This window comes from Comamonas sp. GB3 AK4-5, assembly GCF_041320665.1.
In the GTDB taxonomy this organism is placed as follows: Bacteria; Pseudomonadota; Gammaproteobacteria; order Burkholderiales; family Burkholderiaceae_C; genus Comamonas.
Window position 1 is genome coordinate 4174069 of the sequence record NZ_CP166730.1, and the last position, 114566, is coordinate 4288634.

The 114566-nt window shown below is 64.3% G+C and carries 103 protein-coding genes and 2 tRNA genes (2 of these 105 only partly in view); 44 read left to right on the forward strand and 61 right to left on the reverse strand.

The genetic code is table 11. The features are described from left to right. On the reverse strand, positions 1-2 hold a 2-nt sliver of the coding sequence (locus tag ACA027_RS18655; protein WP_370679683.1) for an MOSC domain-containing protein. The gene continues 931 nt to the left of window position 1, outside the view; just 2 of its 933 coding nucleotides fall inside the window; only part of the start codon is in view: it crosses the left edge, with 2 bases visible at positions 1-2; the stop codon falls past the left edge of the window. A gap of 85 nt (positions 3-87) precedes the next feature. Between ACA027_RS18655 and ACA027_RS18660 the strand changes: the two genes are divergently transcribed. From ACA027_RS18660 to ACA027_RS18685, 6 genes are all read left to right on the forward strand, one after another. Beyond that, positions 88-1206: an FAD-dependent monooxygenase gene (locus ACA027_RS18660; RefSeq protein WP_370679684.1), complete on the forward strand. Its 1119-nt coding sequence runs from the start codon at positions 88-90 to the stop codon at positions 1204-1206. Positions 1207-1306: 100 nt separating this feature from the next. Further along, complete coding sequence (locus ACA027_RS18665; RefSeq protein WP_370679685.1) at positions 1307-2020, forward strand: DsbC family protein; 714 nt, start codon at positions 1307-1309, stop codon at positions 2018-2020. 93 nt (positions 2021-2113) lie between these two features. Continuing rightward, positions 2114-4054 carry a M61 family metallopeptidase gene (locus ACA027_RS18670; protein WP_370679686.1) on the forward strand — a complete coding sequence of 647 codons (1941 nt, stop codon included), beginning with the start codon at positions 2114-2116 and terminating at the stop codon, positions 4052-4054. A 245-nt stretch (positions 4055-4299) separates the two neighbouring features. Beyond that, positions 4300-5079, forward strand: a complete 780-nt coding sequence (locus tag ACA027_RS18675; protein WP_370679687.1) for an enoyl-CoA hydratase — start codon at positions 4300-4302, stop codon at positions 5077-5079. Positions 5080-5105: 26 nt separating this feature from the next. Further along, positions 5106-5182: transfer RNA gene (locus tag ACA027_RS18680), tRNA-Met, on the forward strand. Positions 5183-5385: 203 nt separating this feature from the next. Further along, positions 5386-5462 (forward strand) — tRNA-Met (locus tag ACA027_RS18685). A gap of 84 nt (positions 5463-5546) precedes the next feature. On the opposite strand, the gene ACA027_RS18690 is transcribed toward ACA027_RS18685, so the two are convergent. The 3 genes from ACA027_RS18690 to ACA027_RS18700 are packed head-to-tail and all read right to left on the reverse strand — an operon-like array spanning position 5547 to position 7020. Next, positions 5547-5978, reverse strand: coding sequence for a carboxymuconolactone decarboxylase family protein (locus tag ACA027_RS18690; protein ID WP_370679688.1), 432 nt, complete (start codon positions 5976-5978; stop codon positions 5547-5549). Further along, positions 5975-6577 carry an FMN-dependent NADH-azoreductase gene (locus tag ACA027_RS18695; RefSeq protein WP_370679689.1) on the reverse strand — a complete coding sequence of 201 codons (603 nt, stop codon included), beginning with the start codon at positions 6575-6577 and terminating at the stop codon, positions 5975-5977. The genes ACA027_RS18690 and ACA027_RS18695 overlap by 4 nt, the downstream gene beginning before the upstream one ends. An 11-nt stretch (positions 6578-6588) precedes the next feature. Then, entirely contained in the window at positions 6589-7020 is a 432-nt protein-coding gene (locus ACA027_RS18700) for a GNAT family N-acetyltransferase (protein WP_370679690.1), read from the reverse strand. A gap of 98 nt (positions 7021-7118) precedes the next feature. Here ACA027_RS18700 and ACA027_RS18705 point away from each other — a divergent pair, with 98 nt between their 5' ends. The 4 genes from ACA027_RS18705 (at position 7119) to ddlA (ending at position 11109) form a co-directional block, all read left to right on the forward strand. Beyond that, positions 7119-8546, forward strand: a complete 1428-nt coding sequence (locus ACA027_RS18705; protein WP_370679691.1) for a PLP-dependent aminotransferase family protein — start codon at positions 7119-7121, stop codon at positions 8544-8546. 344 nt (positions 8547-8890) lie between these two features. Then, entirely contained in the window at positions 8891-9217 is a 327-nt protein-coding gene (gene flhD / locus ACA027_RS18710; protein WP_370679692.1) for a flagellar transcriptional regulator FlhD, read from the forward strand. A gap of 34 nt (positions 9218-9251) precedes the next feature. Continuing rightward, a complete protein-coding gene (flhC, locus tag ACA027_RS18715) occupies positions 9252-9794 on the forward strand; it encodes a flagellar transcriptional regulator FlhC (protein ID WP_370679693.1) in 543 nt (180 codons plus the stop codon). Positions 9795-10017: 223 nt separating this feature from the next. Beyond that, entirely contained in the window at positions 10018-11109 is a 1092-nt protein-coding gene (gene ddlA / locus ACA027_RS18720; RefSeq protein WP_370679694.1) for a D-alanine--D-alanine ligase, read from the forward strand. Positions 11110-11303: 194 nt separating this feature from the next. Here ddlA and ffh read toward each other — a convergent pair whose 3' ends face one another. Continuing rightward, complete coding sequence (gene ffh / locus ACA027_RS18725) at positions 11304-12698, reverse strand: signal recognition particle protein (protein ID WP_370679695.1); 1395 nt, start codon at positions 12696-12698, stop codon at positions 11304-11306. 354 nt (positions 12699-13052) lie between these two features. Between ffh and ACA027_RS18730 the strand changes: the two genes are divergently transcribed. From ACA027_RS18730 to ACA027_RS18760, 7 genes are all read left to right on the forward strand, one after another. Continuing rightward, positions 13053-13850, forward strand: a complete 798-nt coding sequence (locus ACA027_RS18730) for an inner membrane protein YpjD (RefSeq protein ID WP_370679696.1) — start codon at positions 13053-13055, stop codon at positions 13848-13850. Continuing rightward, the gene (locus tag ACA027_RS18735; protein WP_370679697.1) at positions 13847-14083 is read left to right on the forward strand and encodes a PP0621 family protein; all 237 of its coding nucleotides are present in this window, start codon (positions 13847-13849) and stop codon (positions 14081-14083) included. Before ACA027_RS18730 ends, ACA027_RS18735 begins: the two co-directional genes overlap by 4 nt. 86 nt (positions 14084-14169) lie before the next feature. Continuing rightward, positions 14170-15660, forward strand: coding sequence for a sigma-54-dependent transcriptional regulator (locus ACA027_RS18740; RefSeq protein WP_370679698.1), 1491 nt, complete (start codon positions 14170-14172; stop codon positions 15658-15660). Further along, positions 15650-16243, forward strand: a complete 594-nt coding sequence (gene ampD, locus ACA027_RS18745) for a 1,6-anhydro-N-acetylmuramyl-L-alanine amidase AmpD (RefSeq protein WP_370679699.1) — start codon at positions 15650-15652, stop codon at positions 16241-16243. The genes ACA027_RS18740 and ampD overlap by 11 nt, the downstream gene beginning before the upstream one ends. Positions 16244-16800: 557 nt before the next feature. Beyond that, positions 16801-19692 (forward strand): ribonucleoside-diphosphate reductase subunit alpha, encoded by a 2892-nt coding sequence (locus ACA027_RS18750; protein WP_370679700.1) that lies wholly within the window; start codon positions 16801-16803, stop codon positions 19690-19692. 298 nt (positions 19693-19990) lie between these two features. Beyond that, positions 19991-21082 carry a ribonucleotide-diphosphate reductase subunit beta gene (locus ACA027_RS18755; protein ID WP_370679701.1) on the forward strand — a complete coding sequence of 364 codons (1092 nt, stop codon included), beginning with the start codon at positions 19991-19993 and terminating at the stop codon, positions 21080-21082. A gap of 173 nt (positions 21083-21255) precedes the next feature. Further along, on the forward strand, positions 21256-22263 hold the full coding sequence (locus ACA027_RS18760) for a hypothetical protein (protein ID WP_370679702.1): 1008 nt from the start codon (positions 21256-21258) through the stop codon (positions 22261-22263). Between the two features lie 116 nt (positions 22264-22379). Here the strand turns inward: ACA027_RS18760 and ACA027_RS18765 are convergent, their stop codons facing one another. The 7 genes from ACA027_RS18765 to ACA027_RS18795 form a co-directional block, all read right to left on the reverse strand. Continuing rightward, the gene (locus tag ACA027_RS18765; RefSeq protein ID WP_370679703.1) at positions 22380-23291 is read right to left on the reverse strand and encodes a carbohydrate kinase family protein; all 912 of its coding nucleotides are present in this window, start codon (positions 23289-23291) and stop codon (positions 22380-22382) included. Positions 23292-23328: 37 nt separating this feature from the next. Then, the gene (locus ACA027_RS18770) at positions 23329-24708 is read right to left on the reverse strand and encodes a DUF3426 domain-containing protein (protein ID WP_370679704.1); all 1380 of its coding nucleotides are present in this window, start codon (positions 24706-24708) and stop codon (positions 23329-23331) included. Between the two features lie 88 nt (positions 24709-24796). Then, positions 24797-25684: a 50S ribosomal protein L11 methyltransferase gene (prmA, locus tag ACA027_RS18775; protein WP_370679705.1), complete on the reverse strand. Its 888-nt coding sequence runs from the start codon at positions 25682-25684 to the stop codon at positions 24797-24799. An 82-nt stretch (positions 25685-25766) separates the two neighbouring features. Continuing rightward, positions 25767-27125, reverse strand: coding sequence for an acetyl-CoA carboxylase biotin carboxylase subunit (gene accC / locus ACA027_RS18780; RefSeq protein WP_370679706.1), 1359 nt, complete (start codon positions 27123-27125; stop codon positions 25767-25769). 87 nt (positions 27126-27212) lie between these two features. Next, complete coding sequence (gene accB, locus ACA027_RS18785) at positions 27213-27668, reverse strand: acetyl-CoA carboxylase biotin carboxyl carrier protein (RefSeq protein WP_370679707.1); 456 nt, start codon at positions 27666-27668, stop codon at positions 27213-27215. Positions 27669-27804: 136 nt separating this feature from the next. Beyond that, on the reverse strand, positions 27805-28344 hold the full coding sequence (locus ACA027_RS18790; protein ID WP_370679708.1) for a TlpA family protein disulfide reductase: 540 nt from the start codon (positions 28342-28344) through the stop codon (positions 27805-27807). After that, positions 28341-28943 carry a hypothetical protein gene (locus ACA027_RS18795; RefSeq protein ID WP_370679709.1) on the reverse strand — a complete coding sequence of 201 codons (603 nt, stop codon included), beginning with the start codon at positions 28941-28943 and terminating at the stop codon, positions 28341-28343. Before ACA027_RS18795 ends, ACA027_RS18790 begins: the two co-directional genes overlap by 4 nt. Before the next feature lie 313 nt (positions 28944-29256). Here ACA027_RS18795 and mpl point away from each other — a divergent pair, with 313 nt between their 5' ends. Beyond that, positions 29257-30651 carry a UDP-N-acetylmuramate:L-alanyl-gamma-D-glutamyl-meso-diaminopimelate ligase gene (gene mpl / locus ACA027_RS18800; RefSeq protein WP_370679710.1) on the forward strand — a complete coding sequence of 465 codons (1395 nt, stop codon included), beginning with the start codon at positions 29257-29259 and terminating at the stop codon, positions 30649-30651. 80 nt (positions 30652-30731) lie between these two features. On the opposite strand, the gene ACA027_RS18805 is transcribed toward mpl, so the two are convergent. Genes ACA027_RS18805 through ACA027_RS18830 form a run of 6 tightly spaced genes read right to left on the reverse strand, consistent with a single transcriptional unit; the run spans position 30732 to position 36294 of the window. Further along, positions 30732-31280 (reverse strand): shikimate kinase, encoded by a 549-nt coding sequence (locus ACA027_RS18805; RefSeq protein ID WP_370679711.1) that lies wholly within the window; start codon positions 31278-31280, stop codon positions 30732-30734. A gap of 23 nt (positions 31281-31303) precedes the next feature. After that, positions 31304-33430 (reverse strand): type IV pilus secretin PilQ, encoded by a 2127-nt coding sequence (gene pilQ / locus ACA027_RS18810; protein WP_370679712.1) that lies wholly within the window; start codon positions 33428-33430, stop codon positions 31304-31306. Beyond that, on the reverse strand, positions 33427-33960 hold the full coding sequence (locus tag ACA027_RS18815) for a pilus assembly protein PilP (RefSeq protein ID WP_370679713.1): 534 nt from the start codon (positions 33958-33960) through the stop codon (positions 33427-33429). Before ACA027_RS18815 ends, pilQ begins: the two co-directional genes overlap by 4 nt. After that, entirely contained in the window at positions 33960-34649 is a 690-nt protein-coding gene (locus tag ACA027_RS18820) for a type 4a pilus biogenesis protein PilO (protein ID WP_370679714.1), read from the reverse strand. Before ACA027_RS18820 ends, ACA027_RS18815 begins: the two co-directional genes overlap by 1 nt. Further along, positions 34649-35260 (reverse strand): PilN domain-containing protein, encoded by a 612-nt coding sequence (locus tag ACA027_RS18825; protein WP_370679715.1) that lies wholly within the window; start codon positions 35258-35260, stop codon positions 34649-34651. The genes ACA027_RS18820 and ACA027_RS18825 overlap by 1 nt, the downstream gene beginning before the upstream one ends. Next, positions 35251-36294 carry a pilus assembly protein PilM gene (locus ACA027_RS18830; protein ID WP_370679716.1) on the reverse strand — a complete coding sequence of 348 codons (1044 nt, stop codon included), beginning with the start codon at positions 36292-36294 and terminating at the stop codon, positions 35251-35253. Before ACA027_RS18830 ends, ACA027_RS18825 begins: the two co-directional genes overlap by 10 nt. A gap of 402 nt (positions 36295-36696) precedes the next feature. On the opposite strand from ACA027_RS18830, the gene ACA027_RS18835 reads away from it, so the two are divergent. Beyond that, the gene (locus ACA027_RS18835; RefSeq protein WP_370679717.1) at positions 36697-39024 is read left to right on the forward strand and encodes a penicillin-binding protein 1A; all 2328 of its coding nucleotides are present in this window, start codon (positions 36697-36699) and stop codon (positions 39022-39024) included. 197 nt (positions 39025-39221) lie between these two features. On the opposite strand, the gene cyaY is transcribed toward ACA027_RS18835, so the two are convergent. Then, a complete protein-coding gene (gene cyaY / locus ACA027_RS18840) occupies positions 39222-39557 on the reverse strand; it encodes an iron donor protein CyaY (RefSeq protein ID WP_370679718.1) in 336 nt (111 codons plus the stop codon). A gap of 12 nt (positions 39558-39569) precedes the next feature. Between cyaY and ACA027_RS18845 the strand changes: the two genes are divergently transcribed. After that, the gene (locus ACA027_RS18845) at positions 39570-39770 is read left to right on the forward strand and encodes a lipoprotein (protein WP_370679719.1); all 201 of its coding nucleotides are present in this window, start codon (positions 39570-39572) and stop codon (positions 39768-39770) included. A 36-nt stretch (positions 39771-39806) separates the two neighbouring features. Here the strand turns inward: ACA027_RS18845 and ACA027_RS18850 are convergent, their stop codons facing one another. From ACA027_RS18850 to ACA027_RS18870, 5 genes are all read right to left on the reverse strand, one after another. After that, positions 39807-40475, reverse strand: a complete 669-nt coding sequence (locus tag ACA027_RS18850) for a sulfite oxidase heme-binding subunit YedZ (RefSeq protein ID WP_370679720.1) — start codon at positions 40473-40475, stop codon at positions 39807-39809. Beyond that, the gene (msrP, locus tag ACA027_RS18855) at positions 40475-41497 is read right to left on the reverse strand and encodes a protein-methionine-sulfoxide reductase catalytic subunit MsrP (protein WP_370679721.1); all 1023 of its coding nucleotides are present in this window, start codon (positions 41495-41497) and stop codon (positions 40475-40477) included. Before msrP ends, ACA027_RS18850 begins: the two co-directional genes overlap by 1 nt. Positions 41498-41677: 180 nt before the next feature. Further along, on the reverse strand, positions 41678-43018 hold the full coding sequence (gene ccsB, locus ACA027_RS18860) for a c-type cytochrome biogenesis protein CcsB (protein ID WP_370679722.1): 1341 nt from the start codon (positions 43016-43018) through the stop codon (positions 41678-41680). Beyond that, positions 43015-45174 carry a cytochrome c biogenesis protein ResB gene (locus tag ACA027_RS18865; RefSeq protein WP_370679723.1) on the reverse strand — a complete coding sequence of 720 codons (2160 nt, stop codon included), beginning with the start codon at positions 45172-45174 and terminating at the stop codon, positions 43015-43017. The genes ccsB and ACA027_RS18865 overlap by 4 nt, the downstream gene beginning before the upstream one ends. 133 nt (positions 45175-45307) lie before the next feature. Then, positions 45308-45931: a cytochrome c gene (locus ACA027_RS18870; protein ID WP_370679724.1), complete on the reverse strand. Its 624-nt coding sequence runs from the start codon at positions 45929-45931 to the stop codon at positions 45308-45310. Between the two features lie 72 nt (positions 45932-46003). On the opposite strand from ACA027_RS18870, the gene yihA reads away from it, so the two are divergent. Both yihA and ACA027_RS18880 read left to right on the forward strand, forming a co-directional pair. Beyond that, a complete protein-coding gene (yihA, locus tag ACA027_RS18875; protein WP_370679725.1) occupies positions 46004-46738 on the forward strand; it encodes a ribosome biogenesis GTP-binding protein YihA/YsxC in 735 nt (244 codons plus the stop codon). A gap of 76 nt (positions 46739-46814) precedes the next feature. Beyond that, a complete protein-coding gene (locus tag ACA027_RS18880) occupies positions 46815-47777 on the forward strand; it encodes an alpha/beta fold hydrolase (protein WP_370679726.1) in 963 nt (320 codons plus the stop codon). Here the strand turns inward: ACA027_RS18880 and ACA027_RS18885 are convergent. After that, entirely contained in the window at positions 47768-48643 is an 876-nt protein-coding gene (locus ACA027_RS18885) for a lysophospholipid acyltransferase family protein (RefSeq protein ID WP_370679727.1), read from the reverse strand. The genes ACA027_RS18880 and ACA027_RS18885 overlap by 10 nt on opposite strands. After that, positions 48640-49503 carry a lysophospholipid acyltransferase family protein gene (locus ACA027_RS18890; protein WP_370679728.1) on the reverse strand — a complete coding sequence of 288 codons (864 nt, stop codon included), beginning with the start codon at positions 49501-49503 and terminating at the stop codon, positions 48640-48642. Before ACA027_RS18890 ends, ACA027_RS18885 begins: the two co-directional genes overlap by 4 nt. Before the next feature lie 131 nt (positions 49504-49634). Here ACA027_RS18890 and metK point away from each other — a divergent pair, with 131 nt between their 5' ends. The 3 genes from metK (at position 49635) to ACA027_RS18905 (ending at position 53618) form a co-directional block, all read left to right on the forward strand. Next, positions 49635-50822 (forward strand): methionine adenosyltransferase, encoded by a 1188-nt coding sequence (gene metK / locus ACA027_RS18895; RefSeq protein WP_370679729.1) that lies wholly within the window; start codon positions 49635-49637, stop codon positions 50820-50822. A 493-nt stretch (positions 50823-51315) separates the two neighbouring features. Further along, entirely contained in the window at positions 51316-53394 is a 2079-nt protein-coding gene (locus ACA027_RS18900) for a carbon starvation CstA family protein (protein ID WP_370679730.1), read from the forward strand. Positions 53395-53414: 20 nt separating this feature from the next. After that, positions 53415-53618: a YbdD/YjiX family protein gene (locus tag ACA027_RS18905; protein ID WP_287881915.1), complete on the forward strand. Its 204-nt coding sequence runs from the start codon at positions 53415-53417 to the stop codon at positions 53616-53618. A 152-nt stretch (positions 53619-53770) separates the two neighbouring features. Here the strand turns inward: ACA027_RS18905 and ACA027_RS18910 are convergent, their stop codons facing one another. Beyond that, positions 53771-54451 (reverse strand): NUDIX domain-containing protein, encoded by a 681-nt coding sequence (locus ACA027_RS18910; protein ID WP_370679731.1) that lies wholly within the window; start codon positions 54449-54451, stop codon positions 53771-53773. A 281-nt stretch (positions 54452-54732) separates the two neighbouring features. On the opposite strand from ACA027_RS18910, the gene ACA027_RS18915 reads away from it, so the two are divergent. The 5 genes from ACA027_RS18915 to ACA027_RS18935 all read left to right on the forward strand — a co-directional run bounded on the left by ACA027_RS18915 (position 54733) and on the right by ACA027_RS18935 (position 60779). After that, positions 54733-55578 carry a cysteine hydrolase gene (locus ACA027_RS18915; RefSeq protein WP_370679732.1) on the forward strand — a complete coding sequence of 282 codons (846 nt, stop codon included), beginning with the start codon at positions 54733-54735 and terminating at the stop codon, positions 55576-55578. A gap of 66 nt (positions 55579-55644) precedes the next feature. Continuing rightward, entirely contained in the window at positions 55645-56835 is a 1191-nt protein-coding gene (pncB, locus tag ACA027_RS18920) for a nicotinate phosphoribosyltransferase (protein ID WP_370679733.1), read from the forward strand. A gap of 166 nt (positions 56836-57001) precedes the next feature. Then, on the forward strand, positions 57002-58708 hold the full coding sequence (locus ACA027_RS18925) for an NAD+ synthase (RefSeq protein WP_370679734.1): 1707 nt from the start codon (positions 57002-57004) through the stop codon (positions 58706-58708). 419 nt (positions 58709-59127) lie between these two features. Beyond that, positions 59128-60213: a bifunctional nicotinamide-nucleotide adenylyltransferase/Nudix hydroxylase gene (locus tag ACA027_RS18930; protein WP_370679735.1), complete on the forward strand. Its 1086-nt coding sequence runs from the start codon at positions 59128-59130 to the stop codon at positions 60211-60213. An 83-nt stretch (positions 60214-60296) separates the two neighbouring features. Then, the gene (locus ACA027_RS18935; RefSeq protein WP_370679736.1) at positions 60297-60779 is read left to right on the forward strand and encodes an N-acetyltransferase family protein; all 483 of its coding nucleotides are present in this window, start codon (positions 60297-60299) and stop codon (positions 60777-60779) included. Positions 60780-61098: 319 nt separating this feature from the next. Here the strand turns inward: ACA027_RS18935 and ACA027_RS18940 are convergent, their stop codons facing one another. From ACA027_RS18940 to rodA, 4 genes are all read right to left on the reverse strand, one after another. After that, the gene (locus ACA027_RS18940) at positions 61099-61410 is read right to left on the reverse strand and encodes a hypothetical protein (RefSeq protein ID WP_370679737.1); all 312 of its coding nucleotides are present in this window, start codon (positions 61408-61410) and stop codon (positions 61099-61101) included. A gap of 235 nt (positions 61411-61645) precedes the next feature. Further along, positions 61646-62806, reverse strand: coding sequence for a 3-deoxy-7-phosphoheptulonate synthase (locus ACA027_RS18945; RefSeq protein ID WP_370679738.1), 1161 nt, complete (start codon positions 62804-62806; stop codon positions 61646-61648). Between the two features lie 331 nt (positions 62807-63137). Further along, positions 63138-64598, reverse strand: a complete 1461-nt coding sequence (gene tldD, locus ACA027_RS18950) for a metalloprotease TldD (RefSeq protein WP_370679739.1) — start codon at positions 64596-64598, stop codon at positions 63138-63140. A gap of 51 nt (positions 64599-64649) precedes the next feature. Beyond that, positions 64650-65822, reverse strand: a complete 1173-nt coding sequence (gene rodA, locus ACA027_RS18955; RefSeq protein WP_370679740.1) for a rod shape-determining protein RodA — start codon at positions 65820-65822, stop codon at positions 64650-64652. A gap of 98 nt (positions 65823-65920) precedes the next feature. Between rodA and ACA027_RS18960 the strand changes: the two genes are divergently transcribed. The 5 genes from ACA027_RS18960 (at position 65921) to mtgA (ending at position 71494) form a co-directional block, all read left to right on the forward strand. Then, on the forward strand, positions 65921-66508 hold the full coding sequence (locus ACA027_RS18960; protein WP_370679741.1) for a YqiA/YcfP family alpha/beta fold hydrolase: 588 nt from the start codon (positions 65921-65923) through the stop codon (positions 66506-66508). A 57-nt stretch (positions 66509-66565) separates the two neighbouring features. Continuing rightward, entirely contained in the window at positions 66566-68641 is a 2076-nt protein-coding gene (locus ACA027_RS18965; protein WP_370679742.1) for a ribonuclease catalytic domain-containing protein, read from the forward strand. Continuing rightward, positions 68638-69510: an energy transducer TonB gene (locus ACA027_RS18970; protein ID WP_370679743.1), complete on the forward strand. Its 873-nt coding sequence runs from the start codon at positions 68638-68640 to the stop codon at positions 69508-69510. Before ACA027_RS18965 ends, ACA027_RS18970 begins: the two co-directional genes overlap by 4 nt. A 386-nt stretch (positions 69511-69896) precedes the next feature. Beyond that, positions 69897-70742 (forward strand): shikimate dehydrogenase, encoded by an 846-nt coding sequence (aroE, locus tag ACA027_RS18975; RefSeq protein WP_370679744.1) that lies wholly within the window; start codon positions 69897-69899, stop codon positions 70740-70742. 35 nt (positions 70743-70777) lie between these two features. Then, the gene (gene mtgA, locus ACA027_RS18980) at positions 70778-71494 is read left to right on the forward strand and encodes a monofunctional biosynthetic peptidoglycan transglycosylase (protein ID WP_370679745.1); all 717 of its coding nucleotides are present in this window, start codon (positions 70778-70780) and stop codon (positions 71492-71494) included. 132 nt (positions 71495-71626) lie between these two features. Here mtgA and ACA027_RS18985 read toward each other — a convergent pair whose 3' ends face one another. Next, positions 71627-72412: a hypothetical protein gene (locus ACA027_RS18985; RefSeq protein WP_370679746.1), complete on the reverse strand. Its 786-nt coding sequence runs from the start codon at positions 72410-72412 to the stop codon at positions 71627-71629. A 152-nt stretch (positions 72413-72564) separates the two neighbouring features. Here ACA027_RS18985 and ruvC point away from each other — a divergent pair, with 152 nt between their 5' ends. Further along, the gene (gene ruvC / locus ACA027_RS18990; protein WP_370679747.1) at positions 72565-73122 is read left to right on the forward strand and encodes a crossover junction endodeoxyribonuclease RuvC; all 558 of its coding nucleotides are present in this window, start codon (positions 72565-72567) and stop codon (positions 73120-73122) included. Positions 73123-73350: 228 nt separating this feature from the next. On the opposite strand, the gene ACA027_RS18995 is transcribed toward ruvC, so the two are convergent. Beyond that, a complete protein-coding gene (locus ACA027_RS18995; RefSeq protein WP_370679748.1) occupies positions 73351-74364 on the reverse strand; it encodes a helix-turn-helix domain-containing protein in 1014 nt (337 codons plus the stop codon). Between the two features lie 266 nt (positions 74365-74630). On the opposite strand from ACA027_RS18995, the gene eat reads away from it, so the two are divergent. The 4 genes from eat to ACA027_RS19015 all read left to right on the forward strand — a co-directional run bounded on the left by eat (position 74631) and on the right by ACA027_RS19015 (position 79781). After that, on the forward strand, positions 74631-76019 hold the full coding sequence (eat, locus tag ACA027_RS19000; protein ID WP_370679749.1) for an ethanolamine permease: 1389 nt from the start codon (positions 74631-74633) through the stop codon (positions 76017-76019). 209 nt (positions 76020-76228) lie between these two features. Next, positions 76229-77629: an ethanolamine ammonia-lyase subunit EutB gene (locus tag ACA027_RS19005; RefSeq protein WP_370679750.1), complete on the forward strand. Its 1401-nt coding sequence runs from the start codon at positions 76229-76231 to the stop codon at positions 77627-77629. Continuing rightward, positions 77626-78474, forward strand: a complete 849-nt coding sequence (gene eutC / locus ACA027_RS19010; RefSeq protein ID WP_370679751.1) for an ethanolamine ammonia-lyase subunit EutC — start codon at positions 77626-77628, stop codon at positions 78472-78474. The genes ACA027_RS19005 and eutC overlap by 4 nt, the downstream gene beginning before the upstream one ends. A gap of 176 nt (positions 78475-78650) precedes the next feature. Next, the gene (locus ACA027_RS19015) at positions 78651-79781 is read left to right on the forward strand and encodes a haloacid dehalogenase-like hydrolase (protein WP_370679752.1); all 1131 of its coding nucleotides are present in this window, start codon (positions 78651-78653) and stop codon (positions 79779-79781) included. Between the two features lie 153 nt (positions 79782-79934). On the opposite strand, the gene ACA027_RS19020 is transcribed toward ACA027_RS19015, so the two are convergent. The 26 genes from ACA027_RS19020 to ACA027_RS19145 form a co-directional block, all read right to left on the reverse strand. After that, positions 79935-80336, reverse strand: a complete 402-nt coding sequence (locus tag ACA027_RS19020; protein WP_370679753.1) for an RcnB family protein — start codon at positions 80334-80336, stop codon at positions 79935-79937. Positions 80337-80549: 213 nt separating this feature from the next. Further along, positions 80550-80726 carry a hypothetical protein gene (locus ACA027_RS19025; RefSeq protein WP_370679754.1) on the reverse strand — a complete coding sequence of 59 codons (177 nt, stop codon included), beginning with the start codon at positions 80724-80726 and terminating at the stop codon, positions 80550-80552. Between the two features lie 229 nt (positions 80727-80955). Further along, the gene (gene lpxC / locus ACA027_RS19030) at positions 80956-81879 is read right to left on the reverse strand and encodes a UDP-3-O-acyl-N-acetylglucosamine deacetylase (protein ID WP_370679755.1); all 924 of its coding nucleotides are present in this window, start codon (positions 81877-81879) and stop codon (positions 80956-80958) included. 344 nt (positions 81880-82223) lie between these two features. Continuing rightward, complete coding sequence (gene ftsZ, locus ACA027_RS19035) at positions 82224-83459, reverse strand: cell division protein FtsZ (RefSeq protein WP_370679756.1); 1236 nt, start codon at positions 83457-83459, stop codon at positions 82224-82226. Between the two features lie 118 nt (positions 83460-83577). Continuing rightward, positions 83578-84807, reverse strand: coding sequence for a cell division protein FtsA (gene ftsA, locus ACA027_RS19040; protein WP_370679757.1), 1230 nt, complete (start codon positions 84805-84807; stop codon positions 83578-83580). Position 84808: 1 nt separating this feature from the next. Then, positions 84809-85648, reverse strand: coding sequence for a cell division protein FtsQ/DivIB (locus tag ACA027_RS19045; protein WP_370679758.1), 840 nt, complete (start codon positions 85646-85648; stop codon positions 84809-84811). After that, positions 85648-86634 carry a D-alanine--D-alanine ligase gene (locus ACA027_RS19050; RefSeq protein ID WP_370679759.1) on the reverse strand — a complete coding sequence of 329 codons (987 nt, stop codon included), beginning with the start codon at positions 86632-86634 and terminating at the stop codon, positions 85648-85650. The genes ACA027_RS19045 and ACA027_RS19050 overlap by 1 nt, the downstream gene beginning before the upstream one ends. Continuing rightward, positions 86631-88064 (reverse strand): UDP-N-acetylmuramate--L-alanine ligase, encoded by a 1434-nt coding sequence (murC, locus tag ACA027_RS19055; protein WP_370679760.1) that lies wholly within the window; start codon positions 88062-88064, stop codon positions 86631-86633. Before murC ends, ACA027_RS19050 begins: the two co-directional genes overlap by 4 nt. Continuing rightward, positions 88061-89125 carry an undecaprenyldiphospho-muramoylpentapeptide beta-N-acetylglucosaminyltransferase gene (murG, locus tag ACA027_RS19060; protein WP_370679761.1) on the reverse strand — a complete coding sequence of 355 codons (1065 nt, stop codon included), beginning with the start codon at positions 89123-89125 and terminating at the stop codon, positions 88061-88063. Before murG ends, murC begins: the two co-directional genes overlap by 4 nt. Beyond that, positions 89122-90393: a putative lipid II flippase FtsW gene (gene ftsW / locus ACA027_RS19065; RefSeq protein WP_370679762.1), complete on the reverse strand. Its 1272-nt coding sequence runs from the start codon at positions 90391-90393 to the stop codon at positions 89122-89124. Before ftsW ends, murG begins: the two co-directional genes overlap by 4 nt. Beyond that, on the reverse strand, positions 90393-92126 hold the full coding sequence (gene murD / locus ACA027_RS19070; protein WP_370682629.1) for a UDP-N-acetylmuramoyl-L-alanine--D-glutamate ligase: 1734 nt from the start codon (positions 92124-92126) through the stop codon (positions 90393-90395). Before murD ends, ftsW begins: the two co-directional genes overlap by 1 nt. Positions 92127-92398: 272 nt before the next feature. Further along, positions 92399-93577: a phospho-N-acetylmuramoyl-pentapeptide-transferase gene (gene mraY, locus ACA027_RS19075; RefSeq protein ID WP_370679763.1), complete on the reverse strand. Its 1179-nt coding sequence runs from the start codon at positions 93575-93577 to the stop codon at positions 92399-92401. Beyond that, positions 93568-94962: a UDP-N-acetylmuramoyl-tripeptide--D-alanyl-D-alanine ligase gene (gene murF / locus ACA027_RS19080; RefSeq protein ID WP_370679764.1), complete on the reverse strand. Its 1395-nt coding sequence runs from the start codon at positions 94960-94962 to the stop codon at positions 93568-93570. Before murF ends, mraY begins: the two co-directional genes overlap by 10 nt. After that, complete coding sequence (locus ACA027_RS19085) at positions 94962-96461, reverse strand: UDP-N-acetylmuramoyl-L-alanyl-D-glutamate--2,6-diaminopimelate ligase (protein ID WP_370679765.1); 1500 nt, start codon at positions 96459-96461, stop codon at positions 94962-94964. Before ACA027_RS19085 ends, murF begins: the two co-directional genes overlap by 1 nt. Next, the gene (locus tag ACA027_RS19090) at positions 96458-98200 is read right to left on the reverse strand and encodes a peptidoglycan D,D-transpeptidase FtsI family protein (RefSeq protein WP_370682630.1); all 1743 of its coding nucleotides are present in this window, start codon (positions 98198-98200) and stop codon (positions 96458-96460) included. The genes ACA027_RS19085 and ACA027_RS19090 overlap by 4 nt, the downstream gene beginning before the upstream one ends. A gap of 2 nt (positions 98201-98202) precedes the next feature. Then, positions 98203-98490, reverse strand: a complete 288-nt coding sequence (gene ftsL, locus ACA027_RS19095; RefSeq protein ID WP_370679766.1) for a cell division protein FtsL — start codon at positions 98488-98490, stop codon at positions 98203-98205. A 55-nt stretch (positions 98491-98545) separates the two neighbouring features. Then, the gene (rsmH, locus tag ACA027_RS19100; protein WP_370679767.1) at positions 98546-99475 is read right to left on the reverse strand and encodes a 16S rRNA (cytosine(1402)-N(4))-methyltransferase RsmH; all 930 of its coding nucleotides are present in this window, start codon (positions 99473-99475) and stop codon (positions 98546-98548) included. A gap of 12 nt (positions 99476-99487) precedes the next feature. Continuing rightward, on the reverse strand, positions 99488-99916 hold the full coding sequence (mraZ, locus tag ACA027_RS19105; RefSeq protein WP_370679768.1) for a division/cell wall cluster transcriptional repressor MraZ: 429 nt from the start codon (positions 99914-99916) through the stop codon (positions 99488-99490). Between the two features lie 318 nt (positions 99917-100234). Next, positions 100235-101554, reverse strand: a complete 1320-nt coding sequence (gene hslU / locus ACA027_RS19110) for an ATP-dependent protease ATPase subunit HslU (protein ID WP_370679769.1) — start codon at positions 101552-101554, stop codon at positions 100235-100237. A 92-nt stretch (positions 101555-101646) separates the two neighbouring features. Further along, a complete protein-coding gene (hslV, locus tag ACA027_RS19115) occupies positions 101647-102192 on the reverse strand; it encodes an ATP-dependent protease subunit HslV (RefSeq protein ID WP_370679770.1) in 546 nt (181 codons plus the stop codon). A 247-nt stretch (positions 102193-102439) separates the two neighbouring features. Beyond that, positions 102440-103159: an RNA polymerase-binding protein DksA gene (dksA, locus tag ACA027_RS19120; protein ID WP_370679771.1), complete on the reverse strand. Its 720-nt coding sequence runs from the start codon at positions 103157-103159 to the stop codon at positions 102440-102442. Between the two features lie 254 nt (positions 103160-103413). After that, on the reverse strand, positions 103414-104526 hold the full coding sequence (locus tag ACA027_RS19125) for a GTP-binding protein (protein ID WP_370679772.1): 1113 nt from the start codon (positions 104524-104526) through the stop codon (positions 103414-103416). A gap of 335 nt (positions 104527-104861) precedes the next feature. Continuing rightward, positions 104862-105863, reverse strand: a complete 1002-nt coding sequence (locus tag ACA027_RS19130; RefSeq protein ID WP_370679773.1) for a tyrosine recombinase XerC — start codon at positions 105861-105863, stop codon at positions 104862-104864. 160 nt (positions 105864-106023) lie between these two features. Beyond that, a complete protein-coding gene (locus ACA027_RS19135) occupies positions 106024-106722 on the reverse strand; it encodes a DUF484 family protein (protein WP_370679774.1) in 699 nt (232 codons plus the stop codon). After that, on the reverse strand, positions 106719-107594 hold the full coding sequence (dapF, locus tag ACA027_RS19140) for a diaminopimelate epimerase (protein WP_370679775.1): 876 nt from the start codon (positions 107592-107594) through the stop codon (positions 106719-106721). Before dapF ends, ACA027_RS19135 begins: the two co-directional genes overlap by 4 nt. Positions 107595-107616: 22 nt before the next feature. Then, positions 107617-108258: a 2-hydroxychromene-2-carboxylate isomerase gene (locus ACA027_RS19145; RefSeq protein ID WP_370679776.1), complete on the reverse strand. Its 642-nt coding sequence runs from the start codon at positions 108256-108258 to the stop codon at positions 107617-107619. Between the two features lie 21 nt (positions 108259-108279). Between ACA027_RS19145 and ACA027_RS19150 the strand changes: the two genes are divergently transcribed. Further along, positions 108280-109818 (forward strand): FAD/NAD(P)-binding protein, encoded by a 1539-nt coding sequence (locus ACA027_RS19150; protein WP_370679777.1) that lies wholly within the window; start codon positions 108280-108282, stop codon positions 109816-109818. 134 nt (positions 109819-109952) lie between these two features. Here the strand turns inward: ACA027_RS19150 and ACA027_RS19155 are convergent, their stop codons facing one another. Beyond that, the gene (locus ACA027_RS19155; protein WP_370679778.1) at positions 109953-110540 is read right to left on the reverse strand and encodes a YSC84-related protein; all 588 of its coding nucleotides are present in this window, start codon (positions 110538-110540) and stop codon (positions 109953-109955) included. Between the two features lie 287 nt (positions 110541-110827). Here ACA027_RS19155 and ACA027_RS19160 point away from each other — a divergent pair, with 287 nt between their 5' ends. After that, entirely contained in the window at positions 110828-111220 is a 393-nt protein-coding gene (locus ACA027_RS19160; RefSeq protein ID WP_370679779.1) for a DoxX family protein, read from the forward strand. 291 nt (positions 111221-111511) lie between these two features. Here ACA027_RS19160 and ACA027_RS19165 read toward each other — a convergent pair whose 3' ends face one another. After that, a complete protein-coding gene (locus tag ACA027_RS19165; protein ID WP_370679780.1) occupies positions 111512-112510 on the reverse strand; it encodes a Bug family tripartite tricarboxylate transporter substrate binding protein in 999 nt (332 codons plus the stop codon). Positions 112511-112643: 133 nt separating this feature from the next. Here ACA027_RS19165 and ACA027_RS19170 point away from each other — a divergent pair, with 133 nt between their 5' ends. Both ACA027_RS19170 and ACA027_RS19175 read left to right on the forward strand, forming a co-directional pair. Further along, positions 112644-114317: an MBL fold metallo-hydrolase gene (locus tag ACA027_RS19170; RefSeq protein WP_370679781.1), complete on the forward strand. Its 1674-nt coding sequence runs from the start codon at positions 112644-112646 to the stop codon at positions 114315-114317. Between the two features lie 69 nt (positions 114318-114386). Next, positions 114387-114566, forward strand: partial view of an RNA pseudouridine synthase gene (locus tag ACA027_RS19175; protein ID WP_370679782.1) — the beginning only. The gene runs 615 nt beyond the window's last position; the window shows 180 of its 795 coding nt (coding positions 1-180); it begins with the start codon at positions 114387-114389; its stop codon lies off the right edge, out of view.

The window sequence follows — 114566 nt, forward strand, 5'->3', positions numbered from 1 at the left end:
ATGCAAAGGCTTTCTTTCTCGGTCGCCAGCGATTGGAACATGGCCCGCGCTTTCGAGCGTGCTGGCGCGCCTCCTACAATGCAGGCCATGGCGCAAACCTTTGACGTATGTATCCGTGGGGCCGGCATTGTGGGCCGCACCCTGGCCCTGCTTTTGGCCCGCGAGCGACTGCGCGTGGCCCTGGTCGCAAGCCCGCAAGCCGCTGATGTGCCGCGCGATGTGCGCGCCTACGCGCTCAACACCGGCTCCAAGCAACTGCTGGAGTCGCTGCGCGTCTGGCCCGATCCCGACCACGCCACGGCCCTGCGCCACATGGAAGTGTTTGGCGACGAAGGCGGCTGCGTGCACTTTGATGCCGGCGCCCAGGCCGTGGAAGCCCTGGGCTGGATTGTGGATGTGCCCGCACTGGAAAACCGCTTGAGTGAAGCCGTGCGCTACCAGCCCCTGGTGGAAGTGGTGGCCAGCCCGGTGGACGCCCCGCTCACAGCCATCTGCGAAGGCCGGGCCAGCAGCACGCGCAGCGAGTTCGGCGTGGAATTCGACACCACCCCCTATCCCCAGCATGCCCTGGCCACCCGCCTGACTTGCGAGCACCCGCACGGCCAGGTGGCACGGCAGTGGTTCAGCGCCGACGGCATTCTGGCCTTTTTGCCCCTGGATGGCCCCGAGGGCCGCAGCGTGGCCGTGGTCTGGTCCACCGTCCCCGAACAGGCCCAGCAATGGAAAGAGGCCGAACCCGAGGCCTTTGCCAGCAAGCTGCAGGAACTCAGCCACTACGCCCTGGGCACGCTTGCGCTGCAAGGCCCGCGCCTGAGCTGGCCGCTGCAGCAGGCCGTGGCCCAGCGCTGGTGTGGCCAGCGACCCGATGGCAGCGGCCACTGGGTGCTGGCCGGCGATGCCGCCCACAATGTCCACCCCCTGGCCGGTCAGGGCCTGAACCTGGGCCTGGCCGATGTGCAGGCCCTGGCACGCATTCTGCAAGCCCGTGACAGCTGGCGCAGCACCGGCGATGTGAAGCTGCTGCGCCAGTACGAACGCGAGCGCAAGGCCGGCCTGGCTCCCATGGGCCTAGCCATGGATGGGCTGCAACAGCTGTTCAGCCGCCCCGAGGCGCCGCTGCAGGCCTTGCGCAACTGGGGCATGCTGGCCTTTGAACGCAGCGGACCGCTGAAGGATTGGATGGCCCGCCAGGCCATGGGCCTGTAGGCCCTCCCACAAGCAGCACAGCGCCCGGGCGCGATCCCGGGAACCTTTGCCGCTGTCCGCCCCCTAAGTTCCAGTTTTTGCTTTTTTAACGGTTGTATTCATGAAACTGATTTCCTCCGCCCTGCTGGCCGCCGCCGCACTCACTTTCGGCTTCGCTGCGCATGCCCAGGATGCCAATCTGAAGAAGACCCTGATCGAGCGCATTCCGCAGCTGGAAAAGATCGACGAAATCCGCAGCACCCCCATGCCCGGGCTGTACGAGGTGCGCGTGGGCACCGACCTGTTCTATTCCGACGCCAAGGGCAACTACCTGATCCAGGGCGAGCTGATCGACACCAAGGCCCGCCGCAATCTGACCGAGGACCGCATCACCAAGCTGACCGAGGTGCAGTTCAAGGATCTGCCGCTGCAGGACGCCATCACCATCGTCCACGGCAAGGGCGAGCGCAAGATAGCCGTGTTTGAAGACCCGAACTGCGGCTATTGCAAGCGCTTTGAAAAAGACATGCAAAAGGTGGACAACGTCACCGTCTACCTGTTTCTCTACCCCATCCTGAGCCCGGATTCTGCCGAGAAGTCGCGCAACATCTGGTGCGCCAAGGACAAGGCAGCTGCCTGGCATGACATGATGCTGCGCGACAAGGCCCCGGCCTCGGTCAGCTGCGATGTGACCGCCCTGCAGCGCAACCTGGCCCTGGGTAAAAAGCACAAGATCACCGGCACCCCCACCTTGATCTTTGAAGACAACAGCCGCGTGCCCGGCGCCATTTCCTCCGCCGAGGTGGAAAAACACCTGAACGCAGCCAAGCGCTGATATCCACCGGGGCCTGCCAGAACTGCAGGCCCCTGTTCTTTGTGCGGCGTGGCCGCTGTGGCACGCTGCAAACCTTGTTGCACCACTGCCGCCATGCCCACACCACAATCCAAGCACAACCCCAGCCCCACCCGCTCTGCTGCCGAATCCGCAGCACTGCCAATCAAGGCCGCGGCCTCCGGCACCGCCTTGGCCGGTGCGCCCCACGCCCCGCTGCACTATCGGGTGGAGCCGCTGGACCTGCATGCCCATTTGTTCGCCGTGCGCCTGCGCATTGCCGCGCCCCAGGCGGGCCAGCAGCTGTCGCTGCCGGTGTGGATTCCGGGCAGCTATCTGGTGCGCGAATTCGCCAAAAACCTGCAGGGGCTGACGGCCAAGCAAGGCCGCAAGACCATCGCCGTGCAGCAACTGGACAAGCAGCGCTGGCAACTCGACTGCCAGGCCGACCAGCCGGTGGAGCTGCAGTGGCAGGTCTGCGCCTACGACCACTCGGTGCGCACGGCCTGGCTGGACCCGCAACGTGGTTTTTTCAACGGCACCAGCCTGCTGCTGCGCGTGCATGGCCAGGAGCGTGCCCCGCATGCACTGGAAATCGCCCGCAGCGCCGCCACCCAGGACTGGCAACTGGCCACGGGCCTGACAGCCCATGCCGTGGATGCCCAGGGCTTTGGCCATTACCTGGCTGCCGACTATGACGAGCTGGTGGACTGCCCGGTGGAAATGGGGCACTTTTGGAGCGGCCATTTCACCGCCTGCGGCGTGCCCCATCGCTTTGTGGTGGCCGGCGCGCCCGCCAGCTTTGACGGCGAACGCCTGCTGCGCGACACCAAGACCATTTGCGAAGAGGAAATCCGCTTCTGGCATGGCAAGGGCAAAAAGCCTCCCCACCGCAGCTATGTCTTCATGCTCAACGCCACCGACGACAACTACGGTGGCCTGGAGCACCGCAACTCCACGGCCCTGATCTGCGGCCGCCGCGACCTACCCCAGCGCAGCGGCTGGGGTAGCGACAAGGGCAATGACAAACAATCCGATGGCTATACCCAGCTGCTGGGCCTGATCAGCCACGAGTACTTTCACACCTGGAGCGTCAAGCGCCTGCGCCCGGCCGAGTTCGCGCGCTACGACTACGACGCCGAAAACTACACCCAGCTGCTGTGGTTTTTTGAAGGTTTCACCAGCTACTACGACGACCTGCTGCTCCGCCGCGCCGGCCTGATCGACAACGCCCAGTACCTGGCCCTGCTGACCAAGACCATCAACCAGGTGCAGCAAACCCCGGGCCGCAAGGTGCAAAGCGTGGCCCAGTCGAGCTGGGATGCCTGGGTCAAGTACTACCGCCAGGACGAGAACACCGCCAACGCCACCGTCAGCTACTACACCAAGGGCGCCTTGGTGGCCCTGTGCCTGGACCTGGCGCTGCGCCGCGAAGGCCGTACCACGCTGGACCATGTGATGCGCGGCCTGTGGGCGCATTGCCATGGCGGCCCCATGAGCGAAGCCCATGTGCTGAGCGTGCTGGAAAGCCTGTCCGGCCGCAGCTGGCAGACCGAGCTTACGCAATGGGTGCACGGCAAGGACGAGCTGCCACTGGCCGAGCTGCTGGCCGCCCATGGCGTGAGCTTGCTGCCCGACCGTCCCGCCCTGGCCCAGCAACTGGGCCTGCGTGTGCAGGACGGCCACAGCGTGCAAATCAAGCTGGTGCTGCGCGGCGGCGCGGCCGAGCGCGCCGGCTTCATGGCCGGGGACGAGTGGCTGGGCCTGGAGCGTGACAACCAGGCGGGCGGCGAAGGCTGGCGCCTGGGCAAGTTGCAGGACCTGACGCTGTATGCCCGCCCGGGCGAAACTGTCACCGCCCTGGTGGCCCGTGACCGCCGCCTGCTGCGCCTGCCGCTGCAGCTTCCTTCCACAGAAAAACCCGCTGCCAAGCGCTCCAGCAAAGCACTAGTAGCACCCAAAAGCGAAGCGCCCGCCAACGTCAAACTGACGGTGCAGGATGTGGCCGTGGCCGCCAGCTGGCTGGCTGCGCAGTAAGAGCTGCTAACACGCCCCAGCAAACCGTAGGTTTGCGGTCGAGACGAGGCGTGAGGCCGTAGGCAGTACACCTAGTACGACAAGGCCGAGCAACGACGTATCGAGGGTTGTGTTAGCGGCTCTAAAGGGATGCGGCCAGGCCCAGGGTCTGGCCGTAGGTGACAGTACGGACCGGCGGCTTGGTTATAGTTTCCCTGTGTAAGAACGTGTTCTAAGCATCCATAACCACATCTCCGGAGATAGCCTTGGCCTACGAAAACATTGAAGTCCGCGTTGAAGCCGACAAAGTCGGCGTCATCACCCTGAACCGCCCCAAGCAGCTCAACGCCCTGAATGACCAGCTGATGGACGAGCTGGGCGCAGCGCTCAAGGCCCTCGAAGCGGACGAGAAGATCGGCTGCATGGTCATCACCGGCAGCGAAAAAGCCTTTGCCGCCGGCGCCGACATCAGCGTCATGGCCAAGTTCAGCTTTGCCGACGCCTACCGCGGTGACTTCATCACCCGCAACTGGGAAACCATTCGCTCCATCCGCAAGCCCGTGATTGCCGCCGTCAGCGGCTTTGCCCTGGGCGGTGGCTGCGAGCTGGCCATGATGTGCGACTTCATCATCGCCGCCGACAACGCCCGGTTCGGCCAGCCCGAGATCAAGCTGGGCGTGATCCCCGGCGCCGGTGGCACGCAGCGCCTGCCCCGCGCCATCGGCAAGGCCAAGGCCATGGACATGTGCCTGACGGCCCGCATGATGGACGCCACCGAGGCCGAGCGCAGCGGCCTGGTCAGCCGCGTGGTGCCCCTGGACAAGCTGATGGACGAAACCCTGGCCGCCGCCATCACCATCAGCGGCTTCTCGCAAATCACCGTGATGGCCGCCAAGGAGGCCGTGAACCGCGCCTACGAAGGCCAGCTGTCCGACGGCCTGATGTTCGAGCGTCGCCTGTTCCATTCCCTGTTCGCCACCCAGGACCAAAAGGAAGGCATGGACGCCTTTCTGAACAAGCGCCCCGCACAATTTACCAACCAGTGATTTTTGCGCTATAATTCCGCTTCTTAGGTCGTATAGCTCAGTTGGTTAGAGCGCAGCATTCATAATGCTGATGTCGAAGGTTCAAGTCCCTCTACGACCACCAGAACCGGAAACCGCAGTGTCTGCACAAGACACTGCGGTTTTTTTATGCCTTCGCACGGGCCTTGCGCAATGTCTCTTCAACCAGGGCTGCGCAATGGAACAGCGAAGATGCCGGCGCACAGCACGGCCCCTGCGCTGCCCCCACAAAAACCACCGGTGTTTTGTCCAAGCACCGCTTTTTTTCCTCTAGAATCTCGCTGCTTTGGTCGTATAGCTCAGTTGGTTAGAGCGCAGCATTCATAATGCTGATGTCGAAGGTTCAAGTCCCTCTACGACCACCACATACAAAAACCGCAGTGCCTGCAAAGACACTGCGGTTTTTTCTTGGGGACTGCCCAGCGACCGGGGCGGTCTTGCGACGGTGCTTACTGGCGCAGGCCTATGGCCAGGCGGTTGAAGGCACTCATCAGCGCCACGGCAAAGCTCAGGTCCGAGATTTCCGTATCGCTGAAGTAGGTCTTCAGCGGCGCAAAGTCGGCATCGGGCGCATGGGTCTGGGCCACATCCACCAGTGATTCGGTCCAGGCCAGGGCCGCACGCTCGCGCGCATCAAACAAACTGCTCACGCGCCAGCCGGCCAGGCTGTCGATCTTGGCGTTGGCCATGCCGTCTGCGCGCAAGGCCTTGGCATGCATCTCCAGGCAAAAGGCACAGCCATTGATTTGCGAAACGCGCAGATACACCAGCTCCACCAGGGGCTTGCCCAGCGTGCTGTGCTCCAGCGCGTTCTTGGTGGCGATAAAGCCTTGGTAAGCCTCGGCAGAGAGGCTGTGGTAGGGCAGGCGAAGAGTGCTCATGAACATGCTCCAGTCAAAGAAAAAGACCCCAGCCACGCCAGGAGCGCCTGCTGCGCGGGCTCCAGCCTGTCGGCGGCCAGCGGCCAGCCAGGGAGGTAAACAAACTGCAGCTGCTGCATGCCCAACAGGGACAGCGCAAAGCGCAGATAGGGCGTCAAAAAATCGGGCTGCCACGCGTCCTCACCGGCCACCGCGCTGCCCGAGCGCACCAGCACCAGTGCAGGACGGTCCCGCAGCAAGCTCTTCTTGCCCTGGGGCGTGCTGTGAAAGCTGCGTCCGTTGCGCACCACATAGTCCAGCCAGAGCTTGAGCGATGCAGGCACCGTGCAGTTGTACATGGGCGTGCTGATCAGCAGCGCGTCGCAGGCCTCCAGCTCGGCAATCAAGTGCTCGGAGAGGGCAAAGGCCGGGTCACTGCCCGGCGCCGCTGCCGTGAGTGCCTGGGCATAGTGTGCAGAAATCGGTGGCAGCGGCTCCTGCGCCAGGCTGCGGCTCGCAATGCGCAGCCCCTCCCGATCACCCAGGGCCGCCAGCACCTGCTGCGGGCCCAAAGCATTCACTCCAAAGGGGCTGCAGTCCAGAAAAAGAAGCTGTGACATCGTGGCCATGCTCACAGCACCTGGCAGAAATGCATGCCCTTGGACAACATTCCTTGGCGAAAGTAAAACCGCTGCGCCAGGGCATTGCCCAGACCGGTGTCGAGCACAAAGTGGGCACAGCCCTGCTGCCTGGCCATTTCCTGCATGGCTGCCATCAGCTGGGCACCTACGCCCTGGTTGCGGGAGAGGTCGGCCGTCACCAAATCGTCCAGGTAGAGAAAGCGCCCATACAGCAGATTCTCCTGCAGGCGATAACCCGCCAGCCCCAGCACCTGGTCTTCCTGCCACGCAGCCAGCAGGCGATAGCCCTGCGAGGCCTGGCGACGGGCCTGCGCCGCAAAGGCCACCGCATCGCCGAGGTGCGGACGCAGTGCCTGCATGGTGGCAAAACCGGCCTGGTAGTCCGCATCGCTGTGGAGGTGGCGCAATGTCAAAGTCTGCATCGCAGTTGCTGTCTTGTTTGCTGTCATGGCATTCACTATAAAAAACGGATGCCCCATCGCAAAGGTGCAAGAATGCATTGAATGACTAGGACATCTCTATGGACCTGCAGCAGCTAGCCTTCGCCCCCTTGCGCGGGCAAGAAATTCCCATGTACCTGCAGCTGCACCATCGCTACCGCGATGCCATCACCAGCGGCCAGCTGCAGCCGGGTGACCGCGTGCCCTCGGTGCGCAGCCTGGCCAGCGAGCTGAATCTGGCGCGTGGCACCGTGGAGCTGGCCTATCAGATGCTGACCAGCGAGGGCTATCTGCAGGCGCGTGGCCCTGCTGGCTGCTTTGTGTCTCCCAGCTTGGGGGCTTTTTCCAGCCCCAGCCCCTTGCATGCCAGCGCCCACGCACCACAGGCTTTGCACCGCCTGACCGCCGCCAGCGCGACCAGGCCCTTGCAACTGGGGCTGCCGGCGCTGGATGCCTTTCCCCGCAAGACCTGGACACGTTTGCTCAGCCGCAATGCGCGCAGCCTCGACCTGGCCGGCATGGCCTACCCTGACCCGGCGGGCCATGCACGCCTTCGGCAGGCCATTGCCACCTACCTGGGCATTGCGCGCGGCATTGCGTGCGCGCCGGAGCAGGTGTTTGTCACGGCCGGCTACCGAGGCGCGCTGGAGCTGATCTGCCGCACGCTGCTGCACACTGGCGACACGGGGTGGTTGGAGGAGCCCGGCTACCTTTTTGCCCGGCAGTTTCTGCAGCGGGCCGGCATGCAGCTGGCAGCGGTGCCCGTGGATGCAGAAGGACTGAACGTGGCCCAGGGCCTGCGACTGGCACCCCAGGCCAGGTTTGCCGTGCTCACGCCCACGCACCAAAGCCCCATGGGCATGGCCTTGTCGCTGCCACGGCGACTGGAGCTGCTGGAATGGGCCAGGCAGCGCCAGGCCTGGATTATTGAAGACGATTACGACAGCGAATTCCGCTACCACGGCCGCCCTCTGCCCGCACTCAAAAGCCTGGACCACCACGGCCATGTGCTCTACAGCGGCACCTTCAGCAAGGTGCTTTTCCCCGGGCTGCGGCTGGCCTATCTGGTGGTGCCCACAGGGCAGATCAAGCACTTTCAAGATGCCGCACAGCATCTGCCCGGACCGGGCGCACTGTTGCAGCAGGCCACGGTGGCGGATTTCATGGAGCAAGGCCACTTTGCACGCCACCTGCGCAAGATGCGCGCCCTGTATGCCGTGCGGCGTGGCGATCTGGTGCAGGCGCTGGAGCAGGTGTTTGGCCCCTCCTTGCAGATACAGCCCCAGGCCGGTGGCATCCATGTGTTGGCCCGGCTGGCCCAAGAGGTGGACGGGCAGGCCTGGGCCGCCGCAGCCCAGGCCCAAGGCCTGGCGGTGCAAGCCCTGTCGGACTGGTGCCAGCACCCGCCCGCACAGGACGGGCTGCTGATGGGCTTCACCAATATCGCCAGCCCCCAGGCCGCCCAGGAACTGGCCCTGCGTCTGCACGATGCCCTCGCCCCGGCCTGATGCCGCCGCGCTAGCGCTCACACCGCACTCCAAGCCAAGCGGGGATGCGCCACAAACTGCGCATCCGCTTTTTTGCCGGGTATTTTGAACATTTATCTACGCTTTATCGCGCCCCGCCGCAGCTACAGTCTCTTCCGTCACCTCCACATAAAGCCCTGTCTTCATGTCAGAAGAAATCTGACAAGACGGGTGAGGAAACCAGACGCTGCGCACCGACGCACCCTGACTTCAGTTCCTTGCCAGGGTTTCGCACAATCCTTTCCAACAGATCGACACCAGCGCAAGACCGCGGCGATCTGCCTGGCCCACTTTTGTGGCTGGACTCCAAAGGAAAGGAACACCCAATGAACAACGACCAACTGCTCGCCGAGATCCGCGAAGCCAACCTCACCTATCTGATGCTGGCGCAGACGCTGATCCGCAAGGACAAGGCAGAAGCCGTATTCCGTCTGGGCCTCAACGAAGAAGCCTGCGACACCCTGGGTGCTCTTTCCGCCGCACAAGTGCTCAAGCTCTCCTCCCGCAACACGCTGCTGTGCAGCTTCCGTGTGGACGACGAGCTGGTCTGGAGCCTGCTGACCAACCACAGCAGCAACAAGATCGGCAACGAAGCCACCAACACGCTGCACGCCAACATCCTGATGGCCAGCCGCGTCTCCGAAGTGCTCTGATCCGCCTGCCGCAACACTGACACCGGAGAGAACAATGGCCACCACCGTCAAAAGCGTGCTGAACGAATCCAAACAGATCGAGCGCGCCGCCATGCTGATTCAGATGGGCGCCCGCATGCAGGTGCTGGAGTCGGAGACCACGCTGTCTTACGAACGCCTGATCCGCCTGTACAAGGAAATCGCCGGCAAGTCGCCGTCCAAGGGACAGCTGCCGTTTTCCACCGACTGGTTTCTGACCTGGCAAGAGAACATCCACAGCTCGCTGTTCCTGAACATCTACGAATACCTGTCCAAGGGCGTGGAGCTGGATGCGGTCGAGCAGCTGACCAAGGCCTATCGCCTGTACAGCGAACAGATCGAAGCCGCCGGCCTGGACCTGCTGCTGTCCTTCACCCGGGCCTGGCGTCTGGTGAAGTTTGTGGACGCCAATATGCTGACACGCACCAAATGCTCCAAGTGCACCGGCATGTTTGTGACCGAACCCTATGAAAATGCACGCCACTATGAATGTGGTCTGTGCACTCCGCCGGCCCGCGCCGGCAAGAGCAAAAGCGCCGGCGCGCTGATGCTGCACTAGTTCCCCTTTGGAAACCTCAACCCTTTCCGCTTCACACCGCCTGGTCGCAAGACCCGGCGGTTTTTTTATGCCCCATCCTGGTCTTTGATGGCATTCCCACATGCAGCGCTTGGACCGCCATCGCACTATTTTTTGAAGTGTTCTTTTTACATCCCATGCCTGACTCGGGCTTCGGGTGTTGCTTCAAAATCCACACATCACAACCACCCCGTTCTCTATCCGCATGAAGCCCAAAATCCGTGTTGCCCTGGTGTGTGGCGGTCAGTCCGCCGAGCATGAAGTCTCGTTGCAGTCGGCCCGCAACATCCTTGAGGCCCTGGACAAGGACCGCTTCGAAGCCATGCTGATCGGCATCGACAAACAAGGCCATTGGCATACGCAGCCGGCAGACGACTTTCTGCTCCATGCCAACGACCCGGCACAGATTGCGCTGGCGCCCAATACGGTGGAGCTGGCCCTGGTGCCGGGCCGGGCCGAGCAGCAACTGGTGGACATGCGGGCGCCCATGGCGGCGGTACTGGGGCAGATCGACGTGGTCTTTCCCATTGTTCACGGCACGCTGGGGGAAGACGGCTCGCTGCAAGGCCTGCTGCGTCTGGCCAACCTGCCTTTTGTGGGCTCGGACGTACTGGGCTCGGCCGTGTGCATGGACAAGGATGTGACCAAGCGCCTGCTGCGCGATGCCGGCCTGGACATGGCGCCTTTTGCCAGCTTTACCCGTTCCACCGCGCGCCATGCCGATTTCGACGCACTGAGCGCACAACTGGGCTTGCCGATGTTTGTCAAACCTGCCAACCAGGGCTCCTCGGTCGGCGTGAGCAAGGTGCGCAACCGCACAGAGTTCACCCAGGCCCTGGCGCTGGCGCTGCGCTTTGACCACAAGGCGCTGGTGGAGCAAGCCATTGCCGGGCGCGAAATCGAATGCGCCGTGCTGGGCAATGACGATGTGCTTCAGGCCAGCGTTTGCGGCGAGATCGTGGTGCACGACGATTTCTACGCCTACGACACCAAATACCTCAACGCCGACGGCGCCGCCGTGGTCGTGCCGGCCGACCTGCCCGCGGCCCTCCACGAGCGCATACGCCAGCTGGCGCTGCAGGCCTTTCAGGTGCTGGGCTGTGCCGGCCTGGCACGGGTGGATGTGTTTCTCACCCCCCAGGGCCGGGTGGTGGTCAACGAGGTCAACACCCTGCCCGGCTTCACCTCCATCAGCATGTACCCCAAGCTGTGGCAGGCCAGCGGCCTGGGCTATACGGCGCTGATCACCCGCTTGATTGAGCTGGCGCTGGAGCGCCATGTGCAGCATGCGCGTTGAAACGACCTCCCCCTGAGTCGCCTACGGCGCCTTCCCCAGAAATAGGGAGACCAGGGGGACGACAGCGGAGCGTAAGGGGCGGCGCAGCCGGCGTAGACCCTTGCTCGCTGTCTCTGAATTGGGTGCGCGCCAGAATGAGAAGATCATAAAAAAACGCCTCGCAATGCGAGGCGTTTTGCATGGGACCGTGGCGGTCAGAAGGGCAGCTTGGGCATGCCGCCACCGCCACCCATCATGCCCTTCATGGCTTTCATGCCACCCATTTTTTTCATCATCTTCATCAGGCCGCTGCCCTTCATCTTCTTCATCATGGTCTGCATCTGCTCAAACTCCTTGAGCAGGCGGTTGACCTCTTGCACCTGCACGCCGGCGCCGTCGGCAATGCGTTTTTTGCGGGTGGCCTTGATGATTTCGGGCTTTTTGCGCTCCTTGGCGGTCATGGAGCAGATGATGCCTTCCTTGCGCTTGATCTCGCGCTCGGCCTTGTCCATGTCCACGGCGCCGGCCTTGGCCGTCAATTCGGAAGGCAGCTTGTCCATCAGCTGCGACAGCCCGCCCATTTGCTTCATTTGCTGGATCTGGGCCAGGAAGTCGTTGAGGTCGAAACCGTCACCGCTCTTGACCTTTTCGGCCAGCTTTTGCGCGGCCTCCATGTCCACGCCCTTGGTGACCTGTTCCACCAGGGCCACGATGTCGCCCATGCCCAGCACACGCTGGGCGTGACGGTCGGCGTCAAAGACTTCCAGGCCGTCGATTTTTTCGGAGACACCGGCGAACTTGATGGGCGCGCCCGTGATCTGGCGCACCGACAGGGCCGCACCACCGCGCGAATCACCGTCCAACTTGGTCAGCACAATGCCCGTCAGCGGCAGCGCTTCCTTGAAGGCCTTGGCGGTGTTGATCGCATCCTGGCCCTGCATGGCATCCACCACGAACAGGGTTTCCACCGGCTTGAGCGTGGCGTGCAAGTCCTTGATTTCGGCCATCAACAGCTCGTCGATGGCCAGGCGGCCGGCCGTGTCCACCAGCAGCACGTCAAAGAAATGGCGCTTGGCATAGTCCAGCGCGGCCACGGCAATGTCGTGGGGCTTTTGGTCGGGCGTGGAGGGGAACCACTCCGCACCGGCCTGGGCCGTGACGGTCTTGAGCTGTTCGATGGCGGCGGGGCGGTAGACGTCGCCCGACACCGTCAGCACTTTTTTCTTGCGCTTTTCGATCAGATGCTTGGCCAATTTTGCCGTGGTGGTGGTTTTACCTGCACCTTGCAAGCCAGCCATGAGGATGATGGCGGGCGGCTGGGCATTCAGATTGATGTCGGCCACGCCCTCGCCCATGGTGGCGGACAGCTCTTTGTTGACGATGGAGACCAGCACCTGGCCGGGCTGCAGCGAAGCCAGCACCTCCTGGCCCAGCGCTTTTTCCTTGACGCGGGCGATGAAGTCGCGCACCACGGGCAGGGCCACGTCGGCTTCCAGCAAGGCCATGCGCACTTCGCGCAACATGTCCTGCACATTGGACTCGGTGATGCGGGCCTGGCCACGCATCTCCTTGACGAGTCGCGAGAGTTTGTCGGTGAGAGCGGATGCCATATCTGTCGATTCCAGGGAAATGGGGTGGATGGGTGCTGCACACCCTGCACCACGGGCCGGGCACTGCGCCCCTCAACAAGCCAGCGCGAAGAAGGTGGTCTTTGCATGCCCCCTCTGCAGGTCGCAATGCATGTCCACGGCCTGCGCCGGCCGGCAGCGCCAGCAAAGTTGTCAATTTTACATGGCCCACCCCCATGGGCTGCCGCTGCCGCCCGCATGCACCTACAGCGCGGCCCCGCCCTCGGCGGCAAACCCCTGCAGCGCAGGCCCATGCAAGCTTTTTTCAGCCGTATCTCTGATGCGGCCTTGCGCCAGCAGCACCGCACAGCCCCGGGCCGCCGCTATCATCCATGCATGGTTCCCACCCCTTTCTTCCTGCCTGGCGGCCTGCTGTCCCTGGCGGCCATGGTGGCCTACGCCGTCCCCACGCTGGGCATGCGCCGCCTCAGCCCTGTCCAGGCCCGCCTGGCCCTGCGCTGCGCCTGGGTGCTGCACGGCCTGACCCTGGCCGTCACCCTGTTGGCCAGCCCGGCGCATTTCGGCTTTGCCCCCGCCCTGTCCATCACCGCATGGCTGATGCTGACCGTGTACGCCGTCGAGCAGCAGCTGTTTCCGCAAATGCGGGCCCGCTGGGCATTGGCAGCATTGGGCGCCGCCAGTGTGGCCCTGGCCCTGGTGTTTCCGGGCCAGCCCATGCATGTGCAAGCCTCGGCCTGGCTGCCCCTGCACCTGGCCCTGGGCATTGCCTGCTACGGCTTGTTTGCCGCCGCCGTGGTGCATGCCACCTTGATGAGCCAGGCCGAGCAGCGCATGCGCCAGGGTGCGGAGTCCGACAGCGGCATGCCGCTGCTGTTGCTGGAGCGCCTGACGTTCCGCTTCGTCACCGCCGGCTTCATCTTGCTCACGGCCACCTTGCTGGCGGGCTGGCTATTTGGCGAACAGCTCTACGGCCGCAGCTGGCGCTGGAATCACAAGGAAGTGTTTTCCGTGCTGAGCTGGGGCGTGTTTGCCGTGCTGCTGCTGGGGCGCAAGCGCTTTGGCTGGCGCGGCCACCATGCCGTGCGCATGATTTACGCGGGCGCCCTGCTGCTGCTGCTGGCCTATGTGGGATCGCGCTTTGTGATGGAAGTGATGTTGCACCGCTTCGCATGAAATACCTGCTTGTGATCGCCGTGGTGGCGATCTTCTATCTGTACCTGAAAAAGCAGCGCACACCGCTGCGCCCGCCCCCCAAGGCCGGCCCGCCCCTGGCACCACCGCAGCCCATGCTGGCCTGCGCCCATTGCGGTCTGCACCTGCCCGCCCGCGATGCCCTGGTCGATGCTGCTGGCCAGCCCTATTGCAGCGAGGCCCACCGCCGCGCGGGCGCCCGCAGCGACAGCTAAGAACGTGTTCACGATCTAACCCCTGACCGCGGCCAGCCGACAGCCTGCGCTTCACGCGCCACAGCGATCGTGGTGTGATGCGGCGCATGCCCGCCACTGCCGCCACCCTCCTGGTCGTCGCTGACGACCCCGCCCTGCGTGTTTTGTATGAGCTGACCCTGCTGCGCGAGGGCTACCGCGTGGAAACCGCCACCAGCGTGAGCGACGCCAAGGAGCGGTTGGAAATCTGCCTCTTCGATGCGCTCATCACCGATATGCACCTGCCCGACGGCCTGGGCGCGCAGCTGCTGCACGGCCTGCGCACACAGCAGCGCAGCGAGCGCTGCATTCTGATTGCCAACCCTGGGGCGGCAGGCTGCGCGACCGCCAGCGAAGCACAGGCCCAGCACCCCCATGCCTTTGCTTGCCTGAGCCAACCCGTGGACCTCCAGCAGCTCCGCACCCTCATGGCCACGGCGGTGCGGAGCATGGACTGCATGGCCCCACCGCCCGCCCTCTTGCCTCGGCCCCTGCACCACTCGCCTGGCACCGACACCGGCACGGCCCAGCAGGCCCTTCAGCGCCTGACCGGCCTGTCGCCGGCCATGCAGCAGCTCCGGCAGCGCATACAAAAGGTGGCACCTGGCATGGCACCTGTGCTCATCCAGGGCGAATCAGGCACCGGCAAGGAGCTGGTGGCTCGCGCCCTGCATGCCTGCAGCCACCGCGCCAGCGGGGCCTGGGTGGCGGTGAACTGCGGAGCCATTCCCGAGCAATTGCTGGAGGCCGAATTCTTTGGCGTGCGCAAAGGCGCCTACACCGGCGCCACGGCCGACCGCGCCGGCTTCTTCCAAGCAGCCCACGGCGGCACCTTGTTCTTGGACGAGATTGGCGAGCTACCGCTGTCCATGCAGGCCAAGCTGCTGCGCGCCGTCCAGGAGCGCCGCGTGCGCCCGCTGGGGGCTCTGCTGGAAGAGGCCGTGGATGTGCGCCTGGTCAGCGCCACCCACCGTGCGCTGGCGGCCGACGTCCAGGCCGGTCTTTTTCGCCAGGACCTGTACTACCGGTTGAACGTGATCGAGCTGCAACTGGCCCCGCTGCGCGAGCGCCGCGAAGACCTGCAGCCGCTGTGCCAGGCCCTACTGGAGCGCATGGCCGCCGAGCAGCAGACTCCTGTGCCTGCGGCCCAGTTGCCGCCTTCGCTGCTCCAGCAATTGCAGCAGCACCCCTTGATGGGCAATGTGCGCGAGCTGGAAAACCTGCTGCACCGTGCCATGGCCCTGGGCGAAGACCTGCACTGCCCCGGTCTGCCCGCCCCTGCGGCCACGCCCCCCACGGCTCCTGCTTTGGCGGCCGGCACCGCCGCACCGCGCCAGGGCAAGGCCGAGCTGCCCCATCCGCTGCCCGAGAATTTGCAGGCCTGGCTGGATGATCAGGAGCGCCGCATCCTGCAGCACACCCTGTATCTGTATGGCTATAACCGCTCTGCCGCTGCGGCCCGTCTGGGCATCAGCCTGCGGCAGATGCGCTATCGTATAGCGCGACTCCACATCCCTTTGGTGCCCGAAGATGCGGGCCACCTCGCCCATGGACTTTGATGCCCCCCGGTGGCACGACGGCTGGCTGGCCGGCGTGCACCAGCTGCCCTCCCCCAATTTCGGCCCCCGCCCCACAGGCGCCCACATCGACTTGCTGGTGGTGCACTCCATCAGCCTGCCGCCGGGCCAGTACGGCACCGGCTGCGTGCAACAGCTGTTCACCAACCAGCTGGACTGGGACGCCCACCCCTACTTTCAGGGCATCCGCGGGCTGGAGGTGTCCTCGCATTTCTTCATAGAGCGCAGCGGCCAGGTCTGGCAGTTCGTCAGCGCCGATGCGCGGGCCTGGCATGCCGGCGCCTCCCGCTGGCGTGGCCGCGAGAACTGCAACGACGACTCCATCGGCGTAGAGCTCGAAGGCCTGGAAGGCCTGACATTTGAAGACCTCCAATACCAGGCGCTGCAACAGCTGTGCGAGGCCGTTGCCAGCCATTACCCGCTGCGCCATGTGGCCGGGCATGAGCATATCGCCCCGGGCCGCAAGCAAGACCCCGGCCCCGGTTTTGACTGGCCGCGCCTGCGCCGCCCGCTGGCACAGGCCCATCCGGACTGGGAGTTTCCGCCGGAGCACACCGCCACCTGAGCCCAGGCTTGCGCCGTGTGCCTGCACGCCGTGGTGTCTTTCACACTCCAATACCATAGCAGCCTTCGCTCTGACGGGGCTGAGTCCACATGGGTTTCTCGGTGCATTGCCGCGCAGCAAAGCGCCAGCGGCTCCTATTTTTGATAATCGCCAGCCCTGCGCACCAGCGCTAAAACCCAACAGCCTGTAACGTCAAGTCAGCCGCCATCCCATGCGGCCTGCATGCGACATGCCGCTGGCGACGACGGCTGGTAGAGCCAAGCACCACGGCGGCTGCCGCACGGAAATCCCCGTACATCCCGCAACAGGATTGGCTTGTGGCCGGCACAGCCGCATGCAAGCTGGCTTTGCGCGCAACCCGGGATTTTTCAGCGGCAAAAATCCGACAGAAATCTGGCACGGCAGCCGGGGGCACTCATCCACGGATGTACACTACCCCTAGTGTTTTCAGACACACAAAACACTACATCTAGCGTGCAACATCTTGTTGCAAATACCGCATACCGACGCAAGCGCCCGCAGCCGCCAGCCTTGCACTCCCATCTCCAGAGGACACCATGCAAAACGCATCGAACACCCTGTCTGACGCCCAGCCCACCACGGCCGCCGTGGCGCTCGAAACCTACCAGGTCATCCGCCGCAGTGGCGATGTCGTGCTTTTTGCCCCCCAGAAAATCGCCACCGCGGTCACCAAAGCCTTTTTGGCGGTGCGCGGCGCCCAAGGCGCTGCCTCGGCCAGCGTGCGCGAGACTGTTGACGAGCTGACACATACCGTCATCCGCGCCCTGGTGCGCTCGCGCCCGGGGGGCGGCACCTTCCACATCGAAGATATTCAAGACCATGTGGAGCTGAGCCTGATGCGCGGCGGCCACCAGGACGTGGCCCGCGCCTACGTGCTCTACCGTGAAGCCCGCCACCAGGAGCGCTTGGCCGCTCAGAAAAAGGCCGAGGAAGAAGCCGCAGCCGCTGCGGCCCCCAAGCATGTGCTGCATGTGACCGACAACGGCCAGCGCATTCCGCTGAACCAGGAACGCCTGCAAACCCTGTTCACCTCCGCCTGCCGCAACCTCAACCCCGACATCTCGGCCACGCCCATCCTGAGCGAGACCCTGCGCAATCTGTATGACGGCGTGCCGCTGGCCGAGGTCTACAAGGCCGCCATCCTGGCCGCGCGTACCCTGATCGAGACCGATCCCGACTACACCTATGTCACCGCCCGCCTGCTGCTGCACACCATCGTGCGCGAAGTACTGGGCCGCGACGTGCAGCCCGCCGACATGGATGCGGCCTATGCCGACTACTTCCCCGGCTTCATCGCCAAGGGCGTGGAAAACGAGCTGCTCAACCCCGAGCTGCTGACCTACGACCTGCCCCGTCTGGGCAAGGCACTGAAGGCCGAGCGCGACCAGCAGTTCGACTACCTGGGTCTGCAGACGCTGTATGACCGCTACTTCCTGCATGTGCGCAAGACGCGCATCGAGCTGCCCCAGTCCTTCTTCATGCGCGTGGCCATGGGCCTGGCGCTGAACGAAAGCGACCGCAACGCCCGCGCCATCGAGTTCTACGAGCTGCTGTCCTCGTTCGACTTCATGTCCTCCACCCCCACGCTGTTCAACAGCGGCACGCTGCGCTCGCAGCTGTCCAGCTGCTACCTGACCACCGTGGCAGACGACCTGGGCGGCATCTACGACGCCATCAAGGAAAACGCCCTGCTGTCCAAGTTTGCCGGCGGCCTGGGCAATGACTGGAGCCGTGTGCGCGCCCTGGGTGCCCGCATCAAGGGCACGAATGGCGAATCGCAGGGTGTGGTGCCCTTCCTGAAGGTGGTCAACGATACGGCCGTGGCCGTGAACCAGGGCGGCAAACGCAAGGGTGCGGTCTGCGCCTACCTGGAAACCTGGCACCTCGACATCGAAGAATTCCTGGAGCTGCGCAAGAACACCGGCGACGACCGCCGCCGCACCCACGACATGAACACGGCCAACTGGATTCCCGATCTGTTCATGCAGCGCGTGCTGGAAAAGGGCGACTGGACGCTGTTCTCGCCCTCCGATGTGCCCGAGCTGCACGATCTGTACGGCAAGGCATTCGAGAAGGCCTACACCGCCTATGAAGCCAAGGCCGCCAGCGGCGAGCTCAAGCTGTCCAAGCGCGTGCCGGCCACGGACCTGTGGCGCAAGATGCTGTCCATGCTGTTCGAGACCGGCCACCCCTGGATCACGTTCAAGGACCCTTGCAACATCCGCTCGCCCCAGCAGCATGTGGGCGTGGTGCACTCCTCCAATCTGTGCACCGAGATCACGCTGAACACCAGCGAGACCGAGACCGCCGTCTGCAACCTGGGCTCGGTGAACCTGGCACGCCACATCAGCAACGGCGCCATCGACCACACCAAGCTGCGCAAGACCATCACCACGGCCATGCGCATGCTGGACAACGTGATCGACATCAACTACTACGCCGTGGACAAGGCCCGCGACGCCAATATGCGCCACCGCCCCGTGGGCATGGGCATCATGGGCTTCCAGGACGCGCTGTATGAAATGCGCACGGCCTACGCCAGCCAGGCTGCGGTGGAGTTTGCCGACGCCTCCATGGAAGCCGTGTGCTACTACGCCTACTGGGCTTCGACCGAGCTGGCCAAGGAACGCGGCAGCTACTCCAGCTACCAGGGCTCGCTGTGGTCGCAAGGTATCTTGCCGCTGGACTCGCTGGAGCTGCTGGCCAAGGAGCGCGGTGGCAATCTGGAAGTCGACCGCACCGTGCGCCTGGACTGGGACGCTCTGCGCGCCAAGATCAAGGCCGACGGCATGCGCAACTCCAACTGCGTGGCCATTGCCCCCACCGCCACCATCTCCAACATCGTGGGTGTGGATGCATCCATCGAGCCCTCGTTCGGCAATCTGTCCGTGAAGTCCAATCTGTCGGGCGAATTCACCGTCATCAACCAGTTCCTGGTGCGTGACCTGAAGAAGCTGGGCCTGTGGGACGAGGTCATGGTCATGGACCTCAAGCATTTCGACGGTTCGCTGCGCCCCATCGAGCGCGTGCCCCACGACATCAAGCAGCTGTACGCCACCGCCTTCGAGGTGGAGCCGCAGTGGCTGGTGGAAGCCGCCAGCCGCCGCCAGAAGTGGATTGACCAGGCCCAGAGCCTGAACATCTACATGGCAGGCGCCTCGGGCAAGAAGCTGAACGACACCTATCTGCTGGCCTGGCAGCGTGGTCTCAAGACCACCTACTACCTGCGCACCATCAGCGCCACGCATGTGGAGAAATCCACCGTGCAAAGCCGTGTGTTGAATGCCGTGTCGGCCCATGCACCCGCCGCCATGAGCACCATGAGCGCACTGGAAAAAGCCGCTGCCACCGCCCGCGCCCAGCAGGCACCGGCAACGGACATCAAGTTCTGCGCCATCGACGATCCGGGCTGCGAGGCCTGCCAATAAAAGGCTTCACCCCCTGAGGCGCTTCGCGCCTTCCCCCTCTCTCTCGCTGCGCGAGGGAGGGGGACGCTACCAGCGCGGCGGGGCGGCCCTTGCGCGGTAGCCCTGGTACCGAGGGCGGCCGGCAAATCAAAGATTTTTGGTCCCAACAAGGTCGAGCACCTTCCGCGCCAGCGAAGCGACAACATCAAGGTTCAGGTTGTCAGCGGTCTGAAAAGCACCCGCTTTAGAGCCAGCGCAAAACGACAAATACATTGCAAGGCAGGATGCGACACGCACCTGTTTTCACCCGAGGAACACCATGCTGAATTTCGACGACGAAACCACCACCACTTCCAGCACTGCAGCCACCGGCGCCGCACCTGCTGGCAGCCAGCACCGCGTGAATGCGGCCGACAAGCGCATCATCAACGCCAAGACCGACGTCAACCAGCTGGTGCCCTTCAAGTACAAATGGGCCTGGGAAAAATACCTGGCCACCTGCGCCAACCACTGGATGCCGCAGGAAGTGAACATGACGCGCGACATCGCGCTCTGGAAAGACCCGAATGGCCTGACCGAAGACGAGCGCCGCATCGTCAAGCGCAATCTGGGCTTCTTCGTGACGGCCGATTCGTTGGCTGCGAACAACATCGTGCTGGGCACCTACCGCCACATCACCGCACCGGAATGCCGCCAGTTTCTGCTGCGCCAGGCCTTCGAAGAAGCCATCCACACCCATGCCTACCAGTACATCGTGGAGTCCATCGGACTGGATGAGAGCGAGATCTTCAACGCCTACAACGAGATCAAATCCATCCGCGACAAGGACGAGTTCCTGATCCCCTTCATCGAAGCGATCATGGACCCCCACTTCCACACCGGCACGCCCGAAACCGACCAGACCCTGCTCAAGAGCCTGATCGTTTTCGCCTGCCTGATGGAGGGCCTGTTTTTCTATGTGGGCTTCGCGCAAATCCTGGCACTGGGCCGCCAGAACAAGATGGTGGGCGCGGCCGAGCAGTACCAGTACATCCTGCGCGATGAGTCCATGCACTGCAATTTCGGCATCGACTTGATTAACCAGTTGAAGCTCGAGAATCCGCACCTGTGGACGGCCGAATTCAAGGAAGAAATCAATGCCCTGTTCCGCAAGGCCGTGGACCTGGAATATGCCTACGCAGAAGACACCATGCCACGCGGCGTGCTGGGCATGAATGCGTCGATGTTCAAGGGCTACCTGCGCTACATCGCCAATCGCCGGGCCACGCAAATCGGTTTGGAAGAGCTGTTCCCTGGCGAAGAAAACCCCTTCCCATGGATGAGCGAAATGATCGATTTGAAGAAAGAACGTAACTTCTTTGAGACACGCGTCATCGAGTATCAGTCCGGAGGGGCACTTTCTTGGGATTAATCCCTCCCCAAGTACTACAAGGGAATTCATAATGCGCCCCATGCCATCAGCAGCTTTGTTTGGTGGCATGGGGCGCTTTGTTGTGGTGCGTTGAAATCCTCCACAACGCACAGGGACCTGCTCAGCAAGCCAATAGCACAGGCGCTTTGTATAAACCAACGACGGAGAAAATGATGGCAACTGCAAAGAAGACCACCGCCAAAAAGGCGGCGACCACCACAACCGAAACCACCAAAAAAGCTGCAGTCAAAACGCAAGTGAAGAAAGCCGCAGCCCCCAAGGCCGCCGCCAAACCCGCTGCACCAAAGACTGCCACCAAGCCCGCAGCCAAGAAAGCCGTTGCCAAGCCCGCAGCCAAAGCCGCCGTGACCAAGGCTGCAGCAGCCCCCAAGGCCGCTGTCAAGAAGGTCGCTGCAAAGCCCGCAGCCAAGGCCGCCGTGACCAAGACTGCAGCCCCCAAGGCCGCCGCCAAGAAGGTCGCAGCCAAGCCCGCAGCCAAGGCCGCCGTGACCAAGACTGCAGCAGCCCCCAAGGCCGCTGCCAAGAAGGTCGCTGCAAAGCCCGCAGCCAAGGCCGCCGTGACCAAGACTGCAGCCCCCAAGGCCGCCGCCAAGAAGGTCGCAGCCAAGCCCGCAGCCAAGGCCGCCGTGACCAAGACTGCAGCAGCCCCCAAGGCCGCCGCCAAGAAGGTTGCTGCCAAGCCCGCAGCCAAGAAAGCCGTTGCCAAGCCCGCAGCCAAAGCCGCCGTGACCAAGGCTGCAGCAGCCCCCAAGGCCGCTGCCAAGAAGGTCGCTGCAAAGCCCGCAGCCAAGGCCGCCGTGACCAAGACTGCAGCCCCCAAGGCCGCCGCCAAGAAGGTCGCTGCAAAGCCCGCAGCCAAGGCCGCCGTGACCAAGACTGCAGCAGCCCCCAAGGCCGCCGCCAAGAAGGTCGCTGCCAAGCCCGCAGCCAAAGCTGCCGTGACCAAGGCCGCTCCAGTCAAGAAGGCTGCAACTCCCGCAGCAAAGAAGGTGGCTGCACCTGCAGTCAAGAAGGCAGCTCCTGCCAAAAAGGCTGCACCGGCCAAGAAAGCCGCCGCCAAGAAGGTGGCTGCACCTGCAGCCGAGGCCGCAGCGCCCGTGGCCCAGACCGTGCTGGCTCCGCAAGCCGCATGGCCTTTCCCCACAGGCGGCAAGCCCTGATCGGCGTTCGCGCTAGTCCATAAAAAAACCCGGCAGTGCCGGGTTTTTTTATGGGGCGATGCACCCTAGTGTCCTGCCTGCCACACCCTGCGGATGCAGCCTGCAGCCCACCTACATCAGGCTGCGGCGACTTCGGCGCGCAAAGCGTCCAGCTGGTAGTTCTGCGGTCCGCGATGGGCCACCTTGATGGCGCCCACACGGTTACCCAGCTCCGCGCAGCGCACCAGGGTCCAGCCTTGCTCCAGGCCATACAGCAGGGCCGCACGCCAGGCATCACCACAGCCCGTGGGGTCGATCACGGCTTCGGGCGTGACCGCAGGCACCAGCGTGCGCACGCCCTGCTCCCAGACTTCGCAGCCCTCGCCACCCAAGGTCACCACCAGGCCGCGCACCTTGTGCGACAAGGCCTCCAGCGACAGGCCGGTGCGGTCGCACAGCATCTTGGCCTCGTAATCGTTGACCGTCACCCAGGTGGCCTGTGCGATGAACTGCAGCAGCTCTTCGCCATTGAACATGGGCAGTCCCTGACCGGGGTCGAACACAAAGGGAATGTTTGTGGCCTGCAGCTGCGCGGCGTGCTGCAGCATGGCGTCACGCCCATCGGGCGAGATGATGGCAATGCCCGCACCGCAGTCCGCCGTGATCACATTGCCATGGGCCAGCGACATGGCGCCGGGGTGGAAGGCCGTGATCTGGTTGTTGTCGCGGTCGGTCATGATCATGCATTGCGCGGTGTGCGTGTCCTGCACCTGGCCCACATGGCGGGTGTCTATGCCCTGGTCACGCATGCGCTGCAGGTAGTCACCACCGTCGCTGCCCACCATGGCCATGGGCAGCGGCTGGCCCCCCAGTTGCTGCAGCGCATAGGCGATATTGCCGGCGCAGCCGCCAAAGTCGCGGCGCAGCGAAGGCACCAGGAACGAGACGTTCAGGATGTGCAGCTGCTCGGGCAGGATCTGGTCGGCGAACCGGCCCTCGAAGGTCATGATGTTGTCAAAGGCCAAAGAGCCACAGATCAAAGCGGGCATGGGAGCCGTCCTTACAAAAGAAGAATGAAGAAAGAAATCAGGGATAGAACAGCAGCACGCGGTAGCCTGCCACCTGCAAATTCAGGCCCGGGGTGGTGACGGGAAGCATCGCACTCCATTCGGCACCTGCACGCAATTCCTGGGGCGCTGCCAACTCCTTGGCCGTGATTACCTTGCGCGCAATGGCCTGGTCCTGGGCATCGGTCAGCGTCAGCTCCACCGCGGGCATGCCCACCGGGGCGCGGCTCTGGTTCTGGATGCTCAGGCTCAGTTGGTAGCTGCGCTCGGTATCGGTCTTGGTGAAGGCCGAGCCCGACACCACCATGGCGGCGATCTGCTGGCGCGGGCCCAGATGGCACTGCAAGGCCGTGCACATAAACTCCAGCGCCGGGCGCAAATCGGGCTGCCAGGCCACCAGCGCATTGCGCTCATGCAAGGCCACCTGCAGCACCAGGGCCACGGGCAAGACCACCACCGCAGCGCCCATGGCCACGCGCACCAGTGGCTTTTGCCACCAGGCCTGGCGGCGGGCAGCGCGCACAAAGCCAGGCTCCAGTGCAGGGTCGATGTCGGCCAGCTCGACGTCCACCTCTTGCGGCGCAAATAGCGAGGGCATGGCAGCGCCCGCTGCACCTGCGGCATGGGTTTCCGCCTGCATCAGTTTTTGGGCGGCGGATTCAATGGCTGCGGCCGTGGTCAAGGCCTCGACCACAGCAGTGGGGTGCACCTCGGCTTGCGCCGTGGGGGCATGTTCTGGCGCAAGCGGGGCAACGGGCTCGTCGGGCTCTGGAACATGTTCGGGCACAGGCTCGGTCCATGCAGGCTCGCTGGGCGCTGGCGTTTCGGTCAGGTCGGCAGGCGCTGACCATGTCTGCACGGGCAAGCTGTCCGGGGCTTCTTGCTCCTCTATGGGGAGCACCTCATGCGCATCCACAGTGCGGGAGAAGGCGGTTTCATCCCAAACCGGCTCGGCTGCGGTATCGGACGCAGCAGGCGAGAACGCCGAGGTGCTGCTCTCAAGCCCTGCAGGCGGCTGCGGCAGCACTGCCTCGGCTGCGGCATCCACATGGGGAAAATCGCTGTCCTCATCCCAGGCCGGAACGGGCAATTCGTAGCCGGGTGGCGCCGCCACGGCGGCAGCTGGCATGGGCAGCGGGGTGAAGGCCGCCGCGGCAGAAACATCTGCCGCTGTGGGCCCTGCAGGCGACTGCGGTTGCGGCTCCACCACCGCAACCGGCGGGTCAACGGGGAGCGGCTCCTCGGCCTTTGCGGGCGCCGCATCCGCATCCATATGCTGGCGGGCATCGAATACATCCTGGCACTGACCGCAACGCACCCAGCCTTCGGAGACGCGCAGCTGGTCTGCAACCACGCGAAAGCGTGTGCCGCAGGAAGGGCAGGTGGTGATCAGGCTCATGGCGCACTGATTGTAGAAGCAGGACGCCCAGGCGCCGTGCCGGCTGCAAGCCGGCAGGGGCGCAAGAGGGTCATGCCATGCTGCAGCTTCAGGCCTTGTGGGCCGTCATCAGAATCCAGCCATCTTCGCTGTCGGCCACTTCCAGGCGCACATAGGGCGCGTAAGCGGCTTTGAGCTCATCGGCCTGGCGCTCCAGAATGCCTGCCAGCACCAGATGGCCGCCGGCTTGCACATGGCTGCACAGCAGCGGTGCCAGCACCTTCAGCGGCGTGGCCAGGATGTTGGCCAGCACGGTCTGGTAGACGCCCTCGGCCTTGTCAGGCAGGCCGGCGTTCAGCGTGACCTCGTTGGCCTGGGCATTGAGCTCGCAGGAGGTGACGGCATCGGGGTCGATGTCCACGGCATCGATAGGCTGACCGCCGAACTTGGCAGCGCCAATGGCCAGGATGCCGGAGCCGCAGCCGTAATCCAGGGTGCGGCCCAGCGAAGCGGCCGGCTGCGTGGCAATCCAGCGCAGGCACATGCGTGTGGTGGGGTGGGTGCCGGTGCCAAAGGCCAGGCCCGGGTCCAGGCGGATGCTGACCTTGGCGGCCTCTGGCAGCTCGTGCCAGGTGGGCACGATCCAGAACTCCGGCGTGATCTCCACCGGCTGGAACTGCGACTGCGTCAGACGCACCCAGTCCTGCTGCTCCACTTCCTGCACGCCCAGCACCTGGCAGCCGTCGAAGAAGTCCTGCAGCATCAGCAGGGCTTGGGCCTGCTGCGCAGCGTCTTCGGAGGGGAACAGCGCCACGATGCGGCTGCGGTTCCAGCCCTCCTTGGGCGGCGGCATGCCGGGCTCGCCGAACAAGGCCTGCTCGGCCTCGGTCTGGGCGTCCATGTCTTCCACGGACACGCTCAGCGCATCCAGTGCGTCGAGCGCATCGCTCACATCTTCCACCCGGTCTTCCGGGCACATCAGGCTCAGCTCATGCATGAGGCAGCTCCTAGGGACATAAAAAACGAAATGCTGGCCCCCGTTGCCAAGGGCCAGCATGCTGGTCATCTACCGTGGTGGATCAGCGCTTTTTGCGGTGTTCCAGCCATTGCTCCAGATAGTGGATGTTGGTGCCGCCTTCCATGAACTTGGCGTCCACCATCAAATCCTGGTGCAGGGGCACATTGGTCTTGATGCCTTCCACCACCACTTCGGACAGCGCCGTGCGCATGCGGGCCAGGGCCTGCTCGCGGGTGTCGCCATACACGATCAGCTTGCCGATCATGGAGTCGTAGTTGGGCGGTACAAAGTAGTTGTTGTAGACATGGGAGTCCACACGCACACCGGGACCACCAGGCATATGCCACATGGTGACACGACCGGGCGATGGCATGAAGTTGTACGGATCTTCCGCGTTGATACGGCATTCGATGGCATGGCCACGCGTTTGCGTATTGATCTGACGCTGGGTGAAGGGCAGCTTTTCGCCGGCCGCCACCATGATCTGGGTGCGCACAATGTCCACGCCCGTGACCAACTCCGTCACCGGGTGTTCCACCTGCACGCGGGTGTTCATTTCAATGAAGTAGAACTCGCCGTTTTCATACAGGAACTCGAAAGTGCCCGCACCGCGGTAGCCGATCTTCTTGCAGGCGGCCACGCAACGCTCGCCGATCTTGTCGATCAGGCGGCGTGGGATGCCGGGCGCCGGAGCCTCTTCGATCACCTTCTGGTGGCGGCGCTGCATGGAGCAGTCGCGCTCGCCCAGATACACGGCGTTCTTGTGCTGGTCGCACATCACCTGGATTTCGATGTGGCGCGGGTTCTGGAGGTATTTCTCCATGTACACCGCAGGATTGCCGAAGGCAGCGCCGGCCTCGGCCTTGGTCATCTGCACGGCATTGACCAGGGCAGCTTCGGTGTGCACCACACGCATGCCACGGCCACCGCCGCCACCAGCGGCCTTGATGATCACCGGATAGCCAATGGCCTTGGCGATGCGGCGGATCTGGGCCGGGTCTTCGGGCAGTTCGCCATCCGAGCCGGGCACGCAGGGCACGCCGGCCTTGATCATGGCTTGCTTGGCCGAAACCTTGTCACCCATGACGCGGATGGAGTCGGCCGTGGGGCCGATGAAGGCGAAACCGCTTTGCTCGACACGCTCGGCGAAGTCAGCGTTTTCCGCCAAGAAACCATAGCCGGGGTGGATGGCTTCAGCGTCCGTCACCTCGGCAGCCGAAATAATGGCTGGCATGTTGAGGTAGCTCAGCGGCGACGGGCCCGGGCCAATGCACACGGCTTCGTCGGCCAGCTTGACGTACTTGGCATCGCGGTCGGCTTCCGAATAGACCATGACGGCCTTGATGCCCATTTCGCGGCAAGCACGCTGGATGCGCAGGGCAATTTCACCCCGGTTGGCAACCAAAATTTTCTTAAACATGGAGGTCCTCGTTGTTCATCGCCCGCACAGGGCGAACCGTGGAATCCGCAGGGCGGCAGCACTGCGCCGGCCCCGGGCCCTGGCAGATCACTCGATCACGAACAGCGGTTGTCCGTATTCCACGGCTTGGCCGTTGTCGGCCAGGATGCGGGTCACGGTGCCGGACTTGTCGGCCTCGATCTCATTGAGAATCTTCATGGCCTCAATAATGCACAGCGTGTCGCCTTCCTTGACCTGGGCGCCCACATCCACGAAAGCCTTGGCTCCGGGGCTGGACGAACGGTAGAAAGTACCCACCATGGGGGACTTCACCTGGTGGCCGGTCACGGCAGCAGGTGCGGGCAGCTCGGCCACAGGGGCAGCGGCGGCGGCCGGAGCGGCAGCCACTGGAGCGGTTTGCACCGGTGCAGCAACAAACTGTTGCACCACGGCGCCACCGCCCTTGACGATACGGACTTTGCCTTCGGCTTCGGTGATTTCCAGCTCCGAGACATTCGATTCGGACACCAGGTCAATCAGGGTTTTGAGTTTTCGCAGATCCATGGAAGCTCCAACGGCTAAAACTAAGTAGGGCGCGAATTTACCCTAAATTCGCCCTTCTTCGCACATTGGAGCGCATTTTTCGACAACACCAGTATGGTGAACACCCACTTTGGCACAAAGGCTTGCGCCAAATCAGCTATAGAGCCCGTGCCCAGGCCTGCAGCTCATCGGCAGACAATTCACCCATTTTACGTTGCTTCACATTTCCATCGGCCGTGAACAGGATGGAAAAGGGTAATCCCCCCTGCACATTGCCCAGCGAACGGGTCAATCCACTGCCTCCGGCACCCGCCATGGCCACGGGAAACGCCAGGGGCTGGCGGGCCAGAAACTTCTGCACCGGCACGGCCTGGTCCACCGCCAAGCCCAGCAATTGCAGGCCAGGCTGCTGCTGGGCAAAGGCCGACAACAACGGCAGCTCCCGCACACAGGGCGGGCACCAGGTGGCCCAGAAATTCACCAGCAACGGCTTGCCGGCAAACTGCTGCAGGGCCAGCGGCGCGCCGTCGGGGGTTTGCAGCTGCAGCGCCCAAAAGGCCTGCAAGGCCACATCATTGGGCGAAGGTTTTTGGCCACGCCACCAGGCCCAGCCCGCACCGGACAGGGCGGCAGCCGCGGCCACACCGGCCACCAGCTTGCGCCGGCCCGCCATGGAAGATGGGGTGGGTGTACTCATGCGGCCTCCTCGGTATTCAGCAGGACGCGAAGCGCCGCAGCATCGCCGCGCTGGGTGCGGCCTTGGGCATCGGGCTTGAGGGCACCGCGCAAATCGTCGAAGTCGTAGACCATCAAATGCACGCCAATGGTCTCATTCAAGGGTTTGCAAAAGCTGCTTATGCTGAGCGCATCCACGGTTTCACCGTGAAAACCCGTCACCTGGGTCGCATCGTAGGGCACGTTGTGGTCAATCAACGCGATCTCCGCCGACTTGGGGTCATCGCAGAACATCTGCACATACACATCCGACAGCCGCGTGGCGGTGCCGCGCCACACCGCGCCTGCCAGATAAGGCCTGAAGGCCTGCATGCGCCCCATCCACACCAGCGCCAGCTCGCGCAGGGCGCGCAGCTCCTGGGGCTGGGTGTCGGCGCAGAACAGCGCAATATGTTCGCGCACGGCGGCCTCCAACAGATCGTTGTCCGGCAAAGGCGTGCGCTGTGGCAGACCCAGCTGGCGCACCGCGCGCCGCTTGGCAGGGCCCCACTCCAGCCCTTCGTCGACCACCATGCGGGCAGCGGTCTGGGCTATTTCATGTGCGGTAGACGGAACATGCATGGCTGCATTGTGAATGAAGTTCCCCCCTTGGGCCGGCTTCCGCGCCTTCCCCCCAGAGGGACAACAGCGAAGCACAAGAGGCGGCTCGGCGCCAGTCCTTGCGGAGGCGCCCTACCGACGCGGGCTGTGCTGGCTCCGCTTGCTCTTAATGAAAACAAGAGCACGTATAGCATTCAACGCCTGCATCTCCATATGTTTTACCCCTGAATTCCAGAATGCAAGGACTGTCAATGCTGCGGAAAACAGAGCGATAGCGTAGGCAGGCAGCGCGCCAGCCGGTGGCAGGGCTTGGCGGCCCCGTAGAATCCCCTGCATGCATATTCACATCCTGGGGATTTGCGGCACCTTCATGGGCGGGGTGGCCGCATTGGCACGCGAGGCGGGCCATAAAGTGACCGGTTGCGACGCGGGGGTCTACCCGCCCATGAGCGACCAGTTGCGCGCCCTGGGCATAGAGCTGATCGAAGGCTATGACGCCAGCCAGCTCGACCTCAAGCCCGATATGTTTGTGGTGGGCAATGTGGTCAGCCGTGCGCGCCTGGCCGACGGCTCGCCCAAGTTCCCGCTGATGGAAGCCATTCTGGACGCCGGCCTGCCCTATACCAGTGGGCCGCAGTGGCTGAGTGAGCATGTGCTGCAAGGCCGCCATGTGCTGGCCGTGGCCGGCACCCATGGCAAGACCACCACGACCTCCATGCTGGCCTGGATTCTGGAATGCGCCGGCCTCACCCCCGGCTTTCTGGTGGGTGGGGTGCCGCTGGACTTTGGCGTCAGCGCCCGCCTGGGCCAGCAGGTGGCCGGCCAGCCGCGCCCATTGTTCGTGATCGAGGCCGACGAATACGACACAGCCTTCTTCGACAAGCGCAGCAAGTTTGTGCATTACCACCCGCGCACCGCCGTGCTGAACAACCTGGAATTCGATCACGCCGACATCTTTGATGATCTGGCCGCCATCGAACGCCAATTCCACCACCTGGTGCGCACCGTGCCGGCCGCAGGCCGCATCGTGGCCAATGGCCTGGAAGAGTCGCTGACCCGCGTGCTGGGCCAGGGCTGCTGGAGCGAGGTGACGCATTTCGGCAGCACCGTGTCCGAATTCAGCGCCCAAGGCCCGGCCCATGCCTTTGATGTGCTGCAGCGCGGCCAGAAGGTGGCCCATGTGGCGTGGGAGCTCAGCGGCGAGCACAACCAGCTCAATGCCCTGGCCGCCATCGCCGCCGCCGAGCATGTGGGTGTGGCGCCCGCTGTGGCGGCCGAAGCCCTGGGCCGCTTTCACAACGTCAAGCGCCGCATGGAGCTGCGCGGCACGGTGCGGGACATCACCGTCTACGACGACTTCGCCCACCACCCCACGGCCATCCGCACCACGCTGGAAGGCCTGCGCAAGCGCCTGGGCCAAAGCCCGCGCATCCTGGCCGTGTTCGAGCCCCGCAGCAACACCATGAAGCTGGGCGCCATGAAGGCCCAACTGCCCTGGGCGCTGAAGGAAGCCGATCTGGTGTTCTGCCACACCGCCGGCCTGGACTGGGACGCAGCCGCCGCCCTGGCGCCGTTGGGTGATGCCGCTTTCTGCAGCAATGAGCTGGCCGCGCTGATAGAGACCATTGCCGCAGCGGCCCGCCCGGGTGACCACATTGTCTGCATGAGCAATGGCGGCTTTGGTGGCATCCACGCCAAGCTGCTAGCGGCGCTGGAAGCGACAGCCTAAACCTTGCGCCCCGCAGCGCCCCCATCAAGCCCTGGAGCCAAGTTCCAGGGCTTTTTTCATATCACCGGGTCACAGCAGGTTTAGCTGGTGGTGCGTGGCGCAATGCCCGCCATCTCGGCCTGCATGGCAACGCGGTGCAGCAGCTGGTGCGAGGTGAGGCGCGCCGAATCGATGACGTAATGCGCCGTCTGAGCATAGAGGGCATCGCGCGCCGCAAACAGCTCGCGCAGGCGCTGGGCCGGGTCGGCCACTTGCAGCAAGGGCCGGGTCTTGTCATGGCGCAGCCGCTGGTAAAGCTCTTCCGGCGAGGCCTTCAGATAAAACACCTGGCCATGCTGGTGCAGCACCTGGCGATTGGCCTCGCGCAGCACCGCGCCACCGCCGGTGGCCACGATCTTGGGCGCCGGGTCTGCGCAGAGCTCGGCAATCACCGTCTGCTCCAGATCGCGAAAGGCTTCTTCTCCGTACAGGGCAAAGAAGTCGCGCACCGCACCGCCGGTGCGCTGCTCGATCACATGGTCCGAATCCAGAAAAGGAATGCCCCAGCGCTTGGCCAATTGCCGCCCTACCGTTGATTTGCCCGAGCCGGGCAAACCGATCAATGCCACCACTTTGCTGTTGGATTCCATGTACCTGCCTTCAAGCGCTGCCCTCAGCGTTTGATGCCATTTTCCGTCAACATGCGCGGCGTGATGAAAACCAGCATCTCGCGCTTGGAGGTTTCCCGGGTCTGGTTCTTGAACAAATGGCCCAGCACCGGCATATCGCCCAGCAGCGGAATTTTGTGGACCTGCCGGGTTTCCTCCATCTCGAAGATGCCGCCAATCACCACGGTGCCACCGTTTTCCACCAGCACCTGGGTCTGGATATGCTTGGTGTCGATGGCAATGCCCTGCTCGGTTTTTTCGCCACGGCTGTCCTTGTTGACGTCCAGATCGAGAATGATGTTGCCCTCCGGCGTGATCTGCGGCGTCACCTCCAGCTTGAGTACGGCTTTTTTGAAGGCAATCGTGGTGGCGCCATTGGGGGCCGTGATGGAGTAGGGGAACTCGGTGCCCTGCTCGATCAGCGCCTTGCTCTGGTCTGCCGTCACCAGGCGCGGGCTGGAGATGATCTTGCCCTGACCATCGGCCTCCATGGCCGACAGCTCCAGCGACAGAAAACGGGTGCTGGCACTGTTGAAGATGGAAAACGCCACCGAACCCACACTGCTGGCGCCCGACAAGCTGGCCGGCAGATTGACAAACGGGGAGGCCGAGGGCAAGGCACCACTGCTGGCATCGCCGTAGGTGCTGCCCACATTCCACTTGTTGTGGCCCAGAAAGTTGCCCCTGGTTCCCGCACCGAACTTCACTCCCAGTGACTGCCCAAAGCTGTCCCGCGCCTCCACGATGCGCGCTTCGATCATCACCTGGCGCACCGGCACATCCAGCTTCAGCAGCAACTGCTCCAGCTCGGCCAGCTTGCTGCCGGTGTCGGTCACAAAAATCTGGTTGGTCCGGTTCTCTGCAATGGCGCTGCCGCGCGGCGACAGAAAACGGGTGGAAGTTGCGCCGCCGCCCCCAGCGCCCGGCAGGCCGATCTGGGTGCTGTGGTTTGCTGCCAGCTGTTTGAGCACATCCGCAGCCTTGATGTAGTTCAGCTGAAAGCCCTGGGTACGCAAGGGCTCCAGCTTTTCCAGTGCCTGGGCAGCCTCATAGTCCTTGCGGGTGCGGGCATCAATCTCGTCCTTGGGGGCAATCCACAGCACCGAGCCATTTTTCTTCAGCCCCAGGCCCTTGGCATCCATGATGATCTGCAGAGCCTGGTCCCAGGGCACATCCTTGAGGCGTAGCGTCAGCGCACCGCTCACGGTGTCCGAGGTGACGATGTTGAAGTTGGTGAAATCCGCAATCACCTGCAGCAAGGCGCGCACCTCGATGTTCTGGAAGTTCAGCGACAGCCGCTCGCCGGTGTAGCCAGGCCCCTGGTGCAGCTTGCTGGGGTCGGCTTTTTTCTGGCGGACTTCCAGCACAAAGCGCTGCCGGCTCTGGTAGGCGCTGTGCTCCCAGTCTCCGCTGATGTCGATGCGCATGCGCACACGGTCGCCTTGCTGGGTGGTGGAGATGCTTTGCACCGGCGTACCAAAGTCCACCACATCCAGCTTGCGGCGCAGGCCTTCGGGCAGGCTGGTGCGCAGAAACTCCACCACCAGGCTGTGCCCCTCCTCGCGCACATCGATGCCTACCGAGTCGCGACCCACACCCACCACCACGCGGCCAGCACCATCGCTGCCCCGGCGAAAATCCACATCGGACAGCGGCTGCAGGCTTTCACCGCCCAGCACAGGGGCTGCCAGTATCTGGTGGTGGCTGGCGGCCCTGGTCAACGCAGCAGGCGCCAGGGGGCTGAGGAACACCAGCAGCGATTTGCCCTGTACCTCGGTACGGTAGCTGGCGGGGCTTTTCAAATTGAGCACCACACGGGTGCGCTCTGCTGCCTCGACCACCTGCACCGCATTGAGCTGGCCTTTGTGCACCTCGACCATCGAATGTCCCAGGCCATTGGTGGTGTGCGCAAAATCCAGCGCAATGCGCGCCGGCGTCTGGGTTGCAAAACCCGTGGGCTCGGCAGTCAAAGGCTCGGAGAAATCGATGCGCAGCACATCGCCGCCGGCTTGCGCGGATGCCGTCACGGACTCGATGGCCCCACCCGCCCCGGCCTCCGCAACCCAGCACAGTGCGGCGGCCAGCATGCTGCGCAATACCCGGGCTGCGAGATGTTGGTGCTTGCCAGTCATGGAGGCCCTTCTTGCAAATCCAGTGTGCTCATCTTTTCCACCCAGCCCCCGGCCGCGTCCTGGACCAGCTCACGCAGCTGGATGCGGTCCTCCGAGATCTGCACGATACGGCCATGGTTCTGCCCCAGGTACTGGCCTGCGCGCACCGGGTAGAGCAACTGCTCGACCCGCAGCAGCGCCGTTCTCTGCCCCTGTCGCTCCAGGCTGCCCACCATCACCATGGCGTCCAGCGGAAACGACTCCAGCACTTCCTTGCGGCGGCTGGGCTCCGGCGATACCTGGGCTGTGCGGGGAGCCCCGCCTGCCGTATCACGCGGCCCGCCACGGTGGAGCTTGGCCACATCGAAAGGGTCTACTGACGGCTCGGCCATATAGCTGCGCGGCTGGAACAACCTGGGCGCAGTCAAGGGCACGATACTCGGGCGGGCCGCCGCACGCTGCGCCAGCAGCCATGCCTGCACATCCCCCTCCGGCGCACCCGAGCAGCCGGCCAACAGCAAGGCGGTCCATAGGCAGCGCCCTCGCCGCATCAGCCGCCTCCTTTCTTGCCACCCTCTGCCGCCTTCTGCCCCGCCACCTCTTCGGCATCGAGATAGCGGTAGGTACGCACCGTGGCATCCATCACCAGACTGCCACTGCTGCCTGGCACGGCCACTGGGGCCATGCTGATATTGCCCAGCGTGACAATGCGCGGCATCTGGGCGATGTCGGCAGCAAATGCGCCCATATCGTGGTAGCTGCCGCTGACCCGCAGGGCAATGGGCAGTTCGGCGTAGTAGTCCCGCAGCAGCACCGCTCCGGGGCGGAACAGCTCAAACTGCAGCTTGCGCCCCAGCCCCGCCTGGCTGATGTCGGAAAGCAGCACCGCCATCTCGGCCTTGCTGGGCAGTTGCTTTTCCAGCTGGGTCACATAGCGCTGCACCTGCTCGCGCTGCTGCTTCAGGCCTTCCAGACCCACGACCCTGGTCAGCTTGCTCCGGTAGCTTTCACGCAGCGGTATTTCCTGCTGGCGTGCCGCCTGCAACGCGGCCGCGTCACGCTGCAAAAGCAGCTGCCAGGCCAGAAGCATCGTCAAAACCGCCATGCCCGTACACAGCAGCAGCCTGGGCACTGCGGGCCAGAGGGAAGGATCCTTGGGATCAAGGCGGCGGAACTGGCCCGCCAGCTGCTCCCATAGAACGGCAAAGTCCTGTGGCCCGCTTGTGTGAGGTGTTTGCATCACCCTCCCGCCTTGGCGGCAGCTTCGCCTGCCATGGATGGCTGGGCCTCGGCCGTGCGCAGCAGCCGAAAGCGCAGATGAAAGCTCACCGCCTGGTGCGCCCCCTGGGCCGAGCGTTGCGGGGCCGTGGCCGCAATCTCCTGCAGCTCTGGCTTGGCAAACCAGGGGGCATAGCCGGCAATATTGCGCAGCATCTCCGAGACTCGCTCGTTGGACTGCGCCACCCCCTTCATCTCGATACTCTGCTCCTGCTGGCGCAGCTGCTGCAGATAAACGCCATCCGGAATCTGCAGCGCCAGCCCGGTCAGCAAATGCACCGGCAGATTGCGGTCCATCTGCAAGTCCTCCACGGCCTTCTGGTGTGCGCGCAGCGAGGCGATCTCGCCCTCCAGGCCCGCGACCTCCTGAATCTGCGCATCCAGCAGCGCAATCTCTGACTGCAAAAAGCGGTTGCGTCCCTGCTGCTGCTCCAACTGGTATTGCAGCCACCCATTCATCAGTGCCACCAGGACCACGCCTGCCAGCAGGGACAGCAGCAGCTGGGTCTGAAAGACCTGCTTGCGGCGTTTGCGCGCAGCTTCTCGGTGGGGGAGGAGGTTGATCAGCAGCATGGCCCAAACCTCCGCATGGCCAGGCCACATGCCGTCACATAGGCCGGCGCATCCTGCGCCAGACACGCCGGGTGCAGGCGCGCACCCGATTGCATGCCTTGAAAGGGATTGGCGACCACCACGGGCATCTGCAACTGCTGGGCCATGGCCTGCGCCATACCAGGCAACCCTGCCGAGCCGCCAAAGACCAGGATCTGCTGCACGCTCTGCTGGGCGCTGCTGCTGAAGAAGAATTGCAGGCTGCGCTGCACCTCGGCCGCCAAACCGTGCAAGAACGGCTGCAGCACTGCACTGGCACCGTCGCCCGGCAGATCACCGGCATGTTTCTTGGCCTCGGCCTCTGCCAGCGAACAGCCATAGTGGCTGGCGAGCATCTGCGTGAGCTGCACGCCCCCCAGCGCCTGTTCGCGCTCGAACAGCAGCTCGCCGTGCAGCACCAGTTGCACATGGCTGCTGAGCCCCCCGATCTTGAGCAAGGCCACCACGGCATCCCTGCCGCCTTGCGGCTGCGCAGCAATCAGGCGCGAGGCCGCCAACCGGACGGCATGGGTCTCGATGTCGAGCAGCGTGGCCTGCAGGCCCACGGCCTGTGCCAGCGCCTGGCGCTCCTCCACCTTGTCCCGGCGCGAAGCGGCCAGCAGCACATCCACATCCTCGGCACTCTTGGCGTTTGGGCCGATCACGCAGAAATCCAGGCACACCTCGTCCAACGAGAAAGGGATGCAGTGGCCAGCCTCAGCCTCCACCAGCAATGCCATCTCGTCCTCCTTCAGAAGGGCGGGCAGCACCACACGCTGGGTGATGACGGCCGTATGCGGCAGCGCCAAGGCCGCGAGCCTGGCCTTGCTGCCCGACTGCTTGAGCACGCGGCGCAAGGCATCAACCACGGCATCGAACTGCTCGATGTTGCCGTCGACCACGCATCCTTTTTCCAGCGGCTCCATGGCGCAGCACTCCAGCACCCAGCGGCCTTGCGCATGCTGGCCCAACTCCACCAATTTGATGCTGGAGGCGCCGATATCCACACCCAGCATGGGCGGCGGCGACCTCCGGAGCCAGGACCTCAAGGCCATCGGGCAGCCCTCCCTTGGTGATGGATTGCGATGCAAAAGCCCACAGCCACAGCTGCGCGCCCCATGCTAGGGGAAGGCCTGCATGTCAGCCAAACACCAGCGGCCGGCCGGGCTGTACAAGAGGCCAGAGGGTAGGCCAAGGCCGCGCCGCCCTGTGCGAATACAGCGCAGCCCGCTCTACCGCCACCGCGTGCGGCCGCTCAGCAACCCGATCAAGGCCTGGACAGGCGACAACCTGTTTCAGCCCTGCCTCCCTCCCACTTCCTATAATGGCCCTCCGCTTTTGCGTGGAGCGACATGCCTACTTCTTCTTCAAATAACGCGAAGACCACCTCCAACGCCTCCTCCAAGTCCCCCCGAAAAATGCACTGGCTCCCCAAGTCGCTGCTGTGGCTTTTGGGTGTGGCAATTGCTGGCGTGGTGGCCATTGTGCTGACCGTTGCCGTGGCCCTGTCCATGGCTTTTCCCAATCTGCCCGACGTTTCCGAGCTGGCCGACTATCGTCCCAAGCTGCCGCTGCGGGTCTATTCGACCGAGGGCGCCTTGCTGGGCGAGTTCGGTGAGGAACGCCGAACCCTCACCCCCGTGGCCGAGATCCCCAAGGTCATGGTCGATGCCGTGCTGGCCATCGAGGACACCCGCTTCTTCGAGCATGGTGGCGTCGACTACAAGGGCATGCTGCGTGCGGCCCTGGCCAATCTGGGCCGTGTCAAAAGCCAGGGTGCGTCCACCATCACCATGCAGGTGGCGCGCAATGTCTACCTGTCGTCAGAGAAGACCTATACCCGCAAGATCTACGAGATCTTGCTGACCTTCAAGCTGGAGCATCAGCTCTCCAAGGAGCAAATCCTGGAGATCTACATGAACCAGATCTTCCTGGGCAACCGTGCCTATGGCTTTGCGGCCGCCTGCGAAACCTATTTCGGCAAGCCCCTCAAGGACATCACGGTGGCCGAGGCCGCCATGCTGGCCGGTCTGCCCAAGGCCCCTTCGGCCTACAACCCCATCAGCAACCCCAAGCGCGCCCATATCCGCCAGCAATACATCATCGATCGCATGGAGGAGAACGGCTTCATCACCGCCCAGCAGGCCCAGCAGGCCCGGGCCGAGCCGTTGCAACTCAAGAGCGCCAACGCGGCCAACACCCGCGTGCACGCCGAGTACGTGGCCGAAATGGTGCGCCAGCTGGTGTTTGCCCAGTACGGCAACGAGGCCTACACCCGTGGCCTCAACGTCTACACCACCCTCAATGCCGGTGAACAGGAAGCTGCCTACAAGGCGCTGCGCCAGGGCCTGATGGACTATGAGCGCCGCCAGCGCTACCGAGGTCCGGAAAAATTCATCGCCCTGCCTTCCGAGCCCCAGGCCCAGGAAGATGTGATCGACGACGCACTGGCCGCCCACCCCGACAACGGCGATGTGCTGGCCGCCGTGGTGCTGGAGGCCTCTGCCCGCAAGATCGTGGCCCAGCGCCCCGATGGCGAGAAGGTCGAGATCACCGGCGACGGCCTCAAACCCGTGCAGTCCGGCCTGAGCGACAAGTCGCCGCCCAATATCAAGCTGCGCCCGGGTGCCATCATCCGCGTGGTCAAAACTGCCAAGGGCAGCTGGGAAGCCACGCAGCTGCCCGAGGTCGAAGGTGCTTTTATCGCCCTCACCCCGCAGACCGGCGCCATCCGCGCCCTGGTCGGTGGCTTTGACTTCGACAAGAACAAGTTCAACCATGTGACCCAGGCTTGGCGTCAGCCGGGCTCCAGCTTCAAGCCCTTCATCTACTCGGCGGCGCTGGAAAAAGGCTTCACACCGGCCACCATGATCAACGACGCACCGCTGTTCTTCAGCGCCGGCGTCACCGGTGGCCAGCCCTGGGAGCCCAAGAACTACGACAGCCGCTACGACGGCCCCATGACCATGCGCACGGGCTTGAACAAGTCCAAGAACATGATCTCCATCCGCTTGCTGCAGGCCATTGGCCCCAAGGCCGGCCAGGAATGGGTCACCCACTTTGGCTTTGACGCTGCCAAGCACCCGGCCTATCTGACCATGGCGCTGGGCGCAGGCTCGGTCACCCCCATGCAGATGGCGGCGGGCTATGCGGTGTTTGCCAACGGCGGCCACCGCGTCAACCCCTGGCTGATCGCCAAGATCACCGACTTCAAGGGCCGCGTACTGTCCGAGTACATCCCGCCACCGCTGGACCAGCTGCCCCAAGGCATCGATGCCCGCAACGCCTTCGTCATGAGCAGCATGCTCAACGACGTGGCCCGCGTGGGCACGGCGGCACGCGCCCAGGCCACGCTCAAGCGTCCCGACCTGTATGGCAAGACCGGCACCACCAACGACTCCATGGACGCCTGGTTTGCCGGTTTTCAGCCCACGCTGGCGGCCGTCTCCTGGATTGGCTACGACACGCCGCGCAATCTGGGCGCCCGTGAAACCGGCGGCGGCCTGAGCCTGCCGGTGTGGATCAGCTTTATGCAGCACGCGCTCAAAGGCGTCCCTGTGGCCGACATGCCCGTGCCCCCCGGCGTGGTGAATATCGGTGGCGACTGGATCTACGAGGAATATGCGCGCAACGCCGGTGTCAGCAGCTTAGGGCTGGACGATGCTCCCGCCCCAGGCAGCAATGGCGGCACGGCACCTCCGGCACCCGAAGAGCGCAACAAGATTCTGGATCTGTTCCGCAATTGAGACGGCGCCCTGCCCACTGCAAAAACCGCATGCCAAGGCATGCGGTTTTTTTATGCAGTCCACAACACAGAATGCAGACCTGAGCGGATCTGCACAGCCTCGGCTGGCCTAGCCTGGCACCTTCACTTTGGCACGGCACTCCAGGGCTGCAACGCAGAAAGCGCGCGGCCTGCGTGCCCCAGGCCCGCTCTGCCGGCTCAGCCCTGGGCGCTGAACTGCAGCGGCAGGCTCGACTGCTCGGCCGCGTACTGGGTCAGATTGGCAAAGAACTCGCCCGCGCCCTTGGTGTCCTGCCAATGCTGGCCATCAAAGCGGTAGTGAAAGCCACCCGCCTTGGCCGCCATCCAGATTTCCTGCAAGGGCTTTTGCTGGTTGATGATGATCTGGCTGCGGTTGGCAAACACCAGGGTCACCATGCCGCCCACGCGCTGGGCATCGATGTCGGCATCGGTTTCGTCGTTGATGCGGTCTACGCACTGTTCTACGGCCAGCAGCAGTTGCTCGGCACGGTCCTGGTATTCAAGGTCGGTCATTACAATTCGCACATGTTGAAAGCTCCCCAAATTTTAGTCAGGACCATTGTCCTTGCCTCTTGTGCGGCAGCCCTGGCTGGCTGCGGCCAGCGCGGGCCCCTGTTTCTGCCGAATGATCCAGCCGCTTCCCAGCGTGCCACCTTGCCGGAGGCACTGAACCCCATGGGCGATAAGCCGGCCACGGAGCAAGCCCCCTCGTCCACGGAACGCTGAGCGCGCCCGGGGCGGCATGCGCCGGATCTGCAGCCTTCAGCCGCCTGACTCACCCTGACGGTGCTGGCCCCAGCGCCGGCGCAGGCGCGCGCCCAACAGCAAGACCAGCAACGCGGCATAGACCGCCACCTCGGAGCTGTCGTTCTTGCCGCTGCGCATCCAGTAGAAATGCAGCAGGGCCAGCAAGGCGGCGCCATAGACGGCACGGTGCAGCAGCTTCCAGCGGGTGCCCCCCAGCCAGCGCAGAACGGCCTGTGGCGATGTCACAGCCAGCGCCAAAAGAACACAAAAGGTGAGCATCCCAACAAGGATGAATGGGCGCTGCAGCACATCGCCCGCCATGTCTTGCCACACCCAGCCCTGGTCCAGCCAGGCATAGCTGAGCAGGTGCAGACAGGCGTAGAAAAAGGCGAAAAGCCCCAGCAACCGGCGCAGCCTGGCCAACGCCGTCAGCTGCAGGCCCTGGCGCAACGGCGTCACAGCCAGGGCCAGCCACAGCGCGCGCAAGGCCCAGTCGCCCGTGCCGCGAATCAAGGCCTCGGCCGGATTGGCGCCCAGCCTATCGGCCAGCACGCCCCACACCATCCAGGCCAGCGGTGCCAGCCACAGCAGCCACACCACAGGCTTGGCTGCGCGTGACAGCAAGGCCCGCTGCAACGGGGCGCGCCAGCCCACTTTCACGCGGGGAACCGCGGCGGAAGGCATCAGAAATTGGCCTTCAAATCCATGCCGGCATACAGACTGGCCACCTGCTCGGCATAGCCGTTGAACGGCTGCGTCTTGCGCTTGGGTGCCAACAGGCCACCTTCTCCGATGCGCCGCTCACTGGCCTGGCTCCAACGCGGATGGGGCACATCGGGGTTCACATTGGAATAAAAGCCATATTCATGGCGCGCGGCCTTGTTCCAGGCCGTGGCGGGCATGGCCTCCACAAAGCGGATCTTGACAAGGCTCTTGGCACTTTTGAAGCCATATTTCCACGGCACGACCAGGCGCACCGGCGCACCGTTTTGCTTGGGCAGGACCTCGCCATACATGCCAAAGGCCAGCAGGGTCAGCGGGTGCAGGGCCTCGTCCAGCCGCAGGCCTTCGGTGTAGGGCCAGTCCAGCACGCGCGCGCGCAGGCCGCGCATATGCGGAGCATCGGCCAGGGTGACGAACTGCACAAACTTGGCGCTGCCCAGCGGCTGCACCTTGCGGATCAGCGCCGCCAGCGAGTAACCCACCCAGGGGATCACCATGCTCCAGCCCTCCACGCAGCGCAGGCGGTAGATGCGTTCTTCCATGGGGCTGAGCTTGAGCAGGTCTTCCAGCGCCCAGGTGCCGGGCCGCTGCACCAGGCCTTCGACCTGCACGCTCCAGGGCGTGATGGGCATGGACTCGGCATAGCGGGCCGGGTCGTCCTTGCCGGTGCCGAATTCATAGAAGTTGTTGTAGCTGCTGGCATCCCCGTAGGGAGTGATTTTTTCCATGCTGGCCGCACCGGCTACTTGCGTGGGCATGCCCGGCAAGGCCGGCAGCTTGCCGCCGCCGGGGCTGGCGGCCGCCAGGGCATCGCGCCCGGCCCAGCTGGCCAGAGCGCTGCCCGCCGCCCCGCTGGCCGCCCATTGCAGCCAGGCCCGCCGGCTGGCATAGACTGCAGCCGGCGTGATCTCACTGGCTAGCGGTGTGGGGAAACCGGGAGAGCTGCAAGAAGAACGATGTAAAAAGCGATGTGAAGGACCCATGGTCACGCTCCTGATACCGCGTAGCGCGGCACTGCAGGAATAGATCATGCCCGGGCCCGGCTGGTTCCATCAAATCAAAACAAGAGCGCCTTGTGCCTGCCCTGCTTTGGTTTCACGCTGTTTTACAGCTGAAACCCGCAGAACTACAGCACAAGGCGCTCTGTTTTTTGAGGGCTGTATTTACAGCTCGCCGTAGCTGTGCAGCCCCGACAGGAACATGTTCACACCCAGGAAGGCAAAGGTGGTGACGGCCAGGCCCGTCAATGCCCACCAGGCCGACACCGTGCCGCGCAAGCCCTTCATCAAGCGCATATGCAGCCAGGCCGCGTAGTTGAGCCAGACAATCAGCGCCCAGGTTTCCTTGGGGTCCCAGCTCCAGTAGCCGCCCCAGGCCTCGGCGGCCCACAGCGCGCCCAACACGGTGGCAATGGTGAAAAAGGCAAAGCCCACGGCGATGGACTTGTACATCACATCGTCCAGGATTTCGAAGGCCGGCAGGCGTGCCGCAATGGTTTTGCGTGCGGCCAGAATCGCCCCCACGATCAGCGCCGAGATGCCAAAGTACACCAGCCAGTAGCTGCTGCCGCTTTCCTGGCTCTGGCGAAAGGCCAGGGGCTCAAAACACAGGGCCACGCCCAGCAGCCACAGCGGCGCCAGCTTGTACCAGCGGGTTTCCTGGGCTTGTTGCTTGATCAGGTAGGCAAAGGCCACCATGGCCGCCATGGCGAAGGTGCCGTAGCCAATGAAGTTGGCGGGCACATGCAGCTTCATCCACCAGCTTTGCAGCGCCGGCACCAGGGGCTGGATTTCATGCGCCTCGCGCACCACCGTGTACCACAGCAAAAAGCCCACGGCCGCGCTGACCACCAGCATCACAAAGCCGCCCAGGGCGCGGGTGTTGTACTGCTCTTCGTAGTAGAGATAGAACACCGTGGTCATCCAGATGAACATCACAAACACTTCGTAGAGATTGCTCACCGGGATATGGCCGATGTCTGCGCCCAGCAGATAGCTCTCATACCAGCGCACCATGGTTCCGACCAAGGCCATGGTCACGGCCGCCCAGGCCAGGCGCGAGCCCAGCAGGCCCATGGTGCTGCGCTCGGCCTTGGAGAACAGGCCAAACCAGTAAAACACCGTGGTGATGAAGCACAGCACGCACATCCACAAGATGGCGGACTGGCTGGAGAGGAAGTATTTGAGGCCGAACACGGCATCGGCCCGGTCGATGTGCGCCGCGCCATCCGGGCCCTGGTAGAGCCAGATGGCCAGCAGCGACAGCACGGCCACCCCCAGCATCAGCTTTTGCAGCGGCCGCCAGAACCAGCCCAGCCAGATGGCGCAGGGCACGGTGCCCACCAGGATGGCTTTTTCATAGCCATCCATATAGGCGCCATAGCGCTGCAGCGCGATGGCGCCGCCGGCCAGTACCAGCACGGCGAACAGCCAGTCCTGCCAGTTGCGGCGGGCCAGAAAGCTTTCGTTCAAGGCCATGGTGGTGGTGGAAGTTGCGGTATTCATGCAGATGGCTCCTGGGATGCAGCAGCTGCCGCCGGGGCGGCCCATAGTTTTTCTTGCAGCCGGGCGAACTCGCGGTCCGTATCCAGCATCTTGCGGTTGGTGGACAAGGCCATCTGGCCCTGGCTACCGCCCTCCGTGGGTGTCAACCAGATCCACAGGCGACGGTCACGCACGTAGAGCATGGCAAAAACACCCAGAATCAGGAAGAGGCAGCCCAGATAGACCACATTCTTGCCGGGCGCGCGGGCCACCTGGAAGACGCTGGCCTGCACCTGCTTGAAGTCTTCCATCATGAAGGCCATGGGTGCGGGGTAGTACTGCGCATCGCTGAGCGAGAACACGGCCTGCGTCATAAAGGACAGGGTCTGCTCGCCCGGCTCCAGTGGCTTCACGCCGGCTTTTTCACGCGACAGCTGTGCCAGGTCAAACAGCACGCCGTTGAGGATACGGATCAGCACCTCGCTGGCGCGGTCGCGCTCGGCCTCGGGCACATTGCTTTCCATGAACTGCGAGATGGCCTGCAGGCCACCATTGGGCTTGCCATCTGCCGTGGGCGTACCCGCAAACAGCGAAACCGCGCGCAGTGCGGACTGGGTCAGCGCCTCGCGCAGGTCAGCACGCTCCTGGGGCACGGCCTGGCGGGCATAGCGGCGCACGGCCTCTTCCAGCATGGCTGGATCGCCCAGTGCGGCGCGCAAACGCATAAAGCCGTCCAGGCTGCCCTGCTCATCCGCAGGCACGCGCAGGTAACGGAAAGGATCGCTGGGGGACTCGCGCACGCCCAGCAGGAACACGGGCACGCCCTCTTCCATGTCCACGGGCACCATGTAGTTCTGGTACTCACGGGCCTGGCCCGAGGCATCACGCAGCTTGTAGCCAATGCTGGGGCCGATGTTGCGCAGCTCTTTTTCGGTGGCCGTCTTGTGGCCGGCACCCAGACGCGACTCGATGGAGCTGCGCAGGTCGACCTTGCGCACATCCACTCCAGCCCCGCCGGTCTTCTGGCCGGCAAAGTTTTCGACGTTGATGGTGCGCAGCTCGGTGAATTCCAGGCTCATCTGCTGACCGGGCGCACCGCCCACCTGCTCCAGCTCGGTGCTGCTGCCAATGACGCCCTGCACCTCGAAAGGCTTGCCACCGGCCACAAACGGCACGGCGCGCAGCTTGACGCTGGAGCCACCGTCGTCAAAGCTGGATTGGTAAATCTCCACGCCCTTGTAGCTGGCCGGATGGTTGACCTCGATGCGCTTTTCCACCTGCTCGCCCGTGGCGCGGTCATGGATGACGACATCGCTGGCAAACAGCTTGGGCATGCCGGTGGAGTAGTACTCGACGATGAACTTCTTCAGCTCCACCGAGAACGGCAGGTCCTGCAGCAGCACGCCATCCGACTGGGCCAGGATGGCAGTGCCCGCCTGCGTGCCCTCGGCCACCAGCAAGTTGCCACGGAAGGTGGGGTTATTCAAGGACAGCCTGTGCTCGGCCGGCACATCGGAAATGCGGCCACCGCCGGCATAGGGCGTCTTGCCACCCAGCCACATCTGGGCGCGCACGATCAAATCACCGTCTAGCAAGCCCCCCAGGCAGATCAGCACAATGGCCGAGTGCGCGGCGATATAGCCAATCTTGTTGGCCGCGCCGGACTTGGCCGCCAGCATATAACCCTTGCCGCCAGCGGTATCGCGCTCTTGCAGCTTCACCTTCCAGCCGCCGCCCACCAGCATGGCACCCATGCGCTGGGCTGCGGCCTGGGGTGTTTCGGCCAGGGTCGCCTGGCCCTTGTGGTGAAAAGCCTGCAGGCTTTTTTCGCGGATGTTTTCCTTGTAGTTGCGCAGGTCCGCCAGGTATTTGGGCACATGGCGCATCAGGCACAGCGTGGTGCTGGTCACCAAAAAGGCCAGGATCAGCAAAAACCACCAGGCGCTGTAGACCGCGTTGAGCTTGAGCGCCAGAAACAGCTCGGCCCAGAACGGCCCGAACTGATTGACGTAATTCACCGCCGCCTCATGTTGCTTGACCACGGTGCCTATGACCGAGGCAATGCAGATGATGGTCAGCAACGCGATGGCGAAGCGCATGGAAGCCAGCAGCTCCAAAAAGGCACGCCCATCAAAAACGCGCACCTGGGAGCTGGCTGGGGGAGAGTTTTCAGACATGTGGGGAAACGAACACAGCGCGTATATGCAAACAGGCGGGACCATCACTCCTCGGATGGCCCCGCCTGTTTGGGTGGATTATGGGCGGTAAGTTCCTGGCATATGCAAGGCGCACACACCAGGTGACTGTGAATCAGCGCAGGCCAGCGATGTAATCGGCCACGGCCTTGATTTCACGGTCGTTCATCTTAGCAGCCACATCTTTCATTTGCGGGCTGTTCTTGCGCTGGCCGTCACGGAAGGACTGCAGCTGCTTGACCGTGTAGTCAGCGTGCTGACCAGAAAGGCGGGGGTACTGTGCAGGCATGCCTGCACCATTGGGGCTGTGGCAGCCCACGCAAGCGGCCACCTTGCGGTCGGCAATGCCGCCGCGGTAGATGCGCTCACCCAGCTGCACCAGTTCCTTGTCGGTGGCAAAACCGGTCTTGGCGGGCTGCTTGGCCAGCCAGGCCGAGATGTTGTGCATATCGCCGTCCGACAGCATGCTGGAGAAGCCCTTCATCACGGGATCTGCGCGCTTGTCGTTCTTGAACTCTTGCAGCTGCTTGACCAAATACTCTGGATGCTGGTGTGCCAATTTCGGATTGGCGACAATAGTCGAGTTGCCATCCACTCCGTGGCATGCCGCACAGACGGCCGTAAAACTTGCCTCTCCTTTCACCAGATCTGGTTTGGCGAGATTTTCACCGGCCGCAAAGGCCGAAAAAGCGGGTGCTGCCAATGCGGCAGCCGTCAGCAAAGAGGCAAGCAGCTTCATAAATCGAGGGTCTGGTTATATGCGCGAAACCACCGGATTCTACAATGAGGCTTCTTTGCCCACCTATACCCCATGACCAACATCAACCCCGCCTTTGCTGCGGGTCAAGAAACTGCGTTGATTGACCCCAAACAGGCGATGGGCTGGATGCATACGGCACGGTTTTTGACAACCGCCGCCCAGCTTCACCAATTGCCTCCCATCTCCGTGCCGGAAATCGCCTTTGTTGGACGCTCCAACGCAGGCAAATCCACCGCCATCAATACTTTGACGCAACAAAAGCAATTGGCTTTTGCGTCCAAGAAGCCCGGCCGCACCCAGCACATCAATCTGTTCTCCCTGGGCAAGCAAGGCGTGACCGATGCCGTGCTGGCCGACCTGCCCGGCTACGGCTATGCCGCAGTGTCCCGCTCGGATAAAGAGCGCTGGCAGCGCGTGATGCTGAACTATTTGATGCAGCGCGAAAGCCTCTCGGCCGTGGTGCTGCTGTGCGACCCCCGCCTGGGCCTGACCGAGCTGGACGAGGCCTTGTTGGACGCCATACGCCCACGCGTGGCCGCCGGTCTGAAGTTCTTGATCGTGCTGACCAAGGCCGACAAGCTGACCCGCGCCGAACAGGCCAAGATCCTGTCCATCACCAAGCTCAACGCCGGTGGTGGTGAGGTGCGCCTGTTCTCCGCCCTCAAAAAACAGGGCGTCTCCGACGTGGCCCAACTGCTGTGGCATTGGTGCCACCCCGATGGGCTGCAGCCTGCGGCCCCGGCCGCAGAAGCCGTCGATACAGCCGCCGACGCAGACAAGGCCTGAGCGCCGGACCCTGGTCCACCCGCATAGACGCAGCCCTTGGTCTGCCCGAGCATGGAGCCCCACCCCGGAGGCTTCCATGATCGACACCATCCGCCACCACCTGCCCCACGGCATCACGCTGGACTGCCGCAGCTGCGGCGCACCGGGCCAACCGCTGCTGCTGTTTTTGCATGGTTTTCCCGAGGGAGCCTTTATCTGGGATGGCCTCATGCCCGCCTTTGCCGATCGCTGGCGCTGTGTGGCGCCCGATCTGCGCGGTTATGGCCATTCCAGCCGCCCCGAAGGCCTGAACGCCTACCGCCCCGAGGCCCTGGTGCAAGACCTGGTGGCACTCATCGCCTGCGAAAGCCCGGGCAGCCCTGCGGCCTGCGTCATCGCCCACGACTGGGGTGGCGCCTTGGCGTGGAAGCTGGCCATTCAGCACCCTGCCATGCTGCAGCGGCTGCTGATTCTCAATGCGCCCCACCCCGGCACCTTTCTGCGGGAGCTGCAACACAGCCCTGCACAACAGGCGGCCAGCCAGTACATCCACTATCTGCGCCGGCCTGACGCCGCAGAACGCCTGCTGGCCGATGGCGGCCGGCGTCTGCTGGATTTTTTCCGCACCCCACAGGGCGGCCTGCCCGACTGGCTGACTCCGGCGCTGCAAGCGCGCTACCACGCGCATTGGCAATCCTCGCTGGCGGCAGCCTGCCGCTATTACGCTGCCAACCCGCTGCGGCCACCGCGCGGGGAAGACCAGAAAATTCAGAGCCTGCAATTGCCGGATGCGCTGCTGCACACCGATGTGCTCACCCGCGTCCTGTGGGGCCTGGACGATGCCGCGCTGCTACCCGCTTTGCTGGATGGCCTGGAGCAATGGGTGCCGCATCTGACCGTGGAACGCCTGCCCGGCGCCAGCCATTGGCTGCTGCATGAGCACCCCACGGCGGTGCTGCGCAATCTGCGCCAGCTGCTGATGACATCGCTCCCCAAAAATGAGCAATCTCTGCGTACCACAGCTGCGCCAGAGGCTGATTTCCCTTTGGACTATGGGTAAAGCGAGGCCTGGCCGTCCGGGCGGGTCTTGAAGCGCTTGTGCACCCAGTAGTACTGAGCCGGCATGGCGCGGATGGCGGCTTCCAGCTCGCGGTTCATGCGGGCGGTGTCGGCCACATGGTCGTCGGTGGGAAAGTGCTCCCATGCCGGGGTGAGCTCGGCCACATAGCCCTCGGGCGTCATGCGGTTGTACAGCGCCACCACCTTGGCCTTGCCCAGGCGGGCAAAGCGCGACAGCGAGGGAATGGTGGCCACTTCGGGTACGGCAAAAAACGGCACAAAAACCGAGTCGTTCTTGCCATAGTCCATATCGGGCAGCAAATACAGCAGGCCACCCTTGCGCAGGCACTGGATGATGGGCTTGACGCCATCGGCGCGGTTGAGCATCTTCACGTTGCCAAAGCGCTGGCGACCGGTCATGAACCAGTCGTCCAGCACCGGGTCGGGGTTGGTGGCAAAGATGGAGGTGAACTCGCGCTCGGTAGAAAGCGGCAGCGCCAGGCCACCGGCATCCATGCTGTAGAAATGCGGGGCAAAAACAATGGTGGGAGTGTCGCCCTCCAGCTCGTGCGTGGCGCCCACCAGCTTGACGCGGCTGCGCACCAGGGCTTCCGAGCCAAACCACAGCCAGCTGCGGTCCAGAAAAGTCTGGCAGAAGACGACAAAGCTTTCCCTGGCCCAGGCCTTGCGCTGGGCCTCGGGCACTTCGGGAAAGCACAGTTCGAAATTGCGCAGCGCCACCTTGCGCCGCGGCCGGGCCAGCACAAACAGCAGATTGCCCAGACCCCGCCCCAGACCACGCAGCACCGGCAGCGGCAGCTTGGCCAGGCCATGCATCATGGCCACACCCCATCGGCTCCAGCTCATGCGCCCGCCTCCGGCGTGGTGGCGCCCACAGGCGCATCCTGGCGCGGCTGCTTGTAGCGGCCATAACCCCAGAGGTATTGCTTGGGGCATTGGCGAATGGTGCGCTCCATGGCCTGGTTGATCTGCAACACGGCAGTGTCCAGCTCGGCAGACAGCTCCATGGGAAGGCCTTCAAAAAACAACTCAAACCCGCGCCCCCAGGACTGGCGCTCGCAGCGCGCCAACACCACGGTGGCACCAGTCTGCAGCGCCAGCCGGGCCGCCAGCGTCATGGTGTAGGCGTCCTTGCCAAAAAACGGTGCCCATTGGCCCTGCCCGTCCGGTGGCACCTGGTCGGGCAGCAGGCCCACGGCCTCGCCCTTGCGCAAGGCCTTGATCATCTGGCGCACGCCCGACAGAGTGGTGGGCACGGCCTGGATGCCGGCGCGGTTGCGCGCCGTCAGCATCAGCTCGGCCAGCCAGGCCTGCTTGGCCGGGCGATACAAAATGGTGATGGGGCCATGTTCGCCTGACCAGCGCTGGGCTGCGGCCTGCACCGACAGCTCGAAGCAGCCCAGATGGGGCGTCAGGTACAGAATGCCTTTGCCGCGCGCCCAGGCGGCCTCGACCACTTCGGCGCCGTGGATGGCGTTGACCTGGGTGGTGCGCATCCACAGACGCGGCGACTCCAGCACCATGCGGCCGGCATGACCCACGGCGGCCGCCACCTCGCTAAAGCGATAACCCGCCTGCGCCGTGTTGGCAATGAAACGCCGGCGGTAGGTGGGCGACAGCAACCAGGCCATCCACCCCATGGCACCGCCAATGGCATGCAGCACGCCCAATGGCAGTGCGGACAGTAAGCGAAACAGGGAAAGCATTAGAATAGGGGCTGTCGCCGAGTTAAAGAGCAACTTGCAGGGCGACGTTAAAACAAAAACTGCTAAAGCGTTCGCCAAGCTCCTGCAGCTCGGGTGACGCAATTGCCCGAACAACCAGGAGTTTATTTTTTATGGCGAACAGCGACTTTCTCTTCACCTCAGAATCGGTTTCGGAAGGCCACCCCGACAAGGTGGCAGACCAAATCTCAGACGCGATTCTGGACGCTATTTTCACCCAAGACCCACATTCCCGCGTGGCAGCCGAGACACTGACCAATACCGGTCTGGTGGTATTGGCCGGTGAAATCACCACCGGCGCCAACGTGGACTACATCCAGGTAGCCCGCGACACCATCAAGCGCATAGGCTACGACAATACCGACTACGGCATCGACTACAAGGGCTGCGCCGTGCTGGTGGCCTATGACAAGCAGAGCCAGGACATCGCCCAGGGCGTGGACAAGGCCAGCGATGACGAGCTGAACACCGGCGCCGGCGACCAGGGCCTGATGTTTGGCTACGCCTGCGATGAAACGCCCGAGCTGATGCCCGCGCCCATCTACTACGCCCACCGTCTGGTGGAGCGCCAGGCCCAGCTGCGCAAGGACGGCCGCCTGCCTTTCCTGCGCCCCGACGCCAAGAGCCAGGTGACCATGCGCTATGTGGACGGCAAGCCCCACAGCATCGACACCGTGGTGCTGTCCACCCAGCACAGCCCCGACCAGTCGGAAACCGCCACCAAGATGAAGGCCTCGTTCACCGAAGCCATCATCGAAGAAATCATCAAGCCCGTGCTGCCCAAGGAGTGGCTGCAGGACACCAAATACCTGATCAACCCCACCGGCCGCTTTGTGGTCGGCGGCCCCCAGGGCGACTGCGGCCTGACCGGTCGCAAGATCATTGTGGACACCTACGGCGGCGCCTGCCCCCACGGCGGCGGTGCCTTCTCCGGCAAAGACCCAACCAAGGTGGACCGCTCGGCCGCCTACGCTGCGCGCTATGTGGCCAAGAACGTGGTGGCAGCCGGCCTGGCGCGCCAGTGCCAGGTGCAGGTGGCCTATGCGATCGGCGTGGCCCGCCCAATGAACATCACCGTCTACACCGAAGGCACGGGCGTGATCCCCGATGCTGAAATCGCCAAGCTGGTGGCTGCGCACTTTGACCTGCGCCCCAAGGGCATCATCCAGATGCTGGACCTGCTGCGCCCCATCTACGCCAAGACCGCCGCCTACGGCCACTTCGGCCGCGAAGAACCCGAGTTCACTTGGGAGCGAACCGATAAGGCAGCTGTGCTGCGCGCAGCTGCCGGCCTGAAGTAAACATCTCAGGCCCACGCGTCAGCGTGGTATCGGTGAGCGGGTGGAGTTCATATCACGCAGTGATGTGAACGCAGACCAAAAGACGGATAAAGCAGCAGTACTATGCGCTGCTGCCGGGCTGTAAGCCCGCTGCGCGAAAGCGCAGTTTCCGTACACGGGCGGAGTTCATATCGCTTGCGATGTGAACGCAGACCAAAAGAACCGATAAAGCTGCATCACTGCTTGCTGCAACTGATCTGAAGCAATTCACTTCAGACACCTTACCCAAAGCCACCCGGCCCCTGCCCGGTGGCTTTTTTCATGGCAAAACGCCGACCCGGCAGCTAGCTGACCTCTGACTGACGACCTGCCTCCATAAGCCAGCAAAACCAAGGGTTAACCCCTGGCAAATCCCCAACAACGCAGCATGAATGCCCTGCTGCCTCCCTACACTGCGGCTCTGGGTGCAAGCACCCACCTCACCCAATTAACTTCATATATCAAAGGGTTCATCATGCAGCAGCAAGGGAAGAGCTGGCTGAACCACGTTGGCTGGATTGTCCTGGCCATTGTGGGCGCCGGTTGCCTGGGCGTCGTCGCATTGCGGCGCGGGGAAGCCATCAATGCCATCTGGTTGGTCGCCGCAGCGGTCAGCCTCTATCTGGTGGCCTATCGTTACTACAGCCTGTTCATCGCCAACAAGGTGATGGGGCTGGATCCACGCCGTGCCACTCCCGCCGTTTTGAACAACGACGGTCTGGACTATGTGCCCACCAACAAGCACATTCTGTTCGGCCACCACTTTGCCGCCATTGCAGGTGCCGGCCCGTTGGTGGGCCCGGTGCTGGCAGCGCAAATGGGCTATCTGCCCGGCACGCTGTGGCTGATTGCCGGGGTGGTGCTGGCGGGGGCGGTGCAGGACTTCATGGTCTTGTTCATCTCCACGCGCCGCAACGGCCGCTCCCTGGGCGAGCTGGTGCGCGAAGAAATGGGCCAGGTGCCCGGCACCATCGCCCTGTTCGGCACCTACATGATCATGATCATCATCCTGGCGGTGCTGGCCCTGATCGTGGTGAAGGCGCTGGCCGAAAGCCCCTGGGGCATGTTCACGGTGATGGCCACCATTCCCATCGCCCTGTTCATGGGCGTGTACATGCGCTACATCCGCCCGGGCCGCATCGGAGAAATCTCCGTCATCGGCCTGGTGCTGCTGATGCTGTCCATCTGGGCCGGTGGCAAGGTCGCGGCCGACCCGGCCTGGGGCCCGGCCTTCACCTTCACCGGTGTGCAAATCACCTGGATGCTGATCGGCTACGGCGCCGTGGCTTCCATGCTGCCCGTGTGGCTGCTGCTGGCACCGCGTGACTACCTGTCCACCTTCCTCAAAATCGGCACCATCATCGGTCTGGCCCTGGGCATTTTGTTTGTCGCCCCCCAGTTCAAGATGCCGGCGCTGACCCAGTTTGTCGACGGTACAGGCCCGGTGTGGAAGGGCAGCATGTTTCCCTTTCTGTTCATCACCATCGCCTGCGGCGCGGTCTCGGGCTTTCACGCCCTGATCTCGTCCGGCACCACGCCCAAGCTGCTGGACAACGAGGTCAACGCCCGCTACATCGGCTACGGCGGCATGCTGATGGAATCTTTTGTGGCCATCATGGCCATGGTCGCCGCCTGCGTGATCGAGCCCGGTGTTTACTTTGCAATGAACAGCCCAGCCGCTCTGGTGGGCAGCGATGCCCAGAGCGTGGCCACGGCCGTCAGCGGCTGGGGCTTTCACATCACAGCTGACCAGTTGAACCAAGTTGCCAAGGACGTGGGCGAGCACACCATTTTGGCCCGCGCAGGCGGCGCACCCACGCTGGCTGTGGGCATTGCCTTCATCCTGCACCAGGTGCTGCCAGGCGAAAACACCATGGCCTTCTGGTACCACTTCGCCATTTTGTTTGAGGCGCTGTTCATCCTCACGGCCGTGGACGCTGGCACCCGTGCCGGCCGCTTCATGCTGCAGGACCTGCTGGGCAACTTCGTCCCCGCGCTGAAGAAGACCGACTCCTGGGTGGCCAATGCCGTGGGCACCGGTGGCTGCGTGGCCATGTGGGGCTGGCTGCTCTACCAGGGCGTGGTCGATCCGCTGGGTGGCGTGAACACGCTGTGGCCGCTGTTCGGCATCTCCAACCAGATGCTGGCTGCCATTGCGCTGATGCTGGGCACCGTGGTGCTGATCAAGATGAAGCGCGCCCGCTACGCCTGGGTCACCGCGCTACCTGCCACCTGGCTGCTGCTGTGCACCACGGCCGCCGGCCTGATCAAGCTGCTCGATCCCAACCCGGCCGTGGGCTTTACCAGCCTGGGCCTGAAGTACAGCGACGCCATCGCCTCCGGCCAAATCCTGGCACCGGCCAAGAGCATGGAGCAGATGAAGGCCATTGCCTTCAATGCCTACACCAATGCCACGCTGACCGCCATCTTCCTGGTGGTGGTCTTCAGCGTGCTGTGCTATGCCATCAAGGTGGGCCGGCAAGCCCATAGACAGACCGAGCGCAGCGACCGCGAAACCCCGTTCCAGCCCATGCCCTCGGGCTCGGGTGTTTGACACCCAAGAAAGGACACACCATGCTCAAAAAACTGCAGCAAGCCGGCAGCTACCTCGGCCAGGCCGCCCGCATGATGGTGGGCATGCCCGACTACGGCACCTATGTGCGCCATATGGAGCAAACCCACCCGGGCCAGCCCTATATGAGCTATGAGGAGTTCTTCAAGGAACGCCTCAACGCCCGCTACGGCGGCGGCGCTGGTCGCCCGGTGCGCTGCTGCTGAGGCTGTGCGCTTTAACGAAAAAGCATGCCTCGGCATGCTTTTTTTACGTCCAGAGAATCTGGAGTTGCAGCGGGAGCGGGCCTGCGCAACCCCGCAGGCGCTGACCCCACCCCACAAGGCCCATATAAAGCACTCACCCCATCCAAAAGCAATTACAAACCGCGAACGCTGAGGGCCAGCTCCTGCCGATAAGGAGCCCGCACGCGGTAAAGCTGGGCAGGCCTGTGCGCGCCACCACTTTGCATGGCACCCGGCACGGCCTCCAGCAGCGCCATCTCGTCCATCTTGCGGCGAAAGCTCACCTTGTTCAGCGGCTCACCCAACAAATGCTCATACACCTGCTGCAGCTGCGGCAGCGTGAAGCTGGGCCCGCACAAATGCACCGGCAGCGAGGAGTACTGGCTTTTGTTGCGCACCCGCTGCAGCGCAGCGTCGACGATGGCGCGGTGGTCAAAAGGCAGCGTGCCCAGTGCCTCCACCGGCACCAGCTGCACATCGGCGCACTGCGGCACCTGCTCCCAAGGCAGTAGCGCGCAATAGGCAATGGCCACCGACCAGCCTCGCGGGTCACGCGCCGGGCCGCTGAAAGTGGCCAGCTGCTCCAGATAGGCGCCGGTGATGCCCAATTTGTCTTTCAGCACGCGCAGGGCACTGGCCTTGGCATCGGCGTCTTCATCGGCATGCACATAGCCACCTGGCAAGGCCCATACGCCCTGAAACGGCGGCTGGGCACGGCGCAGCAGCAACAGCTGCAACGCACCATCACGCAGCGTGAGCACCACCGTGTCCACGCTGACCAGCACCGCAGGAAAGCCACCATCAGTTTGATTCATTTTTTTACCAAGTCAACTTTCTCAGCCACACAGTATGCCTACATCTCGCGAATTTCCTTGTGCTACTGGATCTGTCTTGATTGCTGCCCCATGCCATACATATCCAGCACAGTCTATGAGACTGGCGCAACCCAAGCCAGTGGCAGCCAGCAAGGGCCGCCCCGCAGCAAAGGCTGTCGTCCCCTGGGGGAAGCCGCAAAGCGGCTCAGGGGGGAGTCAGCCACTTAGTTGCAATATTGAATTAACTAGACTACACTGCCCTCCAACACAGGAGGAATGACATGGCACACCGCACCCAGCTGCTGATCATCGACCCGCAAAACGACTTCTGCGATTTGCCCCGCGCCTGGTGGCCGGCCGCCCTTCCTGGCCAGGCCGATTCCAGCGGCCCCGCCCTGCCCGTCACCGGTGCCCATGCCGATATGCAGCGCCTGGCGGCCTGGATTCAGCGCCATGGCAGCAAGCTGGAGGGCATCACCCTCACGCTGGACTCCCACCAGGCCTATGACCTGGCCCACCCGGCCTTCTGGCAGCAGCGCGATGGCAGCGCCGTGGCGCCCTTCACCACGATTGCCGCAGCCCAGGTACGCAACGGCGACTTCGCCCCGCGCGACGCCAGCGCCCTGGCCCGTGTGCTGCAGTATCTGGATACGCTGGAGGCCGAAGGCCGCTACCAGCTGATGGTCTGGCCGCTGCACTGCGAGATCGGCAGCTGGGGCCATGGCGTGCATGCCGATGTGCTGGCCGCCTGCCGCCGCTGGCAGGCCACGCAGCACCGCGCCGTCCACCATGTGTTCAAGGGCATGAACCCCTGGACCGAGCACTACAGCGCCATCCGCGCCGAAGTGCCCGACCCGCAAGACCCAGAGACCGGGCTGAACCAAGCCTTGCTCACCCGATTGGCGGACTGTGAACAGTTGGTGATTGCCGGCGAGGCCAGCAGCCACTGCGTGCGTGCCACCACCGAGCACATCGTGCAGCACAGCGGCATGGCGCCCGATCGACTGGTGCTGCTCACCGACTGCATGAGCCCGGTGAGCGGCTTCGAGGCAGCCCATGCGGCTTTCCTGCAGCAGATGGCAAACCTGGGTGTACGCTGCACCAGCAGCACGCACTTCGATTTATAAGCAACAAGCCACAAACGCAATCTGCATCTGCACCAGCAGCTCCTTTTTTCATAGAGACATCGGTATATGGCCCCCATCATCACCAGCCTGCTCGACACAGACCTCTACAAGTTCACCATGTGGCAGGCCATGCTGCACCGCAACCCGCAGACCGCCGCCCACTACCGCTTTGCCTGCCGCAACGCCACGGCCTTTCCACTGGCCGAGCTGGCGGCCGAGGTACAGGCCGAGATCGACCAGTTGTGCAGCCTGCGCTTTACCAAGGATGAGCTCGATTACGTGGCCAGCCTGCGCTATATCAAGAGCGACTTCATCGACTTTCTGCGCCTGTTCCAGTACCAGCGCGACTTCATCACCGTCAAGGGCCAGGCCGACGGCAGCCTGTCCATCGAAGCCGACGGCCCCCAGGTGCATGTGATGGGCTTTGAGATTCCCGTCCTCTGCATCGTCAACGAGCTGTACTTCCGCCGCCTGCAGCAACCCGGCACGCTGGATGAAGGCCGAAAGCGCCTGCAGGCCAAGATCGCGCAGCTGCGTGCCATCAAGAGTGGCCCCACGCTGGCCCACCCCTTCGAGGTCTCGGACTTCGGCCTGCGCAGGCGCTTTTCCGGTCCCTGGCAGCGCGAGGTGGTGACCACGCTGGCACGTGAGGTGCCGCAGTGGTTCAAGGGCACCTCCAGCGTGCTGCTGGCGCGTGACCTGGACATCTCCCCCATTGGCACCATGGCCCATGAGTACATGCAGAGCTACCAGTCCCAGGGCGTGCGCCTGCGCGATTTTCAAAAGGCCGCGCTGGAAGACTGGGTGCAGGAATACCGCGGCGACCTGGGCATTGCGCTCACCGACACCGTGGGCATGAACGCCTTTCTGGCCGACTTTGACCTGTACTTTGCCAAGCTGTTTGATGGCCTGCGCCATGACTCGGGCGACCCCTTTGAATGGGGCGAAAAAGCCCTGGCGCATTACCGCCAGCTGCGCATCAACACCCACAGCAAGCGCCTGGTGTTCTCCGACGGCCTGGACCTGGAACGCGCCCTGGCCCTGTGGCGCCACTTTGGCCCGCATATCCAGCTGGGCTTTGGCATTGGCACCAATCTCACCAACGACCTGAGCCTGACGCCGTTGAACATTGTGATGAAGCTCACCCACGCCAACGGCCAGCCGGTGGCCAAGATTTCGGATACCCCCGGCAAGACCTTGTGCGAGGACGAGACTTACTTGGCTTACCTGCGCCAGGTGTTTCATATAGAAGCTTGAACACCCCCCTGAGTCGCTGCGCGCCTTCCCCCCGCTCTTCGCGAGCTGCGCTCGCGGGCAGGGGGACGACAGCCTCGCTGCGGGGCGGCCCTTGCTCGCTGTCCCTGACATTGAGCCGCGCTCAGTTTTATGCGGCTCTACACACTGCACTTTTGAGGAGGCTTTTATGCTGCGCATCACCCTGGCCCAACTGAATATGACGGTGGGCGACATTGCCGGCAATACTGCCAAGATGGAGGCCGCCGCGCGCCAGGCCCATGAGGCTCAGGCCAACCTGGTGGTGTTTTCCGAGCTCTCGCTGTGCGGCTACTACCCCGAGGACATGCTGGACGAGCCCGCTTTCTTGCAGCGCTGCGAGCGCGGCCTGCAGGAGCTGCTGGCGACCACCCGCCAATGGCCCTCGCTGTACTGGGTGGTGGGTGCGCCCACCGCCGCACAAGGGCCGGGCAAGCGCTTGCACAACAGTCTGCTGGTGCTGCAGAACGGCCAAGTACGGCTGCAGTACGACAAGCAGCTGCTGCCCACCTACAACATCTTTGACGAGCGCCGCCATTTCGAGCCCGGCCGCGACGTGGCCAAGGTGCTGCGCATAGGCGATGCCCAGGTGGGTTTTCTGATCTGCGAGGACGGCTGGAACGACAGCGGCACCGACTATGCCGTCAACCCCTTCGAGCGCATGGCCGACGCTGCACCCGATGTGGTGGTCAGCATCAATGCCAGCCCCTCCAACATCGGCAGGCGCGAGCAGCGCCACCAGGTCTTCAGCGCTGCGGCCCGTCGCCATGGCCTGCCCATTGTGTATGTGAACCAGGTGGGTGGTCAGGACCAGGTCGTGTTCGACGGCGCCTCCTTCGCCGTGGAGCCCATGGCCGGCGTGGTGTTCGAGGCCGAGCGCTTTAGCGAACAGGTCGTCACCCTGCAGCTGGCACGCGGCTGCTTTGCCCAGGGCGACGGCAGCGAGCCCGAGCCGGTGGCAGCGCAAGGCCTGTCCACCATGGCGTTCTACCGCGCGCAAATCCAGCTGGGCCTGCGCGACTACGCCCGGCGCTGCGGTTTCACCCGCGCCGTGGTGGGCTGCAGCGGCGGCATAGACAGCGCCCTGACCCTGGCCCTGGCCGCCGAGGCCCTGGGCCCGGACAACGTCACCGCCATCACCATGCCTTCGCGCATTTCCAGCAGCGGCTCGGTGGATGACTCCATCGCCCTGTGCCAGCAGCTGGGAGTTGCACTGATCCAGCACCCCATTGCGGCCCAGGTGGATGCCTATGTCCAGCAGTTCCAGGCCAGCTTTGGCCAGCCCCTTTCAGGCCTGGCGCTGGAAAACCTGCAGGCCCGCGTGCGCGGCACGGTGCTGATGGAGTACTCCAACAGCTACGGCCATTTGCTGCTGACCACGGGCAACAAGTCCGAGCTGTCGGTGGGCTACTGCACGCTGTATGGCGACACCAATGGCGGCCTGGGCCTGCTGGGCGATCTGTACAAGACCGAGGTCTTCGAGCTGTGCCGCCACCTCAACCAGGCCAACGGACGCGAGCTGATTCCCCAGACCATCATTGACAAACCACCTTCGGCCGAGCTGGCCCCGGGCCAGACCGACCAGGACAGCCTGCCGCCCTACCCGCTGCTGGATGCCATGCTCAAGCTGCTGATCGAGGGCGAGCGCCTGTCCGATGCCGAATACCAGGCCGCCCAGGAGACGGTGAACATGCTGCAGCTCACCCCTGAGGGCCGTGCCATGGTGAGCAAGGTGCGCCGCCTGCTGCATGGCAGCGAGTACAAGCGCCACCAGACGCCCCCCGTCATCCGCCTGCGCCCGCGCGCCTTTGGCAGCGGCCGGCAGATGCCCATCGCTGCGAGCTATGCATGGGATTGAGACGCTCCCCCCTGAGTCGCCTACGGCGCCTTCCCCCCCAGGGGGACGGCACCAGCGCGGCGGGGCGGCCCTTGCGCGGTGCCCTGGCATGGGCAGCGCCAGTTTTATGCGCTGCGCCCTGGCGAAAGGAGCCAGCCATGCGACAGGGGTCGTTTGCACCATGCCTTGGGTGTTGCCCCTTCCCCCGCCGGGGGAAGGTTGGGATGGGGGCTTGACCCCGGTACGACTCCCTCGCCCCTATGGGGAGAGGGTCGGGGTGAGGGGCTTCCCGGCATGGCAGCACGCCCATGGCCCATCGTCTTCTCTACCAAATTCGCAGCAGCCTATGCTTGTGTAGACTGCTTGCAAGCCCAAAAACACTGATATCGCACAAACGCTCCGTCGCCATCGGCCACGGGCGCTGCACCAGGAGACCGTATATGCCACCCGCACAGACCACCACTGCCCCCCACACCGCTGTGCTGATCGGGCGCTTTCAGCCGCTGCACCGTGGCCATCTGGCCCTGGTGCAGCAGGCCCTGGCCCTGGCCGAGCAGGTGGTGGTGGTGATTGGCAGCGCCTGGCAGGCGCGCAATCCCAAGAACCCCTTTACCTGGCAGGAGCGCGCCGCGCTGCTGCGCGAATCGCTGTCTGCGGCCGACCAGGCCCGGCTGCGCCTGGTGCCGCTGCGCGATTTTTATGACGAGCCGCGCTGGGTGGCGGCCGTGCAGCAGGCCGTGCAGGCCCAGGTACCTGCGGGTGCCCGCGTGGCCCTGGTGGGCCATTTCAAGGATGTGAGCAGTGCCTATCTGGCACGCTTTCCCGGCTGGGAGCTGACAAGCCTTCCGCGCCAGGGCGACTTTGATGCCACACCGGTGCGCGATGCCTATCTGGGCACGCCGGCCGAGCAACTGTCTGCACTGTGGCCGGCGCTGGACACCCAGGTGCCGCCGCCCGTGCTGCGCTTTTTGCAGGAATGGGCACGCACGCCGGAATATGCCGAGATGCAGCAGGAGTGGCAGATGATTCGCCGCTATCAGGCCGCCTGGTCGCACGCGCCCTATCCGCCGGTGTTTGTCACCGTGGACGGCTTTGTGCGCTGCGCCGGCCACCTGCTGCTGGTGCAGCGCGGCCACCGTCCCGGCAAGGGCCTGTGGGCCCTGCCCGGCGGCTTTGTGGAGCCGCGCGACACGCTGTGGCAGTCCTGCCTGCGCGAGCTGCAGGAAGAAACCCAGTTCCCGCTGAGCGAGGCCCAGCTGCGTGAACGCCTGCAGGGCGTCGAAGTCTTTGACCACCCGGACCGCAGCCTGCGCGGGCGCACCATCACCCATGTGCATGCCCTGGACCTGGGGCCGGACTTGCCTTTGCCCGAAGTGGTCGGCGGCGACGACGCTGCGCGCGCCGAGTGGGTGCCGGAGTCTGCCCTGGCCGATATGGAAGGCCAGTTCTTCGAGGATCACTTCCACATCGTGCGCCGCTGCATGACCCGCTTTGCCGGCTGGGAACTGCCGCTGCGCGCAGAATAAACAGGCAACCGTCCACTCCCATTTACCTAGCTTCTGCAGCGCTCCCGGTATGCGTTGCGGCCATTTTTGACTGATAGCCTCCAATGTCCTCTCTGCACATCCGCCCCGCCACGCCGGGCGACACCGACACCATCCTGCACTTCATCCGCGAGCTGGCCATCTACGAAAAAGCCGAGCATGAGGCCCAGGCCACGCCCGAGCATCTGCAGCGCACCCTGTTTGCACCACAGCCCGCGGTGTTCGGCCTGGTCTGCGAACTCGATGGCGCGCCCATAGGCTTTGCCGTCTACTTCTTCAACTACTCCACCTGGCAGGGCCAGCACGGCCTGTACCTGGAAGACCTCTACATCACCCCCCAGGCCCGTGGCGTGGGGGCCGGCAAGGCCATGCTGCAGCACCTGGCCAAGATTGCCGTGGACAAGGACTGCGGCCGCTTCGAATGGAGCGTGCTGGACTGGAACACCCCGGCCATCGACTTCTACGACACCCTGGGCGCCCTGCCGCAAAGCGAGTGGATTCGCTATCGCATGACAGGCGCTGCGCTGAAAAAAATGGCCACCCCCTGAGCCGCTTTCGCGTCTTCCCCCTCTCTCACGCTACGCGTGGGAGGGGGACGGCACCAGCGCGGCGGGGCGGCCCTTGCGCGGTGCCCTGACATGGGCTGCGCCAGTTTCACGGGCTGCGTGCTATGGATGGCCGGAGCGGGCCCGCGCAGCGCAACGGGCGCAGGGTCCACCACCACAACGCCCAGACAGCGCTTGAGGCGCGGCGCGGCGCCTCGCCCGCAGACAGTATTCCTATACGGCAAGGGCGAGCAACAAAGCATCAAGCGCTGTATGGGCGCCTCCACACGACCCACCCATACAGAGCAGCAAATAGATTGCGTCAGAACGCCACGGCCATACCGGGCACGTCGACGCGGATCACGGGGCGCGCCAGCACGGCAGCTGCGGCACGGGCATAGCTTTCGCGCCAGGCGCTGTCTTCCTGTAGCAGGCGCTGAGCCGCGCGGGCCACCACCAGCACCTTGTCGGCAAGCAGCACCTTGCCGCTGGGGCGCAGGGGCTCGCACTCCAGTGCGGTGAATTGCTCGTCCAGCCAGCGGCGGCCGGCTTCATGTTCCATGGGGGTGGCATGGCTCAGGTCCACGCGCAGTTCCACGCCTTCGGGCAGGTTGATGATGACTTCGTGCTGCATGTCTCGCCTTTCGTGATCAGAAATCGGGCGCGGGCGCCTGTGCGCTCCGCTTGACGCTTGGCCTGCCTGCCCCGGCCCACCCTGGGCAGGTTTCGGCCCTGACCCGCAGTGTCCATGAAAAAAGGAGCTGCCAGTGTTGGCAACTCCTTGTTTTCAGGGCAATCACTGATGGAAATCAGCCACAGGAGCGCTTGTGAAGCTCTTGTTTTGGTAGCAAAAGTCGCCCCCGCTACATTCAGGCCGCAGCCAGTGCCTTGCCGGCCTGACCCGCGCGGGCGCGGCGGGCTTGCACGGCATCGGCCAGCACCTGCAGCGTGGCCACAGTGTCATCCCAACCTATGCAGGCATCGGTAATGCTCTGGCCGTAGGCCAGCTTGCAGGCGTCGTCCTGGCCCGGGGTGAACTTCTGGGCACCGGCCACCAGATGGCTTTCCAGCATCACACCGAAGATCTGTGTGGAGCCGTCACGCATCTGGCCGGCGATATCGGCCGCCACATCTTTCTGGCGCTCATGCTGCTTGGCACTGTTGGCGTGGCTGCAGTCCACCATCAGCGTGGCGGGCAGGCCGGCTTTTTCCAGATCGATGCAGGCCGCAGCCACATGGGCAGCGTCGTAGTTGGGCGTCTTGCCGCCACGCAAAATGACGTGGCAGTCCGGGTTGCCCGAGGTGTTGACGATGGCCACCTGGCCGTTTTTGTGCACCGACAGAAAATGGTGGCCACGGCTGGCGGACTGGATGGCGTCGGTGGCAATGCGGATATTGCCGTCCGTGCCGTTCTTGAAACCAATGGGCGCCGAGATGCCCGAGGCCAGCTCGCGGTGCACCTGGCTCTCCGTCGTGCGGGCACCAATCGCGCCCCAGCTGATGAGATCACCGATGTACTGGGGCGAGATCACGTCCAGGAACTCGCTGCCCGCCGGCACGCCCAGGCGGTTGATGTCGATCAGCAGCTGGCGCGCCATGCGCAGGCCTTCGTCGATGCGGTAGCTGCCGTCCAGGTAGGGGTCGTTGATCAGGCCCTTCCAGCCCACGGTGGTGCGGGGCTTTTCGAAGTACACACGCATCACCACTTCCAGGCTGCCTTGGAACTGCTCGCGCACCTTGGCCAGGCGGCGGGCATAGTCCAGCGCAGCGGCCGGGTCATGGATGGAGCAGGGGCCGACGATGACCAGCAGGCGGTCATCCTCGTTGCGCATGATGCGCTGAATGCTTTGGCGGGTATTGCTCACCAACCCTTCCACAGGCGTGCCTTGGATGGGGAAGAAGCGGATCAAATGCTCTGGTGGGGGCAACACGGTAATTTCCTCAATGCGTTCATCGTCAGTCTGGCCAGTCTTTTCTTGCACAGAGCTGCGATACCAAGCATCGCCAGAGGAGGTGTGGTGAGCGTTCATATCTGCCTCGTTCCTAGTGGGGTGTTTTGGGGGAGTGATGGGTAAAAAAAAACCGCCGGGCTTTTCAGCTTCGGCGGTTTTTTTGGGAGGGTGTGTTCGTGTGTGCGAGCGCTGGCCTCTCATCCGCCTGGGACCGAGAGCCAAAAGTAAAAATAGAAAGCGCTGCGTACTTGCATAGCGAACGAATGTAGCACTGCTTATGCGGCAGCGCAACACCAGCGCCGCACACCAAAGCAATAAAACTCCAAATAAGACACAAAAAAGCACCGCCATATTCAGATACAGCGGTGATTTTACTTTTTCACACAGTAATCCTGCGTATTTTTAGAAATTAAGCGGTTCCACCCACCGTGAGTCCGTCGATGCGCATGGTGGGCTGGCCCACGCCCACGGGCACGCTCTGGCCTTCCTTGCCGCAGGTGCCCACGCCACTGTCCAGGCGCATGTCGTTGCCGATCAGGCTGACCTTTTTCATGCATTCCGGGCCGTTGCCCACCAGCGTGGCACCCTTGACGGGGTACTGGATCTTGCCGTTTTCCACCCAGTAGGCCTGGCTGGCCGAGAACACAAACTTGCCGCTGGTGATGTCCACCTGACCGCCGCCGAAGTTGGTGGCGTACAGGCCTTTTTTGATGGAGGCGACGATTTCCTGCGGATCCTTGTCGCCGCCCAACATATAGGTGTTGGTCATGCGCGGCATGGGCAAGTGGGCATAGCTTTCACGGCGGCCGTTGCCTGTTGGCTTGACGCCCATCAGGCGGGCATTCAGGGCGTCTTGCATATAGCCCTTCAGGATGCCGTCCTCGATCAGCACATTGGCCTGGGAGGGGCAGCCCTCGTCGTCCACATTCAGCGAGCCACGGCGGTCGGCCAAGGTGCCGTCGTCCAAAATGGTGACGCCCTTGGCGGCCACGCGCTGGCCGATGCGGCCGCTGAAGGCGCTGGAGCCCTTGCGGTTGAAGTCGCCTTCCAGGCCATGGCCCACGGCCTCGTGCAGCAGCACGCCGGGCCAGCCCGAGCCCAGCACCACGGTCATCATGCCGGCAGGGGCCGGACGCGATTCGAGGTTGACCAGAGCCTGGTCCACGGCCTCGTCCACATACTGGGCTATCTGCTCGTCGCTGAAATAGGCCAGGCCAAAACGGCCACCGCCGCCGGACGAGCCCACCTCGCGGCGGCCTTTTTGCTCGGCAATCACCGTCACCGACAGGCGCACCAGGGGGCGCACATCGGCGGCCAGCGTGCCGTCGGCCCTGGCCACCATGACCACGTCGTATTCACTGGCCAGGCCGGCCATGACCTGCACCACGCGCGGGTCCTTGGCACGGGCCAGCTTTTCCACCTTGCCCAGCAGCTCGACCTTGGCCGTGCTGTCCATGGAGGCAATGGGGTCCAGTTCGGGGTAGAGGCTGCGGCTGGGCGCAATCTTGGCCTTGGGAATGCGCACCTTGCGGCCTTCCCGGGCCGAGGAGATGGCGCGCACGGTGCGGGCCGCATCCAGCAGCGAAGCCTGCGAAATATCGTCGGAATAGGCGAAAGCCGTCTTCTCGCCGCTGACTGCGCGCACACCCACGCCCTGGTCGATGGAGAAGGAGCCGGTCTTGACGATGCCCTCTTCCAGGCTCCAGCCTTCGGCACGGGTGTACTGGAAGTACAGGTCGGCATCGTCAACCTGGTGGGCCCGGATCTCGGCCAGGGCCTGGGCCAGGTGGCGCTCATCCAAGCCAAAGGGTTCAAGCAGCAGTTGCCGGGCCGTGGCCAGGCGCTCAATGGTCGGTTCGCGGGAGATCATTCATAGATTGTAGGCATGCGCCCATGTCCCCGCCATGCTGCGGGCCGCTGACTACAGTCTTTGCATGCTGTCCTTGGGCGCACCGCGGTGGGTGCGTGCCACCGCCATCAGCACGCCCAGCGCCAGCCCCAGCGTCACCATGGCCGTGCCGCCATAGCTCACGAATGGCAGGGGCACGCCCACCACCGGCAAGATGCCGCTGACCATGCCCATGTTCACAAAGGCATAGGTAAAGAAAATCATGGCCACGGCGGCAGCCATCAGGCGTGTAAACAAGGTGTTGGCATGCATGGCAATCGCCAGGCCACGCCAGACCAGCAGCAAAAAGCCGGTGATCAGCACCAGATTGCCCAGCAGGCCGAACTCCTCGGAGTACGCCGCAAAAATGAAGTCGGTGGTGCGCTCGGGAATGAATTCCAGATGGGTCTGGGTGCCGGCCATAAAGCCCTTGCCCCAGATGCCGCCCGAGCCGATGGCAATCATGCCCTGGATGATGTGAAAGCCCTTGCCCAACGGATCGCGCGTGGGGTCCAGCAAGGTGCAGACCCGGGTGCGCTGGTAGTCGTGCAAAAAATACCAGCTCACGCCATCGGCGCACAGCGTGGGTTCGTTCCAGATGATCAGGGCCACGCCCACCACACCCAGCAGCACCGGCGGCACGATCAGCTTCCAGGGCAGGCCGGCAAAAAAGATCACCGACAGGCCGGCCGCCATCACCAGCAAGGCCGTTCCCAGGTCAGGCTGCTTCATGATCAGGCCCACCGGCAGCAGCAGCAAGATGAAGGCGATGACGAAGTCCGAGGTCCGGCGCTGGCCCTCGCGCTTCTGAAACCACCAGGCCAGCATCAGCGGCGTGGCAATTTTCAGCAGCTCCGAAGGCTGGACCACCACCCCCAGGTTCACCCAGCGCTGCGCCCCCTTTTTGGTGATGCCAAAAAGCAGCACCGCCACCAGCAACGCCACGCCCAAGGTGTAAAGCGGCACGGCCAGCAGCATCAAGCGCTGCGGCGGCACCTGGGAGACCAGGAACAAAATGCCCGCTGCCAGCAGCATGTTGCGACCATGGTCGGCAAAGCGCGATCCATGGTCGTAGCCCGCCGAGTACATGGCCAGCAGACCCACGCTGGCCAGCACCCCTATGAGCAACAGCAAGACATAGTCGAAGTTGCGAAACAGCGGCACAAAGCGCTGCAGCAGGGACGGTTTGTCGATTTCGGCGGACATAGCCCTACATTATCGCGGGCCGCTCGCTGCCCCGCAGCCCCACAGGGTCACAGAGGCCTCCATCCAGGTACAGGCCGGCCAGGCGCTACCATGGGCCCATGGCCACCACCACCCATTTGCTGTATCTGCACGGCTTTCGCTCCTCTCCGCAATCGGCCAAGGCCCAGGCCATGGCCACCTATGTGAGAGACCAGCACCCCGATGTGCAATGGTGGTGCCCGCAGCTGCCCCCCTCGCCCCAGGACGCCATGGACATGGTGGCCGAAGGCTTGCGCGACTGGCCAGCCGCACACATGGCGGTGATCGGCTCCTCGCTGGGCGGGTTCTACGCCAGTTGGGTGGCCCATCTCAAGGGCTGCCCCAGCGTGCTGCTCAATCCTGCCTCCTACCCCGACCGCGATCTGGAGCGCTACATCGGCGAGCACAGCAGCTGGCACGATCCCGAAACCCGCTTTTTCTTCAAGCCCGAATACATTGCCCAGCTGCAGGCCCTAAGCCTGCATAGCAAGGCTCCAGCCGGGCCGGAACTGGGTCTGTTTGCCAAGGGCGATGAGCTGCTGGACTGGCGCGAGATGCTGGCCCGCTACCCCCTGGCCGAGCACATTCTCATTGAAGGCAGCGACCATGCCCTGAGCGGCTTTGAGGCCCATATCCCCGAGATTTGCAACTTTTTGCACCTGGCCTGAGCCGCGCCAGCCCCGGCCGCTGTCCAAGGACAAGGGCGGCATGGGAAAATGCCGCCCATGCACGCATTGTTTGAAGACGCCGGCAAATTCCTGGCTGGCCGTATCCTGTCCGAGGCCGACGCCTCTTCCCAAATCGAACTTGGCACCGGCAAACGGGTCAAGGTCAAGGCTGCTGCCATCTTGCTGAAGTTCGACAAGCCCGAGCCCGCAGCGCTGATGGCCGAGGCCGAATCCATTGCCGCCGACGTGGAGCTGGACCTGGCCTGGGAGTTCGCCCCCGAGGAAGAGTTCGGCTTTGCCGACATTGCGCGCGACTATTTCTCCGAGAGCGCGCCGCTGGCCCAGCAGGCCGGCATGCTGTTTGCACTGTATGGCGCACCGCACTACTTCCGCCGCGCCGGCAAGGGCCGCTTCAAGAAGGCGCCGGCCGAAATCCTGCAGCAGGCCCTGGCCGCCATCGAGAAGAAAAAGCAGATCCAGGCCCAGATCGATGGCTGGGCCCAGGAGCTGGCCGGCGGCAGCTGCCCCCAGCCCATACGCGAACAGCTCTACAAGATTCTGTTCCGCCCCGACAAGAACGCCCCCGAATACAAGGCCGTGGTCGAAGCCAGCCGCAGCGCGCAGAAAGCGCCACTGGACCTGCTGCAGGCCTCCGGCGCCATCGACTCGGCCTACCAGTTCCACTGGCAGCGCTTTCTGTTCGACAACTTCCCCAAGGGCACGGGCTTCCCGCAGCTGACGGCCCCCCAGCCGCCGCAAGACCTGCCACTGGCCGAGGTGCAGGCCTATTCCATCGACGACTCCATGACCACCGAGATCGACGATGCCCTGTCCGTGCAGGGCCTGGGCAGCGGCAAGGTCACGCTGGGCATCCACATTGCCGCGCCCGGCCTGGCGATTCAGCCCGGCTCCGAGCTGGACAAGCTGGGCCGCCATCGTCTGTCCACCGTCTATATGCCGGGCTACAAGATCACCATGCTGCCCGATGAGGTGGTGCAGATCTACACCCTGGACGAGGGCCGCGCCAACCCGGCCGTATCGCTGTATGTGACCTATGACGAGGCCACGTTCGAAGTGCTCGCCAAGGAAACCAAACTGGAGCGCGTGCCGGTGGTGACCAACTTCCGCCACGACAAGCTGGACCACATCGTCACCGAAGACTGGCTGAGCGACAGCAGCATTCAGGTCGAGAACACCCCCCAGAGCTTGCTGGATGTGCGTGAGCAGCTCACCTTTTTGCACAAACTGGCCAAGCACCTCAAGGCCCAGCGCGAAGTGGTGCGCGGCAAGCCCGAGAACTTCTCCCGCCCCGACTACAGCTTCCGCCTGGAAGGCAATGGCGACGATGTGCCCAATGGCAGCGAAAAGGTCAGCATCACCGTGCGCAAGCGCGGTGCGGCGCTGGACCTGATCGTGGCCGAGGCCGCCATCGTGGCCAACAGCAGCTGGGGCCAGTTGCTGGCCGACTGCGGCGTGCCCGGCATCTACCGCAGCCAGGCCAGCCTGGCGCCGGGCGTCAAGGTGCGCATGTCCACCAAGGCCCTGCCCCACGCCGGTATCGGCGTGAAGAGCTACTCCTGGGCCACCTCACCGCTGCGCCGCTATGTGGACCTGGTCAACCAGTGGCAAATCATTGCCTGCGCCCGCCACGGCGCCACGGCCGCGCTGGTCGCGCCCTTCAAGCCCAAGGATGCCGAGCTGTTCGGCATCATCAGCAGCTTTGACGGTGCCTACAGCGCCTACAACGGCTACCAGGCCGGCATGGAGCGTTTCTGGACGCTCAAATACCTGGAGCAAAACGCCATCACCGAGCTGGACTGCGCCGTCATCAAGGACAACGGCCCCGGTGGCATGCTGGCCCGTGCCGACACCCTGCCCCTGGTGATCTCGGTGCTGGGCGCACAAAACCTGCCGCGCGGTGCGCGCGTGCGCGTCAAGCTCGGCGAGATTGACGAGATCACCCTGGACATCCACGGCACCGTGCTGGAGCGCCTGGACAACCCGGATGACAGCAGCGACGACGCGCCGGTGGACGAAGTGTCGGATGAAGACGACAACGTGGCCGGCCCCATCGCCATTGCGGTGGACATGAACGACAGCGAAGGCGCCAGCGCGGATAATCCCGCTCCGTGACCCGGCTGCCCAGCTCCTCCCGCTCCACCTCCCCCCTGACCATCGCGCTGGGGGTGTCGATTGCCGTGCACCTTGCACTGCTGGGCCTGCGCTTTGCCGCGCCCCAGCATTTCAACCGCGTGTTCCAGGACACGCCGCTGGAAGTGATTCTGGTCAACGCCCAGACAGCTGCGCAGCAGGAGCCGCTGGAAAAAGCCCAGGCCATTGCCCAGGCCACATTGGTCGGTGGCGGCGACGCGGCCCAGGGCCGGGCCACCAGCCCCATGCCCTATTCGGCGCTGACGGCCGTGGGCGATGATTTTGAAAACCGCCAGCGCCAGATCGACGCCATGCAGACCCAGCAGGCCGTGCTGCTGACCCAGCTGCGCAAACAGCTGGCTTCGCTGCCGCAATCAGCCCCCAGCCAGGCTGCATCCAGCCCGCAGCAGGCCCAGGAGGAGGAGCGCCGCCAGCAACTGGTGAAGCTGCTGGCCGAGATCGAAAAGCGCATCAACGAAGAAAACGCCCGCCCCAAAAAGCGCTACATCAGCCCCGCCACACGCGAAGCGGTGTACGCCGTGTACTACGACGCGCTGCGCCGCAAGGTGGAAGACAAGGGCACGGAGAACTTCCCCGAGCAGGGTGGCAAAAAACTCTACGGCGAGCTGGTGATGATTTTGACGGTGAACCATGACGGCAAGGTCCTGGCCACCGAGGTGGTGCAGGGCTCGGGCAACCGCCTGCTCGACACCCGCGCCGAGGCCATTGCCCGCGCCGCCGGCCCCTATGGCCATTTTGGTCCGGCCATGCGTGCCAAGGCCGACCAGATTGCCGTGGTCTCGCGCTTCAAGTTCACCCGCGACCAGACCTTGCAGACGGATGTGCGGTGAAATAAAGCGCCCCCTGAGGCGCTACGCGCCTTCCCCCTCTCTGGCTTCGCCGGAGGGGGACGACACCAGCGCGGCGGGGCGGCCCTTGCGCGGTGTCTCTGACCTTGGAGCGCGCCGGTTTTGTACGCCCCGCCCTGCTCGCCCCTTGTGGGGGAGGGCTGGGGTGAGGGGAGGCCTTCGCGGCTCTTGCGTGGCAGCCCTGGCGAAAGGGGTTGGGCATGCGACGAGGGCATTCTTGCGCCGCACCTTGGGTATTGCTCCTTCCCCCGCCGGGGGAAGGTTGGGATGGGGGATGGGGGCTTGGCCCCTGGTCTTACTCCCTCGCCCCTTTGGGGAGAGGGCGGGGGTGAGGGGCAGCCCGTCACCGTCTTTGCAAACTTTCTGACATGACCTCTGCTGTTGACTCCTACTGCGTGATGGGCAACCCCGTGGCCCACAGCCGCTCGCCCTGGATCCATGCCCGCTTTGCCGCGTTGACCGGCCAGGCCCTGCATTACGAGCGCTGCCTGGTGGCGCTGGATGGCTTTGGCCAGGCCCTGGCCGACTTTGCCGCTGCCGGTGGCAAGGGCTGCAACATCACCGTGCCCTTCAAGCTAGAGGCTGCCCGGGCCGCCACGCAGCGCAGCCCGCGCGTGGCACTGGCGGGTGCGGCCAATACCTTGGTCTGGCAGGCCGATGGCAGCCTGTACGCCGACAACACCGACGGCCTGGGCCTGGTGGCCGACATCACGCGCAATGCGGGTGTGACGCTGGCAAGGCGCGATATGTTGCTGCTGGGCGCCGGTGGTGCGGCCGCCGGCGTGCTGGGCCCGCTGTTGGAGCAGGCGCCGCGCCGCATCGTGGTCTGCAACCGCACGGTCGCCAAGGCCGAGGCCCTGGTGGCCCAGCATGCAGACCTGGCTGCGCTACACAAAGTGGAGCTGCTGGCGCAATCACCGCAAGCGCTGCAAGGCAGTTTCGATGTAATCATCAACGGCACAGCCGCCAGCTTGCAAGGCGCGGGCGTGCCTGCGCCGGCCAGCGTGCTGCGCGCAGGATCTCTGGCCTACGACATGATGTACGGCCCGGCCGCTCAGCCCTTTCTGGACTGGGCCGCCCAGCATGGCGCCACCGGCCGCGATGGCCTGGGCATGCTGGTAGAACAAGCCGCCGAAGCCTTTGCCCTGTGGCGTGGCGTGCGCCCACCTTCGGCCCAGGTGCTGACAGAGTTGCGCGCCCTGCTGGCCGCATAAGCCACGCACCAAGGCGACAGCACGGAGGCCCCTATATGCAAGCACTCTGGCGATGGGTAGGACTGGTGCTGCTGGCCGCCCTGGGCCTGCAGCTGTTCTTTGTGCTGCGCATTGCGCTGATGACCGTGGTGGCACCGGAGTCCACCAGCTTTCAGCGCTCCGAGATGTGGCAGCAGTGGAAAGACGGTGCCGAGCGCCCCTGGCAGCAGCATTGGGTGGATTACGACCAGATTTCCGACCACCTCAAGCGTGCGGTGCTGACCTCGGAAGACGATCAGTTCGTGGAGCATGGCGGCGTGCGCTGGGATGCCATTGAGCGCGCCATGGAGCGCAACGCCAAGGAAGAGCTGCGCGCAGCCCGCAAACAGTCCACACGTCCGGCCCGGGTGTTTGGCGGCTCCACCATCACCCAGCAGCTGGCCAAAAACCTGCTGCTCTCGGGCGAGCGCAATATGCTGCGCAAAGGCCAGGAGCTGGTGCTGGCCCAATTGCTGGAGCTGCTGCTTTCCAAGCGCCGCATTCTGGAGATTTACCTCAACAATGTGGAATGGGGCAACGGCATCTTTGGCGCCGAGGCCGCAGCCCAGCATTACTTTGGCAAAAGCGCGGCCCGCCTCACTGCGGCCGAAGCCGCGCGCCTGGCCGTGATGCTGCCCAACCCGCGCCACTTCGAGGCCAATCCGCGCTCGGCCTATCTGAACCAGCGCAGCAACGCCATCCAGCGCCGCATGGCCGCCACGCCGCTGCCGTAAGCACAGCGCTTAGAGCGGCTCACAAACTCAGAAAATCGCAGAATTTCGCTGGAGACGAGGCGTGGAGCCGCAGGCAGTACCAGGGTACGACAAGGCTGAACAACGACGTATCAAGGGTTTTGTGAGTCGGTCTTAGCTGTCCAGCTCACCATACAACAGCAGCACCTGCAGCGCCGTCAGCGTCTCCTCGTGCAACTGCGTGAGTTGCGCATCACGGTCTGCAGGAATGATGGCCCGACCCTGCACATCGAGCGCAAAGGGCCGACCCAGCAGCTCGGCCATGTCGATGGTGTAGTAGGAGCGGTCCCCATAGGGGCGCTTGCCGTCGATATAAGGCATGGGCCACAGCGGTGCCTCTTCCGTGCTCTCGGCCAGCAGGCCGCCCAGGCTGTCACCGTCCACCTCGTTCCACATGGCGGCGCGCAACAGCGTCAAATGCTCGGCACGCAGCGTGAACTGGCCCTGGCACACACCAGGCAGCAGCGCCTGCATGTCCTCGGGCACGGCATAGCGCCCCGGCGCCAGCCTGGCCCGCTCCACAAAGGGCAGCACCCAGCGCGCCACCTCCACCAACCGCCGGGTGGCCAGGGCTGCATCCTCGGTCGCCAGCAGCTGCTGCACCATCTGCACCGCAGGCGCTTCACCCCGCAACGGCTGGGCCGGATCCACGCCCGGCGCACCGGACTCCACTGGCAGCCACCACACGCGCAATGCGCGCAGCAGCTGCAGATGCTGGGGTGTGAAAGCAGGCAAGGCCTGGGAACTGAGCACCTGCTGCACGATATCTGCATGCCGGGGGGCGGATGCCGTAGCCAGCACGGCAATGCGCCAGCCCACAAACACCACCACCACGGCCCCCAGCCCCAGCAGCAAACGGCGCAAGAAACGAAACAGACAGCGTGAGAAATGCAAGGACATGGGAGGACACAGCGGGCCGGTAAACAGGCTGCGCAGTGTACCCAGCACTGCACAGGGTTGCGTCGCTGCGGCCTGGGGCTTGCTTTGCGCTTGCGGCACAATTCCCGCACCGGCGCGGCGTGCGCCGGCATCTTCTGTTCACGGCATCTTTCATGCGCATTCTTGGCATCGACCCCGGTCTACAAACCACCGGCTTTGGCGTGGTGGAACGCGAGGGCCAGCAGCTGCGCTATGTGGCCTGCGGCACCATACGCACCACCCGGACACCGGGGGTGGAGCTGGGCGACCTGCCGGCACGGCTGAAGATTCTCTACGAGGGCATTGGCGAGGTCATCACCCGCTACCAGCCCGAGAGCGCCTCGGTCGAAATCGTCTTCGTCAACGTCAACCCCCAGTCCACGCTGCTGCTGGGCCAGGCGCGTGGCGCCGCCATTGCGGCACTGGTCATGCATGGGCTGCCGGTATCGGAATACACCGCGCTGCAGATGAAAAAAGCCATCACCGGCCATGGCCGTGCGGCCAAGGAACAGATCCAGGAAATGGTCAAGCGCATGCTGCACCTGCCCAGCCTGCCCGGCCCGGATGCGGCCGACGCCCTGGGCATGGCCATCACCCATGCCCATGCCGGCCATGTGATGGACCGCCTCGCGCAGGAGACGTCACTCCAGCGCCGCCAGCATGCCTTGTACAAGGGCGGAAGAACGTACTGAATGAAAGCCCCCGGTGCCGCTGCGCGTCTTCCCCTTCTCTCTCGCTGTGCGAGGGAGGGGAACGGCACCAGCGCCTACCGAGGAACAAGGCGGCCCTTGCGCGGTGCCCTGACCTGAGCAGCGCCAGTTTTGCACGCAGCGCATGCAGCCATAGGCGCACGCCCAAGCTGGAACCCGCCTGCAAAGACTGCCCCCCGGCGCGTAGTGCCTCAGAGCGTGTTCACGATCTCAGGGGGTGTGTAGCGTTTTCGACGGCAAAGCACCAAACAGGCGCTTGTAGTCCTGGGAAAAATGGCCCATGTGATAAAAGCCCCAGCGCGCTGCGATGTCCTGCACGGTCTGCTGGCCCTGGGCATCGCGCAATGCCCGCCGGCAGGCGTTGAGGCGCACGGCCTTGAGGAAGTCGGAGGGCGACTGGCCCAACACGCTTTGGAAATGGTTTTGCAGCGTGCGGCGGGTGACATGCAACTGCTGGCACAGCGCGTCCACGCCCAATGCCTGGTAGAGCGGACGGCTCACCATGTCACGTGCAGCCATCACCAAGGCCAGCCGCCTTTGCGCAGCCTGGTGCGCCGGCGAGAACGGACTGGCATCACACAGCAGAGCCAGGAGTTGGGGTAGCAAGGCCTCGGTGGCGGCCATGTCCCATCCCCCCTGGCTCTGGCCTGCCATGCCCTGCCCCAGCGCCAGCAACTGCTCCATGATGCTGCACAGCGCTGCATGCCGCCCGGGGTCCAGCAAGGCCATATGGACGCCACGTTCCGGAAACAGGCGGTCATGGCCCAGCCCCAGCCATTCCATTTGCGCCTGCAGCCACTGCAGGTCCATGACCACTCCGTAAATACCGAAATTCGCAGGCGTGCGCAGCGTAAAGCCAGCACTGGCACTGGCACACATCAGGGCCCTGCCCGGCCCTCCGCTGGCCGCCTGTTCGCTGCCGCAGAAATGCAGGGGCTGGTGGCTGTGCACATCGGCAAAGCCCACCCATACCGAGCCTGGCCAGGAAGCGCAGCGCTGGCTGGTGGCGGGCCAGGTGTATTCATGAAAGAGCTGGAGCCGCGCTTCGGGCAGCCACAGCTCCCGCACCCGGCCGCAAAAGCGCCCGCTCGATATCTGGTCGTACTCCTGCTCCCAGGCTGAAATATGGCCCGCATGCTCGTCCACATCGGTGCTGTTGCGCACGCAATACGCCACCGCTTGCGGGTGGCCTGTAGGCGTGCCGTTGCCGCTTGCAAAGTTCATACGGCATGAGACCAAATTTCGCCCCGGCCTGATGCAATCGGCATGTAAAGAATGCGTGCAAGCTGTTTGGCGTTTCGCGTACTCACCCTCACAGCGCCCTTGGCAAGCCATAACGTCAAGAAACAACTCCGCTCCGACCTGTTCCAGCGCCGCTATCCCAGATAGGAAAAAGCGTCCCCATCCATCCGGATTGCCGATTCAGGATAGGTACAGCCTCTGGCCTTTGATGCAATGGCCTGCAACTGCCTCACTCAGGAGACGCCGGTATGAGCAATGCATCCACATCCACACAGCCCGCACACCTGAAAAAGGTTTTGGGGACCTTCCAGCTCTGGGGCATTGCCGTCGGCCTGGTGATCTCCGGCGAGTACTTTGGCTGGAGTTATGGCTGGGCCAGCGCGGGCACGCTGGGCTTTCTGGTTGCCACCACGCTGGTGGCCCTGATGTACACCAGCTTCATCTTCAGCTTTACCGAGCTGACCACGGCCATTCCCCATGCAGGCGGGCCCTTCGCCTATGCGCGCCGCGCCTTCGGTCCCGTGGGTGGCTTTGTGGCCGGCTTTGCCACCCTGGTGGAGTTTGTGTTTGCGCCGCCCGCTATTTCCCTGGCCATCGGCGCTTATCTGAACGTGCAGTTTCCGTCCATCAACCCCAAGTACATCGCTCTGGGCGCCTATGCCTTGTTCATCGGTCTGAACTGGCTGGGCGTGGGCATTGCGGCCACCTTCGAGCTGCTGGTGACGCTGCTGGCCATCTTCGAGCTGCTGGTCTTCATGGGCGTGGTCAGCCCGGGCTGGAGCTGGGCGCAGTTTGCTTCCATGGGCTGGGCAGGTTCGGACACGTTCAACGGCACCGCCCTGTCCGGCATCTTTGCCTCCATCCCGTTTGCCATCTGGTTCTTTCTGGCCATTGAAGGCGCGGCCATGGCAGCCGAAGAAGCGCGCGACCCGCAGCGCACCATTCCCAAGGCCTATATCGCCGGCATTCTGACCCTGGTGAGCCTGGCCTTTGGCGTGATGATCATGGCCGGTGGCGTGGCCGACTGGCGCCAGCTGGCCAACATCAACGACCCGCTGCCTCAGGCCATGAAGGCCGTGCTGGGCGGGCAAAGCGGCTGGCTGCACATGATGGTGTGGATCGGTTTGTTCGGCCTTATCGCCTCCTTCCACGGCATCTTGATGGGCTATTCGCGCCAGATCTTTGCACTGGCCCGCGCCGGCTATCTGCCCGCATATTTCGCCCAGCTCAGCCCACGCTTTCAGACCCCGCACCGGGCCCTGCTGGCCGGTGGTGTGGTCGGCGTGGCCGCCATCTTCAGCGATGAGTGGATCACCTTGGGCGGCCAGACGCTGACGGCCAACATCGTCACCATGTCGGTGTTCGGCGCAATCGTCATGTACATCACCTCCATGGCGGCGCTGTTCCGGCTGCGCCAGACCGAGCCCCATATGCAGCGCAGCTACCGCGCACCGCTCTACCCCTTCTTCCCATTGCTGGCCTTGGCCCTGGGCCTGGTCTGCCTGGGCGCCATGCTGTGGTTCAACCCGGTGCTGGCCTGTGTCTTCCTGGGCTTGATGGGGCTGAGCTGGCTGTACTTCCAGCACACGGCCGAACACCGCTCCCAGCTGGAGCCTGATGCCATGTTGGAAGGTTGAAACGGTCCCCCCTGAGCGGCTACGCCGCTTCCCCCTGGAAGGGGGACGACGCCTTCGCCGCGAGGCGGCTCTTGCTCGGCGTCTCTGAGCTGTGCCCCGCCAGTTTGTGTGCTGCGTGCATGGGTTTACGTCCTCGCCCCAAAGGGGAGAGGGTTGGGGTGAGGGGGAGCCCCCTGAATCACTGAGATGAGACACAAGGAAGCACCAACATGCGCTACCACACCACATTGGGCGGCCAAGTCTATGACTTTGAGGATCTGCGCCAGCTCATGGCCCATGCCAGTCCGGCCCGCTCCGGCGACTATCTGGCGGGCCTGGGCGCACCCACGGCCCAGCAGCGCATGGCGGCCCGCCATGTGCTGGCCGACCTCCCGCTCAAGATCTTTTTGAGCGAGGCCCTCATCCCTTATGAGCAGGATTGCATCACCCGCCTGATCATGGACAGCCATGACGCGGCCGCCTTTGCGCCTGTGGCCCATCTCACGGTGGGGGACTTTCGCAACTGGCTGCTCAGCGATGCGGCGTCCACGCCCGTGCTCCAGGCTCTGGCACCTGGACTGATGCCGGAAATGGTGGCCGCCGTGAGCAAGATCATGCGCAACCAGGATCTGATTGCCGTGGCACGCAAATGCACGGTCATCAGCCAGTTTCGCAACACCCTGGGGCTGCCCGGCCACCTGGCCGTGCGCCTGCAGCCCAACCACCCCACGGACGATGTGCGCGGCGTGGCCGCCTCGGTGCTGGATGGGCTGATGCTGGGCGCAGGCGATGCGGTCATCGGTATCAACCCCGTCTCGGACAGCATGGCCACCCTGGGCCGGCTGTGCCATCTGTTTGACGAGCTGATCGCGCGCTTTGCGATTCCCACTCAGGCCTGCGTGCTCACCCATGTGACCAACACCCTGGCGCTGATGAACAGCGGCGTGCCCGTGGACCTGGTGTTCCAGTCCATAGGCGGCACCGAAAAAACCAACCAGAGCTTTGGTGTCACCCTGCCCATCCTGGACGAGGCCCATGACGCAGCCCAGGCCCAAAAACGCGGCACGCTGGGCCACAACCTCATGTACTTTGAAACCGGCCAGGGCAGTGCCTTGTCGGCCAATGCCCACCATGGCGTGGACCAGCAAACCTGCGAGGCCCGTGCCTATGCGCTGGCGCGGCGCTACCAGCCACTGCTGGTCAACACCGTGGTCGGCTTCATAGGGCCGGAATACCTGTACGACGGCAAGCAAATCATCCGCGCCGGCCTGGAAGATCACTTCTGCGGCAAGCTGCTGGGCCTGCCCATGGGCTGCGACATTTGCTACACCAACCACGCCGAGGCCGACCAGGACGATATGGACACGCTGATGCTGCTGCTGGGCAGTGCGGGGCTGAACTTTCTGATTGGCGTGCCGGGCGCGGACGACATCATGCTCAACTACCAGAGCACCTCGTTTCACGACGCCTTGTTTCTGCGCGAGACCCTGGGCCTGGCACGGGCGCCCGAGTTCGAGGCCTGGCTGCAGGCCCAGCACATCACCGACCGCTTCACCGGGCTCAACAATGCGGCCCCCGCCCGCCTGGCAGGCGCATTCGCCCAACTCACCTACCTGGGAGCCGCTGTATGAACAAGCTGTCAGACCTGTCACGACATCCAGAGCAAGCTGCACCCGGGGTCACGGTCATGCCATGGCAAGGCTGGCGCAACGCCACCCCGGCCCGCATTGCCCTGGGCCGCGCCGGCGTGGCCACGCCCACGCGTGAAAGCCTGGACTTTGGCTGGGCCCATGCCATGGCCCGCGATGCCATCCACACCCCCCTGGATGTGCCAGCGCTGGTCCAGTCCCTGCAGGCCGCAGGCCATGTCTGTTGGCAGGTGCACAGCCAGGCCAAGGACCGCGCCACCTACCTGCGCCGCCCCGACCTTGGCCGCCAGCTGACACCCGAGGATGCCCATGACCTGCAGCAGCGCGCAGCCCTGTTGCCCAGCCACCCCGATCTGTGCCTGGTCGTGGGCGACGGCCTGTCATCGCTGGCCGTGCAACGCCATGCCCAACCCCTCATTCAGGCCTTGCTGCCCTTGTTGCCTCCGGACTGCAGCGTCTCCCCCATCGTGGTGGTGCAACAGGCCCGCGTGGCCGTGGCCGACGAGGTTGGCGAGCTGCTGCAGGCGCGCTGCAGCGCCATGCTGATCGGCGAACGTCCGGGCCTGAGCTCGCCCGACAGCCTGGGCATTTACCTCACCTACAGACCACGCCGCGGCCGCCTGGATGCCGAGCGCAACTGCATCTCGAACGTCCGCCCTCAGGGTCTGAGCTACCGCCATGCGGCCTTCAAGCTGGCCTGGCTGCTGCGCCAGGCACAGCGCCTGGACCACAGCGGCGTGGTTCTCAAAGACGACAGCGACCCTGCATGGGCACTGCACCCACGCATTGGTGCGGCCCCGCCTCATCTTGCAGCCACCAAAACGTGAACGTGCAAGCACACCACAACCACCGTCTTTGCGCACTGTCCCTGGCCGCTTGCATGGCCTCAGCCTTGCTTTTGGGCGGCTGTGCGGCACCCCAGCCTCCTGCGGCAGCCAGCCAAGCTCGGCAAGTTTTGGCGGCAGGGCATTGGGACGATTTCAACCGCCAGCAAATTGACGACTTGATCCAGCAGTTGGGCAAGAGCAGCCCCGGCTTCGATGCCACGCATCCGCCCTACGCGGTCTTCGACTGGGACAACACCAGTATTTTTCTGGACATCGAAGAAGCCGTGCTGGTCTACCAGCTGGAGCATCTGCGCTTCGGCGCCACACCCCAGCAGTTGGAAGTGGCACTACGCCGCAACATTCCCAGCACCGCCTTCAAGCCCGAATACCGCAACTCCAAGGGTCGTGAGGTGAACATCAACACCATCGTCCCCGACATTTTGCGCAGCTACCGTTGGCTCTACAGCCACTACCAGGGCCTGGCCGGCACGCAGCCGCTGGAGCAGGTGCGCCAAAGCCCGCACTACCAGGCCTTTGTCACCAAGGTCCGCTATCTGTACGAGGCCATTGGCGGCACGTTCGACCACGACACCGCCTACCCCTGGGTCACGTATCTGTTCACGGGGCTGACGGAAGCCGAAGTCCGCAGCATGACGCGTGAAACCGTGCAGTGGCAGCTGGAGCAGCCCATAGAAAAGCGGCGCTGGACCACTCCTGCGCAACTGCCAGGGCGGGCAGGCATGGTGGAAGTCAGCTGGAAGAACGGGTTGCGCCTGGTGCCCGAGATGCAGAACCTGTACGCCCACCTGCGAGACGCGGGCTTTGATATCTGGATCTGCTCGGCGTCTTTTGTCGATGTAGTGCGCGAGATCGCCTCCAACCCCAGCTTTGGCTACCAACAGCCCTCCGACAGGGTGCTGGCCATGGAGCTAGAGCGCGATGCCCAAGGACGTATCCAGCCCATATTCCGCAAGACCTACGACCAGACCCAGGGCCCGGGCAAGACACGCGCCATACAGCGCTTTCTGGTCAGCCGCTACGGCTACGGCCCGGCCCTGGTCGCGGGCGACAGCGAAGGCGACCAGAACATGATGGCGGGCTTTGCCGACACAAAAAAGGTGTTGATCATCAACCGCCTGCGCGACCCCAGCACCGCCATAGGCCAATTCTCCGCCGAGGCCGTGCGCCAGCACGGCAAACCCGAAGCCCGCTATCTGCTCCAGGGCCGCGATGACAACAGCGGGCAGTTTGTGCCTTCACAGCTGCACACCCCGCTGCAATCAGCCACCGGCAAGGTCTTGCCATAGAGCACCGGCCCTCCTCATGGCTGCATGCTGAGCGGCGACCCAGCGATGCACCACCCCACCGCACTGCGCCAAAAACAAAAGGCTTCCTGTGGAAGCCTTTTGCAGCAGAGAGAACAACACGCAATACGTGCGGCCTGCGTGCTGTCAAACAGATCAATAGCTGCTGAGAATCAGCTGGGCAATCACGCCAGAGGCAATGGCCACCAGCATGTAGTCGCCGCCGTACTGCACCCAGTGGTAGCCACGGGGCGGCGCACTCAGGCGGTGACCGCGCCAGTCCTGCACCACATACTGGGGCCCACGGTACTGGGGTGGCACGCGATAGCCCTTGACCCAGCGGTGATCCGGGCCTGCGCCATGGCGGCGATCATGGTCACGGTCGTCACGGCGTTGCTCGCGCGCCCAGTCACGCTGGTCTTTGCGTCGATCATCGTGCTTGTAATGGCCTTTGGCCTGGCCACGGGGGCCGTCGTGGTCATCACGGGCCTGGGCCAGGGTGGCCGTCATACCCAAGCCCACGGCCAGCATGGCGGCTACGGCAGACATTTTTTTCATGGAGCACTCCTCTCTGGGGTGAAAGCTACCCATCCGGTTGATGGGGTTTGGGCTCCATGATGCGTGGAATGCCCGCTGCGCGCGAGCGCGTACAGCGGGTTTTACGAACACTTTGCGCGGGACATACAGAGTTTGCAAAGTGCAAAGCTCAGCTTCACTCACCAGCACGCAACACGCTCTCAGGATGAAGCTGCCGCGCAAATCCAGAAGGCGCTAAACCAGTCTGCCGAAGATCAACACGGCAAAAAAGGCCAGGCCTGCAATCACCGTCCACTTGAACACCAGCAGCCCCCAGCGCTTGTACAGCACGCGGCCCGTGCCCAGGTAGAAGACAAAGCACAGGGCCGAGGCCAGCAGCAGCAGCGAGGCCATCCAGCGAAACAGCAGCATCTCAGCAGTCCTCCCAGACGCGGAGCCTTCCAGGACATAGCCTCACTGCCGCCCTTTTCCCTTGGGTGCGAGGGAGCCGGCTCTGGGCGCTGTGCATCAACCCGGCGTGCTTCACGCCAGGGCACCGCGCAAGGGCCGCCTTGTCCTCGGCTTGGCGCTGGAGCCGTCCCCCTCCGGCGCAGCCAGAGAGGAGGAAGACGCGCAGCGGCTCAGGGGGCGTCATCCAGCTCTACCAGGCTTTCGCCAGCTGTGCAAAGCCCGCAGGGGCCTTGCGATCGCTGTCGAAGCTGACCTCTTCCCAGGCCGTGGGGTCGGCCAGCAAGGCGCGCAGCAGTTGGTTGTTCATGCCGTGGCCGGAGCGAAAAGCGCTATAGCCCGCCAGCAACGGCTTGCCGATCACATACAGATCGCCCATGGCGTCCAGGATCTTGTGCTTGGCAAATTCGTCGTCATAGCGCAGGCCGTCGCTGTTGAGGACTTTATAGTCGTCCATGACGATGGCGTTGTCCAGGCCGCCACCCAGCGCCAGGCCGTTGTTGCGCAGCATTTCCACATCCTTGGTGAAGCCAAAGGTGCGGGCCCGGGCGATGTCGCGCGGGTAGTTGCCGGCGCCCAGGTCGAACTCCACCGACTGGCCGGTGGAATCCACCGCCGGATGGGAAAAATCGATCTCAAAGCGCAGCTTGAAGCCGTGGTAGGGATCAAAGCGCGCCCACTTGAGCTTTTCGCCCTCGCCCTCGCGCACCTCCACGGGCTTGAGCACCCGGATGAAGCGACGCGGCGCGTTCTGCACCTCGACCCCTGCGCTTTGCAGCAAAAACACAAAGGAGGAAGAAGAGCCGTCCAGAATCGGTACTTCCTCGGCCGTGATGTCGATGTAGAGGTTGTCTATGCCCAGGCCACACAGCGCCGACATCAGATGCTCGATGGTGTGCACCTTGGCGCTGCCCGTGGCGATGGTGGTGGCCATGCGGGTGTCGGACACCGACTGCGCCGTCACCGGGATATCGACAGGCTCCGGCAAGTCCACACGCCGAAAGACGATGCCCGTGTCGGGCTGGGCCGGGCGCAGGGTCATCTCGACCCGCTGGCCGCTGTGCAGACCCATGCCCACGGCACGGGTGATGGTCTTGAGGGTGCGTTGCTGGAGCATAGAGAGATTTTACCGACGAGAGGAATATTCCTGCAGCCCTAGGCCATGGGAAATCCCAATCACGGCCATTACCTCCAACAGGCTGCAGCATTGCAGCGGCTCATAAAAAAGAGAGCACCTATGGCGCTCTCTTCCTACGCTCCAAATACTTTTCACCTTGAAACCCAGAGGCATCAAGCTGCGGATGCTCTCTTTTCGGAGGCCTTACGCACTGCCCGCAGTCTATGCAACTGGCGCGGCCCAGATCAGGGGCAGCGAGCAAGGGCCGCCCCGCAGCGAGGCTGCCGTCCCCCTCCATCGCGCAGCGATAGAGAGGGGGAAGGCGCGCAGCGCCTCAGGGGGTGTCAATCCGCCTGCTTGCGCAGAAAGGCAGGGATCTCCAGATCGTCCATGCCGCCCGAAGACAGGGCATCCACGCGGGCTGCGGCCTGGGTGCGGTTGGTACGCCACACGCTGGGCACGTTCATGCCGCCGTAGTCGGCCTGGCCTGCGGCACCACCCATGGTGGGCATGCCTGCCGTCACTGCCGCGCCCATGGAGGCCGTGGGCATGGCGTACATACCGTCGGTGCCGGTGCGCAGACCGCCTTGCACCACCGACATGGGCTGGCGGCGGGCGTTCTGGCGTGCCAGACCCGTGGCCACCACGGTCACGCGGATGTCGTCACCCAGGGTGTCGTCATAGGCCGCGCCGTAGATGACATGGGCATCGGGCGATGCGTAGGCGTTGATGGTGGACATGGCCAGGCGCGACTCGGACAGCTTCAGGCTGCCCTTGGCGGCCGTCACCAGCACCAGCACGCCGCGTGCGCCGGACAGATCGATCCCTTCCAGCAGCGGGCAGGCCACGGCCTGCTCGGCAGCGATACGGGCGCGGTCGGGACCGGAGGCACGGGCCGTGCCCATCATGGCCTTTCCGGGCTCGCCCATCACGGTGCGCACGTCTTCAAAGTCGACGTTCACATGGCCGTACTCGTTGATGATTTCGGCAATGCCGCCCACGGCGTTCTTCAGCACGTCGTTGGCATGGGAGAAGGCCTCGTCCTGGGAGATGTCATCGCCCAGCACTTCCAGCAGCTTCTCGTTGAGCACCACGATCAGCGAGTCCACATTGGCTTCCAGCTCGGTCAGACCGCCGTCGGCATTGGTCATGCGGCGGCTGCCTTCCCACTCGAAGGGCTTGGTGACCACGCCCACGGTGAGAATGCCCATTTCCTTGGCCACGCGGGCAATCACCGGCGCAGCGCCGGTGCCGGTGCCGCCACCCATGCCGGCCGTGATGAACAGCATGTGGGCGCCTTCGATGGCCGCGCGGATGTCCTGGTCCGCGACTTCGGCCGCTTCACGGCCCTTGTCGGGCTTGCTGCCAGCGCCCAGGCCGCTTTGGCCCAGCTGGATGGTGCGATGTGCATTGCTGCGGATGAGCGCCTGCGCGTCGGTGTTCGCGCACACGAACTCCACGCCTTGCACATTGCAGGCGATCATGTGCTCCACGGCATTGCTGCCGCCGCCGCCCACGCCGATCACCTTGATTCGTGTGCCCTGGTTGAACTCTTCGGCTTCGATCATTTCGATGGTCATGTTGCTGCTCCTGAAATTGGGTAATGGGTCACTGCTGTTGTTCTGGTTTCACTTCGGTATCGCTGGTATCGAAAGTCCGTGGGCGGGCCTGTGATGCGTAAACGTCGGGAGCACATGGTTAGAAGTTCCCCACGATGAAGTCTTTGAAACGGCCAAAGGCGGTCTTCACGGACCCACTCTTCTGTGCCACTTTGAATCCACGCATACGTGCCATGCGAGCCTCCTCTAACAATCCCATCACCGTGGCCGAGCGCGGCTGCGCCACCATGTCGGCCAAGGCGCTGGCGTACTTCGGAATACCGCGGCGCACGGGTTTGAGAAAAATGTCTTCGCCCAGTTCCACCATGCCGGGCATCACGGCGCTACCACCTGTAAGCACGATGCCGGAGGACAGGACTTCTTCGTAGCCGGACTCGCGGATGACCTGGTGCACCAGCGAGAAAATCTCTTCCACACGCGGCTCGATCACGCCGGCCAGGGCCTGCTTGCTCAGCATGCGCGGGCTGCGATCGCCCAGGCCGGGCACTTCCACCTGGCTGTCGGGGTCGGCCAGCATCTGCTTGGCATAGCCGCTTTCGACCTTGATGTCTTCCGCGTCCTTGGTGGGCGTGCGCAGCGCCATGGCGATGTCGCTGGTGATCAGATCGCCCGCGATGGGGATCACCGCCGTGTGGCGAATCGCACCACCGGTGAAGATGGCCACATCCGTGGTGCCGGCGCCGATGTCCACCAGGGCCACGCCCAGCTCGCGTTCGTCATCGGTGAGTACGGCCTGGCTGGCGGCCAGCGGGTTCAGCAGCAGCTGCTCCACTTCCAGGCCGCAACGGCGCACGCATTTGATGATGTTCTCGGCCGCGCTTTGCGCGCCGGTGACGATGTGCACCTTGGCTTCCAGGCGGATGCCGCTCATGCCGATGGGCTCTTTCACGTCCTGGCCATCGATGACGAATTCCTGCGGCTCCACCAGCAGCAGGCGCTGGTCCGAGGAGATGCTCACGGCCTTGGCTGTCTCGATCACGCGGGCCACATCGGCCTGCGTCACTTCCTTGTCCTTGATGGCCACCATGCCGCTTTGGTTCAGGCCACGGATGTGGCTGCCCGTGATGCCGGTGTGCACACGCTGGATCTTGCAGTCCGCCATCAGCTCGGCTTCCTTGAGCGCCTGCTGAATGCTCTGCACCGTGGCGTCGATGTTGACCACCACGCCGCGCTTGAGCCCGTTGCTGGGCGCCACGCCCAGGCCGGCCAGCTTCAACTCCCCGCCGGGCATGACTTCAGCAACGACGGCCATGACCTTGGCGGTGCCAATGTCCAGTCCCACGACCACGTCTTTGTATTCTCTTGCCATATCAGTGTCTGCCCTCAGTTGTTCGGGGTTTGTTCTTTTCTCTCTGTGCCGCGGACCGGCTGAGCTGCAAGGCCTTTTCGCGCGACACCGTGGTCACGCCCTTGAGGCGCAGCGCATAACCGTCGGGGTAGCGCAGATCGGCATATTCCAGGGCATCGGCCCGGCGCTGGTACTGGCCCGTCACCTGGCTCAGCGTGCGCACAAAACGCTGGGCACGCTGCAGCACCTGCTCGGGCGAGCCATTGCCCAGCTCGACCACGGCATCGTTGTCCAGCCGCGCCACCCAGCTGCCGCGATCGCGCAGCGTCAAGGCATCGACTTCCACATGCAGCTGTGCAAACGCCGGCTCCAGTGCATAGAACATGGCCAGCACCTGCGAGGCCGAGCCTTCCGGGCCCTGCAGGCGCGGCAGGCCTTCGCGCTCCACCTCGCCCACATTGGCCTCAAACACCTCGCCCATGTCGTTGACCATGGCGGCGCCGCTTTCCGGCCCCCAATAGGCCTGGGCCACATGCTCTTTCAGGATCACGCGCAGGCTGTTGGGGAACTCGCGGCGCACCTCGGCGCTGCGCACCCAGGGCACTTGCTCAAAGGCGCCGCGCGCCTTCGCCAGGTCCACGGTGAAGAAGTTTCCGGTCAGGCTGGGCGCCACATTGGCGCGCAGCGTGACTGCGTTGTTGTGCACCAGCTCGCCCTCGACCACGATGCGCGCGATCGCAAACGCCGGGTGGCGCACGGCCCACCAGCTCAACACTGCCAGCAACAGGACGGCACAGCCCGCGAACAGGACCGAAGCGGTCACATTCATCAGGCGGACGTCCAAAGGCAGTGTGTGGCGCATCAGGCAGCTCCCTCGGCCATGGCGTGGACGTCGCCATCCAGCGAGGCCATGGACAGAATGTGCAGGCACAGCGCCTCATACGAGAGGCCTTGTGCGCGTGCGGCCATGGGCACCAGCGAATGCCCGGTCATGCCGGGCGAGGTGTTGATTTCCAGCAGGAAAGGCTTGCGATCGCTGGCGCGGATCATCACGTCGGCACGCGCCCAGCCACGGCAGCCCAGCGTGCGGAAGGCCTGCTCCACGATGCGCTGGATGGTGGTCTCTTCCTCGGCCGGCAAGCCACTGGGGCAGTGGTATTGCGTGACGTCGGTGAAGTATTTGTTCTGGTAGTCGTAATTGCCTTCGGGGGCCACGATGTGAATCACCGGCAGGGCCGCAGCGGCGGCGCCCTCGCCCAGCACGGCGCAGGTGGTTTCGTCCCCGGAGATGAACTGCTCGCACAGCACCTCGTCGTCGTACTTGGCGGCCAGGGCATAGGCGGCTTCGCACTGGCTGGCATCCACCACCTTGGTCAGGCCCATGCTGGAGCCGTCGCGCGCGGGCTTGACGATCATGGGTGCGCCCAGGGCCGCAAAGGCCGCGCGGGTCTGTTCGGCATTGGCCACCATGCGCCAGTCCGGCGTGGGCAGGCCTTCAAAGCGCCAGATGCGCTTGGTCATGACCTTGTCCATGGAAATACTGGAGGCCATCACGCCCGAGCCGGTGTAGGGAATACGCAGCAGCTCCAACGCGCCCTGCACCGTGCCGTCCTCGCCGTGGCGGCCATGCAAAGCGATGAAGCAGCGGGCAAAGCCCAGTTTTTTCAGATCACCGAGGTCGCGCTCGGCGGGGTCAAATGCATGGGCATCGACACCTTGGGAACGCAGGGCCTGCAAGACCCCGTTGCCCGACATCAGCGACACCTCGCGTTCCGACGAGCTGCCGCCCATCAGCACGGCTACCTTGCCCAGTGCCTGAACATCAATTTGGGGTGTTTTCTGGCTCATAGCGCAATCCCCGCCGGCACAGACAGCTCACTCTTCGATAGCATTTCAACCAATTTTCCCGGTACGGCCCCGATGGAGCCCGCCCCCATGCACAGCACCACATCGCCAGAGCGCGCATTGTCCGCAATTGCCCGAGGCATGTCCCCGATTTGCTCAACAAAAATCGGTTCTACGCGACCGGCCACACGCAGGGCACGGGCCAGGGCACGGCCATCGGCCGCCACAATGGGCTGCTCGCTGGCGGCATAGACCTCGCCCAGCAGCACGCTGTCGGCCTGGCCTATGACCTGGACAAAGTCTTCAAAGCAGTCGCGCGTGCGGGTGTAGCGGTGGGGCTGGAAGGCCAGCACCAGCCGACGGCCCGGGAAGGCGCCACGTGCCGCAGCCAGCGTGGCCGCCATTTCCACCGGGTGGTGGCCGTAGTCGTCGATGACGGTGAAGTGGCCGCCATCGGCCGTGGGCAGCTCGCCGTAACGCTGGAAGCGTCGGCCCACGCCCTTGAAACCTTCCAGCGCGCGCAGCAGCGCAGCGTCGGGAATCTCCAGCTCCATGGCCACGGCCACGGCGGACAGGGCGTTGAGCACGTTGTGCTCGCCCGGCAGGCTGAGCACAACGTCCAGATCGGGGTAGCGCTGGCCGTTGCTGCGGCGCACGGTGAAATGCATCTGGCCGGCTTCGGCACGCACATTCACGGCGCGCACCTGGGCATCTTCGGCAAAGCCGTAGGTGGTCACCGGACGGGCCAGCATGGGCAGGATGTCGCGCACGGCCGGGCTGTCCACGCAGACGATGGCGCGGCCATAAAACGGCATGCGGTGCAGAAAGTCCACAAAGGCCTGCTTCAACTTGCCGAAGTCATGGCCATAGGTCTCCATGTGGTCGGCATCGATGTTGGTGACCACGGCCATCACCGGCAGCAGGTTCAGGAAGGAGGCGTCGGATTCGTCCGCCTCGACCACGATGTAGTCACCGCTGCCCAGCTTGGCATTGGCATCGGCGCTGTTGAGCTTGCCGCCGATGACGAAAGTCGGGTCCAGCCCGGCCTCGGCCAGCACGCTGGTCACCAGGCTGGTGGTGGTGGTCTTGCCATGGGCGCCGGCAATGGCAATGCCCTGCTTGAAGCGCATCAGCTCGGCCAGCATCAGGGCGCGCGGCACGACGGGAATCTTCTTGGCGCGCGCCGCCAGCACCTCGGGGTTGTCGCTTTGCACGGCGGTGGAGGTCACCACCACATCGGCATGGCCGATATGGGCGGCCGCATGGCCGACATGGGTCTGCATGCCCAGCTGCTGCAGGCGCTGCAGCACGGCGGAATCCGACAGGTCCGAGCCCGAGACGCTATAGCCCAGGTTGTGCAGCACTTCGGCAATGCCGCTCATGCCGGCACCACCGATGCCGACGAAATGAATGTTCTGGATGGCGTGCTTCATGCGGACAACTCCTCGCATGCAGCCACCACCTCGTGGGTAGCCTGAATCTTTTGCATCTTTTTAGCGTTTCTCGCCCGTTCAATCAGCGTAGAACGCTCCGTATTCTGTAGCATTTCGGCCAATTTTTCAGCCGTCAGCTGCTTTTGGGGAATCAGCCAGCCGCCGCCCTGCTCCACCAGGAAGCGGGCGTTGGCGGTCTGGTGGTCATCCACCGCATGCGGGAAGGGCACAAACACCGCGGCAGCGCCCACGGCGGCGATCTCGGTCACCGTGCTGGCGCCTGCGCGGCAGACGATGAGGTCGGCATCGGCAAAGGCCTGGGCCGTGTCGTCGATAAAGGGGGTCAGCTCGGCCTGCACGCCGGCGGCCGCGTAATTGGCGCGCAGCGCATCGATCTGGCTGGCGCCGCTTTGGTGCATCACGCTGGGGCGTTGCGCGGCCGGAATCAGGGCCAGGGCCTGGGGCACGATGTCGTTCAGCGCCTTGGCACCCAGGCTGCCGCCCACCACCAAGAGCTTGAGCGAGCCGCTGCGGCCGGCAAAGCGGGCCTCGGGCTCGGGCTGGCGCACAAAGGCTTCGCGCAGCGGATTGCCCACCCACAGGCCCTTGGCAAACACCTGGGGAAAGGCGGTGAACACCCGGTCGGCCACGCTGGCCAACACCTTGTTGGCCGTGCCGGCCACAGAGTTCTGCTCGTGCAGCACCAGTTTTTTACCGGCCAGCTTGCCCATCATGCCGCCGGGGAAGGTGATGTAGCCGCCAAAGCCCACCAGCACATCGGGCTGGACCCGGCGTACCACGCGCCAGGCCTGCCAAAAGGCCTTGAGCAATCGCAGCGGCAGCAGGGCCAGGGTCTTCAAACCCTTGCCGCGCACGCCACCGAATTCAATGGTTTCCAGCGGGAAACCCTGGGGCGGCACCAGGCGCGCCTCCATGCTGCCGGGCGCGCCCAGCCAGTGCACGCGCCAGCCGCGCTCCCGCAATGCCTGCGCCACGGCCAGGCCGGGGAAGATATGCCCCCCCGTGCCGCCCGCCATGACCAGTGCCACTTTCTCTGTCATTTCACTGCTCCCCTGCTCTGTGGCATGAGGACCTTGTTTTCGTAATCAATGCGCAGCACCACGGCGATGGCGATGAGGTTCATCAACACGGCCGAGCCGCCGAAGCTCATCAGCGGCAGCGTCAGGCCCTTGGTGGGCAGGGCCCCCAGGTTCACACCCATGTTGATAAAGGCCTGAAAGCCTATCCAGATGGCCACGCCCTGCGCCACCAGGCCGGAGAAGACCCGGTCCAGTGCAATGGCCTGGCGGCCGATTTCCATGATGCGGCGCGTCAGCCAGACAAAGGCCACGATCAGCACCAGCAGGCCGACCAGGCCGAATTCCTCGCCAATCACCGACAGCAAGAAGTCGGTATGGGCTTCCGGCAGCCAGTGCAGCTTTTCCACGCTGCGGCCCAGGCCCACGCCAAACAGCTCGCCCCGGCCGATGGCAATCAGCGCATGCGAGAGCTGGTAGCCCTTGCCCAGCGCATGCTTCATGTCCCAGGGGTCCAGGTAGGCGAAGATGCGCTCGCGGCGCCAGTCGGAGAAGGCGATCATGAGGACGAAGGCCCCCACCACCAGGCCCGCCATCAAGAAGAACATGCGGGCGTTGACGCCACCCAGAAACAGAATGCCCATGGAGATCACCACGATCACCATGAAAGCGCCCATGTCCGGCTCGGCCAGCAGCAGCACGCCGCAGAAAAACACGGCGGCAGCCATGGGCAGCACGGCGCGGAAGAAGCGCTCCTTCACATCCATGCGCCGCACCATGTAGTCGGCGGCATAGACCAGCACCCCGAACTTGGCCAGCTCGGAGGGCTGGAAGTTCATGATGCCCAGCGAAATCCAGCGCCGCGCACCGTTGACCACCAGGCCCACATGGGGCACCAGCACGGCCACCAGCAGCACCAGCGAGAGGATGAACAGCTTGCGCGCCATGCGCTCCCAGGTCTTCATCGAGATCTGGAAGGCCAGCAGCGCACCCACAAAGCCCACGCTCAGCGCAATCACATGGCGCAGCACAAAGTGGTAGGGCTCGATCTTGCCGAAGCGCGGGTTGTCCGGCATGGCGATGGAGGCCGAATACACCATCACCAGCCCCCAGGCCAGCAAGGCCACCACCACCCACACCAGCGCCTGGTCCAGGCCCAGCATCTGCACCGGGCGCGCGGTGGCACGGTATTCCGTGCCGCCCACGCGCACAGGCAGCACATCCACCGGCTTGTCGGCCTGCTGTCCTCCAAACCAGTTGGAAAAACGCTGGAGCACGCTGGACAGGGGCATTACTCGGCTCCTTCCAGTTCCTGGCCGGCCTCATGCGCCAGGGCGCGCACGGCCTGCACAAACACCTCGGCGCGGTGGCCGTAGTCGCGGAACATGTCCATGCTGGCGCATGCAGGTGACATCAGCACGGCGTCGCCGGAACGCGCCAGGGTGGCGGCCTGCTGCACGGCGGCTTCCATGCTGGCGGCATCCGACAGCGGCACGCCCTCGCCCTGCAAGGCAGCGCGAATCTGCGGCGCATCGCGGCCAATCAGCACCACGGCGCGGACATAGCGGGACACCGGCGCTGCCAGCGGCGCAAAGTCCTGGCCCTTGCCCAGGCCGCCCAGAATCAACACGATGCGACGGTCCGCACCCAGGCCGGTGAGTGCGGCCACGGTGGCCCCCACATTCGTGCCCTTGCTGTCGTCGAAATACTCCACATCCTGCACCATGCCAATGGGCTGCACGCGGTGGGGCTCGCCCCGGTATTCGCGCAGGCCGAACAGCATGGGGGCCAGCGCGCAGCCTGCGGCATGCGCCAGGGCCAGAGCGGCCAGGGCATTGGTGGCGTTGTGGCGACCTCGTATGCGCAGGGCATCGGCCGGCATCAGGCGCTGGAGGTGCAAATCATCCTGCGGGTCGCGCGAGCGGCGGCCGGTTTCGTCGGCTTCCAGGGCGCGCACCAGCCAGGCCATACCGCCCACCACCTCGATGCCAAAGTCACCCGGGTTGCGGGGCATGTCGGCGCCAAAGCTGATGTGGGCGCGCAGCTGGGGTTTTTGCAGCTTGACCTTGACCGGGGGCGGCAGCATGTCCATCACAGCCCGGTCTTCGCGGTTGAGCACCATCAGCGCCTTGCTGCCAAAGATACGCGCCTTGGCCGCGGCGTAGGCGGCCATGGAGCCATGCCAGTCCAGATGGTCCTGGGAGATGTTGAGCACCGTGGCGGCCGTGGGCTCGAAGCCCTGCACATCTTCCAGCTGGAAGCTGGACAGCTCCAGCACCCAGGCCTGGGGCAGGGTCTCGGCATCAATGCGGGCCGTCAGCGTATCCAGCAGTGTGGGGCCGATGTTGCCGGCCACGGCCACCGTCATGCCGGCATGTTCCAGCAACTGGCCGGTGAGCGAGGTGACCGTGGTCTTGCCATTGGTGCCGGTGATGGCCAGCAGCTTGGGCGCATAACCATGGGCCTGGTCCAGGCCCTTGAGGGCCATGGCGAACAGATCGAGCTCGCCGCCCACGGGCAGGCCGATGGCGCGGGCCGCATCGAACACCGGCGCCACCTCGGCCGGACTCAGGCCGGGAGAGCGGTAGACCGCACCCAGGTTCTGGCCGTCGACCAGGCTGGCGGCAAAAGCACCAGCAACAAAGCGCACGCCGGGCAGCTCGGCCTGCAGCGTGGGCAGATGGGGCGGGGTTTCGCGCGTGTCGGCCACGGTGACTTCGGCACCGGCGCGCACGCACCAGCGGGCCATGGCGATGCCGGAAATACCCAGGCCCAGCACCAGCACACGCTGGCCTTGCAGATGCTGTGCCTGTCCCAGGGGCCACTGTGCGGGCACGGGGGGCAGCACGATGACGGGGGCCTCTTCCTCGGGCTCGGCCACGACCGTCACATCGGCGCTGCCGGCATCGGACATGCTGGGGTCGGTGAAGATCTGCGCCACAAAGGCGGCGGCGTCCTTGGCGGCCGTCAGCGTGGCGACATCGGGAATGGGCTCGGCCACCAGGGGGGCAGCGACCGCGTTCATGGACTCCGGCGCATCGGCGGGGATGGTGTCCTGCGCTTCCGTCGCTTCCGCTACCTCAGTCACCTCAGCTACTTCCGTCACCTCGACCACTTCGGTTTCAGGAGCACCGACTGCGCCGTGCTCCAGCATGTCCGAGTGGTTTGACTCTGCATCCGGCGCCACATGCGCAGCGGCCGCTACAGTTGTTGCAGCGGCCAGGGCAGCCTCTTGCGGCACCGGCAACGCGGTGCGCGGTGTGCAAGGGTTCAGGCTGTCGTCGTGCGTCATGCTGTTCACCTCAGCTTCAGCGTGGACAGGCCAATCAGGCACAGCAGCATGGTGATGATCCAGAAACGAATCACCACCTGGGTTTCTTTCCAACCGCTTTTTTCAAAGTGGTGGTGCAGGGGCGCCATCTTCAACAAGCGCCGGCCTTCGCCATAGCGCTTCTTGGTGTATTTGAAATAGGTGACCTGCAGCATCACCGACAGGGCCTCGGCCACAAAGATGCCGCCCATGATGGCCAGCACGATTTCCTGGCGCACGATGACGGCGATGGTGCCCAGCGCAGCGCCCAGGGCCAGGGCGCCCACATCGCCCATGAAGATCTGGGCCGGGTGGGCGTTGAACCACAGAAAGGCCAGGCCGGCGCCGGCCATGGCGCCGCAAAAAATCATCAGCTCGCCAGTGCCGGCAATGTGCGGAAAGTGCAGGTATTTGGCGTAGCCGGCATTGCCCGTGACATAGGCGAAGATGCCCAGGGCCGTGCCCACCATGATGACGGGCATGATGGCCAGGCCATCCAGGCCGTCGGTGAGGTTCACCGCATTGCTGGCGCCCACGATGACCAGATAGGTCATGATGACAAAGCCCAGCACGCCCAGCGGGTAGCTCACTTCCTTGAAAAAGGGCACGGTCAGGCCGGCCTTGGGCGGCAGGTCCAGCGAGAAGCCGGACTGCACCCAGGTGATGAACAGTTCCAGCACGCGGCCGTTGGAGTTTTCGGAGATGCTGAACACCAGGTACAGCGCGGCCACCAGACCGATGACCGACTGCCAGAAATACTTCTCGCCCGAGCGCATGCCTTCGGGGTCTTTGTTGACCACCTTGCGCCAGTCGTCCACCCAGCCAATCGCGCCAAAGCCCAGCGTGACCAACAGCACGATCCAGACAAAGCGGTTGGACAGATCAAACCACAGCAGGGTGGAGACGGAGATCGCAAACAGGATCAGCACGCCGCCCATGGTGGGCGTACCGTTCTTGACCAAATGGGTTTGCATGGCATAGCCGCGCACCGGCTGGCCCACTTTCAGGGCGGTGAGCATGCGAATGGCCTTGGGGCCAATCCACAGGCCGATGACCAGGGCGGTGAGCGCTGCCATCACGGCACGGAAGGTGATGTACTGCACCACGCGCAAAAAGCTCAGATCAGGAGACAGCTCCTGCAACCATTGGGCCAGGATCAGCAGCATGCCGAGCCCTCCTCTTGCGCCAACTCCAGTGCCTGCACCACTTCTTCCATCTTCATGCTTCGCGAACCCTTGACCAGCACGCTGCCCATCTGGGCGCGCAATGCCAGCACCGCCTCTACCAGGGCGGTCTTGTCTGAAAAATGACGACCCGCGTCGCCGCAAGCCGCAACGGCATGCTGCATCAGCGGGCCATAAGCCAATACATGGTCAATACCGGCAGCCTTGGCCGCAGCACCCACCTCGGTATGGAATGCCGGGCCTTGCGTGCCCACCTCACCCATATCGCCCAGCACCAGCACGCGCGGCGCCGGCAGCTCGGCCAGCACGGCAATCGCCGCCTGCACCGAATCGGGGTTGGCATTGTAGGTATCGTCCACCAGGGCCACGCAGCGGCCTGCCAGTTGCAGCAAGGCCGAGCGCGAGCGCCCCTTGACCGGGCGGAAGGCCGTCAGCCCCTGGGCGATGGCCGTGGGCGAGACGCCAGCGGCCAAGGCGCAGGCGGCCGCGGCCTGGGCATTGCGCACGTTGTGGCGACCGGCAATGTGCAGCGCACATTCCAGCGCACCGGCCGGTGTGGCCAGCGCAACCTGCCAGGCGCTGCCCTGCCATTGCGCACGGGTGGCGTGCACATCGGCGTTGGCTGCGCCAAAGGTGAGCTGCTTGCGGCGGCCTGCCAGCTCACGCCACAGCGGGGTGAATTCCTCATCGGCGGGGAAAACGGCCGTGCCATCGGCGGGCAAAAAGGCGAACACGCTGCCGTTTTCCTCGGCCACGGCCTGCACGGTGTGCATGAATTCCTGGTGCTCGCGCTGGGCGTTGTTCACCAGGGCCACCGTGGGCTGTGTGATGCGCGCCAGCGCAGCAATTTCACCCGGGTGGTTCATGCCCAGCTCCACCACGCCCAGGCGGTGGGCCGCGTTCAGGCGCAGCAGGGTCAAGGGCACGCCGATGGCGTTGTTGAAATTGCCCTGGGTGGCGAAGGCGGCATCGCCGGCCGCCGCATGCAGGATGCTGGCCAGCATTTGCGTCACCGTGGTCTTGCCGTTGCTGCCGGTGATGGCCACCAGCGGCAGCTCAAACTGGGCGCGCCAGCCGGCAGCGATATCGCCCAGGGCCAGCGTGCTGTCGCCCACCTCGATACCGGCCAGGCCGGCGGCTTCCAGCCCCCGGTGGGCCACGGCGGCCACAGCCCCGGCCGCCTGAGCCTGGGGCAGGAAGTCGTTGGCATCCATGCGCTCGCCCTGGAGCGCCACGAACAGGTCACCGGCCTGCAGCTGGCGCGTGTCGGTGCACACGCGCTGCAGGGGCGTGGCGCCATCGCCCACCAGCCGCGCTGCGGGCTGGGAGCGCTGGATCCACACCAGGGCCTGTTGCAATGTCATCATCACTTTGCTTGTCCTTCACGGGCCGACAGCGCGCTGTGCGCCTCGGCCATATCGGAGAACGGGCGCTTGACGCCCATCACTTCCTGGTAATCCTCATGGCCCTTGCCGGCCAGCAGCACCACGTCCTGGGGGGCGGCCTGGGCAATAGCCTGTGCAATGGCAGCCGCGCGGTCCACCTCCACCTGCAGGTCTGCGGGCTGCATGCCGGCCACGATCTGGTCGACGATGGCCTGGGGCGCTTCGCCGCGCGGGTTGTCGCTGGTCACCAGCACCAGGTCGGCATGGCGCTGCGCGGCCTGCCCCATCAGCGGGCGCTTGGTGGCATCGCGGTTGCCGCCACAGCCAAACACGCACCACAGCTGGCCGCCACGCTCGCGCGCCACGGGCTGCAGGGCTTGCAAGGCCTGTTCCAGCGCGTCAGGGGTGTGGGCATAGTCCACGGCCACCAGGGGCTGGCCGGCGCGGGCAATTTGCTGCATGCGGCCGGGCACGGGCTCCAGATGGGCGCAGGCTTGCACGGCCTGATCCAGCGGCATGCCCAGGCTGCGCAGCGTGGCGATCACGCCCAGCAGATTGCTGATGTTGTAGTGCCCCACCACCTGGGTTTGCAGCGAAACAAAGGCATCGCCCTCCACCACGGTGAAGCGCAGGCCTTCGGTGCCATGGCCTATGTCTTTGGCCCACAGGCGTGCGGGTTGCTGTATAGACAGGGTCCACAGATCCAGGTCGCTGCGGCTGTGCAGCTGCTGGGCCAGCAGGCGGCCATGGGCGTCGTCGATATTCACCACGGCGGTCTGCAGACCGTCCCAGTCAAACAGGCGGCGCTTGGCCTCCCAATAGGCGTCCATGGAGCCGTGGTAGTCCAGGTGGTCCTGGGTGAAATTGGTGAAGATGGCGCAGCGCAGGCGCGTGCCATCCAGGCGGTGTTCTTCTATGCCTATGGACGAGGCCTCGATGGCACAGGCCGCCAGGCCCTGGTCCACATAGCCGCGAAAGGCTTGCTGCAGGCAGACCGGGTCGGGGGTGGTCATGCCCGTAGACTCCAGTGCCGGCGGCACGCCAATACCTAAAGTACCCACCAAGGCGCAGCCAGACTGGACACCCTGCTTCCAATCTGCGAGCGCATGCGCCAGCCACCAGGCGGTGGAGGTTTTGCCATTGGTGCCAGTCACGGCCACCACGGCAAGCGCCTGCGAGGGATGGGCCAGCCACAAATCGGCAATCTGGCCGGTGACGGCCTTCAAACCGTGGAAAGCGGCCACGGTGTCGGCTGGCAGATCAAACGTCTCGGCCCCTTCGGCCTCCACCAGGCAGGCCACGGCGCCGCGCTCCAGGGCTGATGCCACATAGGCACGGCCATCGCTCACGCCGCCGGGCCAGGCAATAAAGGCATCGCCAGGCTGGACCTGGCGGCTGTCGGTGCGCAGCTGGCCGGTGACGCGGTTGCGCAGCCACTGGACGGCGTCCTGGACCGAGGTCAATATGTGCAAGCTGCTCACAGCGATTCCTCCACCGGGTCCGCCACAATCTGGGGCTGCACGGCCACATCGGGGTGTACCCCCATCAGGCGCAGCGTTTGCTGCACCACATCGCTGAAGACCGGCGCTGCCACCGTACCTCCGTAATAGGTTCCGTTCATGGGTTCATCCACCATCACCGAGACGATGACGCGCGGGTTCTCAATGGGGGCCATGCCGGCAAACCAGGCGCGGTACTTGCCGGCGGCATAGCCCTTGCCTTCTTGTTTGCGTGCCGTGCCGGACTTGCCGCCCACGGAGTAGCCCACGGTCTGGGCGCGTTGGCCGGTGCCGCCAGGGGCGGTGGCCATGGCCAGCATCTTGCGCACGGCGCTGGCGGTCCGCTCCGTGAAAATCGGCACGCCCACGGGGGGGCGGTCGAGCTTGAGCATGCTGGCCGGAATCACCTTGCCGTCGTTGGAGAACACCGTGTAGGCCCGGCTGATCTGCAACAAGCTGGCCGACAGGCCGTAGCCATAGGACATGGTGGCCTGCTCCACCGGCCGCCAGCTCTTGTAGGGACGCAAGCGCCCGCTTTGGGCACCGGGGAAGGAGATTTGCGGCTTCTGGCCAAAGCCCAGGGCCGAATAGGTTTCCCACATCTCCTGGGCGCTCAGTTGCTGGGAGATCTTGGTCATGCCCACGTTGCTGGACTTCTGGATCACCCCTTCCACCGTCAGCACACCCCAGTTGTGGGTGTCCGAAATGGTGGAGCCGGTCACATTGATGCGGCCGGGCGTGGTATCCACAATGGTCGAGGGCTTGAACTTGCCGCTTTCCAGCGCCGTGCCGACGATGATGGGCTTGGCGGTGGAGCCGGGCTCGAACACGTCGGTGATGGCGCGGTTGCGCAGCTGCTCGCCCGTCAGGCGCTTGCGGTTGCCGGGGTCGTAGCTGGGGTAGTTGGCCAGGGCCAGCAGCTCGCCGGTCTTGGCATCCATGACCACCACGGTGCCGGCCTTGGCCTTGTGGGCAATCACCTGGTCGCGCAGCTTCTGGTAGGCATAGAACTGCACCTTGCTGTCGATGGACAGCTGGATGTCGCGCCCGTCCATGGGCGGAATCTCTTCGCCCAGGCCTTCAACCACGCGGCCAAAACGGTCCTTGATGACGCGGCGCGACCCGGGCTTGCCGCCCAGGTCTTTGTCAAAGGCCAGCTCCATGCCTTCCTGGCCATGGTCTTCCACATTGGTAAAGCCCACGACGTGGGCCACCGATTCCCCTTCGGGGTACTCGCGCTTGTATTCCTTGGTCTGGTAGATGCCCTTGATGCCCAGGGCCTTGATCTTCTGACCAACCTCCCAGTCCAGCTGGCGCTTGAGCCAGACAAAGCTTTTGTCGTTGTCCAGCTTGGTTTTGATAGTGGCCAGGGGCATATCCATCAACTTGGCCAACTGAGGCAGCTTGGCCTTGACCTCGGCGCTGTCCAGCTCCACATCTTCAGGGATGGCCCAGATGCTGGCCGCCGGCACGCTGGATGCCAGGATCAGGCCGTTGCGGTCCAGAATGCGGCCGCGGTTGGCCGGCAGCTCCAGGGTACGGGCATAGCGCACCTCACCCTGGCGCTGGAAGAAATCATTGCCAAAGACCTGCACATAGGCAGCCCGCACGGCCAGGCCGGAAAAGCCCAGCACCATCAAGCCCATGATGAACTTGCTGCGCCATTTGGGCGTCTTGCTCGCCAGCAGCGGGCTGGAGGCATAGGTGACGCTGCGGTGCACGCTCATGACGCACCTCCCGCCGCTGCGCGCACCTTGTCCTCCACATACTGGGTGATGGCGGGCGTGGAGTTTTGCATGCCCTGGCTCACCGCCAGACGCTCGATGCGCAGCGGCGTGGCCTGGGCCCGCTTTTCCACCTGCAGGCGCTGGTATTCGGTCGCCAGCTCACGCGCCTCGTGCTGGGCACGCTCGCGCTCGGTAAACAGACGACGCGACTCGTACTGGGTGTGCACCAGAAACAGCGCACTCGCCATGACGAAGCCCAGGAGCAGGATGTTCAGGCGCAGCATGGGCCCTCCTGGCATGCCAGCGGCAGCCATGCAGAGCGAATGCGCGCCGGGCCTGTCATGCAGGCACCTCAGTGCGTTCGGCCACGCGCATCACGGCACTGCGTGAGCGGGGGTTGCCTGCCACTTCGCCCGCGCTGGGCTTGATGCGCTCCAACGCCTTGAGCCGCATGGGCTGGGGCACGGCGAATGGCGCACGACGGTCATAGACCTCTTTGGAATGCTGGGCGATGAACTGCTTGACGATGCGGTCTTCCAGCGAATGAAAGCTGATCACCGCCAGGCGTCCGCCCGGCTGCAAGACCTTCAACGCCGCGGCAAGCGCTTGCTGCAGCTCTTCCAGCTCGGCATTGATGAAAATCCGAAAAGCCTGAAAGGTCCTGGTAGCGGGGTGCTGCCCCGCCTCCCGTGTGCGGACCGTACCAGCCACGAGACTGGCCAGTTCGGCAGTGGTTGTGAGCGGGCCTTTGTCTGTGCGCCACGCCGCAATCGCCTTTGCAATGGGGCCAGCAAACCGTTCTTCGCCATAGTCACGTATCACCTCCGCGATCTGGTGGACCTCCGCATCGGCCAGCCACTCGGCCACGCTCTGGCCACGGGTCGTGTCCATGCGCATGTCCAGCGGGCCTTCGAAGCGGAAACTGAAACCCCGCTCGGGGCTGTCGATCTGGGGCGAGCTCACCCCCAGGTCCATCAGCACGCCGGCGCAGCTGCCTGCGGGCAGCTCGTCCAGGTGACGAAAGCCTTCGTGGCGGATGGAAAAACGCGGGTCCGTGATGCGTGCCGCTTCGGCAATCGCTTCCGGGTCTTTATCGAAAGCGACCAGGCGGCCGTCCGGCCCCAGTCGCTGCAGGATCAGGCGCGAATGGCCACCACGGCCAAACGTCGCGTCCACCCACTGACCGGCAGGCGAAGGCCCCGCGCCGCCCAGCAGGGCGTCGACGGCTTCGTCCAGCAGGACGGTGATGTGTTGGAGGGGCTGGTTCAACGCTCGCCCTTTTCAAAAAGCAAAATCTTGGAAAACGCTCGGCATTTCGGCCTGCATGGCCTCTGCCTCTTGTGCTTCGTAAGTGGCGCGGTCCCACAACTCAAAGTGGTTGCCCATGCCCAGCAGCACCGCGTCCTTGCTCAGGCCCACGGCCTGGCGCAGCTCGGGCGCCACCAGCACCCGGCCCGTGCCATCCATGTCCACGTCCTGGGCGTTGCCCAGGAAGATGCGCTTCCACCACTGCGCAGACATGGGAAGCTCTGCGATGCGCTCGCGGAACTTCAACCATTCGGGACGGGGGAAAAGCATCAGACAGCCATGCGGGTGCTTGGTGATGGTGACCTGGCCTTCTGCCATAGCCATGAGGGCGTCACGATGCCGGGTCGGCACGGAAAGCCGACCCTTCGCATCCAGACTTAGCGAAGACGCCCCTTGAAACACGGCAGTAGACCTCGGGTAGGTTGGACCTGATCACCTCTGCGCCTGGGCTGCAAAGGCAACTTTCACCACTTAATTGCACTTTTTTGCACTGTATCAGCAAATCCACCACTTGCTACAGGCCTCGTCACAAACATTTGCAATGAAATCAATGACTTAGCTTGAAATTTTTGATATGAGATATACAAAAGTCCTTTACCCACAAGCACTTAGGCACTAGTGCAAATGAAAAGCATGAGCTCACTTCCGCTTGACATTTACCAAACAAAACACCCCCGATGCCTCAGCGGCGTCGGGGGTGTGCGGGCTGCACTTTATGTGTCAGAGAATGTAACGCGAGAGATCTTCGTCCTGGCTGAGCATCTGCAGGCGGGCATCCACATAGGCTGCATCGATGGTCACGCTCTGGCCGGACAGTTTGGCGGCATCAAAGCTCACCTCGTCCAGCAGACGCTCCATCACCGTGGACAGCCGACGCGCGCCGATGTTCTCGGTGCGTTCGTTGACCTGGAAGGCCGTGTGGGCCAGGCGGGTGATGCCTTCGGGGGTGAAGGCCAGGGTCACCCCCTCGGTGGCCAGCAATGCCTGGTATTGCTTGACCAGGGAGGCATGGGTCTGGGTGAGTATGGATTCGAAGTCCTGCACCGACAGCGAGCCCAGCTCCACACGGATGGGGAAGCGCCCCTGCAGCTCGGGGATCAGATCACTGGGCTTCGCCAGGTGGAAGGCACCCGAGGCGATGAACAGGATGTGGTCGGTCTTGACCATGCCGTACTTGGTGGAGACGGTGGTGCCCTCCACCAGCGGCAGCAGGTCGCGCTGCACGCCCTGGCGGGAGACATCGGCGCCACTGCTGTCCTGGCGTGATGCCACCTTGTCGATCTCGTCGATGAAGACGATGCCGTTTTGCTCGGCATTGGCAATGGCGCGGGTCTTGATGTCTTCCTCGTTGACCAGCTTTCCGGCTTCTTCGTCGGTCAAGAGCTTGAGCGCTTCCTTGATGGGCAGCTTGCGCGTCTTGCGGCGCTCCTGGCCCATCTGGCTGAACATGCCGCGCAACTGCTCGGTCATCTCTTCCATGCCCTGGGGGCCCATGATTTCCAGCTGGGGCTTGGCCTCGGCCAGGTCGATTTCGATTTCCTTGTCGTCCAGCTCGCCCTGGCGCAGCTTTTTGCGGAAGACCTGGCGCGTGGCGCTGTCGGCCGGCACGGCGTCATGGGTGCGTGCCTGGGGCAGCAGCACATCCAGCACACGCTCCTCGGCCGCATCTTCGGCACGCACGCGCAGCTTTTTGATCTCGGCCTCGCGGGTTTGCTTGACGGCGATTTCCGCCAGGTCGCGGATGATGGCGTCCACATCCTTGCCCACATAGCCCACTTCGGTGAACTTGGTGGCCTCCACCTTGATGAAGGGGGCATCGGCCAACTTGGCCAGGCGGCGGGCGATCTCGGTCTTGCCCACGCCGGTGGGGCCAATCATCAAGATGTTCTTGGGGGTGATTTCCTGGCGCAGGCCCTCTTCCACCTGCTGGCGACGCCAGCGGTTGCGCAGCGCAATGGCCACGGCGCGCTTGGCAGCGGCCTGGCCCACAATGTGATGGTCCAGCTCGGAGACGATTTCCTGCGGGGTCATGGACGACATGGTTTTCAAGCTCAATAAGGGCGCTCAAGCTTGGTATACATGCTTGAGCAGCTATAAAAAATAGAGTCAGCGCAAAGCAGGCCGGCAGCGGCTTACAGCGTCTCGATGGTGTGGTGCATATTGGTGTAGATGCACAGCTCGCCGGCAATCTCCAACGATTTCTTGACCACGTCCTGTGCCGACAGCTCGGTGTTGTTCAGCAGCGCCTTGGCCGCCGAATGCGCGTAGGCCCCACCGGAGCCAATGGCCACAATGCCCTGCTCGGGCTCCAGCACGTCGCCGTTGCCGGTGATGATGAGCGAGGCCGAATGGTCGGCCACGGCCAGCATGGCTTCCAGGCGGCGCAGCACGCGGTCGGTGCGCCAGTCCTTGGTCAGCTCGATGGCGGCGCGCGTCAAATGGCCCTGGTGCTTGTCCAGCTTGGCTTCAAAACGCTCGAACAAGGTGAAGGCATCGGCCGTGGCGCCGGCAAAACCGGCCAATACGCGGCCGTTGTAGAGCTTGCGCACCTTGCGGGCCGTGCCCTTGACGACGATGTGGCCCAGGGTGACCTGGCCGTCGCCGCCAATAGCGACCTGGATGCCGTCCGGCGTTTCGCGCCGCACGCTGAGAATGGTGGTGCCGTGGTACTGTTCCATAGCTGCTGCACATGGGGGTCTTGCGCCCGGGTTGCAAGGGCTGCGGCGCTTTTTTTCCGCTCTGTTGCGGCATAGCCTGCAAGACCAGCGACAGCGCCGGTCCACCTGCTTCACCACAGGCAAAAAGAAACCGCCGGCCTGGGTCCACCTTCCATGCATGAAGGCTTGCCCGTGACGGCGGTTTCAGTGTCTCACCCACCTCTTCGACACCCGCTGGAGACAGCGGGCCAGAGGCTGGTGGAGAAGATCAGTCACCAAACATTTTTTGCTTCAGCTCGCGGCGCTGCTGGGCTTCCAACGACAGCGTGGCCGTGGGGCGAGCCAGCAGACGGCCCACACCGATGGGCTCGCCGGTTTCGTCGCAATAGCCATAGTCACCAGCGTCGATGCGGGCAATGGACTGCTCGATCTTCTTCAGCAGCTTGCGCTCGCGGTCGCGGGTGCGCAGCTCCAGGGCATGCTCTTCCTCGATGGTGGCGCGGTCGGCCGGGTCGGGCACCACCACCGTGTCTTCACGCAGGTTTTCGGCCGTCTCGCCTGCGTTGTTGTGCATGTCCTGCTTCAACTTCATCAGCTTGTGACGGAAGAAGGCCATCTGCTTGTCGTTCATGTACTCGTCGTCGGGCATGGCGATGACTTCGGCATCGTTCAGCTCTTCGGCCGTCTTGTTCTTCCAGTTGTTGGCCAACTTGGGGTCACGTTTGAGTGCTGCAGGTACAGAGATAGTGGAGGACATTGCTTTGGTATCAGTGATGGGCCGGGTGGCAACCGTGGGGGCTGCCGACTGCGGCGGGATGGGGGCACTGCGCGCAGTGCTGCGAGCAGGAGAAGATGAGGAGGACGCCGTCGCCGGTTCCGAGGCCTTCGTGGCGGAGGCCTTTACAGATGACTTCGCGGCTGCGGTTTTCTTGGCCGCAGGGGCCGCTACTTTCGTTGCGGCTTTCTTTTTACTGGTCTCGGCTGTCACTTCTTGTCTCCTCAAGTACGACCGTCCCAGTGGTCACCCCGCAGGCTGACCAACCGGGTTCTCTTTAGGGGCGCGATTGTAGCCATCTCCTCCAAGACCCAACGCAAAGTTGCGGATATCACACAACCTGCCTTGGTAAAACCATGTCAAGTGCCAGCGCGCTCTGACGATGCAGAGCGTTGGCGGGCGATTCTGCCCCACCACAGCAGGCGCCAATGGCCGGTGGTAGGGCGTTTTGCGACCAGTGGGCCGGATCAGACCAGGCTTTGCTCCAAGCCTTGCTTGAAGATGTCCTGCGGCAGGTCAATGCCGATGAACACCATGCGGCTTTCGCGTTTTTCGTCGGCCGTCCATTCAGGGCCCAGATCGCTGCCCATGAGCTGGTGCACACCCTGGAAGATGACCTTGCGCTCGGTTCCCTTCATGTTCAGCACGCCCTTGTAGCGCAGCATGCGCGGGCCGTAGATGTTGACAATGGCGCCCAGGAAGTCTTCCAGCTTGGCCGGATCAAACGGGCGTTCTGCACGGTAGACAAAGCTTTTCACATCATCGTCATGGTGATGGTGGTGTGGGTGCTTGCAGTGCTCGCCATGCGCGTGGTCATGGCCGCAATCCGCGCCATGGGCATGGTCGTGGTGCGCATGGTCATGCGCGTGGTCGTGATCGCACTTGCCGTGGTCATGGTCGCAATGGCTGTGGTCGTGTTCGTCTTCCTTGAGGAAGTCGGGGTCGATATCGAGCTTGGCGTTCAGGTTGAAGCCGCGCAGATCGAACACATCCGTCAAGGGCACCTCGCCAAAATGCACGGCCGTGATGGGCGCACGCGGGTTCATGTGCTTGAGGCGGTGGACCAGCGCGTCCTTGTCGGCCTCGCTCACCAGGTCGGTCTTGGACAGAAAGAGCTGGTCGGCAAAGCCCACCTGGCGACGCGCTTCCTGGCGGTCGTCCAGCTGCTGGTTGGCATGCTTGGCATCCACCAGGGTGATGATGGAGTCGATCAGATAGCTCTCGGCAATCTCATCGTCCATGAAGAAGGTCTGGGCCACGGGGCCGGGATCGGCCAGGCCGGTGGTTTCGATCACGATGCGGTCGAACTCCACCTGGCCCTGGCGGCGCTTGGCGGCCAGCAGTTGCAGGGCTTCGCGCAGGTCTTCACGGATGGTGCAGCAGATGCAGCCATTGCTCATCTGCAGAATCTGCTCTTTCGATTCGGTCTTCAGAATATCGGTGTCGATGTTTTCTTCGCCGAACTCGTTTTCAATCACGGCAATCTTCATGCCGTGCGATTCGTGCAGCACGCGCTTAAGCAGCGTGGTCTTGCCCGAACCCAGAAAGCCCGTGAGGATGGTGACGGGAATCAATGCCATGGTGTGGTGTGCCTTGTTGTCTGCAGAGCGCCGCACGCGGCCGCGCCTTAAAAGAGGAAACCTGAAGCAAATGGGGACGCCACCCCAAAATACAAGGTGGCGCTGCTTTATTCAGTGTAGTCAGCCTGTCAAGCACCCGGTGCTGGCGGGGGCGTCCAGCCCACCGTGTTTTCTACCCCCAGCGCTTACCCCATGCGCTTTGGCCGCTATGCTTTCCACATCACCATGCAACTGGCGCAACCCAGGTCAGGGACAGCGAGCAAGGGCCGCCCCGCAGCGAGGCTGTCGTCCCCCTCCCTCGCGCAGCGAGAGAGAGGGGGAAGGCGCGCAGCGCCTCAGGGGGTGTCTTTTCTTTTCGCTCTTGGGTGCGCCAGCTCGTAAGCCTGGGCCAGATGCTGAAAGTCCAGCCGCGTATAGATTTGCGTGGTGGCGATGTTGGCATGGCCCAGCAGCTCCTGCACGGCGCGCAGGTCGCCGCTGGACTGCAGCACATGGCTGGCAAACGAGTGGCGCAGCACATGGGGGTGTACGGACTGGGCCAGGCCCGCCTGCTGGCCGCGCTGGCGCAGCCGCGCCCACACACTTTGGGCCGAGATGCGGGCGCCGCGCACGCCCACAAACAGTGCGGCCTCGTTCCAAGCCGGTGCAAAGGGCTGGGCACGCAGCTGGCGCCAACGTGCCAATGCCGCCAGCGCCGCCGCACCTACCGGCACGGTGCGGCGCTTCTGCCCCTTGCCCAGCACATGGGCCTCGCCGGCCTCCGCATCGATCCAGCCGCTCTCTGCGGCGTCGCCTGGCTGCAGGTTCAGCCCCACCAGCTCGCCCACGCGCAAACCGCTGCTGTAGAGCAGCTCGGTCATGGCGGCATCGCGCGCCTCGGTCCAGGGGTCTGCCTCGGTGCTGCGGTAGCTGGCCAGCTGCACGGCGTCGTCCACGCCCAGGGCCTTGGGCAGAGGTTTGCCCTGCTTGGGCGCGCGCACACCCTGCACCGGGTTGTGTGGCACCAGGCCTTGCACCGCCGCCCAATGAAAGAAGCCGCGCCAGCCCGACAAGATGAGGGCAATGCCACGCCCGCTGCGCCCCTGGCTGTGCATCTGGGCCACAAAGCGGCGCAGCTGTGGAGGCTGCAGCTGCAGCAGCGGCTGCTGAATGGCCGCGGCCTGCGTGCTCAGCCGCTCCAGATCCAGCCGGTACAGGGCCAGGGTGCGTGCGGACAGGCGTTTTTCCACCCGCACATACTCCAGATACTGCTGCGCCACCGCATCCAGCTCCGGATGGGGCATGGCGGGCTGGCCGGCGCGCGGCCGCCCTGAGGAAAGTTTGCCTGTGGCTGCCATGGCACCGCTTTCAGCCCCCTGCCTCAGGAGCAGGCATGCCCCAGGCCAGAGACAGCGAGCAAGGACCTTCCCGCAGCGAGGCTGCCCCCCCCCTTCCCACAGCGCGCAGCGATGTGAGAGAAGGGAGAAGGCGCACAGCGCCTCAGGGGGATGTACACCATCAATTACCGGGATGCGTACGCAAGCGCCCCAGGGCCGCGCTGGCATGCTCGGCAATGCGGGCCAGGAATTCCGTGCCCATGGTGGCGTCAAAACGCAGCGGGTCGGGCGAGCCCAGCACCAGCAGGCCAAAGGCCGGGGCGGCGCTGTCATTGGGGCCTTCGCGCAGCGTCAGCAGCGCCAGCGATTGCACCTCGCTGGCATTGCTCAGCCAACTGGTGGGCTCAAAGCCCAGGTTGGGGCCGCAAAAAGGCATGGTCAGCGAAGTGGCAAAGGCCTTGGCGTCGTCGCTGACACCCATGGTGTAGATGCCGTTTTGGTAGGGGCCGGCCACATCCCACACGCGCACGGCCACCTGGGGCACGTCGAATTCGCGCTGAATGCCTTCGCTCACCGTGTGCGGCAGCTGGCGCGGATCTTGCACCTTGGCCAGGGCACAGCTCCAGCGATGGATCTTGTGGGCCGTGTTAGCGTTGTCGCTGCTGTTGCGCACCATTTCGATGATGCGCTGCTCCAGGCCCTTGATCTTGTCGCGCAGCATTTCGGCCTGGCGTTCCTGCAGGCTCACGGCGCGGCCGCCATGGCCGCTGCTCAGCTGCACGGTGGACAGCAGCTCGGCATGGCGTTCGAAAAATGCAGGGCTCTGCCGCAGGTAATCAGCAATGCTGTCTTCATTCATGGTGGAGACGTTGGAAGTCATAAAGCGTCAGGAATCTCGATCTGGCCTTCGAACACCGTAGTGGCCGGGCCGGTCATGAACACATGGTCTTGCGCACCGCCCTCCCAGGCAATAGTCAGCAAGCCCCCCCGGGTTTGTACATCGACACGCGCATCCAGCAAACCCTGCCGGATGCCCGCCACCACGGCCGCGCAAGCGCCTGTGCCGCAGGCCAGAGTCTCGCCCGTGCCGCGTTCATAGACACGCAGCCTGGCCTGGCTGCGGTTTTGCACCTGCAAAAAGCCGGCATTCACGCGTTGCGGAAAACGCACATGGCGCTCCACCTGCGGGCCCACCACAGCCACCGCGAACTGGTCGACATCATCCACCAGTTGCACGGCATGGGGGTTGCCCATGGACACCACCACCACATCCACCTGGGCCGGTGCGGGCGCTTGCAGCGCCAGCGGCCACAGCTGGGCCTGGTGGCGCAGCGCAGGCTGCAGGCCTTGCGTGTCGAAAGGCACGCGCGGCGCATCCAGCACCGGTGCCCCCATGTCCACGGTGACGCGGCCATCGGCCATGAGCTGCGGCGCAATCACACCGCTCATGGTCTGCACGCGGATGGTGGTCTTCTGGGTCAGCCCCTTGTCATACACAAAGCGAGCAAAGCAGCGCGAGCCATTGCCGCATTGCTCCACCTCGCCACCGTCGGCATTGTGGATCACATATTCAAAATCCACGCCCTCGGCCGGCGAGGGCCGCACGGTGAGGATTTGGTCAGCCCCCACGCCAAAGTGGCGATCGGCCAGAAAACGGTAATGCGCCTCCGTCAGGCCCAGGCTGCCCTGGGTTTCGTCGAGCACGACAAAGTCGTTGCCCGCGCCCTGCATCTTGGTGAAACGTATGTGCATGGCTGTACCGTGGAGTGAAAGATCAGGCCTTGGCGGCCTGGGCTACCTTGAGCTGGGCCAGCGCGCGGTCCACAAAGGCCAGGCGATCCTGGCCCCAGAAGCGCTCGCCATTCAGCACAAACGTGGGCGCACCAAACACGCCCAGGGCCACGGCTTCTTCGCTGTTGGCGGCGTACTGGGCCTGCACGGCATCCGAGGTTTCCAGCGCATGCAGGGCCACGCCGTCATAGCCGGCTGCGTTGGCAATGGCAATGCGCACGGCCGCATCCGAGGTCTGGCGCTCTTCGGCCCACAGGGCACGCAGCAGCGCGTGCGACAGCGGGAAGGCGTCCAGCCCCTGCAGCTGAGCGGCGATCACCATCCAGCCCGGGCTCTTGTTCCAGTTCACATCGGCGGCCACGCCCTTGGGGTAATGGGCGGGCTCCAGGTTCAGCGGCAGGCCCAGGTAGTCGCTCCAGCGCGCCAGTTCCTGTGCGTGGTAGGTCTTGCGGGGCTCGGGTCGGGTCTTGAGCGGGATGCCGCCGGTTTGCGGCACCACCAGCTGAAAGTCATAGGGCTTGAGCACCAGCTGCACGCCGTGACGGCGTACGATGTCCTGCAACTGCGGGCCAGCCAGATAGGCCCAGGGCGAAGAAAGGCTATAGAAACAATCCAGACGGGTCATCCATGGATTATCTTCCCGGCTGTGACCGATAAAAGCTTTTCTCCGATTTCGGGCACCGAACTCCCTCCGGTGCCACAGCAAAACCTCTCCAGTCCCCGCAACCAGGCCGCACTTGATGCACAGGCCCTCGAGGCACGGCGCGATCTGGAGCGCCTCAACTACCCCGCGCCCAATTGGGTGCAAGGCAGCACCGCCGCAGGCAAGTCCACCTTGGATGTGCTGGTGGTGGGCGCCGGCATGTGCGGCCAGACCGCCGCTTTCGCCCTGCTGCGCGAAGGCGTGCGCAATCTCCGCGTGATCGACGCGACCACCCGTGGCAACGAAGGCCCTTGGGCCACCTATGCCCGCATGCTCACCCTGCGCAGCCCCAAGCAGCTGACAGGCCCTGACCTGGGCGTGCCCAGCCTGACCTTTCGCGCCTGGTACGAGGCCCAGCATGGTGTGGGTGAGATGTCCACATTCGATGCCGCCACGCCCGGCTGGGCCGGTCTGCACAAGATTGGCCGCGTGGACTGGCGCGACTATCTGCTGTGGGTGCGCGACACCGCCGACCTGCCCGTGGACAACGGCGTGCGCCTGCTGGAAGTCAGCGACGAAGGCAGCGAGCTCATCGCCCGCCTGCAAGGCCCGCAGGGTGAAGAAACCGTGCGCGCACGCAAAATCATTCTGGCCCTGGGGCGCGACGGCAGCGGCGCACCGCGCTGGCCCGACTTCCCCTCCTTGTCCATGACCGATCCACTGGCCGCTGGCCGCGTGTTCCACACCATGGACGCTGTCGATTTCGACAGCCTGCGCGGCCAGCGCATTGCCGTGCTGGGCGCCGGCGCCTCGGCCTTTGACAACGCCGCCTGCGCGCTGGAGGCCGGCGCCCAGGTGGACCAGTACGCCCGCCGCGCCGTGCTGCCCCAGATCAACAAGAGCAAGGCCGCGTCCTTTCCCGGCTTTTTGCGCGGCTACTCGGCCCTGGACGATGGCCGCAAATGGCGTAGCTACACCTATATCTTTGACGAGCAGGTGCCACCGCCCTGGGAAACCGTGCGCCGCTGCGATGCCCACGACAGCTTTGCCCTGCACCTGGGCTGCGGCTGGAAGGACGTGCAGCCCCAGGCCGATGGCGTGGCGGTGACGCTGGCCGATGGAACTGTGCAGCGCTTTGACGCGGTGATTCTGGGTACAGGCTTTGATGTGGACCTGCTGGACCGGCCCGAGCTGGCCCGCTACACCCCGCACATCGACACCTGGGCCCGCCATGTGGCGCCCGAGCAGGCCGCGGCCCACCCCGAGCCCGCACGCTTTCCCTATCTGGCGCCCAACTTCGCGCTGCAAAGCGCGGACGGCCAGCAGGCCCAGACCCTCTCGCGCCTGCATTTGTTCAACTGGGGCGCCACCATGAGCCATGCCGCCCTGGGCAGCGATATTCCCGGTCTGGGCATTGGCGCCGCACGCCTGGCGCAGGCCCTGGTCAGCGATTTGTTTGTGGAAGACGCCGACCTGCACTGGCAACAGCTGCTGGCCCACAGCGAACCCGAGCTGATCGCCACTCGCTGGCACCGGGACTGACGCCGCACGGAGCAACTCGCATTTCAATAGCTGCGACCGCAATATCCATCAGCGTTTGAAGCCACTCCACACCTGTTCAGGCATAAAAAAAGACCGGCAACCGCCGGTCTTTTGGCAGGGCCGAAGCCCTGGGCTTACATATTGATCTTGCTGATCTTGCTGCCGTTGACCGACACGCCGGCTTCCAGGCCGGTGTTGTTCAGCACATAGCTGCTGACGGGGGCATTGGCGGTGGTAGTGTCGATGCCGCCATTGGCACCGGCCTTGGCCACGGCCACATTGGCGTCGGCGCCCACAGCCCAGCCATCGCTGGCCAGGAACTTGTTGTAGGCATCCTTGGCGCTGAACACATAGATCACCGCCTTGGACTGGCCGCCAGCCTGCCAGCCGATGGAGGCGGCCGTGGTGCTGTAGTAGCCACGGGTGGTGCCATTGGAGCGCAGCACGCATTTGCCATGCTCGGCGCCGATCACAAAGCTGCCGCCGATCACGGCCGGGCAGACCAGCACACCGCTGGACTTGGCCACCAGCTCGCGGGTGCCGGGCATGGCGTTGTACAGGCGATTCAGCGCAGCGGTCGATTGGGCTTCCAGCTCGGCCTTGCCCGAAGGAGCGCCACCCTTGCCCTTGGTCTCGCCCGTGGTGGTGCAACCCACCAACCCCACGGCGGCCACCATGGCAGCAGCGGCCAGCCAGGTCGAACGGTTCTGGATTTTTTGCATATCAGACCTCCTCATTGAAAACCTTGATGGGAAGATGCAGCGAGCCACGCCAAACCGCTGTGTCGCGCTGCATCCCTATAGTACGAAAGCTGTACGGCCCCGTCCCATCTTTCTACCACGCCAGCCATGGTCAGATGAAGCGGCGCCCGCCGCGGTGTCGCTTCGAGCTTCGCGCCGACACAAAGCATGACAATCGCCTACGCCCTCTGTACGTGCTTGGCTGACACCCCGAATGCGCAGGTCTGTGCATTACTATGCCTCGCAACTGAATTGCCGAACGGATGCCCATGAACAACTTTCTGCGTTTCTTTCACCACCCCCGCGCTGCCATGGTGCTGCTGCGGGTCACGCTGGCCGTGCTCATGCTGTTTCACGGCTGGGCCAAGATCACCCATGGGGTGGGCGGCATCGAATCCATGGTGGTCAGGGCCGGCCTGCCCGGCTGGCTGGCCTATGGCGTCTACCTGGGCGAGGTGGTGGCGCCGCTGCTGGTGCTGGTGGGCCTGTGGGTGGTTCCGGCCGCGCTGGTCATGGCCTGCAGCATGCTGTTTGCCTTGTTTTTGGCGCATACCGGGCAGTTTCTCAGCCTGAATGGGACGGGGGGCTGGATGCTGGAGCTGCAGGCTTTCTTCCTGATCTGCTCCATCGTCGTGGCCATGGGTTACAGCAAAGGGAAGTAGCTTTCAAGGCTCCTTAGCTCGTTTGGAGGCGGCCATACAGCGCTTGATGCTTTGTTGCGTACCCTTGCCGTGCACATGCACTGTCTGCGGGCACGCGCCGCGCCTGAAGCGCTGTCTGGCCGTTGTGGGGGCGACTTTCTTGCCCTCTGTGCTGCAAAGGCCCGCTCCAGCCAGCCAAAAACCATAGCTACTCCAACCCTATGCACCTTCCTCTCAGGTGCTTTCACACAGAAAACCCAAGAGGCAATTGCGTATGAAGCTCCTCTTTGAGGAGCAGAGCATCCCGCTTTTTTACTGGATGGTGATCTTCGCGGCCTTGACGATTTCGGCGGACTGCAGCCGGTTGCGGTGCACGGTCTGGCGAAACTGCTCAGGCGTTTCATAGCGCAGCGTGTTGCCGCTGTCTTCCAGGCGTTTTTTGATTTCGGGCTGGTGCAGCACCTGCTGGATGGCGGCGTTGAGCCTGGCCACCACGGGGGCTGGCGTGTGCTTGGGGGCAAACACGCCAAACCAGATGGCGCTGTCAAAACCCTTGGTGCCGGGCAGGCCGCTGGCGGCCACGGGTGGCACCTCGGGCACGGCGGCAATGGGCTTGGCGGTGGTGACGGCCAGCAGCTTGAGCTTGCCGCTCTTGGAATGGGGCAGCACGGTCTGCACCTGGTTCATGATGCAGCAGGTCTCGCCGCGCAGCACCGAGGTGATGGCGTCCGGCCCGCCCTTGTAGGGCACATGCACCATGTCCAGGCCCAGACGCCAGTTCAGCTCGGCAAACGCCATGTGTGTGCCCGTGCCATTGCCGGTGGAGGCAAAGTTGTACTTGCCGGGATTGGCCTTGATTTCCTTGACGAACTCGGCCAGCGAGTTCACCTTGATCACCTCAGGGTTGATAGTCAGCACATTCGACACATCGACGATGGGCGCCACGGGCTCGAAGTCTTTTTCCACGTCAAAGGGCAGCTTGGGGTACAGCGCTGCATTCGTGCCGTGGGTGGCGGCCGTGCCGAACACCAGGGTGTAGCCATCGGGCTTGGCGCGGGACACATATTCGCTGGCGATGTTGCCGGCCGCACCGGGCTTGTAATCGATGATGACGGGCTGGCCCAGCAGCCTGGACAGCGGCTCCTGGATCAAGCGACCCACCACATCCACGCCGGAGCCGGCATTGAAGGTCATGAAAATCGTCACCGGCTGGCTGGGCCAGTCGCCCTGCGCCAGCACGGCGGGGGCGGAAACAGTCAAGGCGCTGGCGGCAAGAGCACCCAGCAGGGCGCGGCGGCGGAAAACGGTCATATCGGAGCGGGAGAAATTCTGATCTGCATCAATGGAGGGCCATGGTAGCCGGGCTTTCATAAGCAAAACGGCATGTGTTTATGCGCCTGCAGGTGACAGCCCACCCGCGCGCCCAGGCCCAATAATGGCAGCCATGCTCCGCGACACCATGCTTCTTCACCCCCAGCGCGTGCCCGTCACGCCGCTGGATGCCTCCACCTTGCTGCTGCTGCGCGACCGCGCCGACGGCCAGCTGGAGGTGCTAATGACCCGCCGCTCCGGCCGCGCCAGCTTTGCGCCGGGCATGTATGTGTTTCCCGGCGGCGGCATCGAAGCCCAGGACGCAGAGGCCGGCGGCGAGCTGCTGCACGCCCGCGCCGATCTGCGTGGCCAGGGCCATGGCGGCCATGCGCCCGCCGTCGCAGCGCTGCGTGAAACCTTTGAGGAAATGGGCCTGCTGCTGGCCCTGCATGCCGACGGTCGCCCCGCCACCCAGGCCGATGTAGACGCCATGGACCGCCACGCCACGCTGTGGCCCCAGCTGCGCGCGCGCGGGCTGCGGCTGGATGTGGCCGCCACCTGGCAAATCGGCCATTTCACCGCCGACCGCAACCTGCCCAAGCGCTTTGCCGTGCCCTTTTTCGTGGCCCGCATGCCCCAGGGCCAGGAGCCGGTGCCGGACAACCGCGAGCAGTTCGAACCCGTGTGGGTGCAGCCCGCCGAGGCCTTGGCGCGCTCCAAGGCCGGGGAAATGCCCATGATCTTCCCCACCATCCGCACCTTGAAGCGCCTGACCCAGCTGGGCAACACCCAGGCCGTGCTGGACGCCGTGGCCCAGGGCCCGCTGTGGCAGCATTCCCCCCGCACCGGCCTGCGCGCCGGCAAGGAGGCACGCTTTACCGAGGACGAAGCCCCTTATGGCGAGCTGGCCATGGTCTGCCCCGACGGCCAATGCCTGCACACCATCGACTGGCAGCACGAAAACGCCGTGCCCCTGCGCAAAAACCTGCTGCGGCTGACCGCCCCCAACGCCAATGTCATGACCGGCCCCGGTACCAACAGCTATCTGGTGGGCGAAGCCGCCACGGGCTATCTCGCCATAGACCCCGGCCCGCATGACAGCGAACATGTGCAGCGCCTGTTTGACGCAGCGGGCGGCGCCATCCGCGCCATCGTCTGCACCCATTCCCATGCAGACCACTCCCCTGGCGCGTTTTTGCTGCAGCAGCTGTGCGAACAGCGGGGCCAGCAACGGCCGCTGATTTACGGCCTGGCCTCGGCACCCACGGCCTCGCCATCGGCCCAGTTCACCCCCGACCGCACGCTACAAGATGGGGAGCAGCTCACGCTGTCCCACACTGCACCAGAGGGCGAAACCACCCATACGCTGCGCGCCATCCACACGCCCGGCCATGCGGCCAACCACCTCTGCCTGCTGCTGGAGGAAGACGCCCTGCTGTTCAGCGGTGACCACATCCTCAACGGCAGCACCCCCATCGTGAACCCACCCGACGGCAATATGGATGCCTATCTGCGCTCGCTGGACAAGCTGGATGCGGTCTGCACCGAACGCAATGTGGAATTCATTCTTCCGGCCCACGGCTATGTGCTGGGTGCGGCCCGCAGCGTGATCGCCAGGCTCAAGGCCCACCGCCTGGCCCGCGAAGCCAAAGTGCGCGCCGCCATGCTGGCCCTGCCCCAGGGCAGCATGCAGGACTGGGTACAGCACGCCTATGCCGACACCCCGAGCGCGCTGTGGCCGCTGGCCGAGCGCAGCCTGCTGGCCCATGTGGAACGCCTGCGCCTGCTGGAAGACAGCGCCAACTGAGTGCGGCCCCCGTGGCGCGGCAGATTCCGCGTGCGCCACAGGACTTGGCCGGGGCCGTAGACTGCGCGCATGTCTGCCCCCGAACATTCCGAACATTCCGAACATTCCGACGACGGCATACGTCTGTCCAAACGCCTGGCCGAACAGCTGGGCTGCTCGCGCCGTGAGGCCGAGATCTATATTGAAAACGGCGCCGTCCAGGTGGATGGCATCACCGTCCAGGCCCTGGGCAGCCGCGTGCACCCCGCG

Bases quoted from the DNA above. Each gene is read 5' to 3' on its own strand.
- ACA027_RS18660 (WP_370679684.1), top strand. From the start codon at position 88: ATGGCGCAAACCTTTGACGTATGTATCCGTGGGGCCGGCATTGTGGGC.
- ACA027_RS18665 (WP_370679685.1), top strand. From the start codon at position 1,307: ATGAAACTGATTTCCTCCGCCCTGCTGGCCGCCGCCGCACTCACTTTC.
- ACA027_RS18670 (WP_370679686.1), top strand. From the start codon at position 2,114: ATGCCCACACCACAATCCAAGCACAACCCCAGCCCCACCCGCTCTGCT.
- ACA027_RS18690 (WP_370679688.1), bottom strand. From the start codon at position 5,978: ATGAGCACTCTTCGCCTGCCCTACCACAGCCTCTCTGCCGAGGCTTAC.
- ACA027_RS18695 (WP_370679689.1), bottom strand. From the start codon at position 6,577: ATGTCACAGCTTCTTTTTCTGGACTGCAGCCCCTTTGGAGTGAATGCT.
- ACA027_RS18700 (WP_370679690.1), bottom strand. From the start codon at position 7,020: ATGCAGACTTTGACATTGCGCCACCTCCACAGCGATGCGGACTACCAG.
- ACA027_RS18705 (WP_370679691.1), top strand. From the start codon at position 7,119: ATGGACCTGCAGCAGCTAGCCTTCGCCCCCTTGCGCGGGCAAGAAATT.
- flhD (WP_370679692.1), top strand. From the start codon at position 8,891: ATGAACAACGACCAACTGCTCGCCGAGATCCGCGAAGCCAACCTCACC.
- flhC (WP_370679693.1), top strand. From the start codon at position 9,252: ATGGCCACCACCGTCAAAAGCGTGCTGAACGAATCCAAACAGATCGAG.
- ddlA (WP_370679694.1), top strand. From the start codon at position 10,018: ATGAAGCCCAAAATCCGTGTTGCCCTGGTGTGTGGCGGTCAGTCCGCC.
- ffh (WP_370679695.1), bottom strand. From the start codon at position 12,698: ATGGCATCCGCTCTCACCGACAAACTCTCGCGACTCGTCAAGGAGATG.
- ACA027_RS18730 (WP_370679696.1), top strand. From the start codon at position 13,053: ATGGTTCCCACCCCTTTCTTCCTGCCTGGCGGCCTGCTGTCCCTGGCG.
- ACA027_RS18735 (WP_370679697.1), top strand. From the start codon at position 13,847: ATGAAATACCTGCTTGTGATCGCCGTGGTGGCGATCTTCTATCTGTAC.
- ACA027_RS18740 (WP_370679698.1), top strand. From the start codon at position 14,170: ATGCCCGCCACTGCCGCCACCCTCCTGGTCGTCGCTGACGACCCCGCC.
- ampD (WP_370679699.1), top strand. From the start codon at position 15,650: ATGGACTTTGATGCCCCCCGGTGGCACGACGGCTGGCTGGCCGGCGTG.
- ACA027_RS18750 (WP_370679700.1), top strand. From the start codon at position 16,801: ATGCAAAACGCATCGAACACCCTGTCTGACGCCCAGCCCACCACGGCC.
- ACA027_RS18755 (WP_370679701.1), top strand. From the start codon at position 19,991: ATGCTGAATTTCGACGACGAAACCACCACCACTTCCAGCACTGCAGCC.
- ACA027_RS18760 (WP_370679702.1), top strand. From the start codon at position 21,256: ATGGCAACTGCAAAGAAGACCACCGCCAAAAAGGCGGCGACCACCACA.
- ACA027_RS18765 (WP_370679703.1), bottom strand. From the start codon at position 23,291: ATGCCCGCTTTGATCTGTGGCTCTTTGGCCTTTGACAACATCATGACC.
- ACA027_RS18770 (WP_370679704.1), bottom strand. From the start codon at position 24,708: ATGAGCCTGATCACCACCTGCCCTTCCTGCGGCACACGCTTTCGCGTG.
- prmA (WP_370679705.1), bottom strand. From the start codon at position 25,684: ATGCATGAGCTGAGCCTGATGTGCCCGGAAGACCGGGTGGAAGATGTG.
- accC (WP_370679706.1), bottom strand. From the start codon at position 27,125: ATGTTTAAGAAAATTTTGGTTGCCAACCGGGGTGAAATTGCCCTGCGC.
- accB (WP_370679707.1), bottom strand. From the start codon at position 27,668: ATGGATCTGCGAAAACTCAAAACCCTGATTGACCTGGTGTCCGAATCG.
- ACA027_RS18790 (WP_370679708.1), bottom strand. From the start codon at position 28,344: ATGAGTACACCCACCCCATCTTCCATGGCGGGCCGGCGCAAGCTGGTG.
- ACA027_RS18795 (WP_370679709.1), bottom strand. From the start codon at position 28,943: ATGCATGTTCCGTCTACCGCACATGAAATAGCCCAGACCGCTGCCCGC.
- mpl (WP_370679710.1), top strand. From the start codon at position 29,257: ATGCATATTCACATCCTGGGGATTTGCGGCACCTTCATGGGCGGGGTG.
- ACA027_RS18805 (WP_370679711.1), bottom strand. From the start codon at position 31,280: ATGGAATCCAACAGCAAAGTGGTGGCATTGATCGGTTTGCCCGGCTCG.
- pilQ (WP_370679712.1), bottom strand. From the start codon at position 33,430: ATGACTGGCAAGCACCAACATCTCGCAGCCCGGGTATTGCGCAGCATG.
- ACA027_RS18815 (WP_370679713.1), bottom strand. From the start codon at position 33,960: ATGCGGCGAGGGCGCTGCCTATGGACCGCCTTGCTGTTGGCCGGCTGC.
- ACA027_RS18820 (WP_370679714.1), bottom strand. From the start codon at position 34,649: ATGCAAACACCTCACACAAGCGGGCCACAGGACTTTGCCGTTCTATGG.
- ACA027_RS18825 (WP_370679715.1), bottom strand. From the start codon at position 35,260: ATGCTGCTGATCAACCTCCTCCCCCACCGAGAAGCTGCGCGCAAACGC.
- ACA027_RS18830 (WP_370679716.1), bottom strand. From the start codon at position 36,294: ATGCTGGGTGTGGATATCGGCGCCTCCAGCATCAAATTGGTGGAGTTG.
- ACA027_RS18835 (WP_370679717.1), top strand. From the start codon at position 36,697: ATGCACTGGCTCCCCAAGTCGCTGCTGTGGCTTTTGGGTGTGGCAATT.
- cyaY (WP_370679718.1), bottom strand. From the start codon at position 39,557: ATGACCGACCTTGAATACCAGGACCGTGCCGAGCAACTGCTGCTGGCC.
- ACA027_RS18845 (WP_370679719.1), top strand. From the start codon at position 39,570: ATGTTGAAAGCTCCCCAAATTTTAGTCAGGACCATTGTCCTTGCCTCT.
- ACA027_RS18850 (WP_370679720.1), bottom strand. From the start codon at position 40,475: ATGCCTTCCGCCGCGGTTCCCCGCGTGAAAGTGGGCTGGCGCGCCCCG.
- msrP (WP_370679721.1), bottom strand. From the start codon at position 41,497: ATGGGTCCTTCACATCGCTTTTTACATCGTTCTTCTTGCAGCTCTCCC.
- ccsB (WP_370679722.1), bottom strand. From the start codon at position 43,018: ATGAATACCGCAACTTCCACCACCACCATGGCCTTGAACGAAAGCTTT.
- ACA027_RS18865 (WP_370679723.1), bottom strand. From the start codon at position 45,174: ATGTCTGAAAACTCTCCCCCAGCCAGCTCCCAGGTGCGCGTTTTTGAT.
- ACA027_RS18870 (WP_370679724.1), bottom strand. From the start codon at position 45,931: ATGAAGCTGCTTGCCTCTTTGCTGACGGCTGCCGCATTGGCAGCACCC.
- yihA (WP_370679725.1), top strand. From the start codon at position 46,004: ATGACCAACATCAACCCCGCCTTTGCTGCGGGTCAAGAAACTGCGTTG.
- ACA027_RS18880 (WP_370679726.1), top strand. From the start codon at position 46,815: ATGATCGACACCATCCGCCACCACCTGCCCCACGGCATCACGCTGGAC.
- ACA027_RS18885 (WP_370679727.1), bottom strand. From the start codon at position 48,643: ATGAGCTGGAGCCGATGGGGTGTGGCCATGATGCATGGCCTGGCCAAG.
- ACA027_RS18890 (WP_370679728.1), bottom strand. From the start codon at position 49,503: ATGCTTTCCCTGTTTCGCTTACTGTCCGCACTGCCATTGGGCGTGCTG.
- metK (WP_370679729.1), top strand. From the start codon at position 49,635: ATGGCGAACAGCGACTTTCTCTTCACCTCAGAATCGGTTTCGGAAGGC.
- ACA027_RS18900 (WP_370679730.1), top strand. From the start codon at position 51,316: ATGCAGCAGCAAGGGAAGAGCTGGCTGAACCACGTTGGCTGGATTGTC.
- ACA027_RS18905 (WP_287881915.1), top strand. From the start codon at position 53,415: ATGCTCAAAAAACTGCAGCAAGCCGGCAGCTACCTCGGCCAGGCCGCC.
- ACA027_RS18910 (WP_370679731.1), bottom strand. From the start codon at position 54,451: ATGAATCAAACTGATGGTGGCTTTCCTGCGGTGCTGGTCAGCGTGGAC.
- ACA027_RS18915 (WP_370679732.1), top strand. From the start codon at position 54,733: ATGGCACACCGCACCCAGCTGCTGATCATCGACCCGCAAAACGACTTC.
- pncB (WP_370679733.1), top strand. From the start codon at position 55,645: ATGGCCCCCATCATCACCAGCCTGCTCGACACAGACCTCTACAAGTTC.
- ACA027_RS18925 (WP_370679734.1), top strand. From the start codon at position 57,002: ATGCTGCGCATCACCCTGGCCCAACTGAATATGACGGTGGGCGACATT.
- ACA027_RS18930 (WP_370679735.1), top strand. From the start codon at position 59,128: ATGCCACCCGCACAGACCACCACTGCCCCCCACACCGCTGTGCTGATC.
- ACA027_RS18935 (WP_370679736.1), top strand. From the start codon at position 60,297: ATGTCCTCTCTGCACATCCGCCCCGCCACGCCGGGCGACACCGACACC.
- ACA027_RS18940 (WP_370679737.1), bottom strand. From the start codon at position 61,410: ATGCAGCACGAAGTCATCATCAACCTGCCCGAAGGCGTGGAACTGCGC.
- ACA027_RS18945 (WP_370679738.1), bottom strand. From the start codon at position 62,806: ATGAACGCTCACCACACCTCCTCTGGCGATGCTTGGTATCGCAGCTCT.
- tldD (WP_370679739.1), bottom strand. From the start codon at position 64,598: ATGATCTCCCGCGAACCGACCATTGAGCGCCTGGCCACGGCCCGGCAA.
- rodA (WP_370679740.1), bottom strand. From the start codon at position 65,822: ATGTCCGCCGAAATCGACAAACCGTCCCTGCTGCAGCGCTTTGTGCCG.
- ACA027_RS18960 (WP_370679741.1), top strand. From the start codon at position 65,921: ATGGCCACCACCACCCATTTGCTGTATCTGCACGGCTTTCGCTCCTCT.
- ACA027_RS18965 (WP_370679742.1), top strand. From the start codon at position 66,566: ATGCACGCATTGTTTGAAGACGCCGGCAAATTCCTGGCTGGCCGTATC.
- aroE (WP_370679744.1), top strand. From the start codon at position 69,897: ATGACCTCTGCTGTTGACTCCTACTGCGTGATGGGCAACCCCGTGGCC.
- mtgA (WP_370679745.1), top strand. From the start codon at position 70,778: ATGCAAGCACTCTGGCGATGGGTAGGACTGGTGCTGCTGGCCGCCCTG.
- ACA027_RS18985 (WP_370679746.1), bottom strand. From the start codon at position 72,412: ATGTCCTTGCATTTCTCACGCTGTCTGTTTCGTTTCTTGCGCCGTTTG.
- ruvC (WP_370679747.1), top strand. From the start codon at position 72,565: ATGCGCATTCTTGGCATCGACCCCGGTCTACAAACCACCGGCTTTGGC.
- ACA027_RS18995 (WP_370679748.1), bottom strand. From the start codon at position 74,364: ATGAACTTTGCAAGCGGCAACGGCACGCCTACAGGCCACCCGCAAGCG.
- eat (WP_370679749.1), top strand. From the start codon at position 74,631: ATGAGCAATGCATCCACATCCACACAGCCCGCACACCTGAAAAAGGTT.
- ACA027_RS19005 (WP_370679750.1), top strand. From the start codon at position 76,229: ATGCGCTACCACACCACATTGGGCGGCCAAGTCTATGACTTTGAGGAT.
- eutC (WP_370679751.1), top strand. From the start codon at position 77,626: ATGAACAAGCTGTCAGACCTGTCACGACATCCAGAGCAAGCTGCACCC.
- ACA027_RS19020 (WP_370679753.1), bottom strand. From the start codon at position 80,336: ATGAAAAAAATGTCTGCCGTAGCCGCCATGCTGGCCGTGGGCTTGGGT.
- ACA027_RS19025 (WP_370679754.1), bottom strand. From the start codon at position 80,726: ATGCTGCTGTTTCGCTGGATGGCCTCGCTGCTGCTGCTGGCCTCGGCC.
- lpxC (WP_370679755.1), bottom strand. From the start codon at position 81,879: ATGCTCCAGCAACGCACCCTCAAGACCATCACCCGTGCCGTGGGCATG.
- ftsZ (WP_370679756.1), bottom strand. From the start codon at position 83,459: ATGACCATCGAAATGATCGAAGCCGAAGAGTTCAACCAGGGCACACGA.
- ftsA (WP_370679757.1), bottom strand. From the start codon at position 84,807: ATGGCAAGAGAATACAAAGACGTGGTCGTGGGACTGGACATTGGCACC.
- ACA027_RS19045 (WP_370679758.1), bottom strand. From the start codon at position 85,648: ATGCGCCACACACTGCCTTTGGACGTCCGCCTGATGAATGTGACCGCT.
- ACA027_RS19050 (WP_370679759.1), bottom strand. From the start codon at position 86,634: ATGAGCCAGAAAACACCCCAAATTGATGTTCAGGCACTGGGCAAGGTA.
- murC (WP_370679760.1), bottom strand. From the start codon at position 88,064: ATGAAGCACGCCATCCAGAACATTCATTTCGTCGGCATCGGTGGTGCC.
- murG (WP_370679761.1), bottom strand. From the start codon at position 89,125: ATGACAGAGAAAGTGGCACTGGTCATGGCGGGCGGCACGGGGGGGCAT.
- ftsW (WP_370679762.1), bottom strand. From the start codon at position 90,393: ATGCCCCTGTCCAGCGTGCTCCAGCGTTTTTCCAACTGGTTTGGAGGA.
- murD (WP_370682629.1), bottom strand. From the start codon at position 92,126: ATGAACGCGGTCGCTGCCCCCCTGGTGGCCGAGCCCATTCCCGATGTC.
- mraY (WP_370679763.1), bottom strand. From the start codon at position 93,577: ATGCTGCTGATCCTGGCCCAATGGTTGCAGGAGCTGTCTCCTGATCTG.
- murF (WP_370679764.1), bottom strand. From the start codon at position 94,962: ATGATGACATTGCAACAGGCCCTGGTGTGGATCCAGCGCTCCCAGCCC.
- ftsL (WP_370679766.1), bottom strand. From the start codon at position 98,490: ATGCTGCGCCTGAACATCCTGCTCCTGGGCTTCGTCATGGCGAGTGCG.
- hslU (WP_370679769.1), bottom strand. From the start codon at position 101,554: ATGTCGTCCATGACCCCGCAGGAAATCGTCTCCGAGCTGGACCATCAC.
- hslV (WP_370679770.1), bottom strand. From the start codon at position 102,192: ATGGAACAGTACCACGGCACCACCATTCTCAGCGTGCGGCGCGAAACG.
- ACA027_RS19125 (WP_370679772.1), bottom strand. From the start codon at position 104,526: ATGGCATTGATTCCCGTCACCATCCTCACGGGCTTTCTGGGTTCGGGC.
- ACA027_RS19130 (WP_370679773.1), bottom strand. From the start codon at position 105,863: ATGGCAGCCACAGGCAAACTTTCCTCAGGGCGGCCGCGCGCCGGCCAG.
- ACA027_RS19135 (WP_370679774.1), bottom strand. From the start codon at position 106,722: ATGACTTCCAACGTCTCCACCATGAATGAAGACAGCATTGCTGATTAC.
- dapF (WP_370679775.1), bottom strand. From the start codon at position 107,594: ATGCACATACGTTTCACCAAGATGCAGGGCGCGGGCAACGACTTTGTC.
- ACA027_RS19145 (WP_370679776.1), bottom strand. From the start codon at position 108,258: ATGACCCGTCTGGATTGTTTCTATAGCCTTTCTTCGCCCTGGGCCTAT.
- ACA027_RS19155 (WP_370679778.1), bottom strand. From the start codon at position 110,540: ATGCAAAAAATCCAGAACCGTTCGACCTGGCTGGCCGCTGCTGCCATG.
- ACA027_RS19160 (WP_370679779.1), top strand. From the start codon at position 110,828: ATGAACAACTTTCTGCGTTTCTTTCACCACCCCCGCGCTGCCATGGTG.
- ACA027_RS19165 (WP_370679780.1), bottom strand. From the start codon at position 112,510: ATGACCGTTTTCCGCCGCCGCGCCCTGCTGGGTGCTCTTGCCGCCAGC.
- ACA027_RS19170 (WP_370679781.1), top strand. From the start codon at position 112,644: ATGCTCCGCGACACCATGCTTCTTCACCCCCAGCGCGTGCCCGTCACG.